The organism is Microbacterium schleiferi, from assembly GCF_020781975.1.
Classification (GTDB): domain Bacteria; phylum Actinomycetota; class Actinomycetes; order Actinomycetales; family Microbacteriaceae; genus Microbacterium.
Genome location: NZ_JAJGNI010000003.1, coordinates 1 through 115,343, shown reverse-complemented (window position 1 = coordinate 115,343; position 115,343 = coordinate 1). Strand labels below are relative to the sequence as shown.

The 115,343-nt window shown below is 66.7% G+C and carries 98 protein-coding genes (1 of these 98 running past the window's edge); 40 read left to right on the top strand and 58 right to left on the bottom strand.

Annotation, left to right across the window (positions count from 1 at the left end):
- Positions 1-227 carry the 5' portion of a hemolysin family protein gene (locus tag LL236_RS04535; protein WP_228177822.1) on the bottom strand. Its footprint begins 1,099 nt before the window's first position, so the window shows 227 of its 1,326 coding nt (coding positions 1-227); it begins with the start codon at positions 225-227; the stop codon falls past the left edge of the window.
- Between the two features lie 347 nt (positions 228-574).
- On the opposite strand from LL236_RS04535, the gene LL236_RS04530 reads away from it, so the two are divergent.
- Positions 575-1,528 (top strand): hypothetical protein, encoded by a 954-nt coding sequence (locus LL236_RS04530; RefSeq protein WP_228177609.1) that lies wholly within the window; start codon positions 575-577, stop codon positions 1,526-1,528.
- A gap of 141 nt (positions 1,529-1,669) precedes the next feature.
- Here the strand turns inward: LL236_RS04530 and LL236_RS04525 are convergent, their stop codons facing one another.
- Positions 1,670-3,124: a GuaB1 family IMP dehydrogenase-related protein gene (locus tag LL236_RS04525; protein WP_228177608.1), complete on the bottom strand. Its 1,455-nt coding sequence runs from the start codon at positions 3,122-3,124 to the stop codon at positions 1,670-1,672.
- A gap of 175 nt (positions 3,125-3,299) precedes the next feature.
- Between LL236_RS04525 and LL236_RS04520 the strand changes: the two genes are divergently transcribed.
- Positions 3,300-6,992, top strand: a complete 3,693-nt coding sequence (locus tag LL236_RS04520; protein WP_228177821.1) for a multifunctional oxoglutarate decarboxylase/oxoglutarate dehydrogenase thiamine pyrophosphate-binding subunit/dihydrolipoyllysine-residue succinyltransferase subunit — start codon at positions 3,300-3,302, stop codon at positions 6,990-6,992.
- Between the two features lie 8 nt (positions 6,993-7,000).
- Entirely contained in the window at positions 7,001-7,894 is an 894-nt protein-coding gene (locus tag LL236_RS04515; RefSeq protein WP_228177607.1) for a diacylglycerol kinase, read from the top strand.
- Here the strand turns inward: LL236_RS04515 and LL236_RS04510 are convergent.
- Both LL236_RS04510 and LL236_RS04505 read right to left on the bottom strand, forming a co-directional pair.
- On the bottom strand, positions 7,891-8,169 hold the full coding sequence (locus LL236_RS04510; protein ID WP_228177606.1) for a zf-HC2 domain-containing protein: 279 nt from the start codon (positions 8,167-8,169) through the stop codon (positions 7,891-7,893). The two genes, LL236_RS04515 and LL236_RS04510, sit on opposite strands and share 4 nt — an antisense overlap.
- Complete coding sequence (locus LL236_RS04505) at positions 8,166-8,804, bottom strand: sigma-70 family RNA polymerase sigma factor (protein WP_374198004.1); 639 nt, start codon at positions 8,802-8,804, stop codon at positions 8,166-8,168. The genes LL236_RS04510 and LL236_RS04505 overlap by 4 nt, the downstream gene beginning before the upstream one ends.
- Positions 8,805-8,839: 35 nt before the next feature.
- Between LL236_RS04505 and aroA the strand changes: the two genes are divergently transcribed.
- The 3 genes from aroA (at position 8,840) to bcp (ending at position 11,802) form a co-directional block, all read left to right on the top strand.
- Complete coding sequence (gene aroA, locus LL236_RS04500) at positions 8,840-10,204, top strand: 3-phosphoshikimate 1-carboxyvinyltransferase (protein ID WP_228177604.1); 1,365 nt, start codon at positions 8,840-8,842, stop codon at positions 10,202-10,204.
- Positions 10,201-11,247, top strand: coding sequence for a ribosome small subunit-dependent GTPase A (gene rsgA / locus LL236_RS04495; RefSeq protein ID WP_228177603.1), 1,047 nt, complete (start codon positions 10,201-10,203; stop codon positions 11,245-11,247). The genes aroA and rsgA overlap by 4 nt, the downstream gene beginning before the upstream one ends.
- 87 nt (positions 11,248-11,334) lie before the next feature.
- On the top strand, positions 11,335-11,802 hold the full coding sequence (gene bcp / locus LL236_RS04490; RefSeq protein ID WP_228177602.1) for a thioredoxin-dependent thiol peroxidase: 468 nt from the start codon (positions 11,335-11,337) through the stop codon (positions 11,800-11,802).
- On the opposite strand, the gene LL236_RS04485 is transcribed toward bcp, so the two are convergent.
- Entirely contained in the window at positions 11,799-12,176 is a 378-nt protein-coding gene (locus tag LL236_RS04485; RefSeq protein ID WP_228177601.1) for a histidine kinase, read from the bottom strand. The two genes, bcp and LL236_RS04485, sit on opposite strands and share 4 nt — an antisense overlap.
- A gap of 218 nt (positions 12,177-12,394) precedes the next feature.
- Here LL236_RS04485 and LL236_RS04480 point away from each other — a divergent pair, with 218 nt between their 5' ends.
- The gene (locus LL236_RS04480; RefSeq protein WP_019182239.1) at positions 12,395-12,643 is read left to right on the top strand and encodes a WhiB family transcriptional regulator; all 249 of its coding nucleotides are present in this window, start codon (positions 12,395-12,397) and stop codon (positions 12,641-12,643) included.
- Positions 12,644-12,680: 37 nt separating this feature from the next.
- Here the strand turns inward: LL236_RS04480 and LL236_RS04475 are convergent, their stop codons facing one another.
- The 3 genes from LL236_RS04475 to LL236_RS04465 are packed head-to-tail and all read right to left on the bottom strand — an operon-like array spanning position 12,681 to position 15,999.
- Positions 12,681-14,159, bottom strand: a complete 1,479-nt coding sequence (locus LL236_RS04475) for a sensor histidine kinase (protein WP_228177600.1) — start codon at positions 14,157-14,159, stop codon at positions 12,681-12,683.
- A 35-nt stretch (positions 14,160-14,194) separates the two neighbouring features.
- Positions 14,195-15,379 carry an AAA family ATPase gene (locus LL236_RS04470; RefSeq protein WP_228177599.1) on the bottom strand — a complete coding sequence of 395 codons (1,185 nt, stop codon included), beginning with the start codon at positions 15,377-15,379 and terminating at the stop codon, positions 14,195-14,197.
- Positions 15,376-15,999 (bottom strand): SAF domain-containing protein, encoded by a 624-nt coding sequence (locus LL236_RS04465; RefSeq protein WP_228177598.1) that lies wholly within the window; start codon positions 15,997-15,999, stop codon positions 15,376-15,378. The genes LL236_RS04470 and LL236_RS04465 overlap by 4 nt, the downstream gene beginning before the upstream one ends.
- Positions 16,000-16,097: 98 nt before the next feature.
- Here LL236_RS04465 and LL236_RS04460 point away from each other — a divergent pair, with 98 nt between their 5' ends.
- On the top strand, positions 16,098-16,379 hold the full coding sequence (locus tag LL236_RS04460; RefSeq protein WP_228177597.1) for a helix-turn-helix domain-containing protein: 282 nt from the start codon (positions 16,098-16,100) through the stop codon (positions 16,377-16,379).
- Between the two features lie 19 nt (positions 16,380-16,398).
- Here LL236_RS04460 and LL236_RS04455 read toward each other — a convergent pair whose 3' ends face one another.
- A complete protein-coding gene (locus LL236_RS04455) occupies positions 16,399-16,986 on the bottom strand; it encodes a hypothetical protein (RefSeq protein WP_228177596.1) in 588 nt (195 codons plus the stop codon).
- Between the two features lie 128 nt (positions 16,987-17,114).
- Here LL236_RS04455 and LL236_RS04450 point away from each other — a divergent pair, with 128 nt between their 5' ends.
- Positions 17,115-17,555 carry an Rv3235 family protein gene (locus tag LL236_RS04450; protein WP_228177595.1) on the top strand — a complete coding sequence of 147 codons (441 nt, stop codon included), beginning with the start codon at positions 17,115-17,117 and terminating at the stop codon, positions 17,553-17,555.
- A 24-nt stretch (positions 17,556-17,579) separates the two neighbouring features.
- Here LL236_RS04450 and LL236_RS04445 read toward each other — a convergent pair whose 3' ends face one another.
- Together LL236_RS04445 and secA are read right to left on the bottom strand one after the other, a co-directional pair.
- Positions 17,580-18,806: a pyridoxal phosphate-dependent aminotransferase gene (locus LL236_RS04445; RefSeq protein WP_228177594.1), complete on the bottom strand. Its 1,227-nt coding sequence runs from the start codon at positions 18,804-18,806 to the stop codon at positions 17,580-17,582.
- A gap of 70 nt (positions 18,807-18,876) precedes the next feature.
- Positions 18,877-21,693 carry a preprotein translocase subunit SecA gene (gene secA / locus LL236_RS04440; protein ID WP_228177593.1) on the bottom strand — a complete coding sequence of 939 codons (2,817 nt, stop codon included), beginning with the start codon at positions 21,691-21,693 and terminating at the stop codon, positions 18,877-18,879.
- 305 nt (positions 21,694-21,998) lie between these two features.
- Here secA and LL236_RS04435 point away from each other — a divergent pair, with 305 nt between their 5' ends.
- From LL236_RS04435 to LL236_RS04420, 4 genes are read left to right on the top strand one after another with little or no spacing between them, the layout of a single operon-like run.
- Positions 21,999-22,928 (top strand): efflux RND transporter periplasmic adaptor subunit, encoded by a 930-nt coding sequence (locus tag LL236_RS04435; RefSeq protein WP_228177592.1) that lies wholly within the window; start codon positions 21,999-22,001, stop codon positions 22,926-22,928.
- Complete coding sequence (locus tag LL236_RS04430) at positions 22,925-23,653, top strand: ABC transporter ATP-binding protein (protein ID WP_228177591.1); 729 nt, start codon at positions 22,925-22,927, stop codon at positions 23,651-23,653. The genes LL236_RS04435 and LL236_RS04430 overlap by 4 nt, the downstream gene beginning before the upstream one ends.
- Positions 23,650-24,861, top strand: coding sequence for an ABC transporter permease (locus tag LL236_RS04425; RefSeq protein ID WP_228177590.1), 1,212 nt, complete (start codon positions 23,650-23,652; stop codon positions 24,859-24,861). The genes LL236_RS04430 and LL236_RS04425 overlap by 4 nt, the downstream gene beginning before the upstream one ends.
- Before the next feature lie 42 nt (positions 24,862-24,903).
- Complete coding sequence (locus LL236_RS04420; protein WP_228177589.1) at positions 24,904-26,259, top strand: hypothetical protein; 1,356 nt, start codon at positions 24,904-24,906, stop codon at positions 26,257-26,259.
- Positions 26,260-26,327: 68 nt separating this feature from the next.
- Here LL236_RS04420 and hpf read toward each other — a convergent pair whose 3' ends face one another.
- The 5 genes from hpf to mtrA form a co-directional block, all read right to left on the bottom strand.
- Positions 26,328-26,984 (bottom strand): ribosome hibernation-promoting factor, HPF/YfiA family, encoded by a 657-nt coding sequence (gene hpf, locus LL236_RS04415; protein ID WP_228177588.1) that lies wholly within the window; start codon positions 26,982-26,984, stop codon positions 26,328-26,330.
- A 186-nt stretch (positions 26,985-27,170) separates the two neighbouring features.
- Positions 27,171-27,890: a ComF family protein gene (locus tag LL236_RS04410; protein ID WP_228177587.1), complete on the bottom strand. Its 720-nt coding sequence runs from the start codon at positions 27,888-27,890 to the stop codon at positions 27,171-27,173.
- A 96-nt stretch (positions 27,891-27,986) separates the two neighbouring features.
- On the bottom strand, positions 27,987-29,675 hold the full coding sequence (locus LL236_RS04405) for an LpqB family beta-propeller domain-containing protein (RefSeq protein WP_228177586.1): 1,689 nt from the start codon (positions 29,673-29,675) through the stop codon (positions 27,987-27,989).
- Entirely contained in the window at positions 29,672-31,363 is a 1,692-nt protein-coding gene (gene mtrB, locus LL236_RS04400) for an MtrAB system histidine kinase MtrB (protein ID WP_228177585.1), read from the bottom strand. Before mtrB ends, LL236_RS04405 begins: the two co-directional genes overlap by 4 nt.
- Before the next feature lie 48 nt (positions 31,364-31,411).
- Positions 31,412-32,092 (bottom strand): MtrAB system response regulator MtrA, encoded by a 681-nt coding sequence (gene mtrA, locus LL236_RS04395; RefSeq protein ID WP_228177584.1) that lies wholly within the window; start codon positions 32,090-32,092, stop codon positions 31,412-31,414.
- 230 nt (positions 32,093-32,322) lie between these two features.
- On the opposite strand from mtrA, the gene LL236_RS04390 reads away from it, so the two are divergent.
- The 6 genes from LL236_RS04390 to aqpZ all read left to right on the top strand — a co-directional run bounded on the left by LL236_RS04390 (position 32,323) and on the right by aqpZ (position 38,625).
- Complete coding sequence (locus LL236_RS04390) at positions 32,323-33,558, top strand: hypothetical protein (protein WP_228177583.1); 1,236 nt, start codon at positions 32,323-32,325, stop codon at positions 33,556-33,558.
- Positions 33,540-34,208: a DUF4129 domain-containing protein gene (locus tag LL236_RS04385; protein ID WP_228177582.1), complete on the top strand. Its 669-nt coding sequence runs from the start codon at positions 33,540-33,542 to the stop codon at positions 34,206-34,208. Before LL236_RS04390 ends, LL236_RS04385 begins: the two co-directional genes overlap by 19 nt.
- On the top strand, positions 34,205-35,419 hold the full coding sequence (locus LL236_RS04380) for a DUF4350 domain-containing protein (RefSeq protein ID WP_228177581.1): 1,215 nt from the start codon (positions 34,205-34,207) through the stop codon (positions 35,417-35,419). The genes LL236_RS04385 and LL236_RS04380 overlap by 4 nt, the downstream gene beginning before the upstream one ends.
- Entirely contained in the window at positions 35,416-36,414 is a 999-nt protein-coding gene (locus LL236_RS04375) for an AAA family ATPase (protein ID WP_228177580.1), read from the top strand. Before LL236_RS04380 ends, LL236_RS04375 begins: the two co-directional genes overlap by 4 nt.
- A 37-nt stretch (positions 36,415-36,451) precedes the next feature.
- A complete protein-coding gene (locus tag LL236_RS04370) occupies positions 36,452-37,711 on the top strand; it encodes a DUF58 domain-containing protein (RefSeq protein WP_228177579.1) in 1,260 nt (419 codons plus the stop codon).
- Positions 37,712-37,839: 128 nt separating this feature from the next.
- The gene (gene aqpZ / locus LL236_RS04365; protein ID WP_228177578.1) at positions 37,840-38,625 is read left to right on the top strand and encodes an aquaporin Z; all 786 of its coding nucleotides are present in this window, start codon (positions 37,840-37,842) and stop codon (positions 38,623-38,625) included.
- A gap of 203 nt (positions 38,626-38,828) precedes the next feature.
- Here the strand turns inward: aqpZ and katG are convergent, their stop codons facing one another.
- The 3 genes from katG to LL236_RS04350 are packed head-to-tail and all read right to left on the bottom strand — an operon-like array spanning position 38,829 to position 42,675.
- On the bottom strand, positions 38,829-41,129 hold the full coding sequence (katG, locus tag LL236_RS04360; protein WP_228177577.1) for a catalase/peroxidase HPI: 2,301 nt from the start codon (positions 41,127-41,129) through the stop codon (positions 38,829-38,831).
- Positions 41,126-41,617, bottom strand: a complete 492-nt coding sequence (locus tag LL236_RS04355; protein ID WP_228177820.1) for a Fur family transcriptional regulator — start codon at positions 41,615-41,617, stop codon at positions 41,126-41,128. The genes katG and LL236_RS04355 overlap by 4 nt, the downstream gene beginning before the upstream one ends.
- A gap of 59 nt (positions 41,618-41,676) precedes the next feature.
- Positions 41,677-42,675: a stage II sporulation protein M gene (locus LL236_RS04350; RefSeq protein WP_228177576.1), complete on the bottom strand. Its 999-nt coding sequence runs from the start codon at positions 42,673-42,675 to the stop codon at positions 41,677-41,679.
- 16 nt (positions 42,676-42,691) lie between these two features.
- On the opposite strand from LL236_RS04350, the gene LL236_RS04345 reads away from it, so the two are divergent.
- Positions 42,692-43,540, top strand: coding sequence for an RDD family protein (locus tag LL236_RS04345; RefSeq protein WP_228177575.1), 849 nt, complete (start codon positions 42,692-42,694; stop codon positions 43,538-43,540).
- On the opposite strand, the gene ahcY is transcribed toward LL236_RS04345, so the two are convergent.
- Both ahcY and LL236_RS04335 read right to left on the bottom strand, forming a co-directional pair.
- Positions 43,534-44,994, bottom strand: a complete 1,461-nt coding sequence (gene ahcY, locus LL236_RS04340; protein WP_228177574.1) for an adenosylhomocysteinase — start codon at positions 44,992-44,994, stop codon at positions 43,534-43,536. The two genes, LL236_RS04345 and ahcY, sit on opposite strands and share 7 nt — an antisense overlap.
- Before the next feature lie 45 nt (positions 44,995-45,039).
- Entirely contained in the window at positions 45,040-45,246 is a 207-nt protein-coding gene (locus tag LL236_RS04335) for a DUF3499 family protein (RefSeq protein ID WP_195693236.1), read from the bottom strand.
- 117 nt (positions 45,247-45,363) lie between these two features.
- On the opposite strand from LL236_RS04335, the gene LL236_RS04330 reads away from it, so the two are divergent.
- Positions 45,364-45,804 (top strand): metallopeptidase family protein, encoded by a 441-nt coding sequence (locus LL236_RS04330; RefSeq protein ID WP_228177573.1) that lies wholly within the window; start codon positions 45,364-45,366, stop codon positions 45,802-45,804.
- Between the two features lie 7 nt (positions 45,805-45,811).
- On the opposite strand, the gene LL236_RS04325 is transcribed toward LL236_RS04330, so the two are convergent.
- The 4 genes from LL236_RS04325 to manA all read right to left on the bottom strand — a co-directional run bounded on the left by LL236_RS04325 (position 45,812) and on the right by manA (position 51,909).
- The gene (locus LL236_RS04325; protein ID WP_228177572.1) at positions 45,812-47,185 is read right to left on the bottom strand and encodes a DUF5719 family protein; all 1,374 of its coding nucleotides are present in this window, start codon (positions 47,183-47,185) and stop codon (positions 45,812-45,814) included.
- Positions 47,182-50,178: a glycosyl transferase gene (locus tag LL236_RS04320; RefSeq protein WP_228177571.1), complete on the bottom strand. Its 2,997-nt coding sequence runs from the start codon at positions 50,176-50,178 to the stop codon at positions 47,182-47,184. Before LL236_RS04320 ends, LL236_RS04325 begins: the two co-directional genes overlap by 4 nt.
- A 98-nt stretch (positions 50,179-50,276) precedes the next feature.
- The gene (locus tag LL236_RS04315; RefSeq protein ID WP_228177570.1) at positions 50,277-50,600 is read right to left on the bottom strand and encodes a WhiB family transcriptional regulator; all 324 of its coding nucleotides are present in this window, start codon (positions 50,598-50,600) and stop codon (positions 50,277-50,279) included.
- A gap of 151 nt (positions 50,601-50,751) precedes the next feature.
- Positions 50,752-51,909 carry a mannose-6-phosphate isomerase, class I gene (gene manA / locus LL236_RS04310; RefSeq protein ID WP_228177569.1) on the bottom strand — a complete coding sequence of 386 codons (1,158 nt, stop codon included), beginning with the start codon at positions 51,907-51,909 and terminating at the stop codon, positions 50,752-50,754.
- 85 nt (positions 51,910-51,994) lie between these two features.
- Between manA and LL236_RS04305 the strand changes: the two genes are divergently transcribed.
- The 3 genes from LL236_RS04305 to LL236_RS04295 all read left to right on the top strand — a co-directional run bounded on the left by LL236_RS04305 (position 51,995) and on the right by LL236_RS04295 (position 55,829).
- Positions 51,995-53,386 carry an O-antigen ligase family protein gene (locus tag LL236_RS04305; protein ID WP_228177568.1) on the top strand — a complete coding sequence of 464 codons (1,392 nt, stop codon included), beginning with the start codon at positions 51,995-51,997 and terminating at the stop codon, positions 53,384-53,386.
- Between the two features lie 87 nt (positions 53,387-53,473).
- On the top strand, positions 53,474-54,868 hold the full coding sequence (locus tag LL236_RS04300; RefSeq protein WP_228177567.1) for an O-antigen ligase family protein: 1,395 nt from the start codon (positions 53,474-53,476) through the stop codon (positions 54,866-54,868).
- Complete coding sequence (locus LL236_RS04295) at positions 54,834-55,829, top strand: glycosyltransferase (RefSeq protein ID WP_228177566.1); 996 nt, start codon at positions 54,834-54,836, stop codon at positions 55,827-55,829. The genes LL236_RS04300 and LL236_RS04295 overlap by 35 nt, the downstream gene beginning before the upstream one ends.
- Positions 55,830-55,887: 58 nt before the next feature.
- On the opposite strand, the gene LL236_RS04290 is transcribed toward LL236_RS04295, so the two are convergent.
- Together LL236_RS04290 and glf are read right to left on the bottom strand one after the other, a co-directional pair.
- A complete protein-coding gene (locus LL236_RS04290; RefSeq protein ID WP_228177565.1) occupies positions 55,888-56,790 on the bottom strand; it encodes a glycosyltransferase family 2 protein in 903 nt (300 codons plus the stop codon).
- Entirely contained in the window at positions 56,787-57,923 is a 1,137-nt protein-coding gene (gene glf / locus LL236_RS04285; RefSeq protein WP_228177564.1) for a UDP-galactopyranose mutase, read from the bottom strand. The genes LL236_RS04290 and glf overlap by 4 nt, the downstream gene beginning before the upstream one ends.
- A 162-nt stretch (positions 57,924-58,085) precedes the next feature.
- On the opposite strand from glf, the gene LL236_RS04280 reads away from it, so the two are divergent.
- Positions 58,086-59,114 (top strand): glycosyltransferase family protein, encoded by a 1,029-nt coding sequence (locus LL236_RS04280; RefSeq protein ID WP_228177563.1) that lies wholly within the window; start codon positions 58,086-58,088, stop codon positions 59,112-59,114.
- Here LL236_RS04280 and LL236_RS04275 read toward each other — a convergent pair.
- The 6 genes from LL236_RS04275 to rfbA all read right to left on the bottom strand — a co-directional run bounded on the left by LL236_RS04275 (position 59,086) and on the right by rfbA (position 67,187).
- The gene (locus LL236_RS04275; protein WP_228177562.1) at positions 59,086-60,321 is read right to left on the bottom strand and encodes an ABC transporter ATP-binding protein; all 1,236 of its coding nucleotides are present in this window, start codon (positions 60,319-60,321) and stop codon (positions 59,086-59,088) included. The two genes, LL236_RS04280 and LL236_RS04275, sit on opposite strands and share 29 nt — an antisense overlap.
- Before the next feature lie 11 nt (positions 60,322-60,332).
- Complete coding sequence (locus LL236_RS04270; RefSeq protein ID WP_267189556.1) at positions 60,333-61,169, bottom strand: ABC transporter permease; 837 nt, start codon at positions 61,167-61,169, stop codon at positions 60,333-60,335.
- A gap of 93 nt (positions 61,170-61,262) precedes the next feature.
- Positions 61,263-62,453, bottom strand: a complete 1,191-nt coding sequence (locus tag LL236_RS04265; protein WP_228177560.1) for a glycosyltransferase family 2 protein — start codon at positions 62,451-62,453, stop codon at positions 61,263-61,265.
- Positions 62,454-62,470: 17 nt separating this feature from the next.
- Positions 62,471-64,333, bottom strand: coding sequence for a rhamnan synthesis F family protein (locus LL236_RS04260; protein ID WP_228177559.1), 1,863 nt, complete (start codon positions 64,331-64,333; stop codon positions 62,471-62,473).
- Complete coding sequence (locus tag LL236_RS04255; protein WP_228177558.1) at positions 64,330-66,255, bottom strand: rhamnan synthesis F family protein; 1,926 nt, start codon at positions 66,253-66,255, stop codon at positions 64,330-64,332. The genes LL236_RS04260 and LL236_RS04255 overlap by 4 nt, the downstream gene beginning before the upstream one ends.
- 59 nt (positions 66,256-66,314) lie before the next feature.
- On the bottom strand, positions 66,315-67,187 hold the full coding sequence (gene rfbA, locus LL236_RS04250) for a glucose-1-phosphate thymidylyltransferase RfbA (protein WP_228177557.1): 873 nt from the start codon (positions 67,185-67,187) through the stop codon (positions 66,315-66,317).
- Positions 67,188-67,262: 75 nt separating this feature from the next.
- On the opposite strand from rfbA, the gene rfbB reads away from it, so the two are divergent.
- Genes rfbB through LL236_RS04235 form a run of 3 tightly spaced genes read left to right on the top strand, consistent with a single transcriptional unit; the run spans position 67,263 to position 71,679 of the window.
- Entirely contained in the window at positions 67,263-68,261 is a 999-nt protein-coding gene (rfbB, locus tag LL236_RS04245) for a dTDP-glucose 4,6-dehydratase (RefSeq protein WP_228177556.1), read from the top strand.
- Positions 68,261-69,676, top strand: coding sequence for a dTDP-4-dehydrorhamnose reductase (gene rfbD / locus LL236_RS04240; protein ID WP_228177555.1), 1,416 nt, complete (start codon positions 68,261-68,263; stop codon positions 69,674-69,676). The genes rfbB and rfbD overlap by 1 nt, the downstream gene beginning before the upstream one ends.
- Before the next feature lie 5 nt (positions 69,677-69,681).
- A complete protein-coding gene (locus tag LL236_RS04235; protein ID WP_228177554.1) occupies positions 69,682-71,679 on the top strand; it encodes a DUF7657 domain-containing protein in 1,998 nt (665 codons plus the stop codon).
- 26 nt (positions 71,680-71,705) lie between these two features.
- On the opposite strand, the gene LL236_RS04230 is transcribed toward LL236_RS04235, so the two are convergent.
- Complete coding sequence (locus tag LL236_RS04230) at positions 71,706-72,602, bottom strand: glycosyltransferase family 2 protein (protein ID WP_228177553.1); 897 nt, start codon at positions 72,600-72,602, stop codon at positions 71,706-71,708.
- A 32-nt stretch (positions 72,603-72,634) separates the two neighbouring features.
- On the opposite strand from LL236_RS04230, the gene LL236_RS04225 reads away from it, so the two are divergent.
- Together LL236_RS04225 and LL236_RS04220 are read left to right on the top strand one after the other, a co-directional pair.
- Entirely contained in the window at positions 72,635-73,867 is a 1,233-nt protein-coding gene (locus LL236_RS04225) for a lipopolysaccharide biosynthesis protein (RefSeq protein WP_228177552.1), read from the top strand.
- A gap of 33 nt (positions 73,868-73,900) precedes the next feature.
- A complete protein-coding gene (locus LL236_RS04220; RefSeq protein ID WP_228177551.1) occupies positions 73,901-75,094 on the top strand; it encodes a glycosyltransferase family 2 protein in 1,194 nt (397 codons plus the stop codon).
- 58 nt (positions 75,095-75,152) lie between these two features.
- Here LL236_RS04220 and LL236_RS04215 read toward each other — a convergent pair whose 3' ends face one another.
- From LL236_RS04215 to purE, 4 genes are read right to left on the bottom strand one after another with little or no spacing between them, the layout of a single operon-like run.
- Positions 75,153-77,867 (bottom strand): hypothetical protein, encoded by a 2,715-nt coding sequence (locus tag LL236_RS04215; protein WP_228177550.1) that lies wholly within the window; start codon positions 77,865-77,867, stop codon positions 75,153-75,155.
- 53 nt (positions 77,868-77,920) lie between these two features.
- Positions 77,921-79,012 carry a glycosyltransferase gene (locus LL236_RS04210; protein ID WP_228177549.1) on the bottom strand — a complete coding sequence of 364 codons (1,092 nt, stop codon included), beginning with the start codon at positions 79,010-79,012 and terminating at the stop codon, positions 77,921-77,923.
- 31 nt (positions 79,013-79,043) lie between these two features.
- Positions 79,044-80,513 carry an LCP family protein gene (locus LL236_RS04205; protein WP_228177548.1) on the bottom strand — a complete coding sequence of 490 codons (1,470 nt, stop codon included), beginning with the start codon at positions 80,511-80,513 and terminating at the stop codon, positions 79,044-79,046.
- Positions 80,510-80,977: a 5-(carboxyamino)imidazole ribonucleotide mutase gene (gene purE / locus LL236_RS04200; protein WP_228177819.1), complete on the bottom strand. Its 468-nt coding sequence runs from the start codon at positions 80,975-80,977 to the stop codon at positions 80,510-80,512. The genes LL236_RS04205 and purE overlap by 4 nt, the downstream gene beginning before the upstream one ends.
- Before the next feature lie 110 nt (positions 80,978-81,087).
- On the opposite strand from purE, the gene LL236_RS04195 reads away from it, so the two are divergent.
- Complete coding sequence (locus LL236_RS04195; RefSeq protein ID WP_228177547.1) at positions 81,088-81,939, top strand: nitroreductase family protein; 852 nt, start codon at positions 81,088-81,090, stop codon at positions 81,937-81,939.
- A 27-nt stretch (positions 81,940-81,966) separates the two neighbouring features.
- Here LL236_RS04195 and LL236_RS04190 read toward each other — a convergent pair whose 3' ends face one another.
- Genes LL236_RS04190 through LL236_RS04180 form a run of 3 tightly spaced genes read right to left on the bottom strand, consistent with a single transcriptional unit; the run spans position 81,967 to position 84,567 of the window.
- Entirely contained in the window at positions 81,967-83,127 is a 1,161-nt protein-coding gene (locus LL236_RS04190; protein WP_228177546.1) for a 5-(carboxyamino)imidazole ribonucleotide synthase, read from the bottom strand.
- A gap of 54 nt (positions 83,128-83,181) precedes the next feature.
- Complete coding sequence (locus tag LL236_RS04185) at positions 83,182-83,757, bottom strand: PH domain-containing protein (protein ID WP_228177545.1); 576 nt, start codon at positions 83,755-83,757, stop codon at positions 83,182-83,184.
- Between the two features lie 18 nt (positions 83,758-83,775).
- The gene (locus LL236_RS04180; RefSeq protein WP_228177544.1) at positions 83,776-84,567 is read right to left on the bottom strand and encodes a biotin--[acetyl-CoA-carboxylase] ligase; all 792 of its coding nucleotides are present in this window, start codon (positions 84,565-84,567) and stop codon (positions 83,776-83,778) included.
- A gap of 229 nt (positions 84,568-84,796) precedes the next feature.
- On the opposite strand from LL236_RS04180, the gene LL236_RS04175 reads away from it, so the two are divergent.
- On the top strand, positions 84,797-86,386 hold the full coding sequence (locus tag LL236_RS04175) for an acyl-CoA carboxylase subunit beta (RefSeq protein WP_228177543.1): 1,590 nt from the start codon (positions 84,797-84,799) through the stop codon (positions 86,384-86,386).
- Between the two features lie 6 nt (positions 86,387-86,392).
- Positions 86,393-86,632, top strand: coding sequence for an acyl-CoA carboxylase epsilon subunit (locus LL236_RS04170; RefSeq protein ID WP_228177542.1), 240 nt, complete (start codon positions 86,393-86,395; stop codon positions 86,630-86,632).
- Between the two features lie 242 nt (positions 86,633-86,874).
- Here LL236_RS04170 and LL236_RS04165 read toward each other — a convergent pair whose 3' ends face one another.
- From LL236_RS04165 to LL236_RS04150, 4 genes are read right to left on the bottom strand one after another with little or no spacing between them, the layout of a single operon-like run.
- Positions 86,875-87,951: a hypothetical protein gene (locus LL236_RS04165; RefSeq protein WP_228177541.1), complete on the bottom strand. Its 1,077-nt coding sequence runs from the start codon at positions 87,949-87,951 to the stop codon at positions 86,875-86,877.
- The gene (locus LL236_RS04160) at positions 87,948-89,207 is read right to left on the bottom strand and encodes a sensor histidine kinase (protein WP_228177540.1); all 1,260 of its coding nucleotides are present in this window, start codon (positions 89,205-89,207) and stop codon (positions 87,948-87,950) included. Before LL236_RS04160 ends, LL236_RS04165 begins: the two co-directional genes overlap by 4 nt.
- Positions 89,204-89,878, bottom strand: coding sequence for a response regulator transcription factor (locus tag LL236_RS04155; RefSeq protein WP_228177539.1), 675 nt, complete (start codon positions 89,876-89,878; stop codon positions 89,204-89,206). Before LL236_RS04155 ends, LL236_RS04160 begins: the two co-directional genes overlap by 4 nt.
- Positions 89,879-89,887: 9 nt before the next feature.
- Positions 89,888-91,183, bottom strand: coding sequence for a class I SAM-dependent RNA methyltransferase (locus LL236_RS04150; protein WP_228177538.1), 1,296 nt, complete (start codon positions 91,181-91,183; stop codon positions 89,888-89,890).
- A 35-nt stretch (positions 91,184-91,218) separates the two neighbouring features.
- On the opposite strand from LL236_RS04150, the gene LL236_RS04145 reads away from it, so the two are divergent.
- Together LL236_RS04145 and LL236_RS04140 are read left to right on the top strand one after the other, a co-directional pair.
- A complete protein-coding gene (locus tag LL236_RS04145) occupies positions 91,219-91,887 on the top strand; it encodes a Maf family protein (RefSeq protein ID WP_228177818.1) in 669 nt (222 codons plus the stop codon).
- A 78-nt stretch (positions 91,888-91,965) separates the two neighbouring features.
- Positions 91,966-93,732, top strand: a complete 1,767-nt coding sequence (locus LL236_RS04140) for an acetyl/propionyl/methylcrotonyl-CoA carboxylase subunit alpha (protein ID WP_228177537.1) — start codon at positions 91,966-91,968, stop codon at positions 93,730-93,732.
- A gap of 159 nt (positions 93,733-93,891) precedes the next feature.
- On the opposite strand, the gene LL236_RS04135 is transcribed toward LL236_RS04140, so the two are convergent.
- The gene (locus LL236_RS04135) at positions 93,892-95,340 is read right to left on the bottom strand and encodes an NAD(P)H-quinone dehydrogenase (RefSeq protein WP_228177536.1); all 1,449 of its coding nucleotides are present in this window, start codon (positions 95,338-95,340) and stop codon (positions 93,892-93,894) included.
- 62 nt (positions 95,341-95,402) lie between these two features.
- On the opposite strand from LL236_RS04135, the gene LL236_RS04130 reads away from it, so the two are divergent.
- Both LL236_RS04130 and LL236_RS04125 read left to right on the top strand, forming a co-directional pair.
- Positions 95,403-96,236 (top strand): purine-nucleoside phosphorylase, encoded by an 834-nt coding sequence (locus LL236_RS04130; protein ID WP_228177535.1) that lies wholly within the window; start codon positions 95,403-95,405, stop codon positions 96,234-96,236.
- Complete coding sequence (locus LL236_RS04125; RefSeq protein WP_228177534.1) at positions 96,236-97,900, top strand: phospho-sugar mutase; 1,665 nt, start codon at positions 96,236-96,238, stop codon at positions 97,898-97,900. The genes LL236_RS04130 and LL236_RS04125 overlap by 1 nt, the downstream gene beginning before the upstream one ends.
- A 96-nt stretch (positions 97,901-97,996) precedes the next feature.
- On the opposite strand, the gene LL236_RS04120 is transcribed toward LL236_RS04125, so the two are convergent.
- The 6 genes from LL236_RS04120 to LL236_RS04095 all read right to left on the bottom strand — a co-directional run bounded on the left by LL236_RS04120 (position 97,997) and on the right by LL236_RS04095 (position 103,691).
- Positions 97,997-99,145 carry a mannitol-1-phosphate 5-dehydrogenase gene (locus LL236_RS04120; protein ID WP_228177533.1) on the bottom strand — a complete coding sequence of 383 codons (1,149 nt, stop codon included), beginning with the start codon at positions 99,143-99,145 and terminating at the stop codon, positions 97,997-97,999.
- 13 nt (positions 99,146-99,158) lie between these two features.
- Entirely contained in the window at positions 99,159-99,596 is a 438-nt protein-coding gene (locus LL236_RS04115; RefSeq protein ID WP_228177532.1) for a PTS sugar transporter subunit IIA, read from the bottom strand.
- 105 nt (positions 99,597-99,701) lie between these two features.
- A complete protein-coding gene (locus LL236_RS04110) occupies positions 99,702-101,390 on the bottom strand; it encodes a PTS mannitol transporter subunit IICB (protein WP_228177531.1) in 1,689 nt (562 codons plus the stop codon).
- Entirely contained in the window at positions 101,387-103,075 is a 1,689-nt protein-coding gene (gene ptsP, locus LL236_RS04105) for a phosphoenolpyruvate--protein phosphotransferase (RefSeq protein WP_228177530.1), read from the bottom strand. The genes LL236_RS04110 and ptsP overlap by 4 nt, the downstream gene beginning before the upstream one ends.
- A gap of 2 nt (positions 103,076-103,077) precedes the next feature.
- Positions 103,078-103,353, bottom strand: a complete 276-nt coding sequence (locus tag LL236_RS04100) for an HPr family phosphocarrier protein (protein ID WP_228177529.1) — start codon at positions 103,351-103,353, stop codon at positions 103,078-103,080.
- A 20-nt stretch (positions 103,354-103,373) separates the two neighbouring features.
- Complete coding sequence (locus LL236_RS04095; RefSeq protein ID WP_228177528.1) at positions 103,374-103,691, bottom strand: PTS sugar transporter subunit IIB; 318 nt, start codon at positions 103,689-103,691, stop codon at positions 103,374-103,376.
- Positions 103,692-103,887: 196 nt separating this feature from the next.
- Between LL236_RS04095 and LL236_RS04090 the strand changes: the two genes are divergently transcribed.
- The 3 genes from LL236_RS04090 to LL236_RS04080 all read left to right on the top strand — a co-directional run bounded on the left by LL236_RS04090 (position 103,888) and on the right by LL236_RS04080 (position 107,847).
- The gene (locus LL236_RS04090) at positions 103,888-105,795 is read left to right on the top strand and encodes a BglG family transcription antiterminator (RefSeq protein WP_228177817.1); all 1,908 of its coding nucleotides are present in this window, start codon (positions 103,888-103,890) and stop codon (positions 105,793-105,795) included.
- 165 nt (positions 105,796-105,960) lie between these two features.
- A complete protein-coding gene (locus tag LL236_RS04085; RefSeq protein WP_228177527.1) occupies positions 105,961-106,605 on the top strand; it encodes an alpha/beta hydrolase in 645 nt (214 codons plus the stop codon).
- A 384-nt stretch (positions 106,606-106,989) separates the two neighbouring features.
- Positions 106,990-107,847: a type IV toxin-antitoxin system AbiEi family antitoxin domain-containing protein gene (locus tag LL236_RS04080; RefSeq protein WP_228177526.1), complete on the top strand. Its 858-nt coding sequence runs from the start codon at positions 106,990-106,992 to the stop codon at positions 107,845-107,847.
- 249 nt (positions 107,848-108,096) lie between these two features.
- On the opposite strand, the gene LL236_RS04075 is transcribed toward LL236_RS04080, so the two are convergent.
- The 6 genes from LL236_RS04075 to LL236_RS04050 form a co-directional block, all read right to left on the bottom strand.
- Positions 108,097-109,212 (bottom strand): adenosine deaminase, encoded by a 1,116-nt coding sequence (locus tag LL236_RS04075; RefSeq protein WP_228177525.1) that lies wholly within the window; start codon positions 109,210-109,212, stop codon positions 108,097-108,099.
- 50 nt (positions 109,213-109,262) lie between these two features.
- Positions 109,263-110,561: a thymidine phosphorylase gene (locus LL236_RS04070; protein ID WP_228177524.1), complete on the bottom strand. Its 1,299-nt coding sequence runs from the start codon at positions 110,559-110,561 to the stop codon at positions 109,263-109,265.
- The gene (locus tag LL236_RS04065; RefSeq protein ID WP_228177523.1) at positions 110,558-110,959 is read right to left on the bottom strand and encodes a cytidine deaminase; all 402 of its coding nucleotides are present in this window, start codon (positions 110,957-110,959) and stop codon (positions 110,558-110,560) included. The genes LL236_RS04070 and LL236_RS04065 overlap by 4 nt, the downstream gene beginning before the upstream one ends.
- Before the next feature lie 62 nt (positions 110,960-111,021).
- Positions 111,022-112,323, bottom strand: a complete 1,302-nt coding sequence (locus tag LL236_RS04060; protein ID WP_374198003.1) for an ABC transporter permease — start codon at positions 112,321-112,323, stop codon at positions 111,022-111,024.
- A complete protein-coding gene (locus LL236_RS04055; RefSeq protein WP_228177522.1) occupies positions 112,320-113,615 on the bottom strand; it encodes an ABC transporter permease in 1,296 nt (431 codons plus the stop codon). The genes LL236_RS04060 and LL236_RS04055 overlap by 4 nt, the downstream gene beginning before the upstream one ends.
- Positions 113,612-115,132: an ABC transporter ATP-binding protein gene (locus LL236_RS04050; protein ID WP_228177521.1), complete on the bottom strand. Its 1,521-nt coding sequence runs from the start codon at positions 115,130-115,132 to the stop codon at positions 113,612-113,614. Before LL236_RS04050 ends, LL236_RS04055 begins: the two co-directional genes overlap by 4 nt.
- Positions 115,133-115,343: the final 211 nt, after the last annotated feature.

The following is a 115,343-nucleotide window of genomic DNA, read 5'->3' as shown; positions in this document are numbered from 1 at the left end:
GTGTAACCGGTGAGCAGCGTGGTCAGCGTAATGCCCAACTGGGCGCTGGAGAGGTGTGTCGAGGTGATCTTCAGCGCGCTGATCGTCAGCGAAAGGCGCGTCTCCCCCGCTGCCTGGCGCGCTTCGAGGTCGGCGCGATCAAGGTTGACCAGCGCGAACTCGCTGGCGACGAACAGTCCCGTGCCGATCGTGAGCAGAAGCCCCACCCCCAGCATGATGAACTCCATCACGCATCACCCCCGGTCTGGGGTGCGGGTCGGTGGGGCGATCGTCGGCAACTCGGAGGGTCGTCCATCGTGAGACGAGTCTACCCGCCGAACGTCCACACCCGGACGGCATCGGCACGCACCTGTCTGATCCCCACATGTGCGGCACTTCTGCGCACGGGCGGCGCATCTGTGCGCAGCATCCGCACGAAACTGCAGCACTGACCAGACACGCGTGCCCGACCCACCCCGTGCGCTGCCACCTTACACAGGACCGGGTCTCCTCCCCTACGCGAGCGTTCGGGCGCGCATCCACCTCCGCACTGCCCGCGAGGATGCCGCGCGGCCCGCGATCCGAGGATGCTGTCGTGCGCCCACTGCCCGAGATCGACACGATCCGCCGTTCCGAGCGGATGGAACCGTTGGATAATCGTCGCCTGCGGCGCGCCCTGGACGAGGGCACCTGGGTGAAGGTCGCACCCGGGGCGTTTGTCCGCTCCGATCACTGGCTCATACTCACCCCAATCGAGCGCCACCGCGTGCGTGTTCACGAAGTCGCGCGTCGTCTTGAGCCCGGCGCCGTCATCTCGTACGCGGCGGCGGCAGCGGAGCACGGCATCGACATGTTGGATCCCTGGCCAGAGGCCGTCGATGTGACCTGCGGGCCTGCAACGGGCGGGCGCTCCAGCGGCGTCGTTCGCCGCCACACCCGCGACCGGCGGACGCTCGAGGTGATGCCATTCGGTCGTCACATGATCACGACGCCGGCACAGACCGCGCTTGATCTCGCCCGCTCGCTTCGGTTTCTTCCCGCCGTCGCCAGCGTCGATCAAGCGATCTGGGCGGATCGGCCGGGTGGAGAACTCACCGACATCGACACCATTCACGAGCTGTGGACTCGCGATGCGCACCACCGCGGACAGGTCCGAGCTCTACGGGTGCTGTCGTTCGCGGAACGCGGAGCGGCGAACGTTCGCGAATCTCACTGCCGGGTCGAGCTCGCGCGCCTGGGGTTCCCTCGACCCCGGCTGCAAGAGCGGCGCATGTTGCGGACCGGAAGACTCGTGTTCGCGGACTTCTACTTTCCCGAGGCTGATCATTGGGGCGAGTTCGACGGCGAAGGGAAGTACCGGGATGCCGCGCTCCGTCGCCCAGGTCACGATGCAGCCGACGCGGTGATCGACGAGAAGAACCGGGAGAACGAGATTCGACGTGAAGTGCGTGGATTCTCGCGGTGGGACCGCTCGGATGTTGAGCGTCCGCGTCGCCTCTACGACATCCTCACGGGCGACGGACTGCGCAGCGCACTGCCGCGCCCCTGACCGCTCGCCGCCGAGCGGAGCACGCACGCGTGTTCGCTGGCTGCCGGCATCCGTATGCGGTAGTTGTGTGCAGCCGCTGTGCTTCTATCCGCCGCAGCTGCACATTTCTGCCGCACTCGAGGGATCACCGGACGACGAACATCACCAGCTGACCGGGAGCGCCTTCCCCTCTTCATAGCCGGCAGCGGACTGCAGGCCGACGAGGGCCCGCTCGTGGAACTCGGGGACCGAGGCGGCGCCGGCGTAGGTGAACGACGAGCGCACACCCGAGGTGATCATGTCGATGAGGTCCTCGAGGCCGGGACGCTGCGGGTCGAGGTAGATCTTCGATGACGAGATCCCCTCGGCGAACAGTTTCTTACGGGCCCGCTCGTAGGCATCCAGGCGACCGAATCGGGCCTGGACCGCCTTCGTCGAGGCCATCCCCCACGATTCCTTGTAGAGGTTGCCGGCAGCGTCGCGCTGCAGCGACCCGGGAGCTTCGATCGTCCCGGCGAACCACGAACCGATCATGACGGATGCCGCGCCGGCTGCCAGCGCGAGGGCGACGTCGCGCGGGTAGCGCACTCCGCCGTCAGCCCACACGTGAGCACCGGCGGCGCGAGCGGCGAGCGCAGTCTCGTGGACAGCCGAGAACTGCGGTCGCCCCACGGCGGTCATCATGCGCGTCGTGCACATCGCCCCCGGTCCGACACCGACCTTGATGATGTTTGCACCGGCCGCAACCAGGTCGTCGACGCCGGCGCTGGTGACCACGTTGCCCGCCACGAGCGGAACACCGAGATCGAGAGCCGACACTGTTCGCAGCGCCGCCAGCATCCCCTCTTGATGTCCGTGCGCGGTATCGAGGACGAGAACATCGACACCCGCGGCCACGAGCGCTCGAGCCTTGCCCGCGACGTCCCCGTTGATTCCCACGGCTGCCGCGACGATCAGGCGACCGTCTCGGTCAACGGCGGGCCGGTACAGCGTCGCGCGCAGGGCACTCCGACGCGAGAGCGTGCCGACGACCTGTCCGTGGTGCACGACGCAGACGATCTCGGCGTCGGCGGCGACGATCACGTCGAACGCGTGCCGAGCCGACTCGATGTCATCAGCGTCCACCGACGCGGGTCGTCCACGGGCGAGATCGCCCAGCCGAGCGTCAGGGAGGGCAGATCCGAGTCGGACAGCGGTGACGATGCCCTGAACGTCTTCGATCATGAGACGGTCGGCGGGCTGCGCGACGATCACCCCGTAGCCCTCCGTCGGGGGAAGCAGCGTCGTTGCGTCGGCAACCGTCGCGTCGGGGGGAAGCACCAGCGGGGTGTCCCAGGCAGCGGGCTGGTCCTTGACCCAGCGGATCGCGGCGTCCAGCTCCTGCAGAGGCAGGTCCTGCGGAAGAACGCCGAGACCGCCCCGGCGCGCGAGCGTCGCGGCAAGGCGCGCACCCGTGACCGAGTTCATGTTCGCCGAGACCAGTGGGACGGTGGCCGCGGTCCCATCCCGCGGTGACAGGTCCACCTCGAGTCGGCTGCCCACCCCCGATCGGCGAGGAACGAGGAAGACGTCCGAGTAGGTCAGGTCGAAGGCCGGCGCATCACCGTAGAACTCCATGTGCGCCAAGCGTACCGGTCAATGATCTCAGCGGAATCGTGACCAATTCGCGGCGCAGCCCAGGGTTCGGATGGCCTGCCGGGGTGTTCAGACGGACTACGCTGGACTGTTGAACGACGCGGGCGCGACGACGATGGTCCGCGACGACAATCGTGACGAAAGCGGGCGATCTAACGTGTCGAGTCAGGTGACCGGCGTCGGAGTGTCGAACGAAAGTGAGTTCGGTGCCAACGAGTGGCTCGTTGAAGAGCTCTACGAACAGTTCCGGCAAGACCGCAACTCCGTAGATAAGGCCTGGTGGCCGGTACTTGAGGCCTACCACTCCGCAGCCGAGAACGGCGCCAAGCCCTCCGAAGAGAGCGCAGCTGCGAAGCCGTCGTCGAACGATGCGCATCCGGTGACCGCACCCACGCCCGTGATCGGCTCGCAGCCCGTAGCGCGCACGACCGCGCGGCCTGCCTCCGCCCAACCGATTCCGGCGCAGGCCCCTGACACCGCGCGCGCCGCATCGGACGCCTCGCCGTCCGAGGACACGGTGACGGTCCTCAAGGGGATGCCGAAGACTCTCGCGGCGAACATGGATGAGTCGCTCACTGTTCCCACCGCGACGAGCGTGCGCACCGTCCCCGCCAAGCTCATGATCGACAACCGGATCGTGATCAACAATCACATGGCGCGCACCCGCGGCGGAAAGGTGAGCTTCACGCACCTCATCGGGTGGGCGATCATCCGCGCTCTCACCGAGTTCCCCAGCCAAAACGTGTTCTACGCAGAGATCGACGGCAAGCCGTCAGTTGTCGCGCCAGCCCATGTGAACCTCGGTATCGCGATCGACCTCCCGAAGCCCGACGGCACGCGGGCACTGCTTGTGCCAAGCATCAAGCACGCCGACACCCTCACTTTCGCCGAGTACCTGGCTGCCTACGAAGACCTGGTCTCCCGCGCCCGCAAGAACAAGCTCACCGCGGCGGACTTCCAGAACACGACGATCTCGCTCACCAACCCCGGCGGCATCGGTACCGTGCACTCGGTCCCGCGCCTCATGAAGGGGCAGGGATGCATCGTCGGCGCCGGCGCACTCGAGTACCCAGCCGAGTTCCAGGGCGCGAGTGAGAAGACCCTCAACGAGTTGGCGATCGGCAAGACGATCACCCTCACGAGCACGTACGACCACCGTGTCATACAGGGTGCCGGCTCGGGAGAGTTCCTCAAGAAGGTCCACGAGTTGCTCATCGGTGAGCGCCACTTCTACGAAGACATCTTCGCGGAGCTGCGCATCCCCTATGCGCCGATCCACTGGAATGCCGACATCAACGTCGACATCGCCGAGCGAATCGACAAGACCGCTCGCGTTCAAGAGCTGATCAACAGCTTCCGCGTTCGCGGCCACCTCATGGCCGACATCGACCCGCTCGAATACAAGCAGCGCACTCACCCCGACCTCGAGATCGAGTCGCACGGACTCACGTTCTGGGACCTCGACCGAGAGTTCGTCACCAACGGCTTCGGGGGCAAGCGCACGATGAAGCTGCGCGAGGTTCTCGGTGTACTTCGTGATTCGTACTGCCGCACGATCGGCATCGAGTACATGCACATTCAGGACCCGGAGCAGCGGGCCTGGTTCCAGCAGAACCTCGAGGTCAAGTACACCAAGCCGGGCCACGACGAGCAGCTGCGCATCCTCAGCAAGCTCAACGAAGCTGAGGCTTTCGAGACGTTCTTGCAGACCAAGTACGTCGGCCAGAAGAGGTTCAGCCTCGAGGGCGGCGAGTCCCTCATTCCGCTCCTGGATGAGATCCTGCAGGGCGCAGCCGAAACCGGTCTCGACGGGGCCACGATCGGAATGGCACACCGTGGGCGACTGAACGTCCTGACCAACGTTGCCGGCAAGACCTACGGACAGGTCTTCCGCGAGTTCGAGGGACGCGTCGCGATCGGTTCCAAGCGTGGCTCCGGCGACGTGAAGTACCACCTCGGGACCGAGGGCACCTTCGTCGCTGACGGCGGTGAAGAGCTTCCGGTGTATTTGGCGGCCAACCCGTCGCACCTCGAGACCGTCGATGGCGTCCTTGAGGGAATCACGCGGGCCAAGCAGGATCGGATGCCGCTGGGTTCGTTCTCGTGGTTGCCCATCCTCATCCACGGTGACGCGGCCTTCGCCGGCCAGGGCGTCGTGGTAGAGACCCTGCAGATGTCGCAGTTGCGCGCCTACCGCACCGGCGGCACCGTGCATGTCGTCGTCAACAACCAGGTCGGTTTCACGACGCTGCCGCAGGATGGCCGAACCTCGGTCTACGCGACGGATGTCGCAAAGACGATCCAGGCGCCCATCCTCCACGTCAACGGCGATGACCCCGAGGCCGTGGTCCGAGTCGCCCAGGTCGCCTTCGCCTACCGCGAGCGGTTCCACCGGGATGTCGTGATCGACCTGGTCGTGTATCGCCGCCGCGGACACAACGAGGGTGACGACCCCTCGATGACCCAGCCACTGATGACGAACCTCATCGAGGCGAAGCGGTCGGTGCGCCGCCTGTACACCGAGTCGCTCGTGGGACGCGGCGACATCACCGAAGAGCAGTACGAGCAGGCCAAGAAGGACTTCCAGGATCGGCTGGAGCAGGCCTTCGCCGAGACGCATGCCGCAGAGACCGGTTCTTCTCAGGTGGCGAGCGCCCCGATGACCGGCTCGATCGACACGATCGGCGAACCCGAAACAACGGGAGTTTCGCGCGATGTCGTGCAACTCATCGGAGACGCGTTCGTCAACAAACCCGATGGCTTCACGGTGCATCAGAAGCTGCAGCAGCTGCTTGACAAGCGCCAGGACATGAGCCGCAACGGCGGCATCGACTGGGCGTTCGGCGAGCTCCTCGCGTTCGGCTCCCTCCTCGTGGAGGGAACGAACGTCCGCATGGTCGGCCAGGACTCGCGACGAGGGACCTTCGTGCAGCGTCACGCCGTGTTCCACGACCGCGCGAACGGTCAGGAGTGGCTGCCGCTAGTGAACCTGTCGCAGTCGCAGGGCAGGTTCTGGATCTACGACTCGCTCCTCAGCGAGTACGCCGCGATGGGCTTCGAGTACGGATATTCCGTCGAACGCTCCGACACGCTCGTGCTGTGGGAAGCGCAGTTCGGCGACTTCGCGAACGGGGCCCAGTCCGTGATCGACGAGTTCATCTCGTCTGCTGACCAGAAGTGGGGTCAGCAATCGAGCGTCGTGCTCCTGCTGCCGCACGGCTATGAGGGTCAGGGCCCCGATCACTCGTCGGCCCGCATCGAGCGCTACCTGCAGATGTGCGCGCAGGACAACATGATCGTTGCGCGCCCATCGACACCGGCCTCCTACTTCCACCTGCTTCGCCGTCAGGCGTACGCGCGTCCGCGGCGGCCCCTCGTCGTGTTCACTCCGAAGGCGATGTTGCGCCTTCGTGGTGCGACAAGCCCCGTCGAGGACTTCGTGGGAGGCCGGTTCCAGCCGGTGCTCGACGATGATCGCGGGATCGACAAGAGCGCTGTCAAGCGGGTCCTGCTCCACGCCGGGAAGATCCACTGGGATCTGCGGTCGGAGCTCGAGAAGAACCCGAACCCTGAGATCGCCCTGGTGCGGTTGGAGCAGTTCTACCCCGCGCCGGTCGAGCACCTCAACCGCGTCATCGACGAGTACCCGAACGCCGAGTTGGTGTGGGTGCAGGACGAGCCCGAAAACCAGGGCGCGTGGCCCTTCATCGCCCTCGAAGTGGTCAAGCACCTGCACGGTCGCACGATCCGTCGGGTCTCGCGTGCTGCCGCGGCATCCACCGCGACGGGTTCCCCCAAGGTGCATGCCGCTGAGCAGGCGGAGATCATGCAGAAGGCGCTCACCCTCTGAACGTCACCGTGCTGGTCAATCCGGCGGCTCGAGCCGGAACGGGTGGCACGATCGCGACCAGGGCTGCCGAGCGACTTCGCGAGCACGGCATTCGCGCGACCTTGATCAGCGGTGGCAGCGCTGTCGAGTCGACGGAGTTGCTGCGCGAGGCGGTGCGCCTCGGAACTGACGCCGTAGCCGTGGCTGGCGGTGACGGGACGGTGTCCCTTGCGATGCAGGTTCTGGCCCACAGCACGACACCTCTCGGCATCATCCCGGCGGGGACGGGCAACGACCTGGCCGACATGCTCGGCATCCGCGAGCTGCACCCCGACGAAGCTGCCGACGCGATCGTCGGCGGGCTGACTCGCGATATCGACCTCGCGCGCATCAGTCGACACGGCGAGCCGGAGGTCTACTTCGGATCGGTCCTGGCCAGCGGCTTCGACTCGCGTGTCAACGACCGGGCCAACCGGATGCGGTGGCCTCGCGGCTCGTCGCGATACACCATCGCCATTCTGCGAGAGTTGGTAGGGCTACGTAGCTTCGCATACGAGATCGAACTGACGGATGCCGCGGGCAGCGTGACCCGGCACGATGGCGCCCTCCTGATGGCAGCCGTTGCCAACGGGACCAGCTACGGCGGGGGTGTTCAGATCGCGCCTCGCGCAGATCCCGCCGATGGGGAACTGGGTGTCGTCCTTGTTCGCCCGACCCATCGCGCGCGCTTTCTTCGACTGCTCCCCCGTGTCTACCGCGGAACGCACGGAGCGGTCCCCGAAGTGAGCATGTACCGGGCTCGGATGATCCGCCTCAGCGCGCCGGGCGTCACCGCCTACGCCGACGGCGACCCGATCGGGCCCCTGCCGGTCCAGATCGACGTCGTTCCCCGGGCGCTTCGTGTTTTCGTGCCTGCGAACTAAGCGCTCGACGCACCCTTCGAGGCCAGCTCTGTGTCGTGCACAGCCTGTACCGCGCGCAGCTTCGCCATGACCTGATCGCGAAGCTCCTCGGGCGCAGTCTCCTTGCACGCCCGAGCAACAGCCTCGGTGAGCGTCGTGGCCACGAGCGCTTCGTCGCGGCAGGCCGGACAGTGCTCAAGGTGCTCGCGGATGTCGGCATGCTCGGTCTTGCACACTTCGTTGCGCAGGTACTCTTCCAAGTCCCGCGTGGCTTTGGCGCAACCGCAATCGGTCATGTGTCGCTCCTCGATACGGCGACCGAGATCCCCCGCTCGGTCGCATATTCGGCCAGCAGCTCCCGTAGCATCCGTCTGCCACGGTGCAGACGGCTCATCACGGTGCCGATGGGGGTTTTCATGATGTCGGCGATCTCCTGATACGCAAAGCCTTCGACGTCGGCGAGATACACCGCGAGCCGGAAGTCCTCGGGAATCGACTGCAGCGCGTCCTTCACGACGGATGCCGGCATATGGTCGATTGCTTCAGCTTCTGCCGACCGCGTGCGGGACGATGTCGTGGACTCCGCTCCGCCGAGCTGCCAGTCTTCGAGATCCTCGATGGCGCTCTGGTACGGCTCACGCTGCTTCTTGCGGTACGTGTTGATGTACGCGTTGGTCAGGATGCGGTAAAGCCACGCCTTCAGGTTCGTGCCCTGAGTGAAGCTCGACCACGATGCGTACGCCTTGACGAAGGTCTCCTGCACAAGGTCTGCAGCGTCCGCGGGGTTCCGTGTCATTCGCATCGCAGCCGCGTAGAGCTGGTCCATGAACGGCAGGGCCTGCTCTTCGAACTGCGCGCGCGGGTCGGCCGGCGCCTCGGCCTGATCAGTCATCACGCGCCAGTCTACGTCCGGCGCCATAGCGATCGTCATCGGGCTCCTTCCGTCCCTCATTAGGCTAGGAACCGATGAGCGGCGAAAGATATTCCACCCCGACCGGCTTGGGAGAGTCCGGTTGGTCGGCTCCGCGCGCCTCGGGAGCACTCACCGCCCGTTTGGCAGTTCCCGGATCCAAGTCGCTCACGAACCGCGAATTGATCCTCTCGGCGATCGCCGATTCTCCGAGCACGCTCCACGCTCCGCTGCACTCCGACGACTCCGTCCGCATGGTTGCGGCCCTCACGGCGCTGGGTATCCAGATCGAGAGCGTGGAGGGCGAGAGCCCCTTCGGGCCCGACCTGATCGTCACGCCTCCCAGCGGATCCGGCTCGGTCGGTGCGTCCTACTCGGGGCTTCGCAGTGCGACAGTCGACTGCGGTCAGGCCGGCACCGTCATGAGGTTCATCGCGGGCATTGCCGGGCTGGCCGAGGGCGATGTCACACTGACTGCGCATGAGAGCGCGCTGCACCGGCCCATGGGAGCCATGATCACGGCCCTTCGTGACGTGGGCGTCGACGTCGACGACGAGGGCCGTTGGGCACTCCCTTTCCAGGTGCGGGGGCACGGACACATCCGCGGCGGCGAAGTCGTCATCGACGCGAGCGCCTCAAGCCAGTTCGTTTCCGGGATGCTGCTCGCAGCTCCCCGTTTCGACACGGGTCTCCACCTCATTCACTCGGGGTCACGCCTGCCGAGCATGCCGCACATCGATATGACCATCGAGTGCCTCGCGAACCGCGGCGTGCATGTGGAGCGGCCCTCGCCGCGCGAGTGGATCGTTCCCCCGCAGCCCCCGCGCGGAAAGACGGTGGCCATCGAACCCGACCTGTCCAACGCCGCTCCGTTCCTGGCAGCTGCCATGGTCACCGGAGGGAGCGTCACGATCACCGGGTGGCCCGCGCACTCGACACAGCCCGGCGTCATGCTCGCCACGATCCTGCACGAAATGGGGGCCCGCGTCACGCGCCGCGGTGGCGCCCTCACCGTCGCTGCGGGGCGCGGCATCCGTGGCATCGAGATCGACCTGTCGGCGGCGAGTGAGCTGACACCCACGATCGTGGGGCTGGCCGCATTCGCCCCGGAACCGACGACAATCACGGGAGTCGGGCACATTCGCGGCCACGAGACCGACCGCATCGCTGCGCTCGTCGGCAACCTGCGGGCGCTCGGCGGAGCCGCAGAAGAGCTCGAGGACGGCCTGCGAATCCTGCCTCAGCCGCTCCACGGCGGGGTGTGGCAGGCGTTCCATGACCACCGTATTGCGACGACCGGCGCGCTGATCGGCCTCGCCGTCGGCGGAGTCGTGGTCGACGACATCAGGACCACAGCGAAGACGATGCCGCAGTTCCCCGAGCTCTGGACCTCCATGCTCGAAGGGAACGGCGCGGAGTGAGCTGGCTCGGGGACGTCGATGATGACGATGAACTCGGCATGGACGAGAGCGATATCCGCGTCAGGCCGAACCCCAAGGCCAACCGGCCGCGCACCAAGCGCCGCCCCAGCCACGCGGATGCCGAGATCGCGCGGGTCCTGGGGGTGGACCGCGGCCGCTACACCGTGCTCGTCGGCGAAGACACTGGCGCCGAACGCCAGGTTACCGCCGCCCGCGCTCGCGAACTTCACCGCACCGCGATCGTCACCGGTGACCGCGTCCGGGTTGTGGGAGACACCTCGGGAGACGAGGGAACTCTCGGCAGGATCGTGGGCATCGAACCCCGCACGTCTCTCCTTCGCCGAAGCGCCGACGACACCGATCAGGTCGAGCGCGTCATCGTCGCCAACGCCGATCAGATGCTCATCGTGATCGCCGCCGCCGACCCGGAGCCGCGCCCCCGGCTGGTGGACCGCTACCTGGTGGCAGCACTGGATGCCGGTATCCGCCCCCTGATGGTCATCACCAAGACCGACCTTTCGGACCCAGAGGAGTTTCTGTCGCACTTCGCGGGCCTCGACCTCGAGGTCTTCACCAGTGCGCGCTCTGACATGCCCCTGGAGCGGATCGGTGCCGCGCTCGTCGGCCACAGCACAGTGTTCGTCGGGCACTCCGGCGTGGGTAAGTCCACCCTTGTCAACGCTCTGGTCCCGAGCGCCGAGCGGGCGACGGGACATGTCAACGAGGTCACCGGTCGGGGACGACACACGTCGAGTTCGACGGTCTCGCTGCGCTACGAGGCACCGTCGGGCACGGGATGGGTGGTCGACACCCCCGGCGTGCGCTCCTTCGGGCTCGGTCACGTCGATCCCGACAATATCCTGCGGGCGTTCACCGACCTTGCCGAGGTCGCACGCGAGTGTCCGCGTGGGTGCACTCACCTGCCCGACGCGCCCGATTGCGCCATCGAAGAGGCTGTGGCGGCGGGACGCCTCGGGCCCGGGGCGGCAGCGCGGCTGGATTCACTGCAGCGTCTGCTCACGACGTTCTCTGACCGCCCCTGATACGCCTCGCGCCGCAGCATCCATGTCACGTGCAACCGCACCGGCTGATGGTGGCCCGCGCCGGGCGCACGGCTCTAGGGTGGATTCATGACAGTGCGTCTAGAACCCGGCACCGCTGCACCCGACTTCACCCTCCTGAACCAGGATGAGAGTGATGTCTCGCTTCACGACCTGCGCGGCCAGGGCCTCATCCTCTTCTTCTACCCGCAGGCGATGACACCCGGCTGCACGACGGAGGCTTGCGACTTCCGCGACAGTGTCGAGCCGCTTCGCGCCGCCGGTTACGTGGTGCTCGGCATCTCGCGCGACGCTCCCGCCAAGCTGCGGGCGTTCCGCGAACGCGACGCGCTTCCGTACGACCTACTGAGCGACCCCGACCGTTCCGTGCACGAGGCCTACGGAGCGTGGGGCGAGAAGACGATGTACGGCAAGACGACAGAAGGTGTGCTGCGCTCGACCTTCGTCCTCGACGAGAAGGGCGTCATCACGCACGCGCTCTACAACGTCAAGGCGGCGGGGCACGTAGCCCGTATCCGCGGTCTGCTCGGTCTCTAGTCTTCCCGCGCCGGCGGGGCCGCGCCGCGAACGGCGATCACCAAGAGGACGAGGGCGATGACGGCTGGGATCGCGATTGCAACGCCGGTGACCGGATGCGCATACTGGCCTGTTGCGGCTCCCAGCGCCACCGCGAGGATCAGCAGTTGTGCCACGATCGCTCCCGAGCGACCCCATGACAGTCCCCGCCAGGTGGCGACACCGAACACCGCGACGATCGCCGCCCCGGCCAGCGTCAGCACGATCAGGGCGATCGCGCTGTCGAGTGCCGCCGTGTCCCCGGTGATGACCGCGACGATCTCCCAGACGGCGAGTGCGCCGATTCCCGCCCCTTCCAATAGCACGATCACGCCCGCTGCTCGAGCGGCAATCATCGAGCGCACCATGGACCTCCCGACCACTCTCGGCCCGTACACAACGTTCTTGCAACGTCCTCACGGATGAACCCTTGATTCGGGTGAACGGCTGTGGGACGATGGGTAAAGCCGTGTGCTCCCACAAGGTCGTGGGACGAGACATCTTCTCGTACACCTCACAGAGTATCCGACCGCCCGGTGGCCCGATGCTCATTCCCCATCAAGGAGCACCCCCTATGGATTGGCGCGACAAGGCCGCCTGCTTGACTGTCGACCCCGAGCTGTTCTTCCCGGTAGGAAACACCGGTCCAGCCGTCGACCAAATCGAGAAGGCGAAATCCGTGTGCGCCCGGTGCACCGTCACCGAAATCTGCCTGCAGTACGCGCTGGAGTCCGGTCAGGACTCGGGCGTGTGGGGTGGCCTCTCCGAAGACGAGCGCCGCGCCCTCAAGCGCCGCGCTGCCCGGGCTCGCCGCGCCAGCTGAGCCACTCGGCGCGCTGGCCTGAGACCGGAGGCCGTGCTCAGTCCAGCGCGATGTAGCGGAGCGGGATGTCGATCGTGACTTCCGTACCGCTTCCGACGAGCGTGTGCCAGTCGATCGTGCCGCCGAGTTCTCCCTGGATGAGCGTCCGAACGATCTGCGTGCCCAGCCCTCGGCCGACTTGGCCCTCCGGCAGGCCGACGCCGTTGTCACGAACACGCACCAGGAGCCGCTCGGGGTCGCGCTCGGCCTCGATCTCGACGTCGCCTTCCTTCCCGGCGAGGCCGTGCTCGACAGCGTTGGTCACCAGCTCGGTGAGGGCCAGCGCCAGGGGCGTGGCGTACTCGCTCGGGAGGGTGCCGAAGCGTCCCACAGACCGGGTCCGCGCGCGTGTCGTGGGTGCAGCAGCCACCTCGGCGACGAGTTTGAGAACACGATCGAAGACATCGTCGAAATCGACGCGCTGAGTGAGTCCCTCTGAGAGGGTGTCGTGCACGACGGCGATCGCCGAGACGCGTCGCATCGCCTGCGTCAGCGCTTCTCGGGCCTCTTCGGTGTGCGAACGGCGAGCCTGGATGCGAAGGAGCGACGCGACAGTCTGCAGATTGTTCTTGACCCGGTGGTGGATCTCGCGAATCGTCGCGTCCTTGGTGATGAGCTCTTGCTCCTGGTGTCGCAATTCGGTGACATCGCGGCACAGCACGATCGCCCCGATGCGGGTCCCGTGGTCGCGCAGGGGGATCGTCCGCAGGCTCACCGTCACACCACGCGCCTCGATGTCGGCACGCCAGGGTGCCCTCCCCGTCACGACCAGGGGAAGCGACTCGTCGAACTGGCGCTTCTCGGGAAGGATCTCCGTGGTCACCTCGACGAGGGATTCGCCTTCGAGCTCATCCTCGAACCCCATGCGATTGAAGGCCGAGAGAGCGTTGGGGCTCGCGAAGGTCACCGTCCCATCGACGTCGAGGCGCACGAGTCCGTCAGAGGCTCTCGGAGCGCCCCGACGCGGAGCGGTCGGTGCGCTGAGATCCGGAAAGTCGCCCGAGGCGACCATTCCGAACAGGTCGTCGGCGCACTCGTTGAAGGTGATCTGCTGGCGCGAAGGAGTGCGTGTCTCCCCAAGATTGGTGTGGCGCGTCAGGACTCCCAGCGTGGTGCGACCGGAGCCGGACCCTCGCACGATCGGTACCGCGCGGACCCGGGTCGGGGTCTCTTCGAACCAGTCAGGGGATGCCGAGTCGACGATCATTCCCGAGAAGAACGCCTCGCGAATCTGGGTCCGCCACTGGGGTCGGACGGGGTCTCCGACGATGTCCCGATAAAACAGGGTCGCGGCGCCGCTGGGCCGGGCGTGGCCGACAGCGACGAACGAGTCATCTGCCGTCGGAACCCAGATGACGATGTCGGCGAAAGCGAGATCGGCCAGCAACTGACCGTCCCCGGCCAGGCGGTGGAGCCATTCGACATCCGCGCCGGTGGAACGCCCCTGGTCATAGACGAGATCGCTGAGGGTCGACATCGTTTCAGCCTAGAGCCCCAGCGTGGATGCTCGAACTACGCAGCTTTGCGAGTGTCGACGGCGAGCGCCTCGCTCACGAAGCGCCGCACGCCGGACACGATCGGCGATCTCCGGGCAACGTCCGCGATCGGACGGGCGGCCAGGAGCGCAGCATCGGCCGAGCGCGGATCTTGCGGCACGAACCACACGTCACGGATGCCGGCGAACCGGTCGAGACTTCGGCGTACCTGGCCGCGGGCGTCGATGCCCAGGGAGCCCGGGCGCAGCCGGTTGGCGACCACCGCGATCGGTGTCGCTCCCACTGTCTCGCGCAGCTGCGCGTAGCCGCGAACGAAACGGCTGATACCGACGGGATCCGCACCGGCCACGGCGACGACGAGATCGGCTTCCTGGAGGGCGGCGATCGTTGCGGCGTTGCGCCTGCCACCGGCGAGATCGCTCACGATCTCTTCGTCACGGTCCAGGGGCGCCGCCACGTCGACCACGGTGTCATCCACCCACTCGCGGCATATGGAGAGCGCGGCACGTACGCGATCCTCGCGCAGCTCCGGCCAACGCGAAGGCCGATTGATGCCGGCCAGAACCTGTGGCCCCCGCCCGAGCCGAAGCGCGATTCGGTCCAGTTCGGCGACATCCAGGGCGCCACGGTTCACCTGTCGGCATGCGGCGGCGAACCCCGGACCTTCATCGGGCAGGCCGAGCGCCAGCGCTATCGAGGGCGCGTGGGAGTCGGCATCGATCAGCGCCACATCGCGGTCGCGGGCGAGCTCCACCGCGAGCTCGATCGCTATCGTCGATCGCCCGGGCGACCCTGCCGCACCCCATACTGCGATGACTCGGCGCCTGTTCCGGGGAACCGGCGCGACGGGCAGCGGGTCTCGGAGGGCACGCACGAGCTCGCGCCCGGAAGCCCGTGGCGACATCGGCACGCCGAGCCCGAACGCCTGAGCCAGGCGCGCCGGTGTCTCACCGTCCCCCACGGGGGCGATCCGGATTCCCTCCCGATCGCAAGCGGTCACGAGCTCACGTGTGAGTGTGTCGTGGCGCGCAGCGACGACGAGAAGCTCCAGCTCCTCGTCACCGGCACCCCGGACACCACCGCGAGCGGCGGCGAGACCGGGTGTCGTGGCCGGCGTTGCGTGCGCGTCCCATCCGAGCCGCGAGAGCTCTTCGGCCAGCCGCGTCGCGTGTGGCTCGTCCAGCGCGATCAGCGCTCTCATTGCAGCCCCGGGGTCCAGGGGATGACCGAGAGCGCGGAGCCGTCGGCGATTGCAGCGAGCGCGGCAGCGACATCGGCGCGGGGAATCACCAGTTCGACCGCCGCCGTTCCGCCGGCCAGGGGTGAATCATCCCGGGTGACGCTGACGACCGTCGCGTCGGCCACGAGAATGCGTGGCGTATCGAAGCGTGACTGATCAAGACGCGGCGCTGCCCACAACTCGACAGTCGATCCGGCCACGACCGAACCCGGTACCTCGGCTGCGCTGCGGACGACGACCGTCGTGGATCGCGTACTGTCGTCGGTCACGAGAGCGTCGGCGGGCACGAGTTCGCCAGCCGAGACTGTGCGCGCTGCAACGAGCCCTTCCCCGAGGTCGTCAGCCCTGAGGTAAGCGTTCGACGCGACTCCCAGAGCGACATCCACGACGGCAAGGTCCGCTGCAGCTACCGGCTCGCCGGGAACTATCGCTCGGACGGCTACGTAGACGGGTTCGGTCTGGCGCGCCGACGACACGATGAACCACACACCACCGACGGAAGCCAGAACCAGAACGACGCCGACCAGGAACCGCAGGTCTGCCCACGCGGGGCGCCGGGAGGTATGAGAGCGGGAGGACATGCGAACCATGGTCGCCGAGACTCGTGAATCGCTGCCGCGCTTATCCACAGCGGGCGCCGCTGCGCCGCCCTGTCAGAACCCGGCGTCATAATGGGGACATGCCCCAGCCTCCCGCCGCCGACGCGCGCCTGTTGACGCCATCGCAGGTCGCCGAAGTGCTCGCGATCGAGGTCGAGGACGTGATGGCCCTGGTCCTGGCCGGGCAGCTCCGCGGGATGCGTGTCGGCGAAAGCGGGCAGTGGCGCATCGACGAGATGAGTGTCGAGTCCTACCTCGACGACCAGGTCGAACAGACCCGACGCATGGCGCTGTGGCACCAGTCGCAGACCGCGAGCTTCCCGGAACTGTGGGGCACCGGGGCCATTCGCAACCCAGACTGATCCGGGAGGCTTCCGCGGGTCAGAGCCCCGCGTCTCCGGCCGCCACGACCAGCTGCGCGAGGGCGCCGAACGGAACCATCCGAAATCCGGTCACCGCCGACGGATGCCGCGGAACGTCGAGGTCGTGAATGGCAAGGTCGAAGTGATCCGCGCCGGCTCGATCGACGGTTCCGGTCAGCGCGTCGTCCGCGACCAGTTCGACAAGAACGGGAACCCGCCGGCGTGCGAGGTCGCGCAGCACGAAACCGAGATCCATCCGCTCGCGGAGGGCTTGCCCCACACGTCCCGAAGCGCTGTGCAGAAGGTCGGCGTGCGCCATCCGTAGCCCCGTGAGCCCACCGAGCGGAACGATGCTGACGGAGGACGGTCCTCGGTCGACCGCCAACCAATCAGCACCCACGGCAACGATTCGCCCTTCGACGCCGGCGCCGCCGCTCAACTGCACCCGCACCTGGGCCTGAGCGTCTCGCAGCACGAGCAGCCGGTCTCTCAGCGACACGCGCGACAGGCGCACCCGCTCGGACTCGGAGGCGAGGGCCGCACGCTCGGCTTCCCACTCGGCTGACGCCTGAGCTTCGAGGTCATCGAACAGCCGGTCCCATCGCACGGGGCGAGCGTACGTCGTAGATGAGGAGTCGATGAGAAACTGTCCACAGCGGGATCCCGGCCCCCACCGAGCCCCCTGCCGTGTGCTCTACTTCTCGACATCCTGTTACCGGTCGAGAGTGAGATCTCATGGCGACGACGCAATCGAGCTTCGCACGCGCTTACCGCGCGGCAGACGAAGCGGCCGAGCTGAACCAGTACTTCGCGCCACAGCGCACGAGCACCGCCGACCTCCCCGATCCCGAGACCTTCCTGCGCAACATCTCTCGTGGGGTCCTGGAGATCTTCGCGGGTGTCCGCGAGGTTGACCAACTCGCCAGGTGGCTGACCGAGGATGCGTATCGGAAGCTCGTCACCCGGGCCAACCTCGCCGCCCGCGCACGAAGCGCCCGCGGCATCCCAGCGAAGCGTCCCGTGCATCAGATCGTTTCCGTACGCCACTCCTCCCCCGCCGACGGCATCGTCGAGGGCGTGGTCATCGTCCGCGGTCCGGCGCGCACCCGTGCTGTGGCCCTGCGGTTGGAGGGCATGGACGGTCGGTGGCGCACCACCTCTCTCGCCCTGCTCTGACAACGCCGCGGACGGCGCGCCGCCTTACTGCCGGTACGACGACAGGAAGTTGCCGAGCCGCTCGATAGCCTCAGTCAGCACTCGGGATTCAGGAAGCGTCACGATCCTCACGTGGTCCGGGGTCGGCCAGTTGAATCCCGTCCCCTGCACGAGCAGCACCTTCTCGGCGACAAGGAAGTCGTACACGAGCTTCGCATCATCCCGGATGTCGTACACGTTCGGATCGAAGCGCGGGAAGGCGTACAGCGCGCCCTCCGGCTTGACGCAGCTCACCCCGGGGATCGACTCCAGCGCCTCCCAGGCGGCATCCCGCTGCTCATGCAACCGCCCCGTGGGAGCGATCAGCGCGTCGATCGACTGGACTCCCGACAGCGCAGCCTGCACGGCGTACTGCGCCGGGACATTGGGACACAGCCGCGTCGAGGCCAGCAGGGTGATTCCCTCCAGGAAGCCGGCTGCGTGATCCTTCGGCCCCGTGATCGCGAGCCACCCCGAGCGATAGCCGGCGACTCGATAGGTCTTCGAGAGCCCGTTGAAGGTCAGCACCAGCAGATCCGGCGCAACGGCGGCCATCGGGATGTGTCTCGCATCGTCGAAGAGGATGCGGTCGTAGATCTCGTCAGCAAGGACCAGAAGCGAGTGTTCGCGGGCGATGTCGGCGATCTGATCGAGGACTTCGCGGGTGTAGACGGCACCGGTCGGGTTGTTGGGGTTGATGACGACGATCGCTTTGGTGCGCTCGGTGATCTTCGAGCGGATGTCCTCGATGTCGGGCTGCCAACCGTTCTGCTCGTCGCACAGGTAGTGAACGGGCGTCCCACCCCCCAGGCTCGTCATCGCCGTCCACAGCGGGTAGTCGGGTGCGGGTATCAACACCTCGTCGCCCTCGTCCAGGAGGGCCTGCATCGTCATCGTGATGAGCTCGGAGACCCCGTTACCGAGGTACACGTCATCGGGGTCGAGCGCCGGGAATCCGGGAACCTGCTCGTATCGGTAGACGACGGCGAGCCGAGCAGACTTGATGCCGCGGCTGTCGCTGTACCCGTGGGCTTCGGGTACCGCCTCGATCATGTCCCGCACGATCTGGAACGGAGCCTCGAAGCCGAAAGCTGCCGGGTTCCCCGTGTTCAGCTTGAGGATCCGGTGTCCCTCGGCCTCCAGACGATCGGCCTCGACGAGGGCCTGCCCCCGGATCTCGTAGAGGACGTGCTTGAGTTTGCTCGACTGGTCGAGCGGCCGGGGGTGGGTCATCCGTTCAGGATAATGCCGCACCCACCGGGCCACCTGACCGCGCGTGGATCGCGGGTCTCGCGTTCTGCGCTTACTTCTTCTTGTCGGCAGCGCGCCGCTGGGCGCGGTTCAGCGGCTGCTGGGCAGCCGGCGCCGGCGCTTCACCGTCGGTGCGCTGGCCGAACGCGCCGCGCACAGCGGGGGGCGTCGGCGCGACGGGCGCTGCGGGCGCGGATGCCGCGGCCTGGCGGGCCCGGCTGGTGGCCGCCTGCTGCACCTGGCCGCGTTCGTTTCGCACCTCGACTTCACCGGCGTCATTGGCCGCGGAGTACTGCAGACGCTGTCCCTCCACGGGCGCGATCGACAGACCCTTGGCCTCGACCTCGGCGGCGTTCTCTCCGTCCGCGCGGCGGACCTCGACCTCGAGGTTGTAGAGGTACCCGACTGACTCTTCCTTGATCTGGCCCATCATCTGCTGGAACATCTGATAGCCCTCGCGCTGGTACTCGATGAGCGGATCACGCTGCGCCATCGCGCGCAGGCCGATGCCGTCCTTCAGGTAATCCATCTCGTAGAGGTGGTCGCGCCAGCGGCGGTCGACGACCTGAAGCACGACCCGCCGCTCAAGCTCGCGCATGGCAGCTTCGCCGAGGCTTTCTTCGCGCTTCCGGTAGGCGATGCGTGCATCGGAAATGATCTCGCGCTTCAGTACCTCGGGGGTGACCTTGCCCTTGCTTCCGGACTCGGCGACGACCTCGTCGATTGTGAGAGAGACCGGATATAGCGTCTTGAGTTCGGTCCACAGCGCGTCGAAGTCCCAGCTCTCGGTGTGACCGGTACCCGTGTGATCGTCGATCAGCGTGCTGATGGCGTCCTCGATGAAGTGCTGGACGCGGTCGGCGATATCATCCCCCTCGAGGATGTGGCGGCGATCCGAGTAGATCGCTTCGCGCTGCCGGTTCAGGACGTCGTCGTACTTCAGCACGTTCTTGCGCAGCTCGGCGTTACGCGCCTCCACCTGCGATTGCGCGCTCTTGATCGCCCGCGAAACCATGCCCGATTCGATGGCGACGTCGTCGGGGAAGTTGGTGCGCGAGAGGATTGCCTCGGCAGCCCCTGACTGGAACAGGCGCATGAGGTCATCGGTCAGCGACAGGTAGAACCGGCTCTCTCCCGGGTCGCCCTGACGTCCCGACCGACCCCGCAGCTGGTTGTCGATGCGGCGCGACTCGTGCCGCTCAGTACCGAGCACGTATAGACCGCCGGCTGCCACAACCTTCTCGGCCTCTTCGGAAACGTGGTCGCGGGTGGACTGGTAGACGGCATCCCACTCGGCCTCGTACTCGTCCGGTGTCTCCACCGGGTCGAGCCCCTTGGTCTTCATCTCCTGAACCGCGAGGAACTCGGCGTTCCCGCCCAGCATGATGTCGGTTCCGCGCCCGGCCATGTTCGTCGCAACCGTGACTGCGCCCAGTCGTCCGGCGCGCGCCACGATCTCGGCCTCGCGAGCGTGGTTCTTCGCGTTGAGAACCTCGTGTTTGATGCCCTTCTTCGCGAGCAGACGCGACAGGTATTCGCTCTTTTCCACCGAAACGGTGCCGACGAGCACCGGCTGCCCCGACTCGTGGCGCTTCGCGATGTCTTCGACGACCTGAGCGAACTTCGCCGGCTCGTTCTTGTAGACGAGGTCGGACTGATCCTTGCGGATCATCGGCTTGTTCGTCGGGATCGCGACGACTCCCAGCTGGTAGGTCGACATGAACTCGGCAGCCTCGGTCTCGGCGGTGCCGGTCATGCCCGAGAGCTTGTCGTAGAGGCGGAAGTAGTTCTGCAACGTCACTGTCGCGAGAGTCTGGTTCTCGGCCTTGACCGGGACACCTTCCTTCGCCTCGATCGCTTGGTGGATGCCTTCGTTGTAGCGGCGGCCCACCAGGATTCGGCCCGTGTGCTCGTCGACGATCATCACCTCGTCGTTCATGACGACGTAGTCGGTGTCGCGCTTGAACAGGGCGAGCGCCTTGATCGAGTTGTTCAGGAACGAGATCAGCGGAGTGTTGACTGACTCGTAGAGGTTGTCGATCCCGAGATGGTCTTCGACCTTCTCGATACCCGGCTCGAGCACGCCGATCGTGCGCTTCTTCTCGTCGACCTCGTAGTCGATTCCCGGCTCGAGAGTGCGAGCGATCTTCGCGAACTCGGCGAACCACCGGTTCGCTTCTCCCGCGGAGGGGCCCGAGATGATCAGGGGTGTGCGGGCCTCATCGATGAGGATCGAGTCAACCTCGTCGACGATCGCGAAGAAGTGTCCGCGCTGGACGAGGTCCTCCCGGCGCCACGCCATGTTGTCGCGAAGGTAGTCGAAACCGAACTCGTTGTTCGTGCCGTAGGTGATGTCTGCGAGGTACTGCTCCCGGCGCACCTCGGGGGTCTGTCCCGACACGATCGTGCCGGTCGTCATCCCCAGCGCCCGGTACACACGCCCCATGAGGTCGGCCTGATAGCTCGCGAGGAAGTCGTTGACGGTAATCACGTGCACGCCCTTGCCCGCGATCGCGTTCAAGTACGCCGGAAGTGTCGCCACCAGCGTCTTGCCCTCACCGGTCTTCATCTCCGCGATGTTGCCGAGGTGCAGGGCAGCGCCGCCCATCAGCTGCACGTCGTAGTGCCGCTGACCGATCGTCCGCTTGGCGGCCTCCCGCACGGCGGCGAAGGCCTCGGGCATCAGCTTGTCGAGCGTCTCGCCAGCCTCGTAGCGGGTGCGAAACTCCGCGGTCTCGTCCCGCAGCTCGTCATCAGTCAGCTGCGAGTACTCGTCCTCGAGGGCATTGACCGCCTTCGCAACCTGCTGCAAGCGCCGCAGGAGCCGACCTTCACCGGCACGCAGGAGTTTCTCGAGAGGATTGGCCACGGAAAGCTCTCCATCTGTCAACGGCGGCACCCGGGGTGCCGACCCGGCGCGAACCGCGCGCGGACATACCGACTCATGTTACCGGGCCGTGACCTTGGCGTGCGCTGGGTCCGCTCCCAGCGGAAGCGTCCCCGCTTTCCCGCCCCAGCAAACGCGCACCCTGAGTCTCTCGGGGAAGACCCTGAAATGTCATCGACAGTGTTGGCCGTGCCCGCAGGCGCGGGATAGGTTGCACGCGGGGGATCACACGAAGCCATCCGCGCTCATCGGGGGAACGCTTCGTCGCGAATGGAAGGCGTATGTCTATGGCTGTGTGGCGTCGGTGGGTATTTCCCATCCTCTTCGTTATCGTGTTCGGGGCTCTCGCCGCCGCACTCGTGAAGATGGCGTTCTTCCCCGATACGGCGACGGCCTCGGCAGATCCGGGTGGGCAGATCACCGAGCCGGTTGTGCCCGTCGTCCGCCAGAGCGTGATCGACGAACTGACCCTCGAAGGAACGATCGCGCGCGACGACGCCGTGACGGTGCGTTCCGAGGTCGACGGAGCCGTCAGCGAGGTCAAGGTTGCACCGGGACAGTCGGTCGCAGCCGGTCAGGTCTTGATGACGATCAAGCAGTCCTATCCCGCCAAGACGATCGATGTGCTGGCCCCGGAGGCCGGCGAGGTGACCGCCGTGGCCGTGGTGAAAGGACAGCCGACGAGCATCGGAGGCGAAATCGCGACGCTCAGCCCCACCCGGTATCACGTGCAGAGCACCATCGAGCCGGTGCAGCTGTATCGACTGCTGAAGGCCCCGACCGAGGGCGAAGTCACAATCCAGGGCGGCCCCACGCCCTTCTCATGCACGGGCCTATCGGTGCAGGTGTCCGAAGACGGCACGACCAGCATCACGTGCGCCGTCCCGACCGACCAGACAGTGTTCGCAGGCCTTCGGACCGAGCTGTCCATCCGGGTAGCGACTGTCGATGATGCCCTGGTGGTTCCGGTCACTGCAGTGCGCGGTGGAGCAGGCACCGGGCTGGTGTGGGTGGATGCCGGCACCGGCGCCCCCCTCGAAGAGCGGGAAGTCGGACTCGGAGTCAGCGACGGCACCGTCGTGGAGGTCGTCTCCGGACTGACCGACGGCGAGCAGGTGCGCCAGTTCGTCCCCGGCCTCGCGGCCCCGAACGAACCGGTCTGCTACGACGACGGGATGGGTGGTCAGTTCTGCGAGGACCCGGGGTGGAGCTGGTGAGCCTTGTCAGGCTCGAGGGTGTGACCAAACAGGTCACACTCCCCGACGAGTCGACGCTCGACATCCTGCGCGGTGTCGACCTTGCGGTGTCGGCAGGAGACCACGTCGCGATCGTCGGCCGCAGCGGCTCGGGCAAGTCCACGCTGCTGAACATCCTGGGCCTCCTCGATCTGCCGACCTCGGGAACCGCAGAGTTTCGAGGCACGCCGGTCGCCGGCATCCGGCGTGGGCGCCTCGACCGGATGCGGGGGCGCGACGTCGGCTTCGTCTTTCAGCAGTTCCACCTGCTTGCCGGGCGCACGGCGCTCGAGAACGTCGAGATGCCCCTCGGGTACGCGAGTGGCAAGCAGTTCTGGCGCCGCCGGGAGCTTGCCCGCGCGATGCTCGACCGTGTGGGCTTGGCCCACCGGTTGGACACGCCGCCCGAGAGACTGTCGGGCGGCGAGCAACAGCGCGTCGCCATCGCGCGAGCCCTCGTACGCCGCCCGGCGCTTATCCTCGCCGACGAACCGACGGGGGCTCTGGATGTCGAAACCGGCGCCGCAGTGATGGCGTTACTCGACGACATTGCCACCGAGAGCGCCGCTGCCCTGGTGACGATCACTCACGATCTTCATGTGGCGGCTCGTGCGCGGCGGCATCTGCGACTGGCCGATGGTGTGCTCTCCCCCGTGGACCTTGACCGGGCGTTCGCTGACACCGCGCTCGGGGCGGTCTCGGCATGAGCGGGTTCATCGGCGCGCTCCTGGAGGCGTGGGCGGAACTTCGCCATCACAAGCTGCGGGTCCTGCTGAGCTTGATCGGTATCGCCGTCTCGGTTGCCGCCCTCACCGCGGTCGTCGCACTCGGCGAGTATCAGCGTCAGGCGGCAGCCGAGCAATCCGACCGCTACGGCGGGCGCGTCGCCACGATATCGGTGTCGGCATCGGTCACCGACGGAGCGCCCATGGACTGGGACAGCTTCGACGAGGACGTCTCGGGCGCCGCCGCCCGCTTCGAGCTGTCCTACGTCTCGCGGCTCGCGGCATCCGTGACCCTGCAGGTACAGACGCCGGAGTGGGTCAGGCCCGTCACAACGATGCTGGTGGATCCCGCGTACCCCGTCATCCATCGATCGACAGTTGCCGAGGGCCGCTGGTTCGTGCCCGGTGACGAGGGGCTGCTGGCGCCGCCGGTCGTCATCAGCTACCCCCTGTGGACGGCTCTGGGAGCACCGCCGTTGGCAACGCATCCGACGATGGAGGTGATCGGCGGCGCGGGAGGCACCTTCCCCATCATTGGCGTCACGCCCCGTGAGGGCGACTGGGACTCGAATAAGCAGATCTGGATGCTGTACGACGGATACCGGGATCGTGTGGACTCGCTGCCCGCCGAGACCGGGGTCACGTGGGAGCTCTGGGTTCCCGAAGAGATCGTGCCGACGGTCGGTGCGTTGCTGGCATCGGATGTCCGCGCCGCGGCCGGGGAGGCGGTGCAGGTATCGGTCTCGCGCACCGACTGGGGATCGCGTCCCGATGCGCAGGCGTCCGCGGCGATGTTCGAGCTCGTGACCGGTTCGATAGCCGTGCTGATCCTGGTGCTCGGCGGGTTGGGGCTGGTCAACATACAGCTGGTGGCCATGCGCCAGCGCATCCGCGAGATCGGCGTGCGCCGCAGCTTCGGGGCAACCGCGGGCCGGATCTTCACGGCGGTCCTCCTCGAGAGCGTCGTTGCAACCGCCGTTGCCGGTGTCGTCGGAATCGTGCTGGCCGTCGCCGTCATGCGCACGCCGATGGTGCTGACCATGTTCGGCGCCCTGCAGGATGTGCCGCCCTTCCCCGTGCGGGCGGCGATAACAGGGCTGATCGCATCTGTCGTCATCGGCGCGCTGGCGGGATTCCTTCCCGCACTGGTGGCGGTGCGCTCACGCGTCATAGACACCCTGCGCGTCTGACCACTCAGCCCGAACACGGCTGCGCGATTCTAGGATCGAGGCATGGCCGGCTTTTGGGGACGACGCAAGCGTGAACAGGCCGAGACGGCGCAACAGGATGCCGACCTCGCTCGCCGCGCGCAGAGCTCGCTCGTTGCGGCAGACGAACACATCCGACTCGCCGTCGACGAGGTCTCGTTCGCCGAAGCCGAACTCGGACCGAACGCGGTCGGCGACCTGCGCGCCGCGCTCGACTCGGTGCGAACCCACATGCAGGAGGCCTTCCACCTGCACCAGCTCAACCACGACGAGATACCCGATACCGCCGACGAACTCCGCACTCGAAACACCCGCATCGTCCAGCTGTGCGAGTGGGCAGAAGATCTCCTCGAAGATCGGATGGCGGCTCTTGCCGAACCGATCGAGCGGGCACGTCGGGCGCCCGAGATCATCGCCCGGGTCCGCGCTGACGCTGCCCGCGTCCGGGAACGCATTCCGCACGCACGTGAGACCGTGGCACGGCTTGCCACGAGGTATGCGCCGAGCGCGCTGGAGGGTGTCGCCGCGAACCCGGCCGAAGCCGAACAGCTCCTGAGCTTCGCTGAGCACAGCGCGGGAGTCGCCGAGCGTCGACGGGAAGCCGGACAACGGGAGCAGGCGAACCTCGCGATGGAAGCTGCCACCGAGGCTGCCCGACGCGCCGAAACCCTGGTGGACGCAGTCGAGACCTTCGAAGTCGAAGCCCTCCGAGCCGAGGCGACACTCGGCGCTATCGTCGAGGACTCGCGCGGGGATCTGATCGCTGCGCGCACCGCGCCGCAGGTCCCCGCGGTCATCGAGGCGATGTCGGCCCTGCAGGCGGCGCTCGCCGCCCTCCCTGCCGCGGGCGTGAACACCGACCCCTTCGAGCACCTGACTCGGATGCGGGAAGCCAACGCAGCGCTGGACGCGGCAGTCGCTGCGGCGCTAGAACGAGCTGCCCGCCCGATCCCGGAGCTCGGTCATGTGCGAAACGCGATCGATGACGCCGACCGCCAGCTCGCGGTGGCCCGAGATGTCATCGCGGGCCACCGCGGCTGGATCGGTGCCGACGCGCGCACGCGCCTTGCCGAAGCCGAGCGCGTCCGGGCGGACCTGGACCGCGTCGTCGGAGGCGCTGCCGCGACCGTCCCCACCATCCCCGAGGACGATCGCGATCAAGCCATGGAGTTCGCCCGCCGCTCCGCCCAGCTGGCAGGCGATGCGCTGCGGTATGCCCAGCGCGACATCGACGCATCCCGTCCCTCGGCCGGTCCGCATCCGCAGTGGGGCGGCCCGATGGAGGGCTTCGGGCGCCGGACCGGCGGCGGTTCGGACCTCGTGGGCGGAATCCTCGGGGGCCTTGTCATCGGCAGCATCCTGGACGGGATCTTCGACTGAGAGACGGATGCCGCAAGCTCTACGGCTCGCGGCATCCGTCTCCGATCTTGCGGCAGTGCCGCGGGCACTCAGCTCACGAGGGCCGCCGGGCTTGCCTCGGTGGTGAGGGAGATCACACCGTAGTCCCAGCCTTTGCGGCGGTACACCACGCTCGGGTGATCGGTTGCGGCGTTGATGAACAAGAAGAAGTCGTGTCCGACCAGTTCCATCCGGTCGACAGCCTCCTCGACCGTCATCCACTCCGCCTCGAATTCCTTCGTGCGGATGACGACTGGCGTGTATGCCTCGTCGTCCTCACCGTCGACGATCGGCACCTCGCCGGTCGCGACGCGCCGGAGGACATCTGCCGATGCGGGCTGGATGTCGATCCCGTCGAGCTCGCCGCGTTCCTTGTCGAACATCGCCTTGCGGGGGTGGTTTCGGGCATCGACCCTCTTGTCTTTGGCGCGTCGCAACTGCTCGCACAGCTTGTCGACAGCCATATCGAGCGCTGTGAACTTGTCGGCATCGGTCGCCTCAGCCCGCACCAGCGGACCTTTGCCGGTGAGCGTGAGCTCGACAGTGTGGTCTTCGACCCGGCCCGTGCGGTAAGTGCGATGAGTGACCTTGACATCGATGCGCTGCGCACGGGGTGCGAGGTGTTCGATCCGGACGAGTTTCTCTTCGACGACCGAGCGGAAGCGATCGGTGATACCGACTCCCACGCCGGCGATGTTCGTGTCCATCTTGACCTCCTTGTTTCCGGTCCGCCCGGTTCCAAGGGCGGACCATCAGTCGCCTTGTTACCCCCACGTTAGACCCTGGCCATCTGCCTGTCACGCACGATTTCCGCCGTGTCAGTATCCTCCGCCATAACCCCGGTAGACTGACTTTTGCCCGGTCCTCGGCGGCTCGGCGCGAGCCGATGAAGGCTATTGTTCGCGTGGTGAGCGCCCCTGGCCGGACGACCATCGCAGCGGCGTGGACGCGACGGTCACCGCCCCGAGAACCGCGACTCCCGCCTCGCGCAGCGCCTCGGCTGCCGCTCGAAGCGTCGCGCCGGTCGTGACAACGTCGTCGATCAACAGCACGGGGCGACCGGGCACGAATCGCACGGCGAACATGCCCTCGGTATTGCTTTCCCGCGCCGCCCGGCCAAGCGCCCGTTGATCCACGCCGGCACCGACACTGCGCAGGACCGGAACGCACCGCATGCCGGCCTGCCTGGCAATGAGGTCGACGACACGGTATCCGCGACGACGGAACGCAGCAGCTGACGAGGGGATCACGACAGGAATCACAGTTCCCGTCGCGAGTGCGGCAACCAGCCCGCCGGGCACGAGATCGGCCCGCTCGAGCGTCGTGCGCAGGGCAGCCCCCAGAGGGCGGACGAGTCGGGTCCTCCCCTCGGCCTTGAGGGAGCGCATCACCCCGACCACCGGACCGTCGTACGCGACGGCGCTGAACACGGTGAGCTCACCCACCATCCGGCACCGCGTGGTGCTGCGGCGCAACTCCAGCTCACACGAATCGCACAGCGAGGAGTCTGGCCGACCGCATCCGGCGCAGTCGACGGGAATCAGCCACGAGAGCGCCTGTGAGGCGGCATCGCGTGTCCACTCGACTCCGCGATGGATACGAGAGGTGGTCACGACCCCACCGTGCACGGGCATTGAGGCCTCACGAGCTCACGTTCGGGTGACTGGGGATAGCGCTCTCTCACGCCCGGCTCGGGAGAAAGGTTCGAGTCACTGCTGCGGGGTGCCCTGCTGCACCGCCAGGAGCGAGATGCCCTCGGCGGTCTGCAGCCAGTTCGCTCCGCGCCGCACGTACAGTCCCCCGTCATCGGATCTCAGCCGGATACTCGACGTCGCCGTCGCCACCGTTGTGATCGACGCGCCGGCCGGCCCAGCGATCGTCGAGGACGTACCTCCGACTACCTGCTCGACGATCTCGGTCTCAGTTCCCGATCGCGTGACCACCGCGACAGTGACATCGTCGGTCCACACCATCGACACCGCCTCTCCGGAGATCGTCCCGGCAACGATCGGCTCGCCGAGCCGCGCCGGTACCCCCCGGTTATCGCTTTCATCGCGAATGACGCCCGACAGCCATAGCTCGGTTCGGTCCCCGATGCGCACGACGCCCGCCATGCGGGTGCCGTCCCGCGAGATCGACATCGCTTGCACGTCTGTGGCGCCCGCCGCGGCCCACGGCTGGGAGAGCAGGGGTGATTCGATGTCTGGACCGAAAGCGGTGAGGGCTGCCGGCGATCGCGCCGGAATACTCCACACATAGCCTCGGGCATCGATCACCGGATCCCGCAAGCCGCTACGGGTGTCGAGCACGACGACGTCATCGGAAACGTCAGCACGGGCAACCGAGCCATCGGCCGAACGCACTGCCGCACTCTCCTGATTCGGTCCGACCTGCACCGCAACCGGGTTGCTTCGCACGACCGCACTCGAGAGCCCCCCGATCGGCGTCAGCTCACTGCCCGACAGGAAACCGAACCCCTCGTCGGTCAACACGAGCGGGCCCCCGGTAACTGCAGTGGATCGGGTCTGGACCGGCGTTGCAGCGATGGGGACGCCATCAACTGTCAGTTGCACCTCGGTGATCCCGGCGGTAGCGAGGCTCGCCTCGAGCTGCGTGGCCATTCGATCGACCGTGAGCTGCTGGAGCGCGAGGACCTCAGGAGAGAGCTCCACCTGCGCGGTACCGGCGCTTTGCGGCACAGACGAATAGACGGAGGTGACATCGTCAGTGAAGGCAGTGGTCACGACCCCGGCGAGCCAGTCGCTCGGCTGCTCATCGACCAACGCAGTGGTGATACGCACGGCGGCGGACGTCGTCGGGAACCATCTCTCGTCGGGAACGAGATAGGTCCACGAGGTATCGAAGTACATCACGGAGTAACGATGGAACACTGTCCCGAACACGCTTTCGTCCAGGACGATCCCGTCGGGAGCCTTGGAGATCCGCCATTGGCCTGCGACCTGTATCAGCTCGAACGCGAGTGTCGCGGTGCCGCCCAGAGCCGGCTCGTAGCGGCCCGTCGCATCGACGCTGGCGACGGGAGCGAGGATGACTTTCACGGTGTCGTCGACCGCTGGCTGCGCAACGATTTCGCCGGTGGGCACGACCGCCACACCGGCTGAGGGGTCCCATGAGGACTGGATCGCGGGCGCCAGGAAGGACCGGGCGGTTGCCCAGTCAGCGCTAGACCCGGACCCTGCGAGCAGGAAACCCTCGACGATCTCCTCCTGGGTGGCGCCCGGCTGCGGTCCGTCCGGGAAGAAGCGCACCTCGGGTCCGGTGCGTACCTCGTCGACGGGCCGGCCGGCCGTGACAGGACCGCTGACAGGAAGTCCCGCACAAGCGGAGAGCACCAGGATGCCGAGTATCGCCAGCACGGTGCCGATGAGCCGCCTCATGATCCGCCCCCCGCCGCCCGATCGCCGCTCGGAATCGTCGAGATCGGCTGGGTGTGTTCGAAAGCGTCGACCGTGTTCTCGTCACCGGGGTCGAGCGGAATCGGCGAGTCCAACGGAAGCGCCGCGGGCCCCGTCCGGTGCGCGCCGCGTGGAAGAGTGAGCACGAAGTGGGCACCGCGTCCGGGTTCCGACCACACTGCCAGGTCTCCCCCGTGCAGCTTCGCGTCACCGAGCGAGATCGCAAGGCCCAGTCCCGTGCCGCCGAGGGTTCGCTTGCGGGACGGATCGGCGCGCCAGAACCGATCGAACACGCGTGCGGCATCCTCGGCGGCGATGCCCATTCCGAAGTCTCTCACCCCAACGGCGACGGCCTGCTGATTACTGTCCACGGTGACCACGACCGGCTTACCCTCCCCGTGTTCGATCGCGTTGCCGATCAGATTCCGCAGGATCCTGCGCACGCGCCGGGCGTCCATGTCCACGGGCGAGTAACCGCCGGGGGCGACCAAGCGTAGATCAGTGTTGTGTTGGTGAGCGATCTGCTCCATTGACGCGATGACGTCCTCCGCGACGTGGGCAAGGCTCGTCGGCTCCAGTTCAAGCTGCACGGATCCCGCGTCGTACCGACTGATCTCCAAGAGGTCACTCAGAAGCACTTCGAAGCGCTCGACCTGAGCGGCAAGCAACTCGGCGGCGCGCGCTGTCGCCGGATCGAAATCATCCCGACGGTCGTTCAGCATGTCGGCGGCCAGCCGAATAGTGGTCAGCGGGGTTCGCAGCTCGTGCGAGACATCGGAGACGAATCGTTGCTGCACGAGCGACAGATCGGCAAGCTCCTTGATTTGCGTCTCGATGCTGTCCGCCATGGCGTTGAAGGACTCGCCCAGCGTCGCGAGCTCGTCTTCGCCACGCACCGGCAGCCGGACCCCCAGCTCCCCCGCCGCGAGCTTTGCGCTGGTCTGTGCAGCTTCACCGATGGGAGTGGTTACCGAGCGGAGCACGAACCAGGCGATGCCCCCGATGAGCAGGACCAGGGCAACCCCTACGACCCACAGTGTGGCCTGCACGAACCGCAGGGTCTGATCAGCTCCCTCAAGGCCATACGCGTAGTAGACCTCGAAGTCGCCGACCTGCGGGAAGATCAGCTGCTGCCCCACGACGATGCCCGGGGTGCCTGCGGCGTCGAGGGCGACAGACTGCCACCATTGCTGATTGGCGTCGGCTCGCACCTTCTCACGCAGGCCCTCGGAAATGATCGCCGTGTCGAACTCGCCGACGCGGTATGCCTGCGCAGCGGGATCAGAGGCCCCGATCCGGAACGTCGCGATCATGTCGGTCGACGATTGCTGCTGCAGGGCAGTGCGCAACCCGAGCCACACGCGCTGGATCTGTGCCGGGTCCCCCTGCGTGTCGGCTCCGTCGAGCACTGTCTGCGCGGATGCCGTTGCGCGAAGCGCCTGCTCGGTGACTTCGTCGCGCCGGGACGCGAAAAGATCATCCTGAATAGCCAGGGCCGTCCAGGTCACGGCGATCAGGATGGCGAAAGCTGTCAGCACGATCGTCACCGAGAGTGTGCGAAACCGCAGCGAGCGTCGCCACAGGTGCACGAGGTTGTCGGGCCACGCCCTCCAGTTGCGCCGCCAGATCAGCGGACGAAACGACGGCTCGGCGGCCCCTCGGGAGCCCACTGTCTCACCTCACGCGACCGCTGCACGCGGCCCGATCGTCGACGACGCTCACTCCACAGCACCGGCCCGGTAGCCCACACCGCGCACTGTCGTCACGATGCGCGGGTTGTCGGGGTCAAGTTCCACCTTGGCGCGCAGCCGCTGCACGTGCACATTGACCAGGCGCGTGTCGGCCTTGTAGTGGTAGCCCCAGACCTGCTCGAGGAGCATCTCCCGCGAGAACACCTGCTGCGGCTTGGAGGCAAGCGCGACCAGGAGCTCGAACTCCAGGGGCGTGAGCAAGATCACGTCATCACCGCGTCGTACTTCGTGGCCCGCGACATCGATCGTCAGATTCCCGATCCGCAGCGTCTCCTGCGACGGCTGCCCGCCGGGGCGCAGTCTGGTCCGGATGCGGGCCACGAGCTCTTTCGGGTTGAACGGCTTGACGATGTAATCGTCAGCACCGGATTCGAGCCCGCGGACGACATCCGCGGTGTCGGTGCGTGCCGTCAGCATGATGATCGGGATGCCCGACTCGGCACGAATAGCCGTGCAGATCTCGATGCCGTCGCGACCGGGAAGCATGAGATCGAGCAGGATGAGGTCGGGGCGTTCCGCGCGCCAGGTGTCCACAGCGGCGTTTCCGTCGGCGCAGAAAACCGTGTCGAACCCTTCCGTGCGCAGCACGATCCCGATCATCTCCGCCAGTGCGGTGTCGTCGTCGACAACCAGGATGCGTGAGTTCATCGCGCCTTCGTTCCTTGCGTCCAGCCTGCGCACTGGCGGCAGGCGGCCGCGTGTGCTTCCCCCGAGAGTAGTCGACTCCACCTGTGCGCACGCCGTTGATTCGCGCGCGCGTCGGTGCCGGCTCGGGCGGCGGGTGGCACGCCCGACGCGATGGTAACTGGCATGAGCGGGTCTGCGTCCCGTGTGACACGATGGAAACTCGCGTCGATTCCAGCCAGTAGGAGGAACCCGTGACCGCGTACCCGTCTTGGACGCCTGCGCCGCGGCCCGGGATCATCCCGCTGCAGCCGCTGACGTTCGGCACGATTCTGGGTCGTTCGTTTTCGGCGCTGCGGCACAACCCCAAGGTGCTGCTGGGGTTCGCGATGGTCGTGCAGACCGTCGCATACCTTGTCGTAACCATTGCGATCTCGGGAATCGCGTTCGCAAGCTTCTCACGGCTGGACACGGTGCCGGCGGGCACCGACGAGTGGGATGCCGTCTTGACGGGATCGATAACGCTCACCGCGCTGTCGGGCCTGGTGCTCGGTCTTCTCGCTGGTGCGGTTGGTGTTCTCGTTCAGGCCGTGGTGATCTCCGACGTTCTGCACGCTGCGGTGGCCGAAAAGATGACGCTGCGGATGCTGTGGCAGCGTGTGCGGCCCGTGGCCTGGCGACTGATCGGCTACACGATCCTTCTCTCGCTCGCGATCGGCGTGATCGTGATCATCGTCGGTGGTCTGATCGCCGTGCTCGCTGTCGCCGTTCCCGCCGCCGCGGTCATCCTCGGAATCCTGGTGATCCTCGCTGCCATCCCCCTCAGCCTCTGGCTCGCCGTGAAGCTTCTGCTCGTTCCGGCGGTCCTGATCGTCGAGCACACGTCGCTGGGGGCGGCGCTCGGTCGCTCATGGCGGCTCTCACGGGGCCGGTTCTGGGTGATCCTGGGAATCCTGGTGCTCGTATCGCTCGTTTTCGGTGCCGTCGCACAGGTCGTCAGCATCCCGTTCTCGTTCCTCGCCTCCGCGCTGACAACGGTGATCGCCCCCACGGGTGATGAGAGCGCAGCGGCGATCATCGGCATTGTCGCAACCCTCGGTCTCACGCAGATCGTGACGCTTCTCATCCAGTCGGTCGCGGTCATCGTGCAATCCACCGCCGCGGGACTCGTGTACATCGACTGTCGGATGCGGCACGAGGGCCTGGACCTCGACCTCCTCGAGTACGTCGATCGCAGAGACGCGGGAGACACCGACCTCCCCGACCCGTACGTCGTTCACGTCGGGCGCGCCGCTCAACCGCGCTGGCCCACCGCGTACGGGCAACCTGCCCCGTTCGCCCCTCCGCCGGGCTACACGATCGCTCGCCCGCCCGCCGCGGAACAGACATCCGCGTCGCCCGCAGCCGCCCCGCCGGCCCCAGACCAATCGCCGCCGGCCCCGACCGCCGGACCCGATGACGATCAGACGACATGGGCGATGCCTCGGTGATCTCAGAGATCCCTCTCATTCCGGATGGCGAGCAAGCTCGAGACTGGGCTGTGCAGGAGCTCGCGGATCCGGTCTATCAGGCGGCGCAGCCGACCTGGTTCGACCGAGCCGCACAGGCGGCCCGGGATGCCCTCGCCTCCCTGTTCTCACCCGACGTCGCGCCGGAGTGGGCGGCTATTCTCGCCCTTGTCGCCGCCATCATCGCCATCGCTGTCATCGTCATCGCGATTCTCGTGTGGGGGGTACCTCGGCGCACGTCCTCGCGAAGAGCCCGCACCGGCGAACTGTTCGGAGACATCGACTATCGAACCGCCGAGGGGCTGCGGACGGCGGCCGAGGCTGCCCGGAACCGTCGAGACTGGGACGCGGCTATCGTGCTGCGCTTCCGGGCAGCAGCCCGCGGCCTGGACGAACGGGGACTGATCGAGCTCGCTCCCGGAACGACTGCACGGCAGTTCGCGGTGCGCGCCGATGCTCTGGCAGCGCCGGTGAGCGCGGGAGCCAGAGAAGCGGCCACCGTCTTCGAGGACGTGCGCTACCTTCAGCGGCCCGGGACCGAGACAGGATACGTCGTGGTGGCCGCGGCCGACAGCGCGCTGGCCAGGCTCGAATCCGCGCAGGGCGCACCCGCCGAGGTTCACGCGTCATGAGCCTCGATGTCCGCGAGCGGCGTGTTGCTGGCGCCGACCTCTCGACCTCCAGCGCCCGCCGCGGCTCGATACTCGGATGGATAGCGATCATCGTCGGGCTCATCGCGGTCGGAATCGTCGGTGCGAGCATCGTCGGTGGCGGCGAATGGAGCCAGCGCGAGTCGCTCGATCCTGAGTCCGCGGCCCCGACGGGCACCCGGGCGCTGGCACGCATCCTGGCCGAGCAGGGCGTTGAGGTGCGGGTAGTCCGCTCGCACGAGCAGGCTGCCGCAGAACTGCGTGACGGCGCGGCGACACTGGTGCTCCCCGATGCACCTGCGCTCTCCGACGACGCGATCTCCGCCCTTGCCGCGCCAGCGGCAGACGTCGTCCTCATCGACCCGCGCTCGCGGACGCTCCGCCTGATAGCCGATGGGGCGAACGCGGTGGGCGTCGCCGACGATGCGCTCGTGCAGCCGCAGTGCTCGGTACCGGAGGCGCAACGGGCTGGAGCGATCCGTCCGCGAACGGTCTTCCTCGCTACGGATGCCGCCCAGTGCTATCCGGCAGCCGGAGGCTTCGCCCTGCTGGTGCGCGAAACCGTCCGTTCCGATGTCCCGGGCACCCAGCGGGTGTCGGCAGTCGACGGGGCTGCGCTCTTCACGAACGAACACCTAGCCGAGGACGGCAATGCCGCCCTCGCGCTGGGTCTGATGGGAAGAAACGCCACGCTCGTCTGGTACGTTCCGTCGGTCGCCGACACCGACCTGGACCCGGCCAGCCCGTCCCTCGGCGAACTCACTCCCCCGTGGGTCAGCCCCGTGATCGTCCTCATGCTGGTGGCCGCCGTCGCGGCGGCGCTCTGGCGCGGCATCCGTTTCGGACCGCTTGTCGGCGAACGGCTGCCGGTGACGGTGCGCGGCGAAGAGACGACGCGGGGGCGGGCGCACCTCTACGCACGATCCGGCGACACTGCGCACGCCGCGTCCCTGCTGCGCCACGGCGCGCGCGTGCGGATCGCGCGGCTGCTCGGTCTGTCGGGGTCGTCGTCGGCAGCAGAAGTCGCCGACGCACTGGCCAGCGTGTCGGTGTCTTCGCGGGAGGAAGCGCGAACCATCCTGGACGGCGCACCCCCGACGTCGCGGCGCGACCTTGACGAGCTTCACGACCGATTGCGCAGACTCGAAGCCGCAGCACGGTCGGCACTTCACCCTGAAAGGAACAACCGATGACGACCTCCGACCCGGCACCGACCACGGCCGACGCCCCTACCGCCGACGATTCCGCCCGAGCCGCCGTCGGTCGCGTACGTGACGAAATCGGCAAGGCTGTCGTCGGGCAGGATGCCGCGATCACGGGCCTCCTGATCGCGCTGCTTGCCCGCGGACATGTCCTGGTCGAGGGCGTACCCGGTGTCGCCAAGACGCTGCTGGTACGGGCCTTCAGCCGCGCGCTCGGGCTTGAGACCAAGCGCGTGCAGTTCACTCCCGATCTCATGCCCGGCGATGTGTCTGGCTCGCTCATCTACGACGCCCGCTCGGGCGAATTCGAGTTTCGCGAGGGGCCGGTCTTCACCCACATCCTGCTGGCCGACGAGATCAACCGCACGCCGCCGAAGACCCAGGCGGCCCTGCTGGAGGCGATGGAAGAGCGTCAGGTATCGACCGACGGCGTGACCCGCCCGCTGCCCGATCCCTTCCTTGTCGCTGCCACCCAGAACCCGATCGAGCACGAGGGCACCTACACCCTCCCCGAAGCGCAGCTCGACCGGTTCCTCCTGAAGCTCATCGTCGACATGCCCGCGCGCGACGCGGAGGTCACGGTGCTGCGCCGACACGCCGACGGTTTCTCGCCGCGCGATCTCGACGAGGCCGGCGTGCAGACCGTCGTCACCGCCGCCGACCTCCGGGCGGCCCAGGCTGCGGTCCGGAACGTGACAGCCGCGGACGACGTCCTGGGCTACATTGTCGACCTCGCGCAGGCGACGAGGCAGAGCCCCTCCGTGCAGCTGGGTGCGAGCCCGCGCGCCGCAACCGCGCTGCTTGCGACGGCGAAAGCGTGGGCGTGGCTCGGGGGGTCACCGGCCATCACCCCCGACCACGTGCAGACGATGCTGCTGCCCACGTGGCGGCACCGTCTGCGACTTCGCCCGGATGCCGAGCTCGAAGGCGTCTCGGTCGAGGCACTGCTTCAGAGCATCCTGCAGCAAACACGCGTCCCGCTGTGAGCGCCGTATGTATGTGACCGGTCGGTACCCCCTGCTCGTGGGGGCCGGCGTTGTTCCCGTGATCCTCGGCTCGGTCGGCGGAATCCCCGCCTGGGCTGGGGCGGCCGCCTGGCTCGGATTCTGCCTCCTCCTGCTGGGTCTCGATGTGCTGTCAGCCCCCAATCCGCGTCGGGTGAACATCACGCGCGCTGGGCCGACAAAGGTGCTGCGTGACCAGCCGTCGCAGGTGACGGCAGCAGTCGTCAATACAGGTACGCGAACCCTCCGCATCCGCGTCCGAGACGCCTGGCAGCCGACGGCTGGCGCTACTACAGGAACGGCGGTGATACGGATTGACCCGGGCGCTTCGGGTCGCGTGGTCACCTCGCTGCTGCCGCGCCGGCGCGGAGAACTGCGCAGCGCCGGACTCGCGGTTCGGTCGGCTGGGCCTCTCGGGCTCGCGGGTCGGAGCGCACTCATCGCGGTTCCGGGAAGCATCCGTGTTCTGCCGCCGTTCACCTCGCGGCGTCACCTCCCTTCACGCCTTGCGCGGCTGCGCGAACTCGACGGCAACACCAGCGTCCAGGTCCGGGGGCAGGGCACCGAGTTCGACTCCCTGCGCGAGTACGTGCGCGGCGACGATGTGCGCTCGATCGACTGGCGCGCCACGGCCCGGGCCAGCGCCACGATGCTGCGCACGTGGCGCCCCGAGCGCGACCGCCACATCGTCATCATCATCGATACCGGTCGCACCGCGGCGACACGCGTCGACGACGGTGTGCGACTTGATGCCGCGATGGAGGCAGCCCTCCTCCTCTCAGCGCTCGCTGCGCAAGCGGGCGATCACATCCACCTGTTGATGTTCGACCGAGCAGTGCGTGCCCGGGTGACCGGCCGCGACGGCGCAGCGCTGCTGCCGGCCCTCGTCGACGCCATGGTCGCCGTGGATGCCGGGCTCATCGACACCGACTGGGACGCCGCCTTTGCGCAGGCCCGGCTCCTGACCACCCGACCCTCGATGGTCGTCGTACTCACGGCGCACGACGATCCGGAGGCCTCGCGCGGCTTCCTCGGCGCTCTCCCCCTCGTTCCCAGCCACACGCACGTTCTGGTCGCCGCGGCCCAGCCGGAGCAAACCGAGGCGTCACAATCCGATGCGTTCGAGGCCGCAGCCCGGGAGCGCGCCCGGTGGGACGCCGACCGAATGGTGACGGCGCTCTCCCGAGCGGGCGTCGATGCCCTGTCGGCATCCGCCGAGGAACTGCCACCGCGCGTTGCCGACCGTTACCTCGCGCTCAAGGCGCTCGGCCGGCTCTGAACGGCGAACCGCGGCCCGACCGCGGGGTCACAGGTGAAAACCGGGGTGATTTCGCACGCGCGGGGCATGTCGTTTGCCTGTGATTCGCCTGAGAGCGCTAGGTTTCGGCCGAATGAAAGGAGCCAGAGATGGCTGAAACCACTTCCACCCCCGGCACAGCAACGAAGCTGATCGCCGAGGCACTGGGTACGTTCCTGCTCGTGTTCGGGTCGATCGGCACCGCCCTGTTCGCCGCGAACTTCGGCGCGAGCGAGAACGGCACCTCGCTCGGCGTCGGCTTCCTCGGAGTCTCCCTCGCCTTCGGACTGACCCTGATGGCCGGCATTTACACCTGGGGTCCGATCTCGGGCGGCCACTTCAACCCGGCCGTCACGTTCGGGCTCGCCGCTGCAGGACGCTTCGCGTGGAAGGACGTTCCCGGCTACCTCATCGCTCAGGTCATCGGCGGCGCCGTCGGCACGACACTCATCGTGCTCATCGGCCTGTTCGGACCCGACGGGTGGCTCAGCGCCGCACAGGATGGCGGCTTCGCGAGCAACGGCTACGGCACAGCATCCCCCGGCGGGTTCGGCCTCGGCGCTGCCATCGTCGCCGAAATCCTCCTCACCGCGATCTTCCTGCTCGTGATCCTCGGCGTCACGCATCCCCAGCGCAACGCGGAGAAGTTCGCGGGACTCGTCATCGGCTTCACGCTCACGATGATCCACCTCGTCTCGATCCCGATCGACAACACCTCCGTCAACCCCGCCCGCTCGATCGCGACTGCCATCTACGGCGGCGGCGAGGCACTCGCCCAGCTGTGGGTGTTCATCGTGTTCCCCCTGGTCGGAGGCCTCCTGGCCGGTTTCGCCCACCGCGCGCTGTTCGAGCGCAAGCCGCTCCCGCCGATTCAGGCGGAAGCCCGCGTCAGCTGAGGTCCCGGCCCAGCGCGGCTGCCGAATCACGCGCGTGCGGCAGCTTCGTGCATCCGCTGCGCATTGATACGCCGCACATGCACACATCCGCAGCATGCGCGGTGTCACCGGCGGCGACGGATGCCGGCGACCACCCGCAGAATACCGAAGCGGCCCGCCTCCGAGGAGACGGGCCGCTTCGGTATGGATGCTGAGACCGAGGCTCAGACCAGGTCGAACCGATCGAGCTCGGTGACCTTGCCCCACGCCTTCACGAAGTCGCGGACGAACTGCTCGTTCGCGTCGTCGCTCGCGTAGACCTCGGCGATCGCCCGCAGCTCGGAGTTGGATCCGAAGAGCAGGTCGACGCGGGTGCCGCGGCCCACCAGCTCGCCCGATCCGTCCTTCGTGCCCTCGAACGCGTGCTGACCGGGGTCCAGCGCGCGCCACGTGGTGCCGAGGTCGAGCAGGTTCACGAAGTAGTCGTTCGTGAGCACACCCGGGCGCTCGGTCCACACGCCGTACGCCGAGCCGTCATAGTTGCCCGCGATGACCCGGAGTCCACCCACGAGCACGGTCATCTCGGGGGCGGTGAGGGTCAGCAGGTTTGCCTTGTCGATCAGCAGGTGCTCTTCGGGCAGACCGGATGCCGCGGCGATCGGACCCAGGTAGTTGCGGAAGCCGTCGGCTGCCGGCTCGAGGTACTGCATGGATTCGACATCCGTCTGTTCCTGCGTCGCATCGGTGCGTCCCGGGTGGAACGTCACGACAGCCTCGACGCCGGCATCCTTCGCCGCCTTCTCGACACCGGCGTTGCCCGCCAGCACGATGAGGTCGGCCAGCGACACCTTCTTGCCGCCCGGCGCCGAGGCGTCGAAGTCAGCCTTGATGCCCTCGAGTACGCCGAGGACCTTTGCGACCTGGGCGGGGTTGTTGACCTCGAAGTCCTTCTGCGGAGCAAGGCGCAGGCGAGCGCCGTTGACGCCACCGCGCTTGTCGCTGCCGCGGAAGGTGGATGCCGCCGCCCACGTGGTCTGCACCAGCTCGGCGACAGTGAGACCCGACTCGAGGATGCGCTGCTTGAGCGCCGCGGCGTCAGCCTCGTCGATCAGCGGGTGGTCGACCGGGGGCACCGGGTCCTGCCAAACGAGCTCCTCAGCGGGAACTTCGGGTCCCAGGTAACGAGCCTTGGGCCCCATGTCGCGGTGCGTCAGCTTGAACCATGCCCGCGCGAAGGCGTCAGCGAAGGCCGCGGGGTCTTCGAGGAACCGGCGCGAGATCTTCTCGTACTCGGGGTCGAAGCGCAGCGCGAGGTCGCTGGTGAGCATCCGGGGCTCACGGCGCTTGGACGGGTCGTGGGCGAGGGGCACCATGTCGGCGCCGCCGCCGTTGACCGGCCGCCACTGGTTGGCGCCTGCGGGGCTCTTCATAAGCTCCCACTCGTAGCCGAACAGGATGTGGAAGAACTCGTTGTCCCAGCGCGTCGGGTGGTAGGTCCAGGTGACCTCGAGACCACTCGTGATCTGGTCGTCGCCCTTGCCCGAGCCGAAGTTGTTCTTCCAGCCCAGACCCTGCATCTCGGGACCGGCGGCCTCGGGGTTGTTCTCGAGGTACGAGTCGGATGCCGCGCCGTGCGTCTTGCCGAAGGTGTGACCACCGGCGATCAGCGCAACGGTCTCCTCGTCGTTCATCGCCATCCGCTTGAAGGTCTCCCGGATGTCGATGGCCGATGCCAGCGGGTCGGGGTTGCCGTTCGGACCCTCGGGGTTGACGTAGATGAGTCCCATCTGCACTGCGGCGAGCGGACGCTCGAGGTCGCGCTCGCCGGTGTAGCGCTCGTCGCCGAGCCAGGTGGTCTCGGGGCCCCAGTAGACGTCGTCATCCGGCTCCCACGCATCGATACGTCCACCGGCGAACCCGAACGTCTCGAAGCCCATGTTCTCGAGCGCGACGTTGCCGGCGAGAATCATGAGATCGCCCCACGATAGCGCGCGCCCGTACTTCTTCTTGACCGGCCACAGGATGCGGCGAGCCTTGTCGAGGCCGACGTTGTCGGGCCAGCTGTTCAGCGGCGCGAACCGCTGCTGGCCGGTGCCACCGCCGCCACGTCCGTCCATCACGCGGTAGGTGCCAGCGCTGTGCCAGGCCATACGGATCATGAGCGGGCCGTAGTTGCCGAAGTCAGCCGGCCACCAGTCCTGCGAGACCGTGATGGTCTCTTCGATGTCCTTCTTCACGGCGTCAAGATCGAGGGACTCGAACGCGGCCTTATAGTCGAAGTCACCGCCGTAGGGGTTCGCCTCAACGGGGTTCTTCGCGAGGATCTTGAGGTTCAGCTTGTTCGGCCACCACACTTGGTTGGCCGAACCGTTCGTGGGGTGGGGCTGCGCGTGGATGACGGGGCAGGCACCCTCGCCCGTGGCCTCGGCGATCTCCGCCTCGTCGGTGTCGGTGACGGTGACCGACTGCTCGATGTCATTGGGCTGTTCCCCCAGGGGAGTGACTGCCGGGTCGTTTTCGCTCATGATCGTCCTTCCGTGACGGTCGGGTTTTCGGTGGGTGATGAGGGGTCGACGTCTGAGGCGGAGCAGGACGCACACCTGCCCCAGAAAGTGATCTCGGCCTGCGAGAGCGTGAAGCCGTGCATCTGCGAGGGATGCAGACACGGTGCTTCGCCGGTGACGCAGTCGACGTCTTCGACGCGCCCGCACGAGGTGCACACCAGGTGGTGATGGTTATCGTCGATGCGCACTTCGAACCGCATGGGCTGGCCAGCCGGCTGGATGCGGCGAACGAGGCCGGCACCGGCGAAGTCACCGAGCGCGTTGTAGACAGATTGGAGCGTGGTGCCGGGGGCGCGGCGGTCGACATCCGCGAAGATCGCGTCGGCACTCGCGTGCGGGTGCTCGCGAAGAGCGTCGAGCACCGCGAGCCGCGCGCTGGTGACTCGGAGCCCCGCTGCGCGGATCGCGGATTCGGCCGACTCAGCATCGGCAGCCCCCGCGTCATCCATCACGCCCTCGACGCTATCGCATTTTTGATCAGTTCAAAAGGAGCGCGCGGCGACGGCGATCATCCGCCAGTCCACAGCCGAGCGGTGCCGGCGTGGAACTCCGTAAGGTCCCCCGTCTCACCGGCACGCACCGCTCGCCGCCCGACGACGAGCATGTAGACCAGAAACGCCGCGAGCGCCGCGGTTCCGATTCCGATCTTGAGGGCCCACGGCCACGCCTGCGCCGTCACGAATCCCTCGATGACCCCCGCCACGGCGAGCGCGAACACGAGTCCGATCGCAACTGTCGCCAGGGCCCGCCCCTGCGACGCGAGCGCTTCCCCCCGGGTGCGCGGGCCAGGCGCCACCCACGACCAGAACAGGTGAAGCCCTGCCGCGACGGCGACGAAGACGCAGGTGAGCTCCAGTTGGCCGTGCGGAAGGATAAAGAGGAAAAACGTGTCGATGCGGTCGAAGGCTGCGAGCACGGCGGCTGCTGTCCCGACCGCGACGGCATTTTGTACCAGCACCATGACCGGCCAGATGCCGGTGATCCCGAACAGCACGCTCTGGGCTGCGATCCACGCGTTGTTCGTCCATACCGTGCCCGCGAACACGGCAGCAGGGTTCTCGCTGTAGTAGCCCTCGAACTCGACCTCCGCGTAATACTCGAGTTGCACCTGCGAGCCCAGCGAAGCGATCAGCGCCGGATCGCGGGAGATCCAGGTCGCGACCACCGCGGCGACCACCACGAACAGTCCTGCGACGGCGAGGGTGGTCCATCGCAGCCGGTAGAGCGCTGCCGGCAGCTGCCACACGAAGAAGCGCGGTACCTGCCGCAGCGGGTTCTCACCGCGCCCCGTCAGCCGCCGCCGTGCGCGGGCAAGCAGCAACGACACGTAGTCGCCTTCGGCAGTGCGCCCGGCGGTGGTCTTGATGTCGGCGAGATCCGCGGACGCGGCCCGATACCGGGTGACCAGTTCATCGATCTCGGCCCCCGAGAGCCTGCGGGAGCGGGCGAGCTGGTCCAGCCGCGCCCACTCGGCGCGTCGCGCGTCAGTCAGGGCATCGAGATCCACTTGCTTTACTGTACCCATGCCCCCCGAGCACCTGACGACGGTCGAGATCCGGCAGGACGAAGTGCTCACCGGCGAGGCTGTCGCGCTCGACATCCAGCCGTTGAGCTTCTTCCAGCGGGCCCTCGGGTGCCTGATCGACGTGATAGCCGCTGTGGTGCTTCTCATTGCGCTGGCCGTTGTCGCGAACTGGCTGCTGGGCGGCGCCTTTCTGGATGCCGCAGCGGCGCCCATCCTCGGAATCACGACAGTGGTTGTCGTTCTCGTGCTCGTTCCGGCGCTCGTCGAAACGCTCACTGGCGGGTCAAGCCTCGGGCGATGGGCGGTGGGCGGCCGCATCGTCCGCGTCGATGGCGGCGCGGCGGGTTTCCGTCACGCGTTCATCCGCGCTTTCATCGGGGTCCTGGAGATCTGGCTGACCGCGGGAGCGGTGGCGGCGATCGTCGGCGCGTTCACACCACGAACGCAGCGCCTGGGCGATCTGGTCGCCGGCACGTACTGCGAGCGATCGCGCGCGCCGAAGCTTCAGCCGCGCCCCGTCGAGCTGCCCCCGACTCTCGCGAGTTGGGCAGCCGTTGCTGACGTCGGGCGCATGCCCGATCGGTTGGCGCGGCGGGTTTCGCAGTTCGCCCACCAGGCCGCCTACCTCGACCCGGCCGCGCGGGCACGGGTCGCCGCCGCCCTGGCGACAGAGGTCACCCCCTACGTCTCGCCCGTCCCGCCTGTGGACCCCGAGACAATGCTGCGCGGTGTGGTCGCCCTGCGGCGGGCGCGCGAAGGGCGAGCTCTTGCTCTGCAGAACGAGCGCCTCGCGGCCCTGACCGCCGGGGATGCCGATACGACGACGATCCGGACAGTGCGTCAGTAGCGGTAGTGCTCGAGCTTGTACGGTCCCTCGACCGGAACGCCGATGTAGGCCGCCTGATCGCCGGAGAGCTGCGTCAGCTGTACGCCCAGCGCGGGAAGGTGCAGTCGCGCCACCTTCTCATCGAGCGCCTTCGGGAGCGTTGCGACACCGAGCGCATAGTTCTCACGCTTGGTCCAGAGCTCGATCTGCGCGAGAACCTGGTTGGTGAACGACGCACTCATCACAAAAGAGGGGTGCCCCGTCGCGTTCCCGAGGTTCATGAGGCGTCCTTCGCTGAGAACCAGGACGCTTCGGCCGGTGGGAAGTCTCCACTCGTGCACCTGCGGCTTGATCTCGACACGCTCGGCTCCGGCGAGACTTTCCAGGCCCGCCATGTCGATCTCGTTGTCGAAGTGTCCGACGTTGGCGACGATCGCGAGGTGCTTCATTGCGAGCAGGTGGTCCACGGTGACGACGTTGCGGTTACCCGTTCCCGTGATGAGGATGTCGACCTGACCGATGACATCCTCGAGCCGGGCGACCTGGAACCCGTCCATGGCGGCCTGGAGCGCGCAGATCGGGTCGATCTCGCTCACGATGACGCGAGCGCCCTGGCCGCGCAGGGCCTCAGCGGCTCCCTTGCCGACATCCCCGTACCCGGCGACGAACGCGACCTTCCCTCCGATGAGCGCATCGGTTGCGCGGTTGAGACCATCGGGCAGGGAGTGGCGGATGCCGTACTTGTTGTCGAACTTGGACTTGGTGACCGAGTCGTTCACGTTGATCGCGGGGAAGAGCAACTCGCCGTCGCGTGCCAGCTCGTAGAGCCGGTGGACGCCTGTTGTGGTCTCTTCGGTCACGCCGACGAGCTCTTGGCTCATCCGCGTGAAGCGCTCGGGGTCCCGCGCAAGGGAGCGCCGCAGCACGTCGAGGACCACCCGATACTCCGCGGAGTCGCCCGGAGCGGCATCCGGCACGGCCCCCGCCTTCTCGAACGCGACGCCCTTGTGGACGAGGAGGGTGGCGTCGCCGCCGTCGTCGAGGATGAGGTTCGGGCCGTCGAAGCCCTCGGCCGACCAGTCGAAGATGCGGTCGGTGCAGTCCCAGTACTCGGCGAGCGTCTCACCCTTCCACGCGAACACCGGAACACCCTGCGGCGCGTCGACGGTTCCGGTCGGGCCGACCACGACGGCAGCCGCGGCTTCGTTCTGGGTGGAGAAGATGTTGCAGCTGGCCCACCGCACTTGAGCGCCGAGAGCAACGAGAGTCTCGATCAGAACCGCGGTCTGCACCGTCATATGCAGAGAGCCGGCGATCCGCGCACCGCGCAGCGGCTGCCGGGGACCGAACTCCTCGCGCAGAGCCATCAGGCCCGTCATCTCGTTCTCGGCGAGGCGGATCTGGTGACGGCCGGCGTCTGCGAGGGCGAGGTCGGCGACGGCGTAATCGAGCGCGGCGATCGTGGGGGTCGACATGCCCGCCATTCTCCCACGACGCGGACGGTCGAGACTTCGCCGCCGTCAGGCTCGCAGGGTCTCGTGGCGCACGACGACCCAGCCGCGCGGCATGGCAAGCCGCTCGGTGTGGATGCTGCACAGATCGTGCGCGTGGATCACGGCCTCCGGACCCAGCGGGCCGAGAACCGCCATCTGGTCGCCGTAATCGTAGGTGAGCGTGGCGACGGCCTCCCGTGCGCACGCGATCTTGGAGCACAACCGTTCACGCATCACCGTCACGGTACCCGCGAGCCAGTGCTGACGACCCCCGCCACGCGGGACAGATGACAGCCTGGTGACGATCGGGCGCAGCGTCGATGCATCGCGGGGGCGATCTAGGATGGGCGCATGGCCTGGCGACGCTCCCGCTCAGCCCCGGCGAGATCCCGGCGCCCGGCGCGTCATGGGCGCCACGGGCGCGTAGGACGGAGCCCCGTCGTTCGTCCGCCGCTCCCACCCCTGGATACCCGCATCGACCGGTTCGATCTCACCGTCGGCACCGCGGCGGAGTTCCTTCGCTCGGCGTGGGAGGAGCTTCGCGACGTCAGCTTCGAAATCGGCGACATGCCCCCCGCAACGGATGCCGACGGCATCCCCCGGTGGGCGGTACTGACCGACCAAAAGCGCATCATCCTGTACCGGGTGCCGCTGGAGCGCCTGTCGCACCTGCACCGCAACGATGATCTGCATCGCCGGATGATGATCGAGGGGGCAGTGTTCCGAGCTGCGGCGCAGTACCTCGGCAAGGATCCGTGGGATCTCGGCCCCGACCGCTTCCGCTACTTCTGAGGATTGCTCAGGGGTAGACGACGATCGGTTCCTGGCCCACGGTGGAGGGGAACACCGGGAAGGCGCCGAGAGCACCGGCACCGACGTAGCCGACGCTCGCGCGCACGGGTCCCCCGCTGGTGAGCTCGTAGGATGCCGCGGCCCGCAGCGGCACCTGGACGCTCGCTCCCGCGGGCACGGTCACCGGGACGGGGTCAGACCCGGGTTCCGCAAGCTCGACAGCCACATCCGCGGCGCCGAGGTTGGCGATGGTCAGGACCGGCCCGGGCCCGCTCGGTACGGCGATCACGGCGGCTGACTCGATATCCGGGGACGGCTGGTACCACGCGAAGTCAGATGCCGCACCGAAGCCGGTCGTCTGCCACACCGCTGCCGCGACCGGCGTCGAGGCAACCACATCCACCGTGTACGACCCCACCGGCAGGCTGGGCATCTCGACGGCGGCCGGGATGCCAGCGCGCAGCTGGACGTTCACCGGATCGATGGCAGGGACTGCAGCACCGACAGCTCGCACCGAGATCGTCGCCTCGGTGTCGGCATCGGGCGAAAGGACCCGCACGATGGTCCCGGCAAGCCCCGTGCCGGTGCCGAGAGCTCCCTCGGTGACCGTGACCCCGACGACAGTTTGGCGCGTTGCGAGCTCGCCGAGCGCTCCGGCTTGATCGACCCCGCCCGGCTCGAGGACCCGCGTGATACTCGACTGCAGGGAGGCCGCGACCGGCGCGCCGGTGGCTTGCACGTGCACGACGGGGCTCTCTTCACCGAGGGCGAGGCCTGCGAGCGGGATGATGCGTTGCGCGCCGGGTCGCACGACGATGTCTCCGCCACCGGGCGGGACCTCGGCTCCGCCCGCTCCATAGACAGTGAGGGTGACAGTCGCAGCAACCTCGCCCGGGTTCGAGAGCACGATAAGGTCGGCGGCGCCTGTCGTGCCGGCTCCGGCCACGAGCCACGAGTCCAGCAGCGGCAGGCGGCACGACGCCGCGCTGTATCCCGCGAGGTCGGGGTCGGCGACTGTCGCGGATCCGGCGGCGGCGAAGGGCTCCGAGCCCGGTGCTGATCGAAGCACGAGGGGTGAGGTGCCCGTGGCATCCGAGACCAACTCGCTGCGATCAAGGGCGTTCTCGCCCGCCGTCGTGACCGCTTGGGGCGCTGCAACACTGATCGAGCCAGCGGCTTCGGAGTCTCGCGCTGACGCGAGGAGGTCGCCGGCGCACACGAGGGTCTGCCCGGCCGACGGTGGCGAGACAGCCACTGACGCCGGTTCCGGCGCGATCGTGGGGACCTCGATCTGCGGCACCAGCGCAACCGCGGCAATGGCGCCAGCTCCCGCGAGAACACCGAAGACGGGTCGGAGCCAGCGTGAGGCCGTGACTGTCATGTTGCCTCCTCACCCGTCGGCTCGCTCGGCAGGGCCTGGGCCTCCTGCGCGCCATCTTCGGGGCGTCGGGCCTTTCCGGCATCCGCTGCTCGCTCGGCGGCAGTCAGGCCCACGATGCGCGGATGTTGCCGGGCGCGGGCGCGGCTCCTCCCCGTCGGTGCCGCGAGCAGCAGGGCGATCACGATGACGGCGATCTGGAGGATCTCGAGTGCGATCCCCCCCGCCGGGCTCGCGGCGCTTGGCCGGGCGCCGATGTCGGAGGTGACACGCCACAGATCGCCCCGTTCGGTGGCCCCGACGGGATCGAGATCATCGCGCTGATCGAGTGCGGTGGCGGACTCGCGCCGGAGCACGTCGGCTGCCGGCGCGTCGGCGCCAGGAGCGAGCAGCACGAAGGCGATCCCCTGGTCGCCCAGCGCAGCAACGGCGTCTGGCGAGGTCGAGCTCACGAGGGCGGCGGCAGTCGCAGCGAGCTGAGCTGACGCGTCATCCACGGCAGTCCGGGTCTCGAGCACGGTGCTATGTGCCCCGATGGTCTCGCTGCCGCCCCAGACCACGCGTGCGGCGAGGCTGCCGTCGGCTTCAGCCGTCAGCACGATCGTCCCCGTCGCGGTGTCGCCACCGCTGTCGGCTTCGACATACGCCGGTAGCGTGCTGGTCGGACCATTCGTGAGTGCCGTGGCGCCCCGCGCCGACGCGGTCAGCGCCGGAGCTGCCAGGATCACCAGAGCCACGATGCAGACCACCGCAGCGGATGCCGAGACGGCTCCGGCTCGCCGGCGGAACCGAGCCATCTCGGCCCGACCGAGTTGATCGAGGGTCAGGGTTGCGCCGCCCACGATGCCCCACCAGGCGAGGCTCAGCCCCGCGCCCGGCCACAGTCCGAGAGCGTTCGCGCCGTCGAAGCGCACCGCGATGTGGGTTGCAGCGACGGCTGTTGCGACGCCGAGCACGATCAGGGCGAGATGAGCGAGACCGACCGGCCATCGTGGCGTCGCAGCAGCGGATGCCGCAAGCAGCGCGATCGGCACCAGCAGGACCGCCGGCACCCACAGCGGCACGGTGGAGAAGAGCTCTGCCCACCCCGCACCGCTTGATGCGGGAAACCCGAGAGACACCCACAGACGAGTGCCTGCGCTGGTCGCCTCGGCCAGTGAGCGGATCGGAGCGCCTGGGTCGGCGAGCAGACCCCACGGCGTTCCCGCATGCACCTGCGTCCATGCCACGGGGCCGAACAGCACGATTGTGGGAACGGGAATCCACAGCATCCGTGCGATGCTCGCCCCGGAACGGCGCACGGCCGCCGCGATGAGCCCGGCGATCAGGACCACGGCCAGCGCGGGAGCAAGCGAGGGTGCCGCAGCAATGACCGCGGCCGCCAGCAGGGACGCTGCTGCTGCCGGAACCCACGAGCGGTGCGCGACGGCACCAGCGAAAACCAGCCACGGCAGCAGAAGGTGCACGATCACACCAGTCGGGACGCCCTGAGTGAGGGCGACCAGGAACGTCGGCGCCAGCGCCCAGCCCACACCGGCAGTGATGCGCAGCACCGGGCGGTCGGTGATCCGGGTCGCCGCGAACCACCCGCCGAGGGCAGCAAGTGGCAGCGCAGCCAACCACAGCAGCACGAGAGCCCGACTCGGCGCGAACGGCCAGAGGGAGCCGATCACCGCGACGACCGCCGAGAACGGGTCGGCGGGTCCCGACACGTTCCACCCCATCGGTCGAAGTCCGTACGCCGCGTCAGCCCAGAGCCCGGCGACGGTGTCGCGCAGCGGCTGAAGCGCACCGCCACCGAGGGCTGGCCACGCCAGCAAGGCGGGGAATGCGGCGAGTGACACGACGGCCATGGCAAGGACGAGCCACGCGCCGCCCCCACCGAAGAAGTGAAGCTCCGCGCGGGGAAGAGAATCCGGCGCGGGCTCGGCGGGTTCGACCGCTCGCTCTCGGGCGAGCGCCGTCGAGACTCGAAGAGGGGCGATCCGCGACCAGGGCACGGTGCGGTGACGACGCAGGTGGCGTCTGCCCCGCGCGACCGCAGCAAGGCGCACCATCGCGAGAATCGTGGCTGTCCACTCCCCTGCGATCCGGCCCGGATCCTTCATCACCAGCTGTGCGATCGTGCGGCCGAGGGCAACAACCGGCAGCGACAACCAGATCGGAACGAGCAAGAGGGGGTGGGCAGAGGTCAGACGCCGGTGCAACTGGGCAGCGCGGCGCCGAGCGATGATCATGCGGCGCCGGCGGCCGGTGTCGGCGAATGGGAGTCCCGCCACGCCATCACCCGAAACGGCGACGCGAGTCGTCGGGACCAGCGCAACCCGCCCTCCCATGAGGCGTGCTGCCACAGCGAGGTCAAGGCCTTCGTCCGCGTCGCGGAGGGCCGGGTCGATCCCGCGCACCGCGCGGAAGACGGACCCGCGCACGAGCACGGCACGGATGTCGGAACCCAACACATCGGTAATGCCATCGCGCTGACCCTGATCGAGGTCGCCGGCTGCCAGCTCCACGGAAGAGCCGGCGCGGGTCATGCTCACACCGAGCGACACGATCCGTTCGGGACGGTCATCACGCACCAGCTTCGGCGCAACGAACGCGAGCGTCGGCGAAAGCTCGAGCTGCCCGGCGAGGCGGGCCAGTGCCTCGGGTTCCGGAGCGGTGTCTTGCGCGAGTAACCACAGCAGGTCGGCATCCATACCCGTGCCGCTTCGAGGATCCGGCTCGAGGGCCGCACTGGCCACCGCTGCCGCGAACCGCGTCCGCCGCCCGAGACGGATGACGCGCACGCCCCGCCCATCAGCGGTGGGATCGGGGAGGTTTCCTGGCTCGAGGGCGTCCTCAACTGCCGGGTCGGTTCCGCACACCACCAAGGTCACGGCATCCGGACGGCGAGAGCCCGCCGCCACGGACGCGAAGGTGCGACGAAGGTGGTACGCCGCGGACGTGCGACCGTCGGGACGCACGACGACGATCGCGTGAACAGTGCCGGGCATGACGCCGTCAGCCTATGGTTGCGTCCCCCGACGCAGGCGCCTTGGGCCCGGCGTTTCCGGCTGAGGGCTCACGCGAGCGCTGAAACCCCCGCAGCCAGTCAGCTTGCCCGGCGCTTGAGCTTACGACGTTCACGCTCGCTCAGACCGCCCCAGATCCCGAATCGCTCGTCGTTCTGGAGCGCGTATTCCAGGCATTCGCCGCGGACATCGCACGAGCTGCAGATGCGCTTCGCGTCTCGCGTCGAGCCGCCCTTCTCGGGGAAGAACGCCTCGGGATCGGTCTGCGCGCACAGCGCGTCGGTCTGCCAGGCGAGAGCGTTCTCGTCTTCCGGGTCGACACGACGTACGCCTGGCACGCCAAGATGTACCGGGTCGACGAACCAGTTGTCCGGCACACCCGAGCGGTACTGCGAAGCCGACATGTCGTTCTCCCCACCTCAAGAACTCCCCCACGCGGTCAGCGTGTTGCAGTAATTACACCGGTGTAGTTCGCTGCGGTCAAGTCGCAGATCGTAAACCCTCAATCGCCGCCTTAACCTTCTTGGCGGAATTCGCGGCGTGTCGCGGGTGGAACTACTGTCCAGGTTCGGCGATGAAGACCTCGCCAGTACCCGAGATCGAGACCGATCCCTCGTTCGGGGTGATGAGGGCCGCCGACCCGGGGCGGAGTGTGAGGCGGTCTTGGGTATCCGCACCCGTGATCTCGACCTCACCGGAGGTCGCGACGGCGATCGCGATGCCGTTCATGCGAACCTCGACAGCTGCGCTCGGATCCGCCGTCACCTGCGTCAGAACGAAATCGGGGACGCCTCCTGTGAACGTGCGGGCAGTGCCCGCGGCGGGATCGAGCACGGGCGCGGGTCCCGGTCGCGGGTCGAGGATCGCCGTGAGTTCGGCCACATCGATGTGCTTCGGCGTCAGTCCCCCGCGCAGCACGTTGTCGCTGGCTGCCATGATTTCCACGCCCAGCCCTTCGATGTACGCGTGCAGGACACCCGCCGGGACGAACACGCCCTGACCGCGGCGCAGGATGACAAGGTTCAGAAGCATGGCAACGACGATGCCGGGGTCGCCCGGATAGTGGCTCTGCAGGTGGCGCACCAGCTCCAGCTCATCCCTGAACTCGTCGGATGCCGCATCCGTCGCCGCGGCGATGATCTCACTCACCTGCGCACCTGCTGCCGGCGAGAGAATCCAGATCAGTGCTGCCGCGAGCGCGTCTGCGTCATCCGGGTGGGAGTCGAGAACCGCGCGCAGCGGTGCTGTCGCTTCCCCGACGGCGTCGAGGAGCCGCCGCGTGGCGGCGAGCTCGCGCAAGCCGGCCAGCGCGAGGAACCTGTCGCTGAGGGCCACGATGATCTCGGGCTTGTGGTTGGCGTCTCGATAGGTCCGCGTCGCAGCGTCGCGAGGGGTCCCTGCGGCTTCCTCGCGCGCGAACCCTTCCTCGGCCTGCGCCTTCGACGGGTGGGCCTGAATCGACAGCGGCGAACCAGCCGCGAGGATCTTCAGCAGGTACGGCAGTCGCTCCGGAGTGCCCTCGGGCGCGTCGCCGGAGGCCAGCCACTCACCGAGCGTCCGCCCGTCCGGGACGCGGGCCGGGTGGCCGGGATGGTCCCCGAACCACACTTCGGCCTCGGGCGCGCCGGTCGGGGTGCGTCCCTCCAGCTCGGCGATCAGAGTCGTGGACCCCCAGGCGTAGTCGCGGGGCGTGTTCATAAGCGGAACCAGCACGCGACCAGCGTACCGACGCCAGCGTCAGCATCCTGGCCAGTGGCCCCCGCATCGGGCAGACGCTGAGCGCTACCCTGAGAGCACCATGGCCAGCTTCAGCCGTCATCCAGCTTCGGCGCCGCCGGTCGCTCCAGAGCGGGAGCGCACCCGGCATCTTCTGCTGCGCGGTTGGATGGTCTTCAGCCTCTTCTTTGCCTTCACAGCTCCGGGCTGGGTGCTCGGATTCGGCGTGCCCGTCACGGCGATCGTCTGCGGTGTGATCGTCGCCGGATCAGCGGTCATGGTCGCGGTAATCCGCCCACCGTTCCAATGGCGACGGCTCCCCTGGATTGCGGGAACGTTCATCCTGTGGGCCGGGCTGTCCATCGCGTGGTCGGGCTGGCGCGAGACATCCGCGCTCACGTGGCTGCTGCTGGTTGCCACGACCTTCCAGGGAGTCGCCATCGCGAGCGTGCTCACCTGGCGCGAGATCGTTCGCGCGATCGGGGCCGCCCTCGGATGGGTGATCGGCCTGTCTCTTGTCGCCGAGGTGCTGGTGGCGTGGCTCGTCGGCGGCACCCTGTACGCGGGGTTCGAGACGGATGCCGCGGCCGGCGGCGCCGAGTGGATCAGCGGCGGTATCTTCGCCGGCGCGCGCATCGACGGCGTCATCGGGAACCCGAACCTCCTCGGCATGATCGCTCTGCTCGCGGTCATCGTGTTCGCGATCGAATTCGCCGCGCGAGAGTCGCGCCGGATCATGCTCGGCGTGTGGATCGGACTCTCTGCCCTGACGCTCGTGCTCGCGGCATCCGTGACCGCCTGGATCGCCACCGCCGGGGTCGCACTCGTCCTCGCGACGGTCCTGCTGATGCGGACCGCTCGAAAGCCCGGCGAGCGCACGCGCTACTACGTCGGCTATGCCGTCATCGGCGCTGCTGGCGCGCTCGCACTCTGGGTGTGGCGGGTTCCCGTGTTCACCGCGCTCGACCGCACGGCTGACCTTCTCGACCGCGAAACGATCTGGACCGCCGTGCTGAGTCGTGCGGGTGACCACCTCGCGATCGGTGGCGGCTTCGCCACGCCCTGGCTGCCCTGGGATCCCGCGTTCCAGGACTGGATCGTGCTCGATGGCAGGCAGGTCACGCAGGCGCACAGCGTGTGGGTCGACATCCTGTTTCAACTCGGCGTCGTCGGCGTCTTCCTGCTCGGTTTCGCCTACCTGGCGTTCGTGTGGCGTTCGTGGTTCTTCGCCGTCGACCGGCCGCGCTGGGATCTGCGGGCCGACCGGCCGTATTCGGCGCTGACCCTGCTGCCGACGCTCACCGCCGCGGTACTCCTCGTCCAGGGTCTTGCCGAAACCGCGCCCCTCATGGGCTGGGGGTGGATGCTCATGATCCTGCTCGGCTCGAAGATCAAGCAGTCGCCGCACATCGGCGAGGGGCCTGCCGAACAGCGCCTCGCGATCGAACGCGGGGAGCTGCTGCGGGCCAACTGACTTCGGCCGCGGATGGCTCTGCATTCGGGGCGAAGGCTCGGGAGTCTGTGACCGATCTGTGACATCGGCCAGCTAGCGTGGCCAGCGATGACGGCTTTCAGCGCCTCTACGGCCACTCTTCCTGTCGTCGCCCCCTCCACCACGATTCCGCTGCGCCGCGCTCCGCACCTGTGGGCCGGCGTGGTCCTGTTCATCGCCTTCACGGCACCCGGATGGGCGGCGGCGTTCGGCGCACCCGCAGCCGCTGGCGCAGGCGTCATCGCGTGCGCGGGAGTCGCGGTCATCGCCGTGCGCGTCATCCGTGCCCCGCAGTGGCGGGCACTCCCCTGGACCGCGCTTACGTTCGCAGGATGGGCCGGCGCCAGCCTCGCGTGGTCGCGGTGGCCAGAAACGACTGCCCTGACCTGGACTCTGCTAGCAGCGACCACGCTGGTCGCCATCGCGCTTGCGGCGATGCTGACCTGGCGCCAGCTCGTATCGGCCCTGGCCTGGGCACTGGCCGCTGTTATGGCGCTGTCGGTGGCCTTCGAAGCGTGGGCAGCGCTCGTCGTGGGCGGCCCGGTCGGGATCGAGTTCGCTGCGGTGGACGCAGACACCGCGCGCAGCGATATCTGGACGAGCGCCCAGCTCTTCACGGGCGGACGCCTTGACGGCATTGTCGGCAACGCCAACCTGCTCGCGATGCTGGCCCTGCTCGCGGTCGTCGTCCTCAGCATCCGTCTGGCCATCGAAGCACGGCGCCGAGGGCTGTTCGCGGTCGCGCTGGCCGTCTCGGTGTACCTCCTCGTTCGCACCGAATCAGCCACGGCGTTCATCGCGACGATCGCTCTCGCGATCGCCCTTGTCATCCTGCTGGCGGCACGTATAGCGCGCACGACGGCGGGTCGCGTGCGGGTCTATCTCGCTGCGGCAGTGGTCGGCGCGGTCACGGCGGGCCTCGCGTGGGTGATGCGGCGCGGCATCCTGTCGTTCCTGGGCCGCGACGGGGACCTCACCGACCGCACCGAGATCTGGGATCTCGTATTCTCGCGCGGGGCCGCCCAGCCGGTCGTCGGCAACGGCTTCGCCACACCGTGGATCCCCTGGGACCCCGCGTTCTCCGACTGGATCGTCATGCCCCGAGGGCTGCACATCATCCAGGCGCACAGCGTGTGGGTGGACGTGTGGTTCCAGCTGGGCGTTGTCGGGGTGGTGCTGCTTGCGGGCCTGTACGCCCTCTTCGCGTGGCGCACCTGGGTCTTCGCCGTGCGCCACCACCGATGGCAGCGCCGGGACGACCGGGTCACCGCCACCGTGTCGCTCCTCCCCGTCGCCGTCGGCGTCATTGTTATCGTCCAGGGGATCACCGAGTCGAGCCCGCTCCTGCTCTGGGGGTGGATGCTGACCGTGCTGTTCCTGGCGAAGCTGCAGCCTCCCGACAGGGCGTCGCAGATAGGATCGTCGAGACATGCGCGCCGCGAACCAGAACCCGACTTCGTCTGACTCGATCTTCGACCCCTCCACGGCCACGATCGTGGCGGTCACGTTCAACCGGTCGGGCCTACTTTCCCGCCTCCTCACGAGCATCGAGGAGATGGATCCAAAGCCCGGACACGTCGTCGTCATCGACAACGCCTCCTCTGATGACACCACCGAGGTCGTCGAGTCCTTCCGCGAACGGATCGGCACCGAACTCGTTTACCGCCGCCTCGAGACGAATACCGGCGGGTCCGGCGGGTTCAGCGCGGGAATGCAGACCGCGTACGAGCTCGGATCCGAGTGGATCTGGCTCATGGATGACGACGTCGAGGTTATCCCCGACGGACTTGCCAAAATGGGCCGGTGGTCGAGGCGCTTCCAGTCAATCCAGGGACGCCGCTACGACTTCGACGGCAGCGAGTTTTACTGGCAGTACCGCATCGCTGCGCGCATGGGAATCCCGATTCCCTTCGCTCCCGCCGAGTTCGATGCATCCGGGTATAAGGAGATGAACTCCGGATGCTTCGAGGGGATGTTCATCCACCGCGATATCGTGCAACAGATCGGCCTGCCCGACCCGCGCTTCTTCATCTACTGGGATGACCAGGTCTACGGATGGCTCGCTTCGCGAATCACGACATCCGTCATCGTGAATGAGTTCGTACTGCGCCGCACCCGGGAGATCAAGCAGTGGGACATGGGCGTTCGCCACATGAACGCCTCGAGCGACGCGTACCGGTACTACATCATGCGGAACCGTGCCATGATCAAGCAGTACTACCGCTCCGTCGGCTTCTACCGGCCTGTTCCGTTTGCGGTGGGAACCGTACTCACCTTCATCAAGGAGCTCATCCGCCTCGTCGTGGTGGAGCGCACCGCCCGCGGCACGAGCCACCTGTTCCGCGGGCTTCGTGACGGCCGCACCATCTCACGTGACCGAAGCTGGATGCCGATGCCGCCCCTCGTCGAGCGCGTGTCGTCCTGAGACCTCGTCGATCGGCGGGACTCATTCTCGCCTTTGGTCGGAGGGCGGCACAGAGGCATCAGCCCGCTCGCGCCCGACCAGCGTCTGCCGGGTAGCGGATACCAGCCCACGTCCCACGGGCCGCAGCTTTCACCTTTGCTCGTCTCCCGGTCTCCAGCAGGAGCATCTTCACCCAGGCCTTGATCGAATAACGAAGATCGTCCCCAAGCCAGCCTCTCGGCCCGAACCGCCGCAGGAGGATGATGCGATTACGCGCCGAGTAGTAGTGGCGCAGCGGGGAGTAATTGGCGAGATAGACCCGACGACCGAAGATCTCGGCCGGCTGGGAGTCTCCGAAGCGATGATCCAAAAGGGTGTCGAACACTTTGACATTGACGTAGCCGCGGGCCTTGGCGCGTAGACAAATATCGTGATCGACATAGTCGATGAACAGGTCAGCGTCGTGCAGGCCGACCTCGCGAAGGAGCGCCGCAGAGAACAGCGAACCCGACGAAATCAACGTGTTGACGTCGCGCGCACCGATTCCGCGGTCGCTGTCGTAGACTCGGCCGGTCTCAGCCGCGCGAAGGGCGGGACCGACGACGCCCGTTCTTGTGCCGTGCCGGCCTGAGTAGGCGAGCAATGCGTTGAGCATGCCCGGAGCGACCGTGCTGTCCTGATCGAAGATCCACACGAACGGGTAGCCCGCGTCGAGCGCCGAGCGCATTCCTGCATTGAACCCCGCACCCACGCCGACGTTTCCCGCCTGATCGATGACGGTAACCCGCGCTTCAGCTGCGAGCGGCGCGAGAGCCGCTGCTGTCTGCGCGTCGGGAGAATTGTTGATCACGAACACGCGCGACACCTGCTGCAGGAGAGCGTGTACGTTGCCGATCACTGCAGCATCGGGGTGGTAACAGAGCACGACCGCAGCTACGGATGATCCTGCTCCAGCGACGGGTGACGGATCCTGAGTGCTCATGCCAGTTCGTTGTTCCACAACGCGAGGGCGGAAGCGATTGCCATGTGCATGTCGAGATATTGGTAGGTACCCAATCGTCCCCCGAACCAGACGCGTGGCTCGCGGGCAGCGCACTGTCGATAGGCAAGCAAACGCGCGCGGTCTGCTGACGTGTTCACGGGGTAGTACGGTTCATCGGAAGCGCCGGCGAACCGAGAGAACTCACGAACGATGACGGTCCGGTCGCGTGGGTACTCGTCGGCGCGCTCAGGGTGGAAGTGACGGAACTCGTGAATCCGCGTGTACGGCACTTCAGCATCCGCGTAATTCATGACGCTCGTACCCTGAAAGTCAGGAATGTCGAGAACCTCTCGTTCGAAGTCGAGAGTCCGCCATGTCAGAGCGCCCTCCGCGTATCCGAAGTATGCATCCACCGGCCCCGTGTAGACGACATCAACCGAGCCCACGACTGCGTCGCGGTGGAGCGGCTGATCGCGATCGAAGAAGTCCGTGCCGAGCCGGAGGTCAATGTTCGGATGGTCAGCCATCCGCTCCAGCCAGGCCGCGTATCCATGCGCCGGAAGGCCTTCCCACCTATCGTTGAAATATCGGTTGTCGTAGGTGTAGCGCACCGGGAGACGGCTGATGATGTCGGCGGGTAGATCACGCGGATCGGTTTGCCACTGCTTGGCTGTGTAGCCACGAATGAAGGCCTCATAGAGGGGGCGGCCAATCAAGGCGATTGCGCGTTCTTCGAGATTGGCGGCGGATTTCACGTCGAACTCGGATGCGTGCTCGGTGATCAGCTGACGCGCTTGCGCGGGCGACAGCGCGGAATGGAAGAACTGATTGATTGTGCCGAGGTTGATGGGAAGTGGGTAAATCGTGCCCGCGTGCGCCGTGTAGACGCGATGGACATACGGCGTGAACTCCGTAAAGCGATTCACGTAGTCCCACACGGCCGCATTGGACGTATGGAAAAGGTGAGCGCCGTACCTGTGAACTTCGATGCCCGTTTCGGGGTCAGGCTCGCTGAATGCGTTGCCCCCGACGTGGGATCGACGATCGATAATGGTGACCCTGCGGCCTGCCGCCGCCGCACGCTCCGCGACGGTGAGTCCGAACAGGCCCGAGCCCACCACCAACAGATCCATGCATCCACCTTCTGACTGCATCCGACATCCGCGGCTCGTCTGGATCGACCCAGCTTGGTGCAGCCACTCGAGTCTATCGAGCGCCTTTCGGCATCCCCCGAGTCAGGCTCAAGCGGCCCGTAGAATCCCACAGGTGTCATCAATTGCAGGCCCGGAGATTTCGTGAGCGCCCTGGGGGCGGATGTGAAACGGCTGTTCACCGCCATCCGCCGTCGAGTTCGTTGGTATCGCGGCAGGCTCAACTGGACGATCCAGGTGAGCGCACCCAACGACGAGACGGCCAAGCGATGGGGAGATACGGCGTTCGCGGACGATCTTTCCCATGCCCTCGAGGCTCAAGGACAGGTCGCACGGGTCCAGTTCTGGGATGCACCGAGTCCTTACCCACTCGGCGACGAGGATGTCGTGATCTCGCTCCTCGGGCTCCATCGCTGGAGCCCCGGCGCGGGAGTCGTGAATTACCTGTGGATCATCAGTCATCCCGACGAGGTGAGCGGGGCCGAAGCGGACGCGGGCTGGACTCGGATATTTGCCGCTAGCTCATCCTGGGCGCGCCTCGACGAGCTAGGTGCGGAGCCGCTGCTGCAGGCAGCGTCGGCCAGCCGTTTCGATCCGAGCACGGTTACCCCTCGAGACGGCGCCGACATCGTCTTCGTGGGCACATCCCGTGGTGTCCGTCGCCCCGTGATCTCTGACGCGATCAGGGTCGGGGCTGAGGTGGCCATATACGGACATGACTGGGGACGCTTCGTACCGCCGGAGATGATCCGCGCGGAACATCTCCCCTTCGCGGAGGTCCCCAGTGTCTACGCTGGCGCACTCGTCGTGCTGAACGATCATTGGGACGACATGCGCCGCGCAGGCTTCCTGTCGAACCGCCTCTTCGACGCGGCCTTCGTCGGATCGCGTGTTATTTCAGACGACGTTCCCGGCATCCGGGAGGTCTTCGGCGGCCTTGTGCGCACATATTCCTCCGATGAAGAACTCGTGATGGCCCTCGCTCCCGACGACGGCTGGCCCGATTCAGACGAGCGCGACCGCATCGTCATGCTCATTCGCCGCGAGCATTCCTTCGACGCCCGAGCACGGCAACTCATCGCATACGCCCGGGAAGACGGGCGGCACGCGTTCCGTTCAGCTGCTCGACGGCGGTGGCGGGGCCTTACTCATCAAGCACAAGAGAGGCACTGACTGCACCACGAACCATGCCCGTCATACGCTCATAGTTCTCCGTGTTGAAGGACGTTGCCTGAGGTGTGTCGTGGAGGTGACGCCCTGCTGAGTCCATGAGCGAGGTGTTGACGAAGTATTTTCCCGAACCGAGCGTGGTCGACTCGACGATGAACTCAAGCCGCGCTACGCCTCGAAGTGGCGGCATCTCAAGGCCGAGCCTGCGCGTATCCGTACCGAAGACCTTCTGGCCCAGCGTGTTGTCGATCTGGATCGCGCAAAGCCAGTCTGTCAGTGTCTCTCGAGCTTCCAGTTCCGCCGTGACGACGAGGTCGTCACCGAATCGGATCTCTTCGCCCTCCTTGCGAGCGGCTGCGCGCACTGTCGTGCGGAGCACTCTTCCGACCGGCCCGTCGGCCTCGTGATCCGTGCCCCCCGCCCGCGCGGCATCTTCGTCCCGGCGGCGGCCCTCGAGGATGTCGCGGAACTTGGACACTGCAGCCATCGAATCGCCTTCGTACGCAACTTCGCCGCGGTTCATCAATACCGCGCGATCGCAGAGCTCCGTGATCTGCCCGAGACTGTGACTCACGATGATGATCGTGCGTCCCTCTTCTTGAAATGACCGGATCTTATCCAGGCACTTCCGTTGGAAAGCTTCATCGCCGACGGCGAGAACCTCGTCGACGAGGAGGATGTCGGGATCGGTGTGGACCGCAACTGCAAAGGCCAAGCGAACATACATGCCGGACGAGTAGAACTTGACCTGTGTATCGATGAACTCCCCGATTCCGGAGAAGGAAAGAATGTCGTCGAACTGATCGTCGGTCTCTTCTCGCGACAGACCTAGCAGGGCGGCGTTGAGATAGACGTTTTCTCGCCCCGTCAGGTCCGGATGAAAGCCCGCACCGAGTTCGATCAGTGCGGCCACGCGACCGCGCTGACGCACGGAACCGGAAGTGGGCTGGATGACGCCTCCGATCACTTTCAGGAGGGTGCTCTTGCCTGATCCGTTGTGTCCGATGAGTCCGATCGTCTCACCCGCACGGATTTCCATGTGTACGCCACGCAGTGCCCAGAAGTCCTCTCGATGCCGACGCCCGGCACGCCCCAGCGTCACCAGACGCTCCTTCACGGACGAATCTTTGCGCACCGTGAAGCGCTTGGAAACGTCGTCGACGCTGACTACGACGGGGGGATGTGAGGCGCGATCAGGCAAACTATCCATCACGGTTCGACCTACAGTTCCTGTGCGAAATCGCCCTGCAGGCGAAGGAAGATTCGGTGGCTGCCGATGAGAATGACCAGTCCAACCCCGATGGCGATCGTCATCCTGAGCAGCAGATCGGCGGGCTGTGCGACGGAGTCGGACTCGATCCAGAACGCACGCTGAAAGCCGATAACTGCGAGCGTGAGGGGGTTGTTCGTGTAAAGCTCGAGGACCAGCGAGTTCGTCACGCGCTCGCTGACCATCTGCCACGAGTAGACCACCGGGCTAGCCCAGAACAGCACCATCATCGCTACCTCGACGAGGTACTGAACGTCACGAAGGTAGACGTTCGCGGCCGCAAGAAAAAGTCCGAACCCCAGCGCGTAGATCAGCACGATCAGCACCGAAGGAATCGCATAAAGCAGCTCCGCGTGCCACGGAAAGCTCCCGGACACGACCGTCGCAACAACCAGAATCCCGAGCTGGATAGAGAAGTTGAATAGCGCGGACCCCACCGACGCAAGCGGAAACAGCTCGCGCGGGACATAGACCTTCTTCACGAGCGCCGCGTTTGCGATGACAGCTCCTGTTGCACCCACTAACGTCTCCGAGAAGAGACCCATGATCGTCAGTCCGGTGAAGATGTAGATCGCGAAATCGGGGATTCCCCTCGCAGCTTGTAAGAACTGACCGAGGACGATGTAGTAGATCGCCAACTGCATCAGGGGACGCGCGAGAGACCACAGGAAACCGAGGGCCGAATCCTTGTACTTGGCTTTGAGGTCGCGCCTGACTAGAAGGCCAAGCAGCTCCCGATGACCGAACAGGTCACGGACCGGTGTCACGAATGAACGGGCACCCGACATCGCGGGCGCGCCGACTACTGTCAACGGAGCTTCGGCCAATCGTGCGAAGCGCTCCGCGGAGACGCCACCTTCGCTCTCACTCACCCGGTTAGCTTAGTCCGCCTGTCTGCCGATTGCGTCTCGCCCGCGCCCAGCCCCGCGCACCGGCGCGAGGTACTTGCTGAGACGATTTGCGAGGCGTACGGCGAATCGACGATGCGCTGCATCGAGCTGTCTGCGAAGGTCAGCGATCTGCTCATCCCGCTGGTCGATGTGCGTCTTCCCCTCGGCAACCGCCAACATCGCTACGTGAAGTGACCCGTGCACGGACTCCAGCGAGTCCCTGAGATCCTGAAGACGACGCTCGTACTCTGCCTCGATCGCTGTGAACCTACGTCCGTCCCGTGCAAGCTGAGCCTGGCGGTCGGAGACATACAGAAGGTCGCGAACGACGAGTTCCGGGGTTTGCTCAGCAAGGTGAGCGAGCCGGCGATCCTCCACCAACTCGCCGACGTACGCGAGTTCGGCGATCTCGTCGGGAAGGGGGTGCTTTGCGACGTATGTCTCTTCAAGGCGTCCCTGCTCCAAACGACGGAAGTCCTGCATCCCGTGGTGCCTCGGGCTGGGTTCCAGGTCGGGGTTCGCCCGGTAGGACTCTCCGGTGTTGCGAACCTTTCGCTCGTATTGCGCCCACGATCGCCACGGCAGGTGGAGCACTTCGATACGAGGTTCGGGGACCGGATCGCCCCAGTTGGGAGCAGAGACGAAGTGATTGCCCTGGCTGACAGACACCTCGGCGTGCCCCCGATGAATCGCGTCCCCCGTCGGATGAAACGGGATGCCTGCAGATACGAGCCGCTGAGCACTCCGCCGGTCGCGGTAGATCAGGCGTTGCAGTCCCGTTCCATCGACGGCAGGCGCGCCTGTCAGGTTCACGACCTGCACCGTCACATACTGCACAGCCTCGTCAATGCGGCGGAGCTCGTCGCGAAGAGTGCTCGCCTCGTCCGCCGCGACGAAAAATTCGTCGGCATCGGCGTTGATAACCCAGTCGGCCCCGTACTCCGTCGCCGCGAGACGCGCCATCCTGGTTACGGTTTCGGACTGCTGCTTTCGGTGAACGGGATCATCCCAGACTGTGACGAACCCACTCTGCGCGAATCGTTCGAGCGCCTCTCGCGTTCCGTCGACCGAACCGTTGTCGGTGACCAGGATGTGGTCGACACCTTGCCTTCGGTGATGCTCGAGCACCGCCTCGATGATGTCCGCTTCGTCACGGACCATCATCGTCATCACGATCTTCACGATGGAAAAACCCGCTCCTAAGTAGCCCCCGCCCACGGGTTGATGCGCCGGAGGGCTTGGCGCCATCTCTTGAGACTATCCACAGCTCGCGCAAATGTCCGATTCCGGTGAGGATGATTCAGACTCACGTACATCCGAGCGAAATCAACGATCGTCCCGGTGCCCGTAAACCCCATGCCCTTGACGAGGCGGATCTGGTTGAGAACGTCACCGGGGATGGTCGCAGACATCTGGTCGAGGTTGAACTCCAACGATGTATGGCTCACAGCCATGTATTCGGGAGTAGCGATCGTGCGCGAGTGATATCCGAGTTCCGCCGCCGCATAGACCGGAACACGCTCCAGCACGTGTGCGAGGCCACCATCCCGATACGCCTCGGCGCCACCGAAGTCCTGATAATTCCAGTTGTGCTCAACCAGGAGTCGCAATGCCTCGGGGCGGGCGAAGAACATCGAGCCGTACGGAGCGAGAGGCGTGATCTCGTCGACGGGGACTCGAATTCCCAGTTCTCGACTCAGTCGTTCGTATCCTGGCTTGTTCGACCACCATCCGCGCCCGAGCGTGGGGTAGCCGAAGTGGATTGTCGGCGGAAACGCAAGACCGAGACCGGGCTCACGCTGGAACAGCCCGAGCACATTAGCGGCATAACCCTCGCTGGCCAGGAGGTTGAGGAACTGCTGCTGTTTGAAATGGCGTCCGACGTTGAAGCCGTCCTGCGGCGTCTTCTTCGAGTGGAGTTTGACAACGATGTCGAACTCTCCCGACAGCAGGATGTCACGGCATCCGATGAGGAAAGCACTTTGGTCTCGACCGTTGTTCGACTCCACCACACGGACATCGATGCGATCGCGGGGCCATCGCAGAGAGACCGTTCGTTCGATTTCTTCCGCGCGCGCGCGATCGGGAGTTGTCACGACGAGCGTGCATTCGCCTGGTAACCGCTCCGCGAGGTCGAGAATCTCGTCGGTCATGTCCGGGTAGAAAATGTGGGCGATCACGACCACGCGAAAAGGGCGACCCTCGTCGTAGATGAGTCCGTCATGGAACAGCGTCGAATGCAGCCCAAGGTTCGCATGCAAATCTTTGGGGGCCACACTGCGAGCCAGAGACGAGAGCGCGATTTTCCCCGGGTATCCCCGAGCGATCATCGCCTCCCACACGTCGCGGCCGATGACAGCGTGTTTGTCGAGAAACGGAGGGAAACTTGTGAAGATCCGTCGTACAACGATCGGGCAGCCTCCGTTCACCAGATCAACTGCGCGGAAGAAGGCGGGGTCGGTGCTGTTGTAGCGCGCCCCAGGAAACGCTGCCTCCCAGGTGAGTGCGAGATCGCTAAGCCAGCCGGCAATCGCCTCGCCGAGTTCGGTCCAAGCCCGCTTTTGAGAGAGGAAGTCCGCCCACATCCGCCACGGGAGCCGGAGCGGGCGCACGACGATCCACTCCGGCGAAGGCACTACGGCCGCTTGGCCATCGCCGTTGTCATGGCTGCGGTCGGTCATCGACCATAGCGCGGCCTCGCTTCTCGTCATCCGGTCGAGCAGCGCAGGGAATGGACCCACAGGGCCGAGCCATTGGTCACCCGTGAAGATCACCTCATCGAACCTGCCGAAGTCAAGCCGATCCGCCGCTGCGCTCCATGCCACCGTCGCACCGACTTCCCCCGGAACCCCGAACGAGTACACGTCATCTGCGATCTGCTCCGCGCGCTCGAGACCCTCGGGACTAAGCCCGCCTACCACCGCGATCGAGTCCACCTCGGCGCGCAGAGCCACCAGGGCATATACCGTGGCTTCGTCTATATCGCCGCGTCGGTCGGTTATCGCGAAAACGAGCGCGCGGTGCACAGCCGGGGCGGACGGCGACAGACGCTCAGAACTCACAGCTTTCCTCCTTCTGCTCGTGAGGGACTCCGACGAGGAGGGCGACGCAGTGCTTTGACCTTGACGAGCACCCGCCTGAGAAGGTCGAGCGCGGGATCGGTGCGACGGGCCAGCCTCGGGTATTTGAAGCGAAGGTACATCCGCGCGAAGCTCCCCGGGCCAGCCGCGCTCATCCATCCCGCGCGGTGGAGAAACTGAATCTGCTCCACGGGATAGCCGGGTGTCGTCGAGGCCAATTGGTCGAACGTGTACTCGAGCGAGATGTGACTAAGCGCCGCGTGTCTCTCCGTCATGACCGTACGGCAGTGAAACCCGGACTCGCCCGCGACGTTTGCGATGATCCGTTCCTGCGTACGAGCAAGATCGGCTCCGCCAGGGGCGCCTTCGCGTCGATAGTCGTCGTAGGCCCACTTGTGCGCGGTGAGCGCTCGCATCGCGCGAGGGCGGAAGACCATCATTCCTCCCAGGGGCGCCAACGGGGATACCCCATCGAGAGGTACGCGGACGCGCAACTGCTTGCACAGCCGCTCGGCTGCGGGGCCATATACCGACCATCCCCGACCGAGCGGTGCGTAGCCGATGTGCACGGTTGGCGGAAAGACGACGCCGAGGCCCGGTTCAGACTCGAAGAGGGCGAGGAGGTTGGAGAAGTAACCAGGTGAGTCGATGATGTTGTCGATCTGTTGGCTCTGAAAGTACCGCCGCGCGTTCTTCGCCGAGGTTCCCATCTTCATCGTGTGGACACGCACGATGAGATCCACATCCTCTCGCGCCAGCACATCAACGAGGCCGACAAACAACGCAGCGATGTCGCGTCCATCGTTGGCAGGAAGCACGCGGACCTCTGCGGACCTCATCCGCGGATCATTCAGATCTTGTAGCGCCTCATGCACCGAACCTTGGTCGGTGGACGACGCGACCGTCACAATCAGCTCGAAAGGCTCAGCGATGGCCGACACCCTCTGGAGAAGGGCACCCGCCGCTGATGCATCGGAAATGTGGGCTGCGACGATTATGCGCTGCCTCCCCCCTCCCGGGCGTGGCACGTCCGGCAGGATTTCCAGCATGGCCAGATCCGCGTTTAGCGTCCGTGGTGCGACATTCCTCGCAAGGTTCGCCAGGATGTTCTCCACTGGGTAGCCGTACTGCGCGACCCTATTGAGCAGATCCCGGCCGATGACGGCATGCCGGTCAAGGAATGGCGGGTAGTGAAAGAATGGTCGCCGCTTGATCAGCGGGCAACCGGCGTCAAGAAGCAGATCCGCGTTGAACAACGCTGGGTGATCTGTCGGATAGTCCTCGCTGGGGAACGCCACCCCGTGGGTGAACCCCTCGCTTTCGAAGGCGTGGGTGAACACGATTTCATGTTTGAGGACGGCATCGAAGTAGCCCGGCATGCTCGGAAGGTCGCGCCAGTAGTCTCGCCATTGTGATGACTCCAGCATGCGCCGTCGCACCGCGATCCAGAACGACTGCAGGTGGTAGTGCATCACTCCCTTCCGGGTGAACGGATTCGGCTCTTCGCGCGCGTGATCGGTCATCCCCCAGAAGTCGATTGGCTGCGCATCCATACGTTCAAAGACGGGGCCGAACGGGCGCACTGGTCCGTACCACGTGTCGTTCGCGAAGACGACTTCGTCATACTCGTTGATGGCTTCGCCGAGGTGGTCAATCGCGTGCTTGTGTGCCCAGATGTCGAAGCCGACATTTGGACGCACAAGTATCTCGTCGCAGACCTCTTCCAGCGCAGCGCGCCCGCCGTCGTCCAAGCTGCCGTTGACGACGACCAGGATGCGGTCGGAATGTATTCTCAGCCCCGCGAGCGTGAAGAGTACGAATTCCTCGACGCCTCCGCGCCTGTCCCAAATGACATAGACAAGCAGGCGTCGTCCACTTGTAGGGAAGATCTGAGGTTGCGTCACCTGACCACCGTTCGTGACGGGCCCGGAATCTCCGACACCCGAATCATCAAGCGGCGATCCTACTGCTTCCCATATTCAAGAACCTTGAGAAGGTAGGCGCCGTAGCCGCTCTTGACCAAGGGCATAGCGCGTTCGCGGAACTCGTCGTCGGTGAGGAAGCCCATACGCCAGGCGACCTCTTCAGGTGCTCCGATTGAGAGCCCCTGGCGCTTTTGAACAGTGCGGATGAATTCGGTTGCTTCGCTGAGCGAGTCAAACGTGCCCGTGTCCAACCATGCTGTGCCTCGCGGCAGCAACTCGACCTGAAGCGATCCCCTTTCGAGGTACTCCCGGTTCACGTCCGTGATCTCGAGCTCACCACGCGGCGAGGGCTTGAGCTCTTTGGCGATATCCACAACATCGTTGTCGTAGAAATACAGCCCTGGGACCGCATAGTGACTCTTCGGAGCCTCAGGCTTCTCCTCGAGCGAGACAACCCGCCCGCCGGCGTCGAATTCGACAACCCCGTATGCGGTCGGGTCATCGACCCAGTATCCGAAGACCACGCCACCGGTGAGGTCATGATAGCGACGAAGACGCGTGCCCATACCGGGTCCGTAGAAGATGTTGTCGCCAAGAACGAGAGCAACACTGTCGGTGCCGATGTGATCCTCACCAAGGATGAATGCCTGGGCGAGACCGTCGGGCGATGGCTGTGTTCGGTAGGTGATCGATACACCGAACTGTGAGCCGTCCCCCAGTAGTCGCGTGAACTGATCCGCATCGTGCGGGGTCGTGATCACCAGAATCTCGCGGATGCCGGCGAGTATAAGCGTCGACAGCGGGTAATAGATCATCGGCTTGTCGTAGACCGGGACGAGCTGCTTTGAGACGCCGAGAGTGACCGGATGCAGCCGCGAACCCGTGCCTCCGGCAAGAATGATGCCCTTCATGCGTATCAGTCTGATCGATCGCGCTCGGTCGACCAAGCCAGGGTGCTCTCATCCGCTCCAGATAGTCTTTCTTGCATGCGTACGCTTCTGGTTACTGGTGGTGCTGGGTTCATTGGGTCGAATTTTGTCCACCATGTGGTTGAGCACACGGATGACACCGTCGTGGTGCTCGACAAGCTCACCTACGCCGGCAATCGCGCCTCGCTCGCGGGTCTGTCCGGGGATCGGGTGCGGTTGGTTGTGGGTGATATCGCGGACGCTGCGGTCGTTGACCCGTTGGTCGCGGATGCGGACGCTGTCGTGCACTACGCGGCCGAGTCTCACAACGACAACTCGTTGCATGATCCGCGTCCGTTCCTGGACACAAACATCATCGGCACGTACACGCTGCTGGAAGCTGCCCGGAAGTACGGGACCCGGTTTCATCACATCTCTACCGACGAGGTGTACGGGGATCTGGAGCTGGATGATCCGGAGCGGTTCACTGAGCACACCCCGTACAACCCGTCGTCGCCGTATTCCTCGACGAAGGCGGGTAGTGACCTGTTGGTGCGGGCGTGGGTGCGTAGTTTCGGGGTGCAAGCAACGATCTCTAACTGCTCGAACAACTATGGGCCGTATCAGCATGTGGAGAAGTTCATTCCGCGGCAGATCACGAACGTGATCCGCGGCATCCGTCCCAAGCTCTACGGTGCGGGCGAGAACGTGCGGGACTGGATCCACGCCGACGATCACTCCTCGGCAGTTCTCACGATCCTGGATAAGGGTGAGATCGGGCAGACGTACCTGATCGGCGCCGACGGGGAGCGCACCAACAAGGCAGTGGTCGAGTTGATCCTCACCCTGATGGGTCAGCCGCAGGATGCGTACGATCACGTCACCGACCGGGCAGGTCACGACCTGCGATACGCGATCGATTCGACAAAGCTGCGCACCGAGCTGGGGTGGACCCCGCGGTTCCAGGACTTCGAGGCGGGTCTTGCCGCGACGATCGACTGGTATCGGGAGAACGAGGCGTGGTGGGCGGCGTCCAAAGACGGTGTTGAGGCGTTCTACGCCACCAAGGGCCAGTGATGACGGAGTACGGTAAACCGCTCTCGGTGACCGAAACCGGCATCCCGGGGCTGGTGGTGTTCGATCTGCCGGTGCACGGGGATGCGCGGGGCTGGTTCAAAGAGAACTGGCAACGCGAGAAGATGACCGGCCTGGGCCTACCCGATTTCGGGCCGGTGCAGAACAACATCTCGTTCAACGATGCTGTCGGCACCACCCGCGGCATCCACGCCGAACCGTGGGACAAGTGGGTCTCGGTCGCGACCGGACGGATCTTCGGCGCGTGGGTCGACCTGCGGGAAGGCCCCACGTTCGGGCAGGTGTTCACGACCGAGCTCGACCCGTCGCGGGCGATCTTCGTGCCCCGCGGGGTCGGGAACTCCTACCAAACCCTCGAACCCGACACCGCGTACACCTACCTCGTCAACGACCACTGGTCCCCCACCGCCGAGTACAGCTTCCTGAACCTCGCCGATGAAACCGCCGGCATCGACTGGCCGATCCCGCTTGACCAGGTGCAGATCAGCGAGAAAGACCTGAAGCACCCACGCCTGGCTGATGTCACCCCGATCGGGCCGCGGAAGATCCTCGTCACCGGAGCGAACGGGCAACTCGGCCGCGCCCTGCGCGCGCAGTTCGGGGATGCCGCGCACGTCGAGTATGCGACCCGAGACGACCTCGACCTGACCAGCCCCGACCTCGCGACCGCGCGACGGTGGCGGGACTACGGCACCATCATCAACGCCGCCGCCTACACCGCCGTCGACACCGCTGAAACCCCCGACGGGCGCCGCGACGCCTGGGCCTCGAACGTCACCGCCGTCACCGCGTTGGCGCGCATCGCGACCGAGAACGGCATCACCCTCGTCCACATCTCCAGCGACTACGTCTTCGACGGCACCTCCCCCACCCCCTACACCGAGGCCGACCCGTTCAGCCCGCTCGGCGTCTACGGACAAACCAAAGCCGCCGGCGACGCCATCGTCGCTACCGTGCCCCACCACTACATCATCCGCACCAGCTGGGTCATCGGCGACGGCCACAACTTCGTCCGCACCATGGCATCCCTCGCCCAGCGCGGCATCAACCCCCGCGTCGTCAACGACCAGATCGGGCGACTCACCTTTACCGCCGATCTCGCGGCAGGAATCCGCCACCTTTTGGATACCGACGCGGTGTCTGGTACATACAACCTCACCGGCTCAGGGCAACCGAGCACATGGGCCGAGATCGCTGCGCAGATCTTTGAAGTAACCGGCCACGACTCTGCTCGTATCACCGGCATATCGACTGATGAGTACTTCGCGTCGTCAACTGCCCCGGTCGCTCCCCGACCGCGCAACAGCACCCTGGACCTCGCCAAGATCCGAGACTCCGGGTACTCACCTGCGAACTGGAATGAGTCGCTTTGGCGCTACCTGGCAGGCGAGAGTTGAACGGAGTGCCAAAACAACTGTACGAATGGTGGACGAGATTCACCGCCCTCACCGACGAGGATCTGCCTCGGGCCCGGGTGGTCGGAAGCGGCGCCGCACTGTTCTGCGTGATCTTCGCGGTCCTCGTAACGACAGCGATCAACGGCACATCGTCCGGCGCGTTCTTCGCAATGATGTACGCCGGCTCCGACCCCGCGCTCCTCTTCGGCACACCGAACCTCATCCGAACCGATGAATGGAATGTACAGACGGTCTGGGCGATCGCCCAGGTGCAACAGGGGCTGCCCGTTATCAACGGCACCTTCCCAGGGGGGATGGATGCGACGATCCCCCAGGATCTCCCCCGGATTGACTGGAGCGCCGTCTTTCGCCCCCACCTCTGGGGCTTTCAGTTCTTTGACGTCGATCACGCGCAAGCGTGGAAGTGGTGGCTCCCACTACTCGGTGTTGCCATTGCCACCTACACCTTCGTCATCGTGGAGATGCCGCGCCGGCCTCTCCTTGCCGCTCTCAGTGCCGTAGCCGTCTCCGCAAGCCCGTTCCTGCAGTGGTGGTTCTTGCAGACCACGCTGTGGCCACTCGCCTGGGGGTTTGCCACCCTCGCCGCGGTGAGATGGTCACTGCGCACCTCACGATCGTGGCATCGCTGGATCTGGGCATCGGTCATCATGTATCTGACGGTGGTGATGGCGATGGGCATCTACGTCCCCTTCATCATTCCCGTCGTCATCATTACGGCGCTGACAGCAATCGGAATGGTGATCGCGGCTGCGCCCGGCCTCCGGTGGCCCACCGTGATCATGAGGCTAGTGCCGTTGCTAGTGGGCGGGGTCGTAGCTGGAATGATCCTCATTGTCTGGCTCATCACGCGGTGGAGCACGGTAACCGCCTTTCTGTCTACTGCCTATCCCGGAGAGCGCTTGGTTCCGACCGGGCTGGGCGCGTCTTTGCAGTCAATCGCGGCACTCTTCGGATCGGGTTTCATAGGTTCGCTGCGAAATGCAGGCCGATTCCTCGACGGAAACGCATCCGAGTCAGCGACGTTCTTCCTGCCCGCGGTGTTCCTTCTTCCCGTGATCGTTTGGGTTGTCGTGAAAGCGTGGCGGTCGCGCCGAGCCGACGTGTGGCCGCTTCTGCTCGCGGTAGTGGGTGGAATCGTGCTCCTCGCATATATAGCGATACCCGGCTGGGATGGTGTCGCGCACCTCCTGCTCCTGGACCGCTCGACGCCGGTGCGTGCGCGCATCGGTTTGGGCTTCGGGTCGTTCGTCGTCGTGATCTTGTTGCTGGGAATGCTCTCGCGGACGAACCGCCCCGGATGGCTCGTTGCGGCTCTCGGCGCAGTTGCATTCATCGCCAGTCAGGCCGCGATAGCGGGCGGCCTTGCGGTGTATGCACCGGATCTGCTGCAGCTCTCGGGGCCATGGTGGTTCATCACGATCGTGTCTGCTCTTGCCATACTCGCAGTCGGTCGCGCGTGGCCGATTGCCGCGATGGCCGCACTCGCAGCGGTCGGACTGATCGGTTCTTTCGGTGTGAATCCGCTGTACCGTGGCGTGTTCGATCTGCGTGACACCGCGCCCGCCCAAGCGATCATACAAATCAACGACCAACATCCTGGAACATGGGTGGCCGTCGGAGATCGGCTAACCACTGCCCTGGTGCTCGAAAGCGGCGTCACGGCATACAACGGTTTCCAGGGGGCACCCAACCCTGAGATGTGGGAACAGATCGATCCCACATCGACTTACGCATTCGAGTGGGACCGACTCGCGGGCGTGTCATGGGTACCCGGCCCCGGCGCACCTGTTATTACCAATCCGTATCCGGACCAGATCCAAGTCACTTTCGATGCATGCTCGGAGTTCGCGCAGGAGAATGTTCAGTATGTCGCGTCTGACTCCGCAGCGGATCTGGACCAGCGCTGCCTCGTCAAATTGAACAGTCTTCCGGTCGCGTCAACAGACATCATCCTCTGGGAAGTGGTGAGACCCCCGGACTAGGACCGGTGTTCATCGTGGCTTGGGGTTCAGGGCCGCAGAGCATGGCGCAACAAGACGCCGGCACCCCGCGTATCTCTGCCCATGAGAGCGGCGGGGACCGTCGTGAGCGCGTTCATGCGGCTGGAGAGATGGCGGCGCGCAGCGCGTGCAGCACGGCGCCATCCGCGGGCACGAAAATGGTCAGCAAGATGTCCGAAGTATGCCGACTCCTCAACAAACCGGCTTCCGTCTACTGCCTTCCACGATGAAACGCTGGTGGCATGCCTTCGATACGAGAAGACGACATCATCGTCCAGGACGAGCGAGCCGCCCTGTTCGCAGACGTCAAGTGCGAGGGCAAGGTCCTGCACCACGTCGTACCCGGGCGAAAACCCAATGCGACGCGCCAGCTCACCGTTCCAGGCGATGGCCGGAAAGTTCATCCAGTTCCCGCGAGTCAGGCTTACAGCCATATCCTCTCCGGAGAGCTGCAGCGGCTTCGGCCCGCGCGGCCTGTAAAACGCCTTCGCGGTATCGACGAGCGATCGCGTGGGACGCCCCTCGGCATCGATGATCTCGGTACCTGGATGAAGCAGCCCCGCATGCGGATATCGCTCGGCGAGTTCCAAGATCCGTGTGACATAACGCGGATGCATCAGATCGTCGCATCCGAAGATCGTGACCCATGTCGCGTTCGATCGTTCAAGACACTCCTGAAACGATCTGTTGATCCCGAGGTTCACTTCGTGGCGGATCACCTCGACTCTGCTATCGGCGACTGATGCCGCCCACTCAAAGGGCGCACGATCAGGGTAGGCGTCATCGATGATGACGAGTCGCCAGCGGTCGCTATCTTGCGCCAGCACGCTCGCCACAGCATCGCGGAAATGATCCTCTCGCCCGTAGAACGGCAACATGATGTCGACTCGTTCACTCTCGCTCATCCCGCTCCCCTCCTTCGGTAACATTGGCCACCATGACCGACTCCGGCTCAGCACTGCGGGACTCGGTCCTCTCGACAATAGGAACCATCGCACAGGGAGCGTCACGCTTCGCCTACACCGTGATCGTCGGCCGTCTGCTGGGCGCCGACATTCTCGCTGCAACGAACACCGCTTTCGCTGTGTCGATTCTACTTTCGCTCTTGGGGCCCACCGCAGCGGGAAATGCCGCAGCGGCTTTTGGCGGAACGAGCCAGACGGGAAGCCAGACCGCCAAAAAGCTCACCGCCATGATGGTGTGGCTGGGCGCGGCGCTCGGCGCTGTCGCCCTCGTCACGACCCAGCTTCTCGGGGGCGACGGAACAGCTCCACTCATGGTCGCCGCACTGACGATCAGTTGGTCCTGGTATATCTTCGGTCGCGGCGTTCGATTCGGGATGCGCCAAGTGCCGGCGGTTGCGGTGTGGGACAACGTCACGGGAGCGCTCTCCCTCGTGCTGCTCGTAGCTGTGATCTTGACTCATATGACACCCCTGGTACTGGCACCAGCGGTGATCGGCTACGGGGCTTTCGCCCTCGCGAGCTTGGTCGGCGCGCGGCGAGCAGCGCGCAGGCACGACAGTGAGGAACGGCCTGCGCCCACCCAAGCATTGGCGCACTTTCTCATATGGTCATCGCTTGGCCTGATCGCGACGAACGGCATCATGCAGGTCTCGATGGTCTTCGCTGCTGTCTTCGACAGTCCCGCGCGCGCGGGTCTCTTCGCCGCAGCACTTTCTCTCGCAACACCGTTGTCCATGCTCGCGCAGGCGGTGACTCCAGCTCTGCTGCCCCGGTTCGCTCAGTGGTCTCAGCTGCCGCACGCCGATCGCGCGCGTAGCATTCGACGAGCCACACTGACGCTGACCGTTCTCCTTGGGGCAGGTGCTGCCGTTGTCATCGCCGTCCTGCCGTGGGCGCTGCCGATCGTTTTCGGTCAGGACTTCGCCGGAGCGGTACCTCTCGCCCAGGGCTTGATGGTCGCCGTCTTTGGATTCTCGCTCTCAGTCTTTCTCAGTGCCTACCTAGCAGCCATCGGGCGCGCACGTATATCCACCCTCGCAACCGGTACGTCCGCCTTTGTCGGATTGATGATCATGATCGGCGCAAGCATCGGGCTCGGCGGCGCAGTGGGTGCCGTCATCGGGACCGGCTCGGCGATGATCCTCTCAGCCTCCTTGCTGGCAGCGATCAGTCTGTGGCCGGGTAGGAAGGAGAGCGTCAGGTAGGATCATGAGGTTTGCATTGACTCGAAGGTCCCGATGACTACTCCCCACACCGAGCTCACCATCCTTATGCCCTGCCTCAACGAGGCTGAAACGCTCGCGGTCTGCATAGACAAGGCGAAAGGATACCTCGACAGATCCGGAGTTAGCGGCGAGGTGCTGATAGCCGACAATGGCAGCACCGACGGCTCTCAGGAGATCGCGCGGTCGCACGGCGCCCGCGTGGTCGACGTGCCCGTGAAGGGGTACGGCGCGGCGCTCATCGGCGGAACCGAGGCTGCTGCAGGCAAGTATGTGATCATGGGGGACGCCGACGATAGCTACGACTTCACGTCCCTGGATCCCTTCCTGGAGCGGCTTCGAGCCGGTGACGACCTCGTGATGGGCAACCGCTTCCTCGGCGGCATCGAACCGGGCGCCATGCCGCCGCTCCACAAGTACTTGGGCAACCCTGTGCTGACCTGGATCGGCCGGGTCCTCTTCCGCTCCCCGATCCGCGACTTCCACTGCGGCCTCCGCGGCTACAACCGGCAGTCCATCCTCGATCTGGAACTGTGCACCACCGGCATGGAGTACGCGAGCGAGATGGTTGTCAAGTCGACCCTCGCCGGGTTGCAGGTGAGTGAAGTGCCCACGACGCTTTCGAAAGACGGGCGCAGCCGCCCGCCACATCTTCGCAGTTGGCGGGATGGATGGCGGCATCTGCGTTTCTTACTGATATTCAGCCCCAACTGGCTGTTCCTCGTTCCCGGGATCATCGCGCTGATCCTCGGTCTGGCTGGATCGCTGCTCCTGCTCCTGGGCCCGGCCTCGATCGGTCCGATCGGCCTCGATACGGCCAGCCAGGTGTATCTCGCCGCCCTTGCGACAGTCGGGTACCAATCGGTACTGTTCGGCGTCCTCACCAAAATGTACGCGGAACGCGAGGGGTTCCGTCTTCCGCGCGGACGGAATTTCACTTGGCTTGCGAAGCGGATGACACTCGAAGCGCTCGCATTGGTTGGACTCGGCCTCTTCCTCGTCGGCCTCGTCGGCCTCGTCATCCAGCTCGCGGCATGGGGCACTCAGGGCTACGGTCCGCTCGACGCAGGGGCCACCGTGCGAGTTGCGGTCCCGGCGGCACTCATGATGAGCCTTGGCGCGCAGACGGTCATGGCGGGGCTCTTCCTCGGCATTCTGACGATTCCGACGAGATCGATCGACGCTACGCACGCCGGCAACGTTCCCTGAACGGCCCGGAGCACCTGTCAGCAGTCAGCTGTCAGAGTGAACACAGCTCCCAGCTGCGTCACGAGGCTGTGGAAAGCCTCGAGCACAGCATGTCGTCGAGCACGGTGTCCGTTGCCGCGGCCTCTCTCCCGGCAGGATAGAGCACTCCGCCCCTCGGTTCATAGACTGTGTCACCGCACACCACGGTGGTAGAGAGAGTTCCGGCTCCCGCGGACGCCTGCCAGCCACTCACCGTTCTCACGACGGTAGACAAACCCAGTGCCTGGATCCGTGAGAATGACGGGACGTAGTAGAAAACTGCCCCGTCGAAGAGATAGACGGCGGCGTCCGCCGCGGACTTCACAAGCTCGCCGGTGGCGAAGTACTGCTCACCGACCGGGAACGCTCCGAGCGCAGCCTCGGAAACCGTGAGGATAGTCGGCACCGCGCCACCGCCCAGATCGGCCAGCTTCGCCATCGTCGGAACGTAGCGACGCCCACCGTCGACGAGGTGGAACACGGCAGCTCCCGTCGAGGTCTTCACGAAGATTGGAGCAGCCTCCGTCCGTGCGGCAGGAATGAGATCGCACAGCGACGAATCGAGGGAGACGCTCGCGAAATCCTCCGCGCCGCTCGCCGCATACCGCTCACCCCCGACGACGAAGGAAGTCACCCCGTCACACATCACGAACCACCCGAGGCTTTCGGATGTGTCATAGCCCACGAGCGTCGAATCCGCGACCCGCTGCGCTGTCGTCGTCAATCCCATTGCCCTGCCCACGTCCCAGCTGGGCAGATAGAGTAGACGACCATCACGAGTCGGCAGCCAGACCTTGGTGCTGGACGCGCTCACGATGAATTGCCCTACCGGGAACTGGTGAAGCTCCTCGACCGGGACCGTATGCGGATCCCCGAGAGTGAAGTCGGCGAACGCCGCCGCCGAGACCGTCAGAATCCTCGGCTCTGTCCCTCCCGCGAGCGCAACAAGACGGGTCATCGTCGGCACGTAACGCAGGACGCCCTGCGTCGCGTGATAGACGTCCGATGACGTCGACGTCTTAACGAATAGCTCACCCGAAGCTGTCGACGAGATGCTGAGCTTCCCGCACGTCCCCGTATCGAGCGACGTCACGGCGAAGCCGGCCGAGTTAGGCACCCGATAGTTCGTCCCGCCCGCCCCGTACATCGTGTTCCGCTCACAGGACACGAATCGAGTGAGATCGCCCGACCGGGTGTAGCCGACGAGGTCCGACTCAGCGACGCTGCGTGCGGATCGACCGAGACCGAGGTCCAACGTGACAGACCAGGACGGAACGCGCAGAAGGCGGCCGTCGGTCTGCGCGAGGTAGACGTTTGGACTAGCCTCGGAGACCACGAGCGTTGCGGGCGTGAAGCGTACGTAGCTCACCGTCCGCTTGGCGACCTCGGACGCGGCGAGGACGGCCGCGTAGGGTGCGGATTCACCCGTGAAGTAGGTGAGGGCCGCCGAGTCGAAGTATGGAACGAGCGTCGAGGTGGTGAGCGAGTGGATCTTGCCCCCGCTGACGGTGCGCGCGTACGCGGTCATCTCGCTCGACTTCGTGAAGAGGGCGAAGTCATTGGTGGCTAGCTGCGTGACGTCTGCACACGCGCTGCCCCACAGCGCGACGAGATCGCATGTCGCAAACCTGTGGATTGCCCCACCATCGACATAGGAGATCTCACCTGTGGTGGTGTCGCGGACGAACCGGGTGGCCTCGCCGCCATCCGCGAACTTCCCAAAGAGCTGGTCACCGACCGCAACCGGTGAACCGAGCGCCGCATTGAAGGCCGGCCAGTCCGCCGCCGTGATGTGGTAGCGCGTTGCGCCGGTCACGAGGTAGATGTCGGCGCCTCGGGAGATGAGTAGCTTGTAGGCAATCTGCGTCGATCCGAACCAGTCGGTGAAGTAGTTGAAGAAGTTGCGGTTACCGTAGCTGGAGCAGCCGTCGCCCTCACCGTAGCCGGCGCGCAGAGCCGCAGCGTTCGGCTGGTACGGCGTGTAGTAGTACAGGTTCGCCGTCGCTTGGTTCTCGATGTAGACCGCACCCCGACCGCAAGAAGTGTTGGGGTGGTACTGCACATTCCAGGTCCTTCCTGGCGCGTACCACGTGAAGTAGTTGCTCGTGCCTGGGGGGTTCGCATACCGCTTCATCTGTCGTGCGCCGCCGTACACCTGGTTGAACAGGCCGTAGTAGGCGGTGTCGCATGCTGCGGTATCTGGGCAGCCCTGGCCCATCGCGGCCTGGTAAGCCCAGGCGCTCGGGGCTGTTGAGGTGATAAGTCCCTGCTCCTTCTGAAGCATCACGAGGATCACTTGTGGGTTGATCCCACACGCCTGGGCGACCTTGAAGATCACCCGCGACGCGCGCTCCGAGGCTCCACCCGAGTACGCGCCGCACATCGCATCGGCGGCGATCGAACGCGTCTGGACGTAATAGTCCTTCAGACAGGTGTAGCCCGACCTGCATGAGGCGACCTTCGACTCGAGGAAAGACTGGATCTGCGCTTCGGTCATCGTTGCGGAATTGAAGAAGACCGCATCGCTGATGATGTTTCCGGGCTTGAACTGGCTGAGATCCGCGGCCTTGACGATCGAGCTGTCAACACTTGACGAGGCAGCCGCTTCCACAGAAGTATCGACTGCGGCAGCGAGCGGTGGAGGAGCCATCGCAACGAGTCCGGCTCCGATAAGCACACCCGCCGCCACCGTCGCCGACACGGCGAACACCATCCGCCGAAGCCGCCTGCGGGTGTGACCTATGGATCGCGCCATGTTACTAGTGTGACGCAAGTTCGCTCACCGTACGAGGATCGCCGAGCCGCGAACTAGAGATCCGCATGCAACTGCCATACGCGATCGCCTGCTTCCCGCCACGAGAAAGCGCGCCCACGGTCGGTCGAGAGTGTGGTGCCGCGGCGGCGATCAGCCTCCGAGGCAAGCAGCGATGCGACGGATGCTGCAAGAGCGTCGGCGCCACCTTCGACGATCGTGCCACCGTCTCCCACCAGTTCGCCGTGGACGGGCGACGCTGCATAGACGACGGGGGTCCCGAGCGTCAGCGCTTCGAGCGTGCGCCAGCCGTAGACAGGGGCCGAGCCTGGCACCACGAGCACGGATGCCGCAGCAAGCGTTGCCGCGCGGTCGGCTGCGCCCGCCGCAGAGACGACCACCACGTCGCGCTTCCGCGCGTGGCTCAGGTCGCCGAGTACGACAACAGGAGCATCCGGAGCCACACGACCCAGCTCTGCACGCAGCGCCGCAACGAGCCCGCGGAGCTCGTCTACAGAAACCCCAGCGGCGTCGACAACGACCGCGCCCTCAGGCACCCCCAGTGTTCGCCTGCGGCCGATGGCGTCGCGCGGTTCAGCGAAACCCTCCGGCGCGGCGCCGGCGATGACCCGGATTCGCCCGCGCAGTTTCGTGCGCTCGGCGAGCTCGTCGGCCATGGCGTGCAACGGCACGACGACCGCATCCGCGTGCTTCTCAGCGCGCTTGAGCATCGCGCGATGCCATGCCACGGATGCCTTCGAGACGCGCTCAGGATGGGTCCAGGGCGTGAGGTCCCAGATCGTGACGACCGTCTGCTCGTGATTGTGGACACGGTCGTGACGCACGAGCGGCGCGAACAGGGTCGGCGAGTGCAACATTCCCCCGCCAAGGCCGCTGGGCAGCCCCAGGGAGAGCGCGGTCGACAGCTCGCGGCGTGGGATGGGCGAGGTCTCGACCCCGGCGAGTCCTTCGAGGGCCCGCACCTCGGCGAGCGCGTCGTCCCCGGCCGCCGGGACAACCCCCGAGACTTCGCACCCCCGTGGCGCGGCAGCGATCAGGGCACGGGTCAACTCCCGCGAAGCCATCGCCAGGTCGGGATCGGTTGGCGTGACCAGTTGGTCGAGCACCACGCGCAAGGTCGTCGTCACAGAATGGAGCCTCTTCGTCGAGCCGAACGCCTCACGCGGCGGGCGTGGGCGTGGGTGTCGGCGGATGCAGCGCCTGCTGCAGGTAGTCCTGGATGAAGGCGACGTCGTCGGCAGACAATTCCTCGGGGATGATGCCGATGCCACCCACGCCCGACGGGGTGAGCTCGATCGTGGTGACCGGCTGCTCCTTGGATTTGAGGGCAAGCTCGGCGAAGTACGGAACCATCGACTGCGGGATGTCAGTCTGCACGATAGCCGTACCGGCGGTGAGCACCTCGTTGAACCGGTTGAGGACGTTCATCGGCGTGAACTGCGCGAGGATCGCCTCCTGCAGCTGGCGTTGGCGCAGCATCCGGTCCCAGTCGCTCGTGGTGTAGCGGGAGCGGGCGTACCACTGCGCCGTGTCGCCGTCCATGTGCTGGAAACCGGGCTCGATCCAGCCGATCGCCCACTCCTCGGCGGGTTGCCCGTCGTAGGAGGGACCGCCACCCTTGGGGAGACGCTCGGACACGTCGATGTCGACGCCACCGAGCGCATCGATGAGAGCCGCAAAGCCGTGCATGTCGATGAAGACGTAGTACGGGATCTCGATCCCAAGCAAACCTTCGGCGGCATCCTTCGTCGCCTCGATACCCGGCTCCGAGCCGTTCGCGACGGCATCCGGATACAGCGCATTGCCGTCACGGCATACTTCCACCTCGGTGCGCAGCTGATTGATGCCACTCCCCCACCCGCAGACCGGGTCCGAGTGACCGGTGTGCCCGTTCGGGTAGAGGTCTTGCATCGGGCCCGGCGCGAAGGGGACGTTGACCATGTCGCGCGGGATGCCGGTGATCGTGACGGCTCCCGTGTCGGCGTTGATGGACGCGACCGAGATGCTGTCGTACCGCATGGAGTCGCGGCCCTCGCCGCTGTCGGCGCCGAGCAGCAGGATGTTGTAATAGCCGTCCGACGGCGGCACGGAGGGTCCGGACTCGGCGAAGATTGCACCGAACGAATCGCGCACGCCCCCGAGCCGGTCGGATGCCCAGACCACGCCGCTGCCAGCGAGCACGAGCGCTCCGACGCCGACGAGCGCGACGGCGAATCGCGTGATCGACCCGGTGCGCACGAGCCGCACGAGGCGCAGGGTGTCGATCGTGAGGATGATCCACAGGAGCAGGTAGACGAACAGCAGGGCCTGGACGCCGAGCAGCACGAACCAGTTCGTGGCGATCGCGACGAACGCCTGCTGCCAGAGCAGGAGCGTGACGATCGAAACCGCGATCAGCGTCCAGCCGAAGAGGGTCGCGCCAAGCCCGAACCGGCCGAGGCGACGGCTACCGGCGAGAACCTGCGCCGATCCGGGGATCAGGAAGTTGAGGACCAGCAGCCACCACGCCCGACGGGTCATCATCGGCCGCGATGCCGTGTTGGGGTAGCGCAGCGGGCGGTTCTCGATGACCGGACGACCCGACGAGGGCCGGGATCCGGTCATCCGCGGGGGGCTGGCGACACTCACAGCGCCTCCTTGAGCCGCCGGTTCTTCTCCTCAACGACACCCTCGAGATCGCGCGCGTAGGTCTCGATCGCATCGGCGTGGGCGGGATCGGCGATTCCCAGCATCCGCACCGCCAACAGCCCTGCGTTGCGAGCACCGCCGATCGACACTGTTGCCACCGGGATGCCAGCGGGCATCTGAACGATGCTGAGGAGCGAGTCCAACCCGTCGAGGGTGGCCAAGGGAACGGGAACGCCGATGACCGGAAGTGCCGTGACCGAGGCGAGCATGCCGGGCAGGTGAGCTGCCCCGCCGGCGCCGGCGATGATGACACGGATGCCGCGCCCTCGCGCCTCGCGGCCGTAGGCAACGAGCTTGTCGGGTGTGCGGTGGGCGGAAACGACCTCGACCTCGTGGGGTACGCCGAAGTCCGTCAGCGCCTGAGAGGCGTCGCTCATGACGCGCCAGTCGGAGTCCGAGCCCATGACGACACCGACGAGCGGGGCAGGGGAACTGTGGAGCGCAGCGGTCACCGGACCAGGCTAGGGTGCATGGCTGGGGATTGCCCGGAACGGCACCCCCGAAGGGAGAATCTGTGACCGAGTCCACCGCTTCCGCCCGAGGGAACCTCGACATCGACGCTCTGCTGCACGCCCGCTACGGCGATGCGGCTCCCGCGCTGACCGAGTCGGCCCTGCGCGACTCGGCAACCCTCGCGGGGCTGCTTCATCACCACACTGTGCGCCACTTCACTGACGCACCAGTCAGCGACCAGGCGATCACCGCGATGCTCGCTGCCGCCCAGTCGGCGGCGAGTTCCTCGAACCTGCAGCTGTGGAGCGTCGTTGAGATACGGGATGCCGCGACCATGCGCGCTCTCGTGGACGAGGTGGGTACGAGCACCTTCGTCGCCGACGCACCCGTCATCCTGCTGTTCATCGCGGACTGGGCGCGGGCCTCGGCAATCGCGGCGGCCGAAGGTGCAGCCGATGAGGCGGCGGACTACCTCGAGTCCACCCTTGTCGCGTTCGTCGATGCTGCTCTCGCCGCACAGAACGCCGTCGTCGCGGCGGAGTCGCTCGGGCTCGGCACCTGCTATCTCGGTTCGGTTCGCAACAACCCCGAGCGCGCCGCGGAGCTGATCGGCCTCCCCGACCGGGCGATGGTGGCGTTCGGCCTCGCGGTGGGGTATCCCGATCCCGCCGACACCGCGGGAATCAAGCCACGCCTCGCACCGAGCGTCGTGCACTCCCGCGAGCGCTACTCCCCCATCACGGATGCCGACGTCGCCGCCTACGACACCGAGATCGCCGCCTACCACGCGAGTCAGGGACGCCCGACGGGATGGAGTCGGGCCGTCATCCGTCGCGTGAAGGATGCGGCGGGCCTCAACGGCCGCGACCGGATGCGCGCCTGGCTCACAGGGCGCGGCTTGCCCTCGAACTAGGCATCCGTCCGACGCCCGGCAATCGGGTCAGTCCTGGAAGAACGCGGCTGCCGCGCGAGCGTCGTAGACGACGTCGTCGAGGTCAGTGCCGACGGCGTTCACGTGTCCGACCTTGCGCCCCGGTCGCGGATCCTTGCCGTACGTGTGGATGTGGGCGGACGGATGCTGCGCCATCGAAGCCGCGAACCGCTCCGACAGGCCGCCCTCGCTGGGTCCGCCGAGGATGTTGATCATCACCGACCACGGCGCGATCGGCGAGGTGTCCCCCAGCGGGAGGTCGAGAACGGCACGCAGGTGCTGTTCGAACTGGCTGGTGACGGCGCCGTCCTGGCTCCAATGGCCGCTGTTGTGCGGGCGCATGGCGAGCTCGTTGACGAGGATGCGGTCATCCGCCGTCTCGAACAGTTCGACCGCGAGCATCCCGGTCACGTCGAGTCCCTCCGCGATCCGCTCGCCCACCTCGGCGGCAGCCGCCGTGAGCCGGGGACTGGCACCGGGTGCCGGCGCAAGAACCTCGGCGCAGACACCGTCGCGCTGCACGGTCTCGACCACGGGATAGGCGCGAACCGCGCCCGACGGCGTGCGGGCCACCTGCTGCGCGAGCTCCCGGGTGAACTCGACCAGTTCCTCGACCAGCAGCGCGCCGCCCCCGGCATCCTCAGCCAGAGCCGTGAACCAGTCCGCGGCGCCGTCCGGCGACGATACGACGCGCACGCCCTTACCGTCGTACCCTCCGCGAGGAGTCTTGACCACGGCGCGCCCACCGTGGGCATCGAGGAAAGCGCCGAGTTCATCCGGACCGGTGGCAGCTGCCCAGTCGGGCTGCGGCATCCCCATTTCCTGCAGCCGCGTGCGCATCAGCAGTTTGTCTTGCGCGTACCGGAGGGCGTCGGGACCGGGGTGCACCGCGATTCCTGAGTCCACCAACGCGTGCAGCACCTGCTGTGGCACATGTTCGTGGTCGAAGGTGATGACATCGACCTCGCGTGCGAAGGCAAGCACCGTGTCGGCATCTCGGTAGTCGCCGACCGCGGTGGCAGCAAGCGCCGCTGCCATCCCCTCCTGCTCAGCCAGCACCCGGATCTCGACGCCGAGTTCGACAGCGGGCGCGATCATCATCCTCGCCAGCTGTCCGCCGCCGATCACACCGACGCGATAGGTCATAGCAGTCCTCCCGTTCGGATCCATTCTCTCGCGAACCGGGCGATCGCTCGCGTCGGTCGCGTGCAGGCCCGGGTCGGCTCAGGACTCGGGAGGCGTCTGCCCGTCGCGGTGAGCGAGGATCTGATTGACCTCGACCTGGTCGATGAGCACCTCGTGGACGAGCGCGACCTGGGGGACGCGGGTCATCCGCATCGGTGCGTCGACACCGTTCGAAAGGATGAGTGTGCCGCTGCTGGCGAGGCGCTGCAGCGGGCCCCGGCGCATCTGAACCGAGTACCCGCGAACGTGCGCGAGTTCGCGCCGCCGCGTCACGAACAGACCGCTGCGCTCGATGACGCGCCGCGTCGTGATCGTGTAGACGTGCGCTCGCCAGGCAAGGAACGGCAGGAAGACCAGCACGAAGATGACCACGGCAGCCGCTGCCAGCAGCATCCAGTTCTCGAAGGGCGCCGGCAGGTTGTCGTAGAAATACCCGGCGGCTGCGGCTACCGCGATCAGTGCGATCGCCGACAGGATCAGCGCGGGCCTGCGACCCCGGATCTTTGCGATCAGCAGCTCGGGCGTCGAAACGCCGGGCGCCGGAGCCAGCGGGCGCCCGACAGAGGTCGGCGACGGGGAGTACCCCGACGACCCGGTGCCCGGCTGCAGCGACATACCCCCATTGTGGGGGTCTCAGCGGACATGGATGACGTCCCCCGCCGCGACGGGCACCGATTCGCCACCGACCGCGACGATGAGTCGCCCGGCGTCGTCGAGCCCGGTCGCGCGTCCCTCCAGCGTCCGCTCGTCGGGCAGCATCACGCGAACCTGGCGCCCGAGTGTCGCGCAGACGCCCCGCACCTCGGTACGCACACGGGCGAATGCATCGGCGGATGCCGCAGCTGCCAGCATCCGGTCGAGTGCGCTGAGGTAGTCCGCGAGCAGCCGGTCGGCGTCGACGTGTGCTCCGGCGATCGCCAACGAGGTCGCCGTGGGCACAGGAAGCTGCTCGGGCGTCATCAGCGTATTGACCCCCGCCCCCACGACGATGGCGTCGGGCTGCCCCGGCACCATCTGCGACAGGATGCCGCACACCTTTGCGCCGTCAATGAGAACGTCGTTCGGCCACTTCAGCGCCACGCGTGAGCCGTCTCCTTCGTTTGGAGGCGCGAACAGACCCCGAATCGCGAGCGTCATCGCCGCGCCGGCGATCAGTGGCACCCACCCTCGCCGCTCGGTGCGGATGCCGGGTACGCGGACAAGAACCGAGATCGCCAGGGCAGCGCCGGCCGGTGCAGTCCACGTGCGATCCAGGCGCCCTCGTCCTGCCCGCTGGTCGTCGGTGACCAGCACCGAGAGGTGGGGGTAGGCATCCGGCTCCCCCGCCACCGCCGCCAGAAGATCGGCGTTCGTGGACCCGGTGTGGGCGACCACATCCAGCCGGCCCGCAATGATCGCCGCCCGCGGAAAGTCGACTGCCTGCATCCGTTCACTGTAGGGCCGCCGGTCCCGGCCACCCCGACGCGAATCGTCACGGTAGGAGAAATCGCGGAGGTAGGCAGATTCCCCCACCAAACGGCCTACGCCGGGGATATCGCCTACCTCCGGGAGGGCAATGACCACCGCCTCCGCATCGGGAAAGGCATAACGGATGCCGCGGCGCGTTGTCGCTGGTCTCCAAGGGCTTCCCGCGACACGCCGATAGTGTGGAGGCGTGACCGACGACAACGACCTGTTCACGACGGCCGGCAAGATCGCCGACCTGCGCGCGCGCTACCAGGAGGCTGTCGTCTCCGCCGAGGAGTCAGCCCGCGAGAAGCAGCACGCCAAGGGCAAGCTCACGGCCCGTGAGCGCATCGAGCTGCTCGTCGATCCCGGCAGCTTCACCGAGCTCGACGAATACGTGCGGCACCGCACGACAGCCTTTGGGATGGACAAGTCGCGCCCCTACGGCGACTCCGTCGTCACCGGAACCGGAACGATCCACGGCCGCACGGTAGCGGTCTACGCCCAGGACTTCTCGACGTTCGGCGGGTCGCTCGGCGAAGTCGCCGGCGAGAAGATCATCAAGGTCATGGAGCTGGCTCTGCGTTGCGGGATGCCGATCATCGGCATCCTGGACTCCGGCGGCGCCCGCATCCAGGAGGGAGTGGTGGCCCTCGGCAAATACGGCGAGATCTTCCGCCTCAACACGCGGGCGTCGGGTGTCATCCCGCAGATCTCGATCATCATGGGGCCAGCCGCCGGCGGCGCCGTGTACTCCCCCGCCCTCACCGACTTCGTCATCATGGTCGACAAGACCAGCCAGATGTTCGTGACCGGCCCCGATGTCATCAAGACCGTCACCGGCGAGGACGTCGGGATGGAAGAACTCGGCGGCGCCTACACCCACAACACTCGGTCGGGAGTTGCCCACTACCTCGCCGAGGACGAAGACGACGCGATCGACTACGTCCGCACAATGCTCGGATTCCTCCCCGACAACAACCTGTCGGAGATCCCCGAGTACGAGAGCCCGTTCGAGTGGGAGACGACGGATGCCGACCGCGCCCTGAACGCGATCATCCCGGACTCCCCGAACCAGCCCTACGACATCCACGAGGTCATCGGCCACATTGTCGATGAGAGCGACTTCCTCGAGGTGCAGCCGTTGTTCGCCCCGAACATCGTGATCGGGTTCGGCAGGATCGAGGGACGGACGGTCGGCATCATCGCGAACCAGCCCTCGCAGATGGCGGGAACCCTGAACATCGAGGCCGGTGAGAAGGCGAGCCGCTTCGTGCGATTCTGCGACGCCTTCTCGGTGCCGATCGTGACCCTCGTCGATGTTCCCGGATATCTCCCCGGCACCGACCAGGAGTGGACCGGCGTGATCCGGCGTGGCGCCAAATTGCTCTACGCCTACGCCGAGGCCACCGTTCCGCTGGTGACGGTGATCCTCCGCAAGGCCTATGGTGGCGCGTACATCGTGATGGGCTCCAAGCAGCTCGGCGCCGACGTCAACCTCGCGTGGCCGACAGCCGAGATCGCCGTGATGGGCGGGCAGGGCGCGGTGAACATCCTGTACCGCGGCGAGCTGAAGAAGGCGGCTGAGACGGGGGAGGATGTCGCTGCGGTGCGCACGCGGCTCGCCAACGAATACACCTACAACGTGGCATCCCCGTTCCTGGCCGCCGAGCGCGGTGAGCTCGACGGGATCATCGAACCGGCCCAGACGCGCGTGTCCATCGCCAAGGCGTTGCGCTCGCTCCGCGGCAAGCGCGCAAGCCTGCCGCCCAAGAAGCACGGCAATATCCCGCTGTAGGACGCGATGAGCACCCGAGAACCAGCGCCCGAAGAACGCGAGCCCGCCGTGCCGATCCACATCGTGCGCGGAGATGCGACAGCCGAAGAGATAGCGGCGGTAGTCGCGGTCGTGGCCGAGCACTATGTCACCGAGCACGCCGAGGCGGTAGCCGACGAACCCCGGCGGTCGGCCTGGGCACTGTCGCAGCGTGCGCTGCGGGAACCGCTGCGGCGCGAACTGGGCTGGAATCGCACCCCCTGCTGACCGCGCCGAGAAAATTGGCCTGGTCCTAGAGCAGGCCAATTTTGTCCCCCAAAATACCTACAGACGAATCGTTGCGGCTCGGCAAGACTGGAACAGCTGGAACGCAGTAGCGTTCGGCTGAACCGCCGTCACCTCTCGTGTGACGCGGCCCAGGTTCGGCCACGCGGCCGGTTTTCGGGTAACCGTCCGCACAGGTGGGGGTGGACTATCTGTCCACCCCCACCATCCTTTTCACGTGGTTGTCACGCCCGGATGTCGGGCTCCGCAGGGAACCGGGTGATCTCGGTCCACAGGTCGACGGTGTCTTCGTCACTGAGCCCGCGGCCGGCATCCGAGCGACCGACAACGGTGACCGCGACGCTCTCGTGGGGCGATGTGCGAATGTAGACCCGATCCGACCGCGCCGATCGCAGAGCAGCGACGAGGCGCTCGCGGATGCTCGCCAGGCTCTCGGGATCGACCCCCTCCAGCCCGCCCTCGTCGAGAACCGTGACTGTCGCGCCCCGACGACGCGCCGCATCGAGTTCGTGACGCACAGCGTCATCGAGCAGGCGGGCGCCGCGGAGTTCATCGCGCAGACTGCCCTCGGCAAGTCGCGCCTCGACGCGTTCGTCGGGGGTCAGCGCGCCACCCTGCGCGATCGTTCGCGCGAGCACCGGGCCCGCGACCGACAGTGCGCGCTGAATCTGAACGCGGCGCTCGCGCTGACGCACGGTGTGGGCCGCCTGCCACGCCGAGGCCGCCCGCTGCAGCTCCACGAGCTTCGCGGTGTCTTTGGCCGCGCGGTCGGTGAGCATCACCAGGAGCTGGGCCAGCCCGACCCAGAGGATCGAGCCGACAAGCCCCTTCTCGAGCGCGTCGAGGATGCCGAGCCAGAACCATGAGATGGCGGCCAGCATGCCGATACCCACCCAGGCGAAGATCGGGCGACGCCTCACCATGACGATGACCATCAGCGCGCCGATGCCGCCGAGATACCAGACGACGTAGGGCTCCTCGATTGCCTCGCGCGGCACAGCGAGCGACAGCGCGTTGGGGACGACGACCGTGGTACCCAACGCCATCAGAGCGGCCGCGAGCGGCATCCGATCGGACGACGCGCGCGGCGCCAATCCTGGCGCGTCCGGGGTGACGTCGTCGTCTTCGGGGTCCCGGTTGCCCCACAGCAGTGCCACACCGGTGGTCACGACGTAGAGGGCGACGGCGGCGACAAGCACCAGGGGCTCGGTGAACGGGCCGGTCCACCATAGGCCGCGCACGGCAAGGTAGGCCGTGAACGCGAAGGCCAAGCCGATGAGCAGGCGACGGACACTGATCATGCGCGCGCCCCCTGCCACGTCAGGCGCACGAGCGTCCCGTTCGAGTCGGAGGTGATGTGGACCGTGCCTCCCACGGCCGCGACACGAGCAATGATCGACCCGCGGATTCCGAGGCGATCATCCGGCACCGTGTCGAGATCGAACCCGTCGCCGAGGTCCTGCACCTCGAGGTGCAGCCGCTGGGTGTCGGGCTCCTGGCGGGCCGAAACCGTGAGGCCGATGCCGCCGGCGTGCTCGATCGAGTTCGCGATCGCCTGCATAGCCGCGAGGATCAGCGCGTTAGCGGCGCGACCCGGAAGCTCGGGAGCATCGTGGCTATACGCGCGCTCCACGACGAGGTCGACGCCCAGCCCGCGCGCACCCCGTTCCACCTCTTCGACGAGCGTTGCGAAGCGTCGTGGCGCATCGCTACCCAACCCCGCATCGGATTCCGCGTTCGCGAGGCGAGTCAACGCCTCCTGTGCCATCGCCACGGCAAGGCCCTGCTCCCGAGGCGTTTGTGCGCGCTCCGAAGCGATGAGGGCCGCCAGAACGCTGTCGTGCATGAGGGCGGCGACAGCGACGCGCTCGTTCTCAGCCGCTTCGGTGACCGCCGCGGCGGTGTAGGTCTCCACTGCGGTGCGGCGAGACTCGTCGACATTGTCGGCGATCGACCGGAACATCCACCCCAGCGTCACGAAGACGCCGCCCAGGATGATGGCGAACGAGACATCCAGCAGCGTCGGCCACCAGAAGTCGACGGCGAACCCAGCCTGCGCCAAGCGCGTGATGCCGAACAATACGGGCACGAAGATGGTCCACGCCATCTGCCACACCAAGGGCAGGAACATGATGGATGAGGCAGTGACCACGCTGACGAGGAACCACGTCCACGGCGGGTCGGACGGCGGAATATCCTGTCCCGCCACGACGAAGGGCCAGGCGACGAGCGTCGCGACGAAGACGGCGCAGAAGGTTATGGCGGCCGGTGCAATGCTCCGACCCACGATATAGGTGACCAGCAGAGCGGCCAGCGACCCGAAGTTGGCGACCATGGAGGCGACATGCCAGGCTTCGGGTTCCTGCACCGAGCCCAGCGCCGCCACGAACGCTTGGGCGCCGAGGGCGACCGAGCCGACGGCCAAGACGATGCTGATCATCCGCTCGATCCGCCGCCGCGTGAACGAGCCGAGTCCCGCCGTCGGATCGTGGGCAAGGGGAATCTGCGCCCACGCGGCAGCCAGCGCTCGCTCTCGGGGGTGGGTCGGGGCGCTCATTTCTGACCCGATGCTCCGGCGGCGAACGCGTCGGCCGAGACGAGGCCGTCTTCGAGAGCTCGACGCATGAGGTCGAACTTCGTAGATGCCGACCTTCCGACCTCGACGTACTTGAGCCGCACGCGGCTGATGTTCTCTTTCGCTGTCGAGTACGCGATGCCGAGGCGCTCAGCGACAGCTTTCAAAGGCAATCCGGCGGCATAGAGGCGCAGCACATCTCGCTCCCTGGCCGACAGTTGCGCGTCGGCGAACTCGCGGTCACCTTCGATGGCGCTTGCCCACTCGACGTTGTTCAGCGGGTCGCCGTGGGCAACGGCGTGGATAGCCGAGATCACATCATCGATCGGAGAGGCCTTGCTCACAACACCGATGGCACCGGCCACGAGAGCTTCTCGCACTGCCGAGGGCCGGTCTGCCACCGAGTGCACCAGGATGCTGGAGCCGTCGGCGACGAGTCGTCCCACGTTCTCTCGTACTGTCGTGCCGTCGCCCAGGGTGAGATCGAGCACGACCACATCGACCGGTGGAGCGCTCGTCGCGCGCCGCCAGCGGACGTACTCGGTGACAGTACTTCCCGAGAAGACGATCTCGGGACCCCCGTCTGTCACACACGCCGCCTCTACCCCCAAGCGCACGGACTCATGGTCATCGATCAGAGCCACCCGCGTCATGGGGTCACTCTACCGAGCAGCATCGCGTCTGAGCAGTGCGACAGCCTCCATGTGGTGCGAATGGGGAAACAGATCGATGCCGCGGACGCGATCGGTTCGGTAGCCGTGGCCGGCGAAGCGGGAAAGGTCACGGGCGAGGGCGACCGGATCGCATGCGACGTACACGACGGATGCCGGGCCCAGCGCGGCCAGATCGTCGACCACCGCAGCGCCCGCGCCCGTGCGGGGCGGATCGAGCACGACGGTGCCGCGCGCGAGCCGTTCCCGGTCGCGGTTGCTGATCGTCTGGCGCAGCGCGCGCGTCCAGCGGTCCACCCGTGCGGTCTCCGCTCGCGCTCCGACCCACTCTGCGAGGTTCTCTCCGGCGTGTTCCGTGGCCCGCTCGTTCCCCTCGACCGAGGTGATGCGCGCCGAGGGTCCGGCGAGATCACCCAAGAGCGCCCCGAACAGGCCGACACCGCCGTACAGGTCAAGGTGCCACCCGTCCGGGTCGACAGCGTCCGCAAGCTCTTCGGCGACGACAGTCGTAAGGGTGGATGCCGCGAGCCGGTGCACCTGCCAGAAGCCGTCGGCGTCGACACGGAACCGGCGGGTACCGACGTGTTCGACGATGACGTCGTTGCTGCGGCGGGCCGCGCGTCCCTTCCGAGCCGCGTCTGTGCTCGGGTGCACGAGAATCCGGACATGCCCATCAGCGGGCTGGACGAGGTCGACGCGCCCGGGTGCAGGACGCCCGAGAGCTGCGGCTGCCCGCTCGATTGCCGCGGTTGCCAGCGGCAGAGTCTCGGTCGGGATGACGCGGTGGCTCCGCGCCGCATAGGCACCTACGCGTCCATCGTCGTCCACGTGCAGCGAGACCCGGGTTCGCCATCGCGTGCCATCGGGCTGCTCGGCAACGACGTGGTTGCCGACGGATGCCGCGCGTGGCCCCTCGAACTCGACGGGGGGCTCCAGGCGGCCGGTGCGCTGCAGCGCCGTCGCGAGGATGTGGCGCTTGATCTCACGCTGGTGGGCGAGATCGATGTGACCGAACTCCGCGCCGCCGGGGCGATCCGCGGGGTCGCGGTCGATGTCTGCCTCGGGCCAGATATGGCGTTGGCGGTGGGGCGATGCATCCGTCACCTCGACGGTCTCGGCCCGCCAGAACGACGGCTTCGAGACATCCGTCAGCCGAGCCCGCACCCGTTCGCCCGGAATCGCGTCGGCAGTGAACACCACCCGACCGTCGAGTCTGCCCACGAAGACCCCGCCGTGAGCGGCATCCGTGATCTCGAGGTCGACGATCTGTCCCACGTCGCCGGTCATGCATCGAGCATCTCATGGCCCGCTACCGTGGAACGATGCGCGTCCTGCTGGCATCCACCTCCCCCGCCCGGCGCGCGTTGCTGCGCCAGGCCGGTATCGAGCCGCTGACCATGGCCCCGGAGGTTGACGAGGACGCCGTGATCCACGCCGTGGAGGCCGCCGAAGGGCGCACACTGCCGCCCGACGAGCATGTCCTGCTGCTCGCGCGTCGCAAGGCCCTGGATGTCGTTGCGCGGCTTGCGCTCGAGGACGCCGACTTCGACGGGCTCGTCATCGGCGGCGACTCGATGTTTGAGCTCGACGGGCTCGTGCTCGGCAAACCGCACGAGCCTGCCATTGCGACCGAACGCTGGCACGCGATGCGGGGCCGCACCGGCATCCTCCACTCCGGGCACAGCGTATATCGGGTCATCCCGGGTCGAACACCCGTCGAAGCCCATGCGGTGGCTCACGCCTCGGTGACGTTCGTCGAGGACGTGACGGATGCCGAGATCGAGGCCTATGTCGCTACCGGCGAACCGCTGGCCGTGGCCGGCGCGTTCACGGTCGACAGCCTCGGCGGTCCGTTCATCTCCCGCGTCGAGGGCGACCCCTCGACGGTGGTCGGGATGTCACTGTCGACGCTGCGAAAACTGGCTCGAGAGCTCGGAGTCGCGTGGACCGAGCTGTGGAATCGCTCGGAAGAATCAGCGGAGCATCCGTAGACCTCGCTGCACGTTCATCGGCCTTTCTTGTCGAAACAATCCAATTTCGCGCCTGGGGGCCTCGGTAGGCTGACATCCATGCCTCACATCGCCAAGGTCCTCGTTGCGAACCGCGGCGAGATTGCCGTACGCATCATCCGCGCAGCACGGGACGCCGGCAAGGGGTCGGTGGCGGTGTACGCCGACCAGGATCGCGATGCTCTGCACGTCCGCCTCGCTGACGAGGCCTACGCGCTCGATGGCTCGACGAGCGCCGAGACGTACCTCTCGATCGACAAGATCCTGTCGGTCGCGCGGCGTTCGGGAGCCGACGCGGTCCACCCCGGGTACGGATTCCTGGCAGAGAATGCCGACTTCGCTCGCGCGGTGATCGCTGCGGGACTCACCTGGATCGGCCCGTCACCGGAAGCCATCGAGGCTCTGGGCGACAAGGTCACCGCACGCCACGTCGCCGAAAAGGTCGGAGCGCCCCTCGCCCCGGGCACGCCAGGCCCCGTCTCCGGCGCCGACGAGGTTCTCGCGTTCGTTGATACCCATGGGCTGCCGATCGCGATCAAGGCCGCGTACGGCGGTGGCGGGCGCGGCCTGAAGGTCGCCCGCTCTCGCGACGAGGTTGCCGAGCTGTTCGAATCCGCGACGCGGGAGGCGATCGCAGCATTCGGGCGCGGCGAGTGCTTCGTCGAGAAGTACCTCGACCGGCCCCGGCACGTCGAGACCCAGTGCCTCGCGGATGCCGAGGGCACTGTCGTCGTGATCTCGACCCGCGACTGCTCGCTGCAGCGGCGTCATCAGAAGCTCGTGGAGGAAGCACCCGCACCGTTCCTCTCCGATGAGCAGCACCGCATCCTCGTCGAGTCGTCGAAGGCGATCCTGCGCGAGGTGGGTTACCTCGGCGCCGGCACCTGCGAGTTCCTCATCGGAGCTGACGGCACGATCTCGTTCCTGGAGGTCAACACGCGTCTGCAGGTCGAGCATCCGGTCTCGGAGGAGGTCACGGGCATCGATCTCGTCCGCGAGCAGTTCCGCCTCGCCGAAGGCGAAGCGCTCGGCTACGACGACCCTGCAGCGGTCGGCCACTCCATTGAGTTCCGCATCAACGGCGAGGATCCGGGCCGGAACTTCCTGCCCCAGCCCGGCGACATCCACGTTTTCAAGACCTTCGGTGGTCCCGGCATCCGCCTCGACTCGGGCGTGACCGCCGGTGATTCAGTGAGCGGCGCCTTCGACTCGCTGCTCGCGAAGATCATTGTCACCGGTCGTGATCGCGCCGAGGCGCTGGATCGCGCTCGGCGCGCGCTCGACGAGTTCGAGGTGGCGGGGATGCCGACAGTCCTGCCCTTCCACCGCAAGGTGGTACGCGACCCCGCCTTCACTGCCGAGGACGGTCAGTTCGGCGTCTACACGAGCTGGATCGAAACCGCGTTCGATAACGACATCCCGGCGTGGGATGGCGAAATCGGCGCGCCCCGTGCGGAAGAGTCCCGGCACACCGTGGTCGTCGAGGTCGCCGGGAAGCGCCTGGAGGTGAGCTTGCCCGACCGCGTCGTGACAGCCCCTGCCGGCCGCGGGCGCCCCGCCGCCGTGCCGCCGTCGCGGCGCTCACACACCGCAAGCGCCGTGTCGGGCGCCTCTGGCGACGCCGTCATGGCGCCGATGCAGGCGACGGTTGTGAAGATTGCCGTCGAGGACGGTCAGCAGGTCGTCAAGGGCGACCTCGTTCTCGTCCTCGAGGCGATGAAGATGGAGCAGCCGATCCAAGCGCACAAGGACGGCGTCATCGGCGCGATCAACGCCACGCCCGGCACGACGGTGTCAGCCGGGCATCCGTTGCTCACGATCTCCTGAGCTGAGTCGAAAGTTCGGTCGCGCCTACATGCGGGTTCGGTCTGTGCCGACCCGCACCAAGGCGCGACCGAACGGAACACGAAGACGTTCAGTCGCGCCTACCTGCGGGGTCGGCGCACCGACACCCGCACGAGGGCGCGAGCGAACGGAAGAGCAGGCCTACTCTTCGGGCTCGTCGCGGTCGACGATGTGCATCGCCCGGGCGGCGTCAGTGATCGTGCCGGCCAGCGACGGGTAGACAGCGAAGACGCGCGAGACCTGATCGACAGTGAGGCGGCGCTCGACGGCGATCGCGATCGGGTAGATGAGTTCGGAGGCACGGGGTCCGACGATGACGCCACCGACGACCGTGCCGCTGCCCTCGCGGGCGATGAGCTTCACGAAACCGTCGGAGATTCCCATCATCTTGGCCCGCGGGTTGGACGAGAGCGGCAGCTTATGGACGACACCGCCGATGCGGCCGGCGTCAATGTCTGCCACGCCCCATCCGACTGTTGCGATCTCGGGCGCCGTGAAGATGTTGGCGGTGATGCGGCGCTTTTCGAGCGGGATGACGACGTCCCCGAACGCATGGAAGACGGCGGTGCGCCCCTGCATCGCCGCGACCGACGCCAGGGGGAAGAAGTTCGTGCAGTCGCCGGCAGCATAGATGTTCGGGACTGACGTCCGTGCCACCCGGTTGACGCGAATGTGACCGCTCTGGGTCAGCTGCACCCCAGCCTGCTCCAGGCCGATGCCCGCGGTGTTCGGAATCGATCCGACCGCCATCAGGCAGTGGCTCCCCTCGACGCGAGTGCCGTCCGAGAGCGTCACCACGACGCCGTCCCCCTCCCGCACCACAGACTTCGCGCGGGACTTCGGCAGGAGTGTCATCCCGCCGCGCAGGAAGACGCTCTCGATCACGGCAGCGGCATCCTTGTCTTCGCCGGGGAGCACCTGGTCGCGACTGGAGATGAGCGTGACCTTGGAACCCAGGTTCATGTACGCCGATGCGAACTCCGCACCGGTAACGCCCGAGCCGACCACGATGAGGTGCTCCGGCAGCGTCTTCATGTCGTAGAGCTGCGTCCAGGTCAGGATGCGTTCCCCGTCGGGCTTGGCACTGGGAAGCTCACGCGGCGAGGCGCCCACGGAGATCACAAGGGTGTCGGCCTCGATGCGGTCGAAGTCCGTGCCGCCGGGTCCCGTGGAGACGACCACGGCGTTGTCATCCTCGACGCGGCCGTGTCCCTCGAGGATCGTGACGCCTGCCTGCAGCAGGGAAGCTCGCATGTCCTCGGACTGCTGGCGCGCCAGGGCGAGGAGCCGCTTGTTGACCTGTGCGAGGTTGATTGCGATCTCAGGCTTGAGCGGGCGACCGTCGCCACCCTTGGCGAACAGCTGAACACCGAGCTCCCCCGCGTCGGCGATCGCGACAGCGGCGTCAGCCGTCGCGATGAGCGTCTTGGACGGTACGACGTCGGTGATGACCGCCGAGCCGCCGACACCGGCCCGCTCGACGAGGGTGACGTCCGCCCCCAGCTGCGCTGCCGCGAGCGCCGCCTCGTAGCCGCCGGGACCACCGCCGATGATCGCGACGGATTGGGCGCGCTCGAAGCTCAAAGACATGCGTCCATTGTTTCAGCAAGCCCCCGTTGTTCCCGCCAGTCACGGGTTCCTAGAGTGGGAGCATGTCAGACACGCTGAGCAACCCGCTCGATGATCCTCACGCCGACCCCTTCGAGGTCGCGCGAACCGCAGCAGCCGATATCGCTCGCCTCACCGGCGTCGAGCACCACGACATCGCGCTGACTCTAGGAAGCGGCTGGGGCAAGGCAGCCGACCTCATCGGCGAGACCGTCGCGACGATTCCGGCGACGGATGTCACGGGCTTCAGCAAGCCCGCCTTGGAAGGCCACGTGGGTTCGCTACGCAGCATCCGTACTCCCAAGGGCAAGCACGTGCTCGTGATCGGCGCACGCACCCACTACTACGAAGGCCACGGGCCGCGCCGCGTCGTGCACAGCGTGCGTACGGCTGCCGCGACCGGCGCCAAGACGATGGTGCTCACCAACGGCGCCGGCGGCATCAAGCCGTCCTGGAAGCCGGGACAGCCGGTTCTCATCAGTGACCACATCAACCTGACCGGCGCATCGCCGCTGGAAGGCGCGACCTTCATCGACCTCACCGACCTCTACTCCGTGCGACTGCGTGACGTTGCCCGAATGGTGGATCCGACACTCGACGAAGGCGTGTACTGCCAGTTCCGCGGGCCCCAGTACGAGACTCCGGCCGAGGTGCGGATGGCAAAGACCATCGGCGGACACATTGTCGGGATGTCGACAGCGCTCGAGGCTATCGCCGCTCGTCAAGCAGGGATGGAGATCCTCGGGTTCTCGCTCATCACGAACATGGCTGCCGGCATCCAGACGACCCCGCTGAGCCACCAGGAAGTCATCGAGGCCGGCAAAGCGGCAGAACCGGTGATCTCGGCGTTGCTGGCGCGCGTCATCGGCGAGCTGTGATGAGTGTGGTCGACGCCGCTCGGGTCTGGCTCGAGCAGGATCCCGATCCGGACACCCGAGCCGAGCTTGCCTCGCTCCTCGAGGCGGCTGATGCCGGCGACGCTGCTGCGCTCGGCGAGCTGGAGGATCGCTTCGGCACCCGCCTCGCCTTCGGAACCGCGGGGCTTCGCGGTGCTCTGGGCGCCGGTTCCAACCGGATGAACCGGGTCCTCGTGACACAGGCCGCGGCAGGGCTTGCCGCATACCTGCGCGAGCGAGCAGGAACCGACGCCACGCCGCGCGTAGTGATCGGATACGACGGACGCCGAAACTCCGATGTCTTTGCTCGCGACTCCGCGGAGATCTTCGCGGGAGCAGGCTTCGAGGCGGTGCTGCTGCCACGGCTGCTGCCGACCCCCGTGCTCGCGTTCGCCGTGCGCCACCTGGATGCCGCAGCCGGCGTCATGGTGACGGCATCCCACAACCCGCCCGATGACAACGGCTACAAGGTGTATCTCGGCGGCGTCGACGCGGGTTCGCAGATCGTATCCCCCGCGGATGCCGAGATCGCGACGCACATCGAGGCGGTGGCTGCCGGCGACATCCGTGATCTGCCGCGCAGTTCGGCGTACGAGATCGCACCGGAGTCGGTGGTGGACGCCTACGTCGGGGCGACCGCCGCGGTCGCGCCGGCGGGTCCCGGCGCGACCGGGATGCGGTGGGTCTACACCGCCATGCACGGCGTCGGGTGGGAGACGCTCGCCCGCATCCTCGACGCTGCCGGGTATCCGGCGCCGACGCCGGTGACCGCCCAGATCGAGCCCGACGGGCGGTTCCCGACCGTGTCGTTCCCAAACCCCGAAGAGCCCGGGGCGATGGACCTTGCCTTCGAGACGGCTCGGCAGGTCGGGGCGGAGTTCATCCTCGCCAACGACCCAGATGCTGATCGACTCGCCGTTGCGGTGCCCGACCCGGCCGCGCCGGAGGAGTGGCGGCGCCTGACCGGGAACCAGATCGGGCTGCTCCTCGGGTGGCGCGCGGCGCGGGCGGCGGATGCGGCATCCGGTGCAACCCTCGCCTGCTCCCTGGTGTCTTCACCAGGCCTCGCTGCCGTCGCCGAGCACTACGGGCTGGGCTTTGCGGCAACCCTCACCGGGTTCAAGTGGATCTCCCGTGCCCCGGGAATGATCTACGGGTTCGAGGAGGCTCTCGGCTACCTCGTGAACCCCGAGACCGTACGCGACAAGGACGGGATTTCGGCGGCGGTCGCGATGCTGGGGATGATCGCCGAAGCGCGAGCATCCGGTCGCACGGTCGGTGACCTGTTGGCCGAGTTCGACGAGACATTCGGCGCGTTCGCCAGCGACCAGATCTCGCTGCGGGTGAGCGATCTGTCGCTGATCGGCCGGATGATGTCGGCGCTTCGGGCAGCTCCCCCGGCGGCGATTGGCGGCGTGACGGTGGCGCGCATTGACGACCTGCTGACGGGCGTCGATGGCCTTCCGCCGGGCGACGTGCTGCGGCTATGGCTCGAAGACGGGTCTCGCATCATCATCCGCCCGAGCGGCACCGAGCCCAAGCTCAAGGTGTATCTCGATGTTCGCGCAGAGACGGCCGACGCGGCATCCACCCGCCTGACCGATCTGGCCGCCGGCGCGCGCGACTTGCTCGCCGCCGTCAGCTGACGGGGCCGCAGCCAACTCCTCGAATCCGGGTCTGGGGCGCAGCCGCGGCGCCGCGAACGCGCGGTTTGCCGGCGATGTTGAGGAGTTAGCTGCGGGTCACAGCTGGCGCTGGCGGGCGTGGACGACCTCGAGAAGGTCGACGAACAGCGGATGCTGGGGTGTCAGGCCCGTGATCCGAGTCACGGCGGCGGCGGCATCCGTATCGCGAAGCAGCTGCTGCAGCTCCTGGGACTGCGGGTCGTCGGGGTCGTCGAACTCTAAGGCAGCACCGACAGCCGCGAGCAGTCCCGACACCGACATCCCCCGCTCCGCGGCCTCAGCGGCAGGGCCGATGAATCGCTCGTGCCGCGACAGCTTGCGCAGCGGCTGGCGCCCGACCCGACCGACGGTGTCGGGCAGCGCAGGGTTCTGGAATCGCCGCAGGATCGTCGCCCGATAGTCGGCGAGCTCTTCGACGGGCAGTTCGTGCTTGGCCGTCAGAAGCGCCGAGGTCTCTTCGAGGGCCGCGATCACCTGACCTGCGATCGCTGGGTCGGCGAGAGTCTGCGCGATCGTCACGTGCCCGGCGCGAGCGCCGAGGTACGCGGCTGCGGCGTGCCCGGTGTTGACGGTGAAGAGCTTGCGCTCGATGTAGGGCGCGAGGTCGTCGACGAAGTGGGCGCCGGGAATCTGCGGCGGGTCGTCGCCGAACGGCGGCCGCTCGATGGCCCATTCGAAGAAGGGCTCAACGGTGACATCCACCCCGGCACCCTCAGGCTGCGCCGGCACGATTCGGTCGACGGCGGTGTTCGCGAAGACGGCCCGGGCCTGGAGGTCAGTCCAGCTCTCCCCCGCGGCTGCGGCGACCTCATCCCGCAGCAGGTCGGTTGCGTTGATGGCATTCTCACACGCCATCACGTGGAGCGCCGCCTGCGCGGCCCCCCGGGCGGCGAGCCCTGCGGCGATGTGCGGGGCGACGAATCGAAGGACAGTCGGACCCACAGCGGTCGTTACCACGTCGGCCGTCGCGATCTCAGCCACGAGAGCATCGGGGTCGGTGGCGGAGTTGATCGCCCGAAACCCCGTCACCGTCTTGTCGACACCACCCTCGCCGACCTCGTGGACGGTATACGACGATGCCGCGTTGATCGCATCGACCAGGGGCGCCGCGACATCCGAGAACACAAGCTCGTAGCCGCCCTCGTGGAGGAGCAGCCCGACGAAGCCGCGTCCGATGTTGCCCGCGCCGAAGTGGACGGCCTTCATGACTGCCTCCTCCTCAGACGCCGGCGGCGGAGACGATGGCGAACAGGTCGTCGCTTGTCGCGGCAGCCTTCAGCCTTGCGACGTCATCCTCGTCGGAGAACAGGATCGCGATCTGCGACAGGATCTCGAGGTGCTCATCGCCGACACCGGCGATACCGACGACGAAGGTCACGGTTTCGCCGTCCCAGTCGACGCCGCCGTCGTACCTGACGACGGACAGGGCCGACGCGAGGATGGCGTCCTTGGCGTCGTTCGTGCCGTGCGGGATCGCAAGCTCATTGCCCATGTAGGTCGAGACCGTCTGCTCGCGGGCAAGCATCGCGTCGTAATACGCCGAGGTCACTGCTCCGGCAGCGACCAGAAGATCTGCCGCCTCCCGGATCGCTTCGTCCCGCGTTGCCGAGCCCGCATGAATCCGCACGCGGTCGCTCGTGAGAACCTCACTGGTCATAATGAAACCTTCCTCCCCGGAAAATTGCCGTCTCGTCGCATACGGGTGACGAGACGAAGGACGAGGGTGCGGGGCGGCCTGCGCCGCCCCGCACCGACTCATCGGTTATGCACCATCCTGGTGCTGGTCGCGGACCAGCTCCACAACCTCGTCGTACTTCGGCGAGTTCATGAAGTTGTCGACCGACACATGTACGGCATCCGGAGTCTTCTGCCGGGCCCGGTCGGTGAGCTGGTTCTGCGTGATCACCAGGTCGGCGGAAGCATCCAGATTCGCGATCGCCTTGTTGGTGACCGTGACATCGGTGATCCCCGCCTTCGTGATCTTGTTGCGCAGCACGCTCGCGCCCATTGCAGATGACCCCATACCCGCGTCGCACGCGAACACGATGTTCGAGATCTGCTTGGTTTCGAGACGTCCGCCGCTGGCGAGACCCCCCGTTGCCCGAGCGGTCTCTGCCTCGTCGTACGCCTCGTCGGCGTCGCCTGCGGCGCGGGCGTCAGCACCAGCGCTGGCGCGAAGACCAGCGAGCGCAGCCGACTCCTTGCCCTTGTTGGCCTCGGTCTGTGCGATGGCGGCGCTGAGGTCGCCGCCGAGCCCCGCTTCGAGGTCGCGCTTACGGCTTGCGCGCAGCATGATCCCTGCGAGCAGGAACGTCACTGTGGCAGCAAGAATCACCGAGAGATAGACCACCAGAAGGTTTCCGACTCCCGGACCGATCGCGGCAAAGGTGACGGCGATGATGCTTCCCGGAGCGGCTGGGAATGCCAACCCTCCCTGCAGAAGCATGTTGGTCGCGACTCCAGTCGCGCCACCCGCGATGAGCGCGAGGATCGTGATCGGCTTCGACAGCGCGTACGGGAAGTAGATCTCGTGAATGCCGCCGAAGAACTGGATGATGATCGCGCCGGGAGCCGAAGCCTTGGCCGCGCCGACACCGAAGAAGGTAAACGCCAGGAGGAGTCCGAGACCGGGTCCGGGGTTTGCCTCGATGAGGAACAGAATCGACTTGCCGGTCTCGGCTGCCTGCTCGATCCCCAGCGGCGTGAAGACACCGTGGTTGATGGCATTGTTCAGGAACAGCACCTTCGCCGGTTCGACGATGATCGACACGAGCGGCAGCAGGTTCACCGAGACGAGCCAACCGACCGCGCCACCAAGGACTGCGCTGACGCCGAGCATGACGGGGCCGAACACGAAGAACCCGACGATCGCGAGGATCATTCCGAGGATGCCGGCGGAGAAGTTGTTGACCAGCATCTCGAAGCCGGGCTTGATCTTGCCGTCCCAGATCCGGTCCATCCACTTGGTCATGAGAGCAGCGAACGGGCCCATGATCATGGCACCGAGGAACATCGGGATGTTGGTGCCGACGATGACACCCATGGTCGCGATCGTCGCGACCACACCACCGCGCTCGCCGTAGACCATGCGACCACCAGTGTTGGCGATCAGAAGCGGCAGCAGGTAGACAATCATCGGGCCGACGAGGCCGACATACGAGAAGAAGTTCCCGCCGTCACCTTCGGCCAGCTGCACCATTGCGCCCTGCCAACCGATGAGAGCCTCATCGCCGCCGGAGCCGATGATGTCTGAGACGGGGTACCAGTGCCAGCCGAAGGGGCTGTCGGGGCCGAAGAAGCCCGACGGGATGAAGAGCATCGTAATGAAGCCCCAGGCGATGAATGCCGCGATGTTCGGCATGATCATGCCCGAGAGGAAAGTGCCGAATCGCTGGACGGCGACGCGTGCCCGCCCAGGATCCTTCGCCGTTCCAGGCGACGTCGTTGTCATTGCGTTCTCTCTTTCTGTGAGTCGGAGGCTGCGTGTGCAGCCTCCCGTGCGGTTGCCGCGTCAGTTGCGGCCAGCGCGGCCTCAGCGATGCGCCGGGCATCGTCGAGGGAGTAGGTGAGCAGGGTCGCGCGCACGTCGGCGAGCGCGGTGGGTGCCATCGAGAGCGAGGTGGCTCCGAGCCCGACGAGCACGACAGCCAGCAGCGGGTCGGCTGCCGCTTCGCCGCAGATGCCGACGGGCTTGCCCGTCCGCGCGCCGGCTGCGCCGACCTCGCGAATGAGGCGGAGGACCGCCGGATGCCACGGATCCTGGTACCCCGCGACCGAACCGAGGAGGCGATCGGCGGCGAGGGTGTACTGCGTGAGGTCATTCGTCCCGATGGACGCGAAGTCCGCGTGCGCGAAGATGTGCTCGGCAAGGAGGGCCGAGGAGGGCACCTCGACCATGACCCCCGCGGTGCGGATACCGTACTCTCGCGCGATCGCCGTGAAGTATTCGGCCTCGTCCACGGTGGACACCATCGGCGCCATGACCCAGAGGTCAGCACCCGACCCCGCCTTGCGGGTCTGCTCGTCCGCCTCGGCGAGCGCAGTGAGCTGTTCGCGCAGGATGTCCTCGCTGGCCCGCAGCGCCCGAAGGCCACGGAGGCCCAGCGCCGGGTTCTCTTCGTGCGCATCGTTGAGGAAAGGCAGCGGCTTGTCGGCGCCGGCATCCAGCACCCGCACCACAACCTTCTTGCCGGCGAACGCGGCGAGGAGTTCCGCGTACGAGGCGCGCTGCTGCTCGACAGTGGGCGCCGAACTCGCGGAGAGGAACAGGAACTCGGTGCGGAACAAGCCAACGCCTTCGGCCCCGAGTGCCACGGCTTCGGCAGCTCCGGCGGGGTTGCCGAGGTTCGCCAACAGCGGCACCGCTGTCCCGTCGGCGAGAGCGCCGTCGGTGATCGGGGCACCCGCGGCGGCTGCTCGTGCGTTCGCCCGGTTCTCGGCCCGGGTGAGCTCATCGTCGGAGGGCTCGGTCGTCACGGCGCCTGCGGCGGCATCCACGATCACGGTCTCGTCGTCGGCCAGCTCTGCAGCGCCTGCAACGCCCACGACCGCGACGATGCCCTTCTCACGCGCGAGAATCGCGGTGTGCGAGGTCGGGCCACCCTCCGTGGTGACCAGCGCCAAGACCTGATCGAGGTCGAGCAGGGCGGTGTCGGCCGGCGCGAGGTCTTTGGCGACAAGAACGAACGGATGCCCCGGGTCGGGCACTCCCGGTGCGGCAACACCCTGCAGCCGAGCGATCACGCGCTGGGCGACATCGTCGAGGTCAGCGGCGCGCTCACCGAGGTAGCCGCCGACCGCCTCCAGCTGAGCACGGAACGACGCAAACGCCTCGTGCACGGCACGCTCGGCGGTCTTGCCCTGCGCGAGCGACGCATCTACCTCGTTGGTGAGCGTCGGGTCTTCGGCCATCATGGCCTGCGCCTCGAGCACCTCCTGAGCTGCTCCCCCGGCCTGCTCGCCACGCTTCTCGAGCTCGCGCGCGACGGCGGCCAGGGCCTCCTGCACCCGCGCGCGCTCCTCGTCGGCCCCGATGGCGCTCGGGTTGTCATCAGGTGCCGGCAGGGGTGCCGCCATCCGCGCGACCGGCCCGTGGGCGACGCCCAGGCCGATGCCGACTCCTCGCAATTGCGCCATGATCAGGCGGCGTCGTGGTCGGTGGTGAGCAGTTCGCTCAGGGTGTCCAGCGCCGCCTCCGCGCCCTCGCCATCCGCGGTGAGGGTCACATAGTCACCGTGTTCGACACCGAGCGAGATCACGCCGAGGATGCTCGCCGCGTTCACCGGAGCCCCGGCATCCTTGGCGATCGTGATCGGGATGCCGGCGTCCTTCGCGGCCTGGGCGAACAGCTTCGCGGGCCTGGCGTGCAGGCCGTGCGACGAGCCGATGCGGACCGTGCGGGTGATCTCAGACATGGTTCCCTCCCTGGAACTGGCTATTCGGTGACGGATGCGGCGCGAGCCGCGGTGGCAAGCTGAAGAATCCGCGAACCGTCGCGATCCTCGAAAGCATCGGGCGGAAGGAGCACCGCGATCGACTCGTGTGCGCTGGCCACCGTGCGGATCCGCTGAAACTCGGACTCGAGATGAGGACCAACAAGCACGATGTCGACGGGCTCGGTGATACCCGCGAGAGTGTCCTCGGTACCCGCAGCGACCTCGACGTGAACGCCACTGGCCGCGGCTGCGCTTCGCAACCGCTGTGCGACGAATGTGCTGGACGCTCCTGCGCCGCAGATCACCAGGATCCTCATCGACCCGCCTCCTTCGAAATCGATTCTTGTGAGAACGCTGAGAGGCGACAACCAGTCCTTTTTCCGCGGGGGCGGAAGAGCGTTTCCGCCGGCGTAGCCCTGCGCGCGCGCTCGGCGTGGTTGACTGACACGGTCGAGGACGCGCCCGGTGCGACCTCGCGCGAGGAGTTCGGTGACACGACCACGACAGGATCGGATGTTGAGCCTGCTCGTCCGCGAGGGCGAGTGGGTCACCGCCGCGACCCTCGCTGACGCCCTGGGGGTCACGCCGCGCAGCATCCGTTCGTATGTCACCGCTGTCAACGCGCGCGTGCCCTCCGGCGCCGCTATCGAGTCGGGTCCGTCGGGGTATCGTGCCGGGATCGACGCCGCAGCAGCGCTCCGGGCGTCGGCGGCAGCTGACGCCGGCACACCACGGGACCGGCTTCACACGCTCGTCCGAGCGCTGCTGAACGACCCCGAGGGTATCGACGTGTTCGAGACCGCCGACGCGCTCCACGTCAGTCCTGCAACGCTCGAAGCGGACCTCGGTCGGGTCCGTAGCCTCCTGGGAGGCACCGGCATCACCCTTGAGCGCTCGGCCTCGACAGCTCGCCTGCGCGGCGCCGAGGTCGCGCAGCGCCGCCTGCTGAGCTCCCTCGCTCACGACGAGATGGAAGCGGGCGCGTTCGACTTCGACGCGCTGCGCCGCTCCCTGGGCGGATCTTCCATGGGCGCCAACGTCTTCGGGCCGTTCAAGCCCGCACTGGTTGCTCGGATGGGCGAGCTCGGCTACTACGTCAACGAGTTCGGCATCGCGGATGTGCTGATGCACATCGCCATCACAGCCGACCGGGCATCCCAGGGCCGCTCACTAGAGGGGACCACCGGCTCACCGATCTCCGAGGATCGTCGTGCGGTCGCCGAGGTTCTCGACGCCCTGGTGCGCGAGCACATCGGGGTCGATCTGGGGCACGGAGACCTCGACCATCTGGCGATCCTCGTCCTGACGCGGGTCGTCGCTCCGGGCGCTGCAGCACCGAGCGAGCGAGCGCGGGAAAACCTGGATCCTCAGCTCGAACAGGTAGTTCGCGAGATCGTCCAGGACGCGGCATCCGAGTTTCTCGTCGACATCGCGCACGAAGACTTCGTCGTGCGCCTCTCCCTTCACGTGCAGAACCTCCGGCAGCGTGCCGCGGCTCAGGCCTGGTCGCGAAACCCCCTCACCCGGTCGCTGAAGACGAGCTACCCGATGGTGTTCGAGGTCGCTGTCTTCATCGCGGGGCAACTCCACGAACGGCTCGGCATCCCGCTACTCGATGATGAAATCGCCTACATCGCCATGCACGTGGGCGGACGGCTCGAGCGCAGCCGCCGCAGCGAGCAGCTGCTCACCGCGACAATTGTCTGCCCTGGGTACTACGAACTGCATGAGCTGCTTCGGTCGAGCGTCGATCGCTCTCTCGGCCGCGCGATCGAGGTCGTCGGTGTCGACACGCGCGCGGATCCCGACTGGGAGGCGATCCACACCGACCTGGTGCTTTCGACGATCGAACCGCCCACACCGTCGGACCGAATCGTCAGGGTGCAGCCGTTCCTCACCGAGAGCGACGTCGATCGCGTTCAAGCGACTGCGAGCCGCATCCGCCGCGGGCGACGCCTGGCGCGACTGCGCGCAGACCTCGCACGGTACTTCGTCGCGGGCGCGTTCAGTCGTGAGCTGGCGGCAGCCGGCAGCGAGGAAGAAGCCATCAGGCTGCTCGGCGCACCCCTCGTCGCAGAAGGCGTCATCGACCAGGACTACATCGAGCGCGCGATCCACCGTGAACAGCTCTCGTCGACAGCGTTCACCGATGCCCTTGCCGTTCCCCACGCCATCGGGATGACGGCAACTCGCACGGCGATCTCTGTCGGGGTCTCGGAGAGCTCGATCGCCTGGGGCGATTCCCGCGTCCAGGTGGTCGCACTGGTGGCGTTTTCGGAATCAGACCGCGCCGCATTCCAGACCGTCTTCGAGCAGTTTGTCGAAGTGTTCTCCGAGCGCGAGAGCGTGCAGCGCATCGTACGCCGAGCGACCGACCTCGCGGGGTTCCTCGACGAGTTGGCGGCAGTCATCGACGGCTGATTCCGCCGCGGCTTACTAGGCTCAGAGGGTGGATGCCGACCCTGCCCCGCCCCGCGACGCCGACGCTCCCGCGCAGCGCGCATCATCGGCTGGATCGCGGCAAGTCTCGGCATCCTGCTGATCGTCGCCGTCATCGGGATCGTCATCTACTCGCAGGTCGGCGTCATGGCGGCAGAGCCCGAGCCGCTCGCCGCGGTGAAGGCCGATCCGGCGATCGCGATCACCGATGATTCGGCAGCCATCGTGCTCGCGCCCGTCGAGGGTGAGACCGGCGATGGACTGGTGTTCATCCCCGGCGCGAAGGTCGACCCGTGGGCGTATGCCGCGAAGCTTTCGGGCATCGTCGAGTCGGGCACGACAGTAGTGATCACAAAGCCGTGGTTGAATCTGGCGTTTTTCGATCTGAGGCCGCTGGACGCGTTCACGAGCCTTGCCCCGGATGTCGACACCTGGGCCGTCGGCGGTCACTCACTCGGCGGGGTTCGCGCGTGCCAGCTCACCGAGAGTGCCCAGGCCCTGATCCTGTTCGCGTCCTACTGCGCGAACGACCTCAGCACGTCGGGGCTTCCGGTGCTCAGCCTCGCCGGAGAACTCGACGGCCTGTCCACGCCCGAGAAGATCGCGAATGCCCGCCCGCTGCTCCCGGCGGGTGCCGACATGGTCGAGATCGCGGGCGCCGCGCACTCATCGTTCGGCGACTACGGCCCCCAGCCGGGCGACGGCACACCGACCATCTCGGATGCCGACATGACCGAGACCCTCACCTCCGAGGTCGACCGTATCTTGCAGACGCAGGTCGCGGGCAGCTGACGCCCCCTCGGACCGGGAGCCACTTCGTCGACGGCTCCTACGGCGATTGTGGCTAACTCCTCACATCCGGCGCGCCTGCGGCACATCATGTCCGCTCGCGCCCTGATCTGACGGCGATCTTGAGGAGTTAGCAACGGCCGACCGTCGAGCGGCGCATCCACCCACCGACCGCCACGGCCGCAGCGAACTCCTCCTATTCGCCGCGCCGTGGGCCGGTTCGACCGCGCAGCACCGGCCGCGGCCGTCAGTTTTGAGGAGTTAGCAACACTCGGCGGACAGGCGCCGCGGCGAGAACCGATCCTCCCCACCTCGCCTCTCAGCTCCGGTCTCCCCAGCCATCACATCCGTCGGCCACCCTCCCCCGCACGACGGTTGACTGCCGTCATGCCGAACGCTGCGAGCGCGACATCCCCAGCCCTCCGCCATCGGATACTCGAGACCTCGGACCTCCGCGCGCACGGCCTGTCGGAACGGCGCATCAGGTTGTTGGTCGATTCCGGGCAGCTGCTTCGCGTGCGGCGCGGCAAGTACCTCGCCGTCGATGTACCACCGTGCCTCTCCGAAGCGGCACGCCTCGGAGGCCGGCTGGACTGCGTCTCTCTGCTCCGCGAGGCAGGCGTCTTCGTCGCATCCGACCCGCCGCTCCACGTCCAGCTCGACAATGGCGCGAGCCGGCTGCCCGCGCGCCCGCACCACGTCGTCGCACACTGGCGCGCCACTGGAGCTCATCGCTGTTCCCCCATCGCGCCCTGGGTTGAGGCCCTCGCGCAGGCCTGCCGGTGCCAGGACCCGCGGTCCGCGATCGCGACGCTCGACAGCGCATGGCATCGGGGACTTGTCGACGAAGCAGAACTGCGGGAGGTATTTACTCGTCTTCCGCTGCGTTACCGAGCACTCCACGGGCTCCTCGATCGACGGGCGGAGTCCGGCACCGAAACGCTCATGCGGCTCATCCTCCGCACGCTCGGATGCGACATCCGTGTGCAGCAGAGCGTTCCCGGGGTGGGGCGGGTCGACTTCATCGTCGATGGTTGGCTGATCATCGAATGCGACAGTGAAGCGCACCACTCGGGCTGGGACGCTGCTAAGCGCGACCGGCGCCGCGATATGACGGCCGCGGCTCTCGGATACACGACGATCCGACCGATCGCGGAAGACATCCTGCATCACCGAGATGAGCTGACGACGACGCTTCGCGCGATCATCGAGCGCGGTGATCCGGTTCGTGCTCGTCGTCGCTAACTCAGCAAAGCTGACCGGATTCTGCGGGCTCGCGAGATCCGCGGATGCCTGAATGGCTGGTTTTGAGGAGTTAGCTGCGCCGATGGCCATCGCCGCCCGTCCGCATCCAGCGCCGGCAGGACCGGCGGCGCCCCCGCCAACGCTCACGCTGTCGCTAACTCCGCAGAACCGCGCGGAATGCCGCCACCCGGCCCCTTACCGACCGTCGATGCGGCCAAACCTGAGGAGTTAGCGACTCCGTGGCCCGACTTAGCGGTCGAAACCCTCGCCGATGAGTTCGATGAGTTCCTCGCGCTCCTCGACGGGCAGGAAGGCGCCTGCCGCGGCGTTGAGCTGGAAGACTTCGAGGTCATCGAGGTCGTACTCGAAAGCGTCAGCGAGCAGGGCGAGTTCGCGGGTCAGCGATGTCCGGCTCATCGTGCGGTTGTCGACATTGACCGTCACCGAGAAACCCAGCTGGTAGAGCAGGTCGAAGGGGTGATCGGCGAGCTCCTCGCCCCACTTTTCGATCGCTCCGGTCTGCAGGTTGGAGCTCGGCGAGAGCTCGAGTGGGATCTCGCGGTCGCGCACCCACCGAGCAAGGTCGCCGAACTGCACCAGCACCTCGTCGCCCGCCCGCGAGACGACATCGAGGTCTTCCGCGATGCGCACCCCGTGGCCCAGGCGCAGTGCCCGCCCATCGAGCAGAGCCGAGCGAATCGAGTCCAGGCCGGCAGCCTCACCCGCGTGGACCGTGACCGGGAAGAACTCGCTGGCGAGGTAGTCGAAGGCCTCACGGTGGCGCGCGGGGAGGAATCCGTCTTCGGGGCCGGCGATGTCGAACCCGACGGCGCCGCGCTCACGCCACTGAACGGCCAGCCGCGCGATCTCCAGGGACCGGTCGGTGTGGCGCATCGCGGTGATCAGCTGCCCGACACGGATGTCGTGACCTGCCTGCTCTGCGGCATCCTCACCCTCTTCGATGCCGTCCTGCACGGCCTCGACGGCCTCCTCGAGCGACAGCCCGCCCGACAGATGCTGCTCGGGAGCCCACCGCACCTCGCCGTAGATGACACCATCGGCTGCGAGATCCTCGACGAATTCCCGAGCGACGCGGGTGAGTCCCTCGCGGGTCTGCATGACCCCGACGGTGAGATCGAACGTCTTCAGGTACTCGACGAGCGAACCCGAATCGGAGCGCTCGGCGATCCAGTCGGCAAGATCATCGGCCGTGTCCTCGGGAACATCGAGCCCGATCTCGTCGGCAAGCTCGAGGATCGTCGCCGGCCGCACACCGCCGTCGAGGTGGTCGTGCAGCGACACCTTGGGGAGCTTGCGGATCGACATCCCCTGCAAGACGTGGTCACCGTGCTGATCGATCGACATGAGGGCTCCTGAGTGTGGGGATGGCGGGCGCGGGGAAGAACGAAGGATGCTCAGGCGGTGATGCGCTCAAGGACGATGGGTGTGCGCGAGAGCTCGGCGTCACCAATCTCCCACGCGTTCTCGAGCGCGTCCAGTGCACGAGGGAAGCGCGCCGCATCCTGCGCCGAGAGTGTGAACAGCGGGGCGCCGGCGGCCACCGCTTCGCCCGGCTTTGCGTGCAGATCAATGCCCGCCGCGTGGACCACGGGGTCCTCGGCACGCGCCCGACCGGCCCCCAGACGCCACGCGGCGACACCGAACGGCAGGGCCTCCATGCGGGTCACGATCCCAGCGCGAGGTGCGGTCACCGTGTGGGTCTCGCGCGGGGCGGGAAGCTCGGCATCCGGGTCCCCGCCCTGGGCGAGGATCATCGCGCGCCACGAGTCCATGGCGCGTCCATCGGCGAGCGCCGCCTCGACGTCAGCATCCGGCTGGCCCGCCAATGCGAGCATTTCTCGGGCCAGAGCGAGGGTGAGTTCCACGACGTCGGCAGGTCCGCCGCCTGCGAGCACCTCGACGGATTCCCTGACCTCGTTCGCATTGCCGATCGCAAGGCCGAGCGGCGTGTCCATGTTGGTCAGCAGCGCTGTCGTGGCCACCCCGGAGTCAGTGCCCAGCGCCACCATCGTGCGTGCGAGTTCGCGAGCACGATCCACGTCGCGCATGAACGCACCTGAGCCGAACTTCACATCCAGCACGAGCGAGTCAGTGCCCTCGGCGATCTTCTTCGACATGATGCTCGAGGCGATGAGGGGGATGGCCTCGACGGTGCCAGTGACATCGCGCAGCGCATAGAGCTTCTTGTCGGCAGGAGCAAGGCCGGATCCGGCTGCGCAGATCACGGCACCCACGTCCCGCAGCTGCGCCGTCATCTCCTCGTTCGAGAGCGCCGCGCGCCAGCCCGGGATGGACTCGAGCTTGTCGAGAGTTCCGCCGGTGTGCCCGAGGCCTCGCCCCGACAGCTGCGGCACGGCGACGCCGAAGGATGCCACCAGTGGCGCGAGCGGCAGCGTGATCTTGTCTCCCACCCCGCCCGTCGAGTGCTTATCGACAGTCGGCTTACCGAGCCCCGCGAAGCTCATGCGCTCCCCCGACGCGATCATCGCATCGGTCATCACCCGGATCTCGTTGCGCTGCATCCCGTTGAGCAGGGTTGCCATCGCGAACGCGGCCATCTGCGCATCAGCAACATATCCGCGGGTATAGGCATCGACCATCCAGCGCAGCTCCAACTCAGGAACGGCTCCCCCGTCACGCTTGATACGGATGACGTCAACGGCGTCGAACGGCTCGATCGGCGCCTCGCTCATGCGCGTGCCTCCTCGAGGTCACGGGGCCCGAAGGCATCCGGCAACACCTCATCGATCGTGCGGATACCGGAGACGGTGTGCAGCAGCATGCCAGGCGCGGAGTGCTCGTAGAGGAGCTGTCGACACCGACCGCACGGCATGATGATCTCCTCCGCACCGTTGACGCACACGAAGGCAGTCAGCCTGCCGCCGCCGCTCATGTGCAGTGCCGAGACGAGTCCGCATTCAGCGCACAGTCCGACACCGTACGAAGCGTTCTCGACGTTGCAGCCCGAGACGGTCCTGCCGTCATCGACGAGCGCTGCCGCTCCGACCGAGTAGTTCGAGTACGGGGCGTAGGCGCGGCGCATGGCCGAGATTGCCTCGGTGCGCAGCCTGTCCCAATCGATGTCTGTCATGCGGGTCCTCCCGGCTCACGCAGGTCTCAGCGCCCCCACTGGTGGCGAGGGCGCTGATCCCGTTATTCCTTGATGTAGGGCTTTCCGTCGGCGGCGGGCGCCCGCGAGCGTCCGACGACACCGGCGACGACGAAGATCGTGACGACGTACGGCAACATGAGCATGAACTCGCTCGGCACCGGGGAACCGACGATGCTCAGGGTGTTCTGCAGGCTCGACGCGAACCCGAACAGCAACGCCGCGAGGGTCGCCTTGATCGGGTCCCACTGGCCGAAGATCACGGCTGCGAGCGCGATGAAGCCCGCTCCTGCCGTCATCTCCTTGTTGAAGGCGATGCCGTTGCCGATCGTGAACACGGTGCCGCCCAGGCCCGCGATGGCGCCGGCGAGCAACACGTTCCAGAACCGGGTCGCGTTGACCTTGATGCCGACGGTGTCAGCGGCCTGCGGGTGCTCGCCGACGGCGCGCAGGCGCAGGCCCCAGCGGGTGTGGAACATGCCGACGTAGACCGCCGCCACGGCGATGTACATGAGGTAAACGATGATCGTCTGGTTGAACAGCACCGGGCCGATGACCGGGATGTCGGCAAGGAACGGAATCGGCATCCGGTCGAACCGCGGCGGACTGTTGAGCGTCGCACCGTTGGGCTGCAGGACCTGCGAGTACAGGAAGCTCGTCAGGCCGATCACGAGCACGTTCAGGACGACACCGACGATGACCTGCTCGACGAGGTACTTGATGGCGAACGCGGCGAGGATGAAGGCGACGAGCATGCCCGCGACCATGGCTGCAAGAAGCCCGAGGAGAGGCTGGCGGGTTGCCGAGGCGACGACCGCTGCCGTGAACGCGCCAGCCAGCAGCTGACCCTCGATCGCGATGTTCACGACACCGGCACGCTCGCCGATCACGCCGCCCAGCGCGCCGTAGATGAGCGGAACGGCAAGTCCGAGAGACCCCGCGAGGAGCCCCGCCACGGGAATGGCAGCGCCCGCTGCGGCCCAGGTCAGGAAGCCGACGACGATCGCAAGGATGTACACGATCACGATCCACAGCGGCGAACGCGCGTACGCACGGACGAAGAACACGGATGCGACAGTCAGCAGCACGAGCAGGACGACACAGATCCAGGCCGTCGCCATGACGGGCACAACGAGCTCGGGAAGCTGAATCGCATCGGTGGGCGTGGACAGCCGGAAAGTCGTCGCTCCCTCCCGCGGCGCGGCCAGCAGCAGGATGGCGAAGAGCGCGGTGAAGATCGTGAGAGCGATCGGAACCTTCCAGCTGCGGATCTTTTCCGGCTGGGCGGTTGCCAGGGGGGCGATGGGTACGGTCCCTTCGCCCGTGGGGGATGCAGTCGTGCTCACGCGGCACCCCCTTCAGTGCGGGCTTGCGCTTTCAGCTGCTTCTGCCGTGCCTTCTCGCGCTTGCGGCGGTCGCGCTCGGGCGAGGGCAGGAAGAAGATCGTACGCACCAGCGGCGGCGCCGCAATGAACAGCACGATGAGCGCCTGGACGACAGTGACGATCTCGACCGGAATCTGCTCGGCGGCTTGCATCGAGTACCCGCCGGCCTTGAAAGCGCCGAACAGGATGCCGGCCGCGAACGTTCCCCAGGGAGTGGAACGTCCCAGCAGCGCAACCGTGATGGCGTCGAATCCGATGCCTGCGTCGATGTCGGCCGAGAAGCCGGTCGTCACGGTTCCCAGCACCTGGTTGACACCGGCGAGACCGATGAGCGCACCGGAGATCAGCATGCCGTAGACATACATGCTCGAAACCTTGATACCGGCCACCCGCGCCGCGTTGGGATTCTCACCCACGGCGCGGAACTGGAAGCCGAGGCTCGAGCGCGACAGGATCCACCACACCAGCACCGTCGCACCGATCACGAGGATGAAGCCGAAGTGCAGGTTGTAGGAGGGACCGAGAAGGTCGGGGAACACCGCGGTGTCTTTCATCGCTGGCGTCTTGGGGTTGCTTGATCCCGGGGCCTGCAGCAGGCCAGGGGTACGCAGCATCCACGAGATCAGGTAGAACGCGATGTAGTTGAGCATGATCGTCACGATCACCTCGTGCGCACCGGTGCGCGCCTTCAGCAGGCCGGCGATCCCGGCCCACAAGGCGCCGGCGATGAGGCCCGCGATGAGGGCGACGATCATGTGGATGCCCCAGGGCAGGTCGAGCGAGAAGGCCACCCACCCCGCGGCGGCCGAGGCCATCAGCATCTGGCCGCGACCACCGATGTTGAACATGCCGATGCGGAAAGCGAGAGCGACACCGAGCCCCGCCGCGATCAGCGGGGTCGCGAAGGTGAGCGTCTCGGTGATGGGCTTGATGGCTCGCTCGAAGCTCGGCGCGTCGAAGTTGTAGATCGCCCCCTGGAACAGGGCGACGTAGGCGCCGCTCACGGCATCCCACACTGCCGCGATGGTGTCCATCGGGCGTGCGAAGAAGTATGCGGATGCCGCCTGCACGTCTTCATCGGTGAAGGCGATCATGATCCCACCGACGATCAGGGCCAGGAACACCGCCAGCACCGAAATGATCGCGTTTCCCTGCGTGATGCGACGGAACGTCTCGTGCCACTTGCCGGGGGGTGGGACCTCCGCGGAGCCGGGCTTCGAGCTACGCGTGGACTCTGATGCCGTCGTGCTCATGCGGCAGCTCCTTCCGTGCTCGGGGTCTCGCCGGCCATCATGAGACCGAGAACCTCACGCGGAGTGTCTCCGGGAACGATGCCGACGATGCGTCCGCGATACATCACCATGATCCGGTCCGCGAGAGCGACGACCTCATCGAGTTCGGTGGACACGACGACAACGGGGATGCCCGCGTCGCGGGTCTGAACGACGCGCTTGTGGATGAACTCGATAGATCCGACATCGACACCCCGCGTCGGTTGCGCGGCAACCAGAAGCGACAGTTCACGGCTGAGCTCACGGGCCAAGACGACCTTCTGCTGATTACCACCCGAGAGGGTACCGACGGGCGTATCGACGCTCTGCGCGCGAACGTCGAACTCCTCGAACTTCTCCTGAGCGAAAGCCGCCAGCGCCGCGCGTTGCACGGTGCCCGCCTTCACAAAGGGAGCCCCGTGGGCGCGGTCGAGCATGAGATTCTCAGCGATCGTGAAGGGGCCGACGAGACCATCTTCCTTGCGGTCCTCGGGGACGAACCCGACACCGGCGTCGAGGATGCCTCGCACGCTGCGGCCGATGAGCTCGGTTCCGTTCAGCGTGGCCGAACCGCGGACGATCCCTTGGAGCCCGACCAGCGCCTCGGTGAGCTCGGTTTGCCCGTTGCCCTGTACACCGGCGATGGCCAGAATCTCACCGCCACGCACCTCGAAGCTGACGTCGTCGACGATCGGGTGGCCGGTGGGGTCGAGCACCGACAGCCTCGAGACAACGAGAGCAGAATCGCGCAGCTGCGGCGGGTCCTTATGAACCGTGAGTTCGACGGCGCGACCGACCATCATGGACGCGAGCTCAGCGTTCGACGATTCGGGCGACGCTTCGCCGACGACCTTGCCGAGCCGGATGACGGTGATGCGATCAGCCACCTCGCGGACTTCGCGAAGCTTGTGGGTGATGAAGACGATGGATGCGCCCGATTCCTTGAGCTGACGCATGATGGCCATAAGCTCGTCGGTCTCCTGCGGGGTGAGCACCGCCGTCGGTTCATCGAAGACGAGCACCTTGGCGTCACGGGAGAGGGCCTTGATGATCTCAACGCGCTGCTGCACTCCGACGGGCAATTCTTCGACAAGAGCGTCGGGGTCGACGTCGAACCCGAACCGCTCGGAAATCTCCCTGACCCGCTGCCTCGCTGCATTGAGGTCGAGAAACCCGCCGGCCTTCGTGGACTCGTGGCCGAGCATCACGTTCTCGGCGACCGTGAACACCGGAATCAGCATGAAGTGCTGGTGCACCATGCCGATTCCCGCGCGCATGGCGTCGCCGGGTCCGTGGAAATTCTGGACGTGATCGTCGAGGAGGATCGTGCCCTCGTCGGCCTGGTAGAGGCCGTACAGGACGTTCATCAGCGTTGACTTGCCGGCGCCGTTCTCACCGAGGAGACAGTGAATCTCTCCGGGTTCGACCACGAGATCGATGTGGTCGTTTGCGACGAGGCTGCCGAACCGCTTGGTGATCCCGCGGAGTTCGAGCTTCATGATGCCGATCCTAGGAGACAGGCCGGGCCGACGCACCGAATTGCGTGGCCGACGTGTGGGCGGTGAAGGGCGATAACGACAGCGGCGGGGGGGGGGGGCCCCCCCCCCCCCCCCCCCCGCGGGTTTTAATCCCCCCGGGGCAGCGCGGCGCCGGGTGGGTGCGGCGAAGAGGGCCCCGGCGGTGAGCTGGGCGAGATGCGGCCCGGGGGGG

Coding starts and splice junctions, on each gene's coding strand:
- LL236_RS04525 (WP_228177608.1), bottom strand. CDS start 3,124: ATGGAGTTCTACGGTGATGCGCCGGCCTTCGACCTGACCTACTCGGAC.
- LL236_RS04510 (WP_228177606.1), bottom strand. CDS start 8,169: ATGACCGATTGCGGTTGCGCCAAAGCCACGCGGGACTTGGAAGAGTAC.
- LL236_RS04505 (WP_374198004.1), bottom strand. CDS start 8,804: ATGACGATCGCTATGGCGCCGGACGTAGACTGGCGCGTGATGACTGAT.
- aroA (WP_228177604.1), top strand. CDS start 8,840: ATGAGCGGCGAAAGATATTCCACCCCGACCGGCTTGGGAGAGTCCGGT.
- bcp (WP_228177602.1), top strand. CDS start 11,335: ATGACAGTGCGTCTAGAACCCGGCACCGCTGCACCCGACTTCACCCTC.
- LL236_RS04485 (WP_228177601.1), bottom strand. CDS start 12,176: ATGATTGCCGCTCGAGCAGCGGGCGTGATCGTGCTATTGGAAGGGGCG.
- LL236_RS04480 (WP_019182239.1), top strand. CDS start 12,395: ATGGATTGGCGCGACAAGGCCGCCTGCTTGACTGTCGACCCCGAGCTG.
- LL236_RS04475 (WP_228177600.1), bottom strand. CDS start 14,159: ATGTCGACCCTCAGCGATCTCGTCTATGACCAGGGGCGTTCCACCGGC.
- LL236_RS04470 (WP_228177599.1), bottom strand. CDS start 15,379: ATGAGAGCGCTGATCGCGCTGGACGAGCCACACGCGACGCGGCTGGCC.
- LL236_RS04465 (WP_228177598.1), bottom strand. CDS start 15,999: ATGTCCTCCCGCTCTCATACCTCCCGGCGCCCCGCGTGGGCAGACCTG.
- LL236_RS04460 (WP_228177597.1), top strand. CDS start 16,098: ATGCCCCAGCCTCCCGCCGCCGACGCGCGCCTGTTGACGCCATCGCAG.
- LL236_RS04450 (WP_228177595.1), top strand. CDS start 17,115: ATGGCGACGACGCAATCGAGCTTCGCACGCGCTTACCGCGCGGCAGAC.
- LL236_RS04445 (WP_228177594.1), bottom strand. CDS start 18,806: ATGACCCACCCCCGGCCGCTCGACCAGTCGAGCAAACTCAAGCACGTC.
- LL236_RS04435 (WP_228177592.1), top strand. CDS start 21,999: ATGGCTGTGTGGCGTCGGTGGGTATTTCCCATCCTCTTCGTTATCGTG.
- LL236_RS04425 (WP_228177590.1), top strand. CDS start 23,650: ATGAGCGGGTTCATCGGCGCGCTCCTGGAGGCGTGGGCGGAACTTCGC.
- LL236_RS04420 (WP_228177589.1), top strand. CDS start 24,904: ATGGCCGGCTTTTGGGGACGACGCAAGCGTGAACAGGCCGAGACGGCG.
- hpf (WP_228177588.1), bottom strand. CDS start 26,984: ATGGACACGAACATCGCCGGCGTGGGAGTCGGTATCACCGATCGCTTC.
- LL236_RS04405 (WP_228177586.1), bottom strand. CDS start 29,675: ATGAGGCGGCTCATCGGCACCGTGCTGGCGATACTCGGCATCCTGGTG.
- mtrA (WP_228177584.1), bottom strand. CDS start 32,092: ATGAACTCACGCATCCTGGTTGTCGACGACGACACCGCACTGGCGGAG.
- LL236_RS04385 (WP_228177582.1), top strand. CDS start 33,540: ATGGGCGATGCCTCGGTGATCTCAGAGATCCCTCTCATTCCGGATGGC.
- LL236_RS04380 (WP_228177581.1), top strand. CDS start 34,205: ATGAGCCTCGATGTCCGCGAGCGGCGTGTTGCTGGCGCCGACCTCTCG.
- LL236_RS04375 (WP_228177580.1), top strand. CDS start 35,416: ATGACGACCTCCGACCCGGCACCGACCACGGCCGACGCCCCTACCGCC.
- aqpZ (WP_228177578.1), top strand. CDS start 37,840: ATGGCTGAAACCACTTCCACCCCCGGCACAGCAACGAAGCTGATCGCC.
- katG (WP_228177577.1), bottom strand. CDS start 41,129: ATGAGCGAAAACGACCCGGCAGTCACTCCCCTGGGGGAACAGCCCAAT.
- LL236_RS04355 (WP_228177820.1), bottom strand. CDS start 41,617: ATGGATGACGCGGGGGCTGCCGATGCTGAGTCGGCCGAATCCGCGATC.
- LL236_RS04345 (WP_228177575.1), top strand. CDS start 42,692: ATGCCCCCCGAGCACCTGACGACGGTCGAGATCCGGCAGGACGAAGTG.
- ahcY (WP_228177574.1), bottom strand. CDS start 44,994: ATGTCGACCCCCACGATCGCCGCGCTCGATTACGCCGTCGCCGACCTC.
- LL236_RS04335 (WP_195693236.1), bottom strand. CDS start 45,246: ATGCGTGAACGGTTGTGCTCCAAGATCGCGTGCGCACGGGAGGCCGTC.
- LL236_RS04330 (WP_228177573.1), top strand. CDS start 45,364: ATGGCCTGGCGACGCTCCCGCTCAGCCCCGGCGAGATCCCGGCGCCCG.
- LL236_RS04325 (WP_228177572.1), bottom strand. CDS start 47,185: ATGACAGTCACGGCCTCACGCTGGCTCCGACCCGTCTTCGGTGTTCTC.
- LL236_RS04320 (WP_228177571.1), bottom strand. CDS start 50,178: ATGCCCGGCACTGTTCACGCGATCGTCGTCGTGCGTCCCGACGGTCGC.
- LL236_RS04315 (WP_228177570.1), bottom strand. CDS start 50,600: ATGTCGGCTTCGCAGTACCGCTCGGGTGTGCCGGACAACTGGTTCGTC.
- LL236_RS04305 (WP_228177568.1), top strand. CDS start 51,995: ATGGCCAGCTTCAGCCGTCATCCAGCTTCGGCGCCGCCGGTCGCTCCA.
- LL236_RS04300 (WP_228177567.1), top strand. CDS start 53,474: ATGACGGCTTTCAGCGCCTCTACGGCCACTCTTCCTGTCGTCGCCCCC.
- LL236_RS04295 (WP_228177566.1), top strand. CDS start 54,834: ATGCGCGCCGCGAACCAGAACCCGACTTCGTCTGACTCGATCTTCGAC.
- LL236_RS04290 (WP_228177565.1), bottom strand. CDS start 56,790: ATGAGCACTCAGGATCCGTCACCCGTCGCTGGAGCAGGATCATCCGTA.
- glf (WP_228177564.1), bottom strand. CDS start 57,923: ATGGATCTGTTGGTGGTGGGCTCGGGCCTGTTCGGACTCACCGTCGCG.
- LL236_RS04275 (WP_228177562.1), bottom strand. CDS start 60,321: ATGGATAGTTTGCCTGATCGCGCCTCACATCCCCCCGTCGTAGTCAGC.
- LL236_RS04270 (WP_267189556.1), bottom strand. CDS start 61,169: ATGTCGGGTGCCCGTTCATTCGTGACACCGGTCCGTGACCTGTTCGGT.
- rfbA (WP_228177557.1), bottom strand. CDS start 67,187: ATGAAGGGCATCATTCTTGCCGGAGGCACGGGTTCGCGGCTGCATCCG.
- rfbB (WP_228177556.1), top strand. CDS start 67,263: ATGCGTACGCTTCTGGTTACTGGTGGTGCTGGGTTCATTGGGTCGAAT.
- rfbD (WP_228177555.1), top strand. CDS start 68,261: ATGACGGAGTACGGTAAACCGCTCTCGGTGACCGAAACCGGCATCCCG.
- LL236_RS04230 (WP_228177553.1), bottom strand. CDS start 72,602: ATGAGCGAGAGTGAACGAGTCGACATCATGTTGCCGTTCTACGGGCGA.
- LL236_RS04225 (WP_228177552.1), top strand. CDS start 72,635: ATGACCGACTCCGGCTCAGCACTGCGGGACTCGGTCCTCTCGACAATA.
- LL236_RS04220 (WP_228177551.1), top strand. CDS start 73,901: ATGACTACTCCCCACACCGAGCTCACCATCCTTATGCCCTGCCTCAAC.
- LL236_RS04215 (WP_228177550.1), bottom strand. CDS start 77,867: ATGGCGCGATCCATAGGTCACACCCGCAGGCGGCTTCGGCGGATGGTG.
- purE (WP_228177819.1), bottom strand. CDS start 80,977: ATGGGCTCGGACTCCGACTGGCGCGTCATGAGCGACGCCTCTCAGGCG.
- LL236_RS04190 (WP_228177546.1), bottom strand. CDS start 83,127: ATGGATCCGAACGGGAGGACTGCTATGACCTATCGCGTCGGTGTGATC.
- LL236_RS04185 (WP_228177545.1), bottom strand. CDS start 83,757: ATGTCGCTGCAGCCGGGCACCGGGTCGTCGGGGTACTCCCCGTCGCCG.
- LL236_RS04180 (WP_228177544.1), bottom strand. CDS start 84,567: ATGCAGGCAGTCGACTTTCCGCGGGCGGCGATCATTGCGGGCCGGCTG.
- LL236_RS04170 (WP_228177542.1), top strand. CDS start 86,393: ATGAGCACCCGAGAACCAGCGCCCGAAGAACGCGAGCCCGCCGTGCCG.
- LL236_RS04165 (WP_228177541.1), bottom strand. CDS start 87,951: ATGATCAGTGTCCGTCGCCTGCTCATCGGCTTGGCCTTCGCGTTCACG.
- LL236_RS04160 (WP_228177540.1), bottom strand. CDS start 89,207: ATGAGCGCCCCGACCCACCCCCGAGAGCGAGCGCTGGCTGCCGCGTGG.
- LL236_RS04155 (WP_228177539.1), bottom strand. CDS start 89,878: ATGACGCGGGTGGCTCTGATCGATGACCATGAGTCCGTGCGCTTGGGG.
- LL236_RS04150 (WP_228177538.1), bottom strand. CDS start 91,183: ATGACCGGCGACGTGGGACAGATCGTCGACCTCGAGATCACGGATGCC.
- LL236_RS04145 (WP_228177818.1), top strand. CDS start 91,219: ATGCGCGTCCTGCTGGCATCCACCTCCCCCGCCCGGCGCGCGTTGCTG.
- LL236_RS04140 (WP_228177537.1), top strand. CDS start 91,966: ATGCCTCACATCGCCAAGGTCCTCGTTGCGAACCGCGGCGAGATTGCC.
- LL236_RS04135 (WP_228177536.1), bottom strand. CDS start 95,340: ATGTCTTTGAGCTTCGAGCGCGCCCAATCCGTCGCGATCATCGGCGGT.
- LL236_RS04130 (WP_228177535.1), top strand. CDS start 95,403: ATGTCAGACACGCTGAGCAACCCGCTCGATGATCCTCACGCCGACCCC.
- LL236_RS04125 (WP_228177534.1), top strand. CDS start 96,236: ATGAGTGTGGTCGACGCCGCTCGGGTCTGGCTCGAGCAGGATCCCGAT.
- LL236_RS04120 (WP_228177533.1), bottom strand. CDS start 99,145: ATGAAGGCCGTCCACTTCGGCGCGGGCAACATCGGACGCGGCTTCGTC.
- LL236_RS04115 (WP_228177532.1), bottom strand. CDS start 99,596: ATGACCAGTGAGGTTCTCACGAGCGACCGCGTGCGGATTCATGCGGGC.
- LL236_RS04110 (WP_228177531.1), bottom strand. CDS start 101,390: ATGACAACGACGTCGCCTGGAACGGCGAAGGATCCTGGGCGGGCACGC.
- ptsP (WP_228177530.1), bottom strand. CDS start 103,075: ATGGCGCAATTGCGAGGAGTCGGCATCGGCCTGGGCGTCGCCCACGGG.
- LL236_RS04100 (WP_228177529.1), bottom strand. CDS start 103,353: ATGTCTGAGATCACCCGCACGGTCCGCATCGGCTCGTCGCACGGCCTG.
- LL236_RS04095 (WP_228177528.1), bottom strand. CDS start 103,691: ATGAGGATCCTGGTGATCTGCGGCGCAGGAGCGTCCAGCACATTCGTC.
- LL236_RS04090 (WP_228177817.1), top strand. CDS start 103,888: ATGTTGAGCCTGCTCGTCCGCGAGGGCGAGTGGGTCACCGCCGCGACC.
- LL236_RS04085 (WP_228177527.1), top strand. CDS start 105,961: ATGGCGGCAGAGCCCGAGCCGCTCGCCGCGGTGAAGGCCGATCCGGCG.
- LL236_RS04080 (WP_228177526.1), top strand. CDS start 106,990: ATGCCGAACGCTGCGAGCGCGACATCCCCAGCCCTCCGCCATCGGATA.
- LL236_RS04075 (WP_228177525.1), bottom strand. CDS start 109,212: ATGTCGATCGATCAGCACGGTGACCACGTCTTGCAGGGGATGTCGATC.
- LL236_RS04070 (WP_228177524.1), bottom strand. CDS start 110,561: ATGAGCGAGGCGCCGATCGAGCCGTTCGACGCCGTTGACGTCATCCGT.
- LL236_RS04065 (WP_228177523.1), bottom strand. CDS start 110,959: ATGACAGACATCGATTGGGACAGGCTGCGCACCGAGGCAATCTCGGCC.
- LL236_RS04055 (WP_228177522.1), bottom strand. CDS start 113,615: ATGAGCACGACGGCATCAGAGTCCACGCGTAGCTCGAAGCCCGGCTCC.
- LL236_RS04050 (WP_228177521.1), bottom strand. CDS start 115,132: ATGAAGCTCGAACTCCGCGGGATCACCAAGCGGTTCGGCAGCCTCGTC.